Genomic DNA, 114,549 nt, shown 5'->3' on the forward strand with positions numbered 1-114,549 from the left:
CCCCATCGGTGCCCTTGTTGCTGAACCAGGCGATGCAGTCTTCATCGCCGCCGCCTTCGGTATGCGGTGTGCCACCGGCCGACTTCTGGACAAAGCTGGCGGTGGGGCGGATTTCGGTCAGTTCACCCTCTGCGTTGTAGAGACGCAGCTCGCCCTGAATGATGAACGTGCTGTAATCCGCATGGTGCTTGTGCAGCACAACCCTTTGATTGGCCGAGAACTTCAGCAACAAGTCCACGACTTTGAGCTCTCGGTCCACGTTCAGCACATGGTACCAGAGGTGGTCGATGCCTTCGAGGGTGTTCCATTTCACGTTGGATTGGTCAAAGGCCGCCGCCACTTCGGAGGCGGCCTCACTGGCGTTTGCGCCCAGGACGACGGCGGTTGCAGCGGTGCCAATCGAAGCCAGGCCGTCTCGGCGTGTCAGTTTCGTCATCTCTTCCTCCCGTTGGGTCACGATATCTTTCCTGTTTTGAGCGGGCAGCGGCGCGGAGGTCCGAATTGGCCAAACGCGCCGTGATGCGGCCCTTGGTGGTTCAGAACATCGGCGCGTATTTCCAGTTGTCGGCATCGGGCGTGACTTCATCCAGATCGTAGCCAGCGCCTTGCAGGCGTCGGGCCACGTTCAACCCGTCTCTGGCGGCATCATCGACAAACTGGCGCCCCAACGCCTCGTCCTGCGCAATGCCGTAGCCGCGCATCAGGTTGATCCCATGATTGAACTTTCCGATCGGATCACCAGCCTCGGCGGCGCGGCGATCCCATTCGGCGGAGGCATCGGGGTTATACGCGCCGCCGAGGCCATTGTTTTCGAGGTGGCTCATCCAGGTCATGGCCTTTGTGATGCCCGCATCCGCGCATTTCCGGATCAGCTTTCTCGCCAGCTCGGGGTCATCTTTCTTGGTCACGTTGATCCCCAGAGAGCAGGTGACAGAGTCGATGATGCCCATCTCCAACTTGCGAACGATCATCGCCTTGCCGGTGTCGTCCGGGTTGAGGATGCCATGATCATCTTCCGCAGTGACAGGGGTGTCAGCCTGCGCCTGAACAGAGGCCGCAGCCAAAAAGAGCGTAAAGATTAGAGTTGATAGATCCGATGCCACAAGCCCCTCCCTCTCGTCTGGATGGGGTCAGCGAACCGTATCGCGGCATCGGATGTGCGAGATTTCTGCAAGCAGATTGCAAAAAATCTGCAAAAAAGGCGGGGTCAGGTGACGAGGCGGTAGCCCACCCCGTGGACCGTCTCGATCAACACCGGCCGGGACTTGTCAGGGTCGAGTTTGCGGCGCAGGTTGATGATGTGCTGATCCAACGCGCGCGAATTGGGCATGTAGTCACGCCCCCAGCCTGCGTCATAGAGCTCGTCCTTGGTGACCACCGCACCACCGCGCTCTTCCAGCACCGACAGCAGCTTCAGGTCTCTTGGGGTCAAGGAGACTTCCAACATGTCGCGTATGGCAATGTGGCGGTCGCGGATCAGTTGGAAGGCGGTCTCATGCGCTGGCGCCCGTCGCCGGAGCCAGAGGCAACCACCTGTCAGCAAGGTGCCGAGCACGGCCAGCAGGATCGCCGGGCGGTCTCTCGCTGCGTCAGAGCTCAGGGCGGCGCTGCGAAGCTGCAGCGCAGCTTCGAGCGCGGCGCGGTCATAGACAAGGCAGATTGCGGGGGTCGCGCTGCAGTAGAGAAGCTCGCGGCCGGCCATGTCGAATGGCACCCATGCGCCCTTCTCGATGCGGGTCTGAAAGGACGTCAACAGCCGTTCGGCGTCATCGGAGAATTCGTAGGGCAGGGGCGCCATCCCCTCAGATGGGGGGTATCGGCGCGCGCCATTGGCATCCCAGATCATGGTCCGGAGCAAGGACGCGTCTTCCAGCAACCGCCAGCTGATCTTGTCGGGGGTGTCCATGAGATCGGCAAGCCTCTTGGCGTCCTGCGTCGCCTTCTGCTCAGCCTTGGACCAGGGGTCCGGCAGCAAAACCGCACCGACCGCACCCAGGAAGCAGAAGACGCCAAGTATTGCCATCACGCGGACCATACTTGCCTCTATACCCGAAACTCTGCGGCAGTTTAACGGGGACGTTGGTCCCGCTTCTGGTTCGAGCCGCCGTGGCCACCGTGCGATCTGCCGTTGCGACTGCGTCGGGACCGAATTCAGCGCGGGGTCTGCGCCGCGCACCCGCAAAGACCACGGGTGACACTATCGGGTAGGGCGACAGACACACGCGGTCTCCGGACCCGTGACCCAAATCCTTTAGCGTGCGTCGATGACGGGCAGCAGCTGTGCGATCGGTTTGGTCAAGGTCGCGATCTCGGCCCGCAAGTCATCGAAGGTCATGGGCTCGTTGGTCACGAATGCGATGAAGACCTGGTTCAGGTTGTTGAAGAGCACGCGCCCCAACGCATCGGCGTCCAGGTCCGGCGCCAGTGTGCCCATGTCCTGAAACCGCCGCAAAAGCTCGCCAACCTGCGCGGCCAGCTTAGCATCAAGTGCGGCATAGCGGCGCCCATTCGGGGTGGTCGGCGCCTCGATCGAGAGTCCCAGAGCTCGGCGCCACATCTCCTTGGTCAGATAGTTCAGCGAATGATCATAATAGCAATGGGTGAGCGCCAGGATCGCGTCGCCCGGATCCGACGGTGGATTGTCGACCAGCGCCTGGCCTTCCGCCAGCACCTCCTCCACCTCCATCGTCACGACGGCGATCAGGATATCGCCCTTCGTGCCATAGTAGTTGTACACGGTGCCGACCGAGACCTCGGCCGCCTCGGCGAGGTCTTCGATTCTCACCTGTTTGTATCCATCTGCCCGAAATTTGCGCACCGCCGCGGAGAGAATGCGTTTTTCGCGGTCCGCTTTCTGTCGTTCGCGAAGCTTGGCCATTCTTGCCTTCGGAAAAATTGAATTAGATACAAATTTATAGTTGACTACAAAAAAGCGGCGTTCAACCGCTTTCTGAAAAAAGCGCTCGTGCAACGGCGCTGGGATACAACATGGGAGCATCGAAGATGATGACACGGACTTGTGCCCTTTTGGGCGGAACCGCGATGTGGCTGGTCGGCACGACAGCACAAGCGCAGGACCTCAATGCGCTGGTCTGGTGCGACCACACGGACGATGCGCTCATCAAGCCGTTTGAAGAAGAGTTCGGCGTGACCGTCAATGTGCGCGAGTACGAAGGCACCGGCGCGGCCCTTGCGCTTCTGGAGCAATCCCGCCCTGGTGACTGGGACGTGTTGGTGATCGACGGGATCGACGTGTTCCGCGCCGTAGAATCGGGGTTGCTGGCGCCGCTGCCGGACGACGCGCTGCCGGTTGCGGATTTCTTTCCCGAGGTCGTCATGGCCGAAAACAACACGCTTGACGGCGTCACCTACGCCGTGACCGAGAAATTCGGCTACAACACGATTTCCTACAATTCCGAAGCGGTGGACCCGGCGGATATGCAAGACCTGTCCACGGTCTGGTCCGACAAATACGCGGGCCGTATTTCGATCTATGACTACTACCTGCCGGTTATGGGCTTGGCCGCCATTGCGGAAGGCATCGCCACGGCGGATGTCGATGCAGGCGCGCTTGAGACGATTGAACCTGTCCTGTCCCAGATGCGGTCGAGCGCGGCTTCCGTCGCTGGCGTCGTGGCCGCGCAAACGGCGCTGGCCACTGGCGAGGTCGACATCGTGGTCGGCGGTGGTGAGTGGCTGACCGCCGTTCTGGCCGAAGAGCAGCCCGAGTTGACCTGGACCATCCCCGATCAGGGGGCGGTGCGCTGGACCCAGTCCATCGGCGTGCTCGCCGACAGCGAACAGCCCGACCTCGCGTTGGAATTCGTCAAGTATATCGTCAGCCCCGAAGGCCAGGCGCGCCTTGCGACCTCGGCCTGCTTCTGGGGCATGCCCGCGAATGCAAAGGCCGGAGAGATCCTGACCGAGGATCAGCGCGCGGTGCTGCGCTGGGACGAGCAAGCCGATTATCTTGCCCGCACCCAGCTCTACCCGGCGCCCGACGCGGATCTTGACATCGAGATGCAGGACCTCTGGCTCGACAAACTCTCGCAGTGAGCCGCGTGGCGGGGACAAGGCTCGGTTGGGGCTTTGTCGCCCCGGCGCTGCTCTGGACGCTCGCGTTCTTCATCGTGCCCTTCCTGGTGATGGGCGCGATGAGCTTTGCGACCCTGGAGGGGCGCAGCCTTGTCTGGGGGTTTCACCTCGACAATTACATCGAACTGGCCACGCGGGCGTACCTGTGGCGGGCCATTTTGGTGTCGCTTGAAATCACCCTGACGGTCACGGTTGTCTCTGTTGTGCTGGCTTATCCGCTCGCCGCCATCATCGCGTTCCGGGTGCCGCCGCGCTGGCAGCGGCTGGCCCTGCTGCTGGCGATTCTGCCCTTCTGGACCTCTTATGTGGTGCGCTCCTATGCCTGGCTGCTGGTTCTGGCGCGGGAAGGGCTGGTGAACCAGACGTTGATGACCATCGGCCTGATCGCCGAGCCGATCACGCTGGCCAACACCCGCTTTGCGACCGTGACGGGGTTTGTACATTTCTTTGTCATGCTGCTGACGCTGACGATCTATGCCAACCTTGTGCAGCTGTCGCCGAACTACCGACGGGCTGCCATGGATTTGGGGGCAAACGCGTTTCAGACCTTCCGACACGTGATCCTGCCCCTGACCTTGCCCGGGATTGCCACGGGCGCGTTTCTCACCTTCGTGCTCTGCATCGGAGATTACGTCACGCCGCAGGTTCTTGGTGGCAACAACGAGCTGACCATGCCGCAGGTCATCATGGTGCAGCTTGGCCGCCGCGCCGATTTCCCGCTGGCCTCGGCGCTTGCGATTGTCATGATGGTCATCGTGACGCTGGCCTATCTGGCCAGCGCCCGCTGGCTCAAGCTGGACCGGGTGTGACGATGCGCGCCGCGGCATGGCTTTACCTCGCTCTCGCCTTCGGGTTCATCTATCTGCCGGTGGGCGCGCTGGTGCTGTTTTCGTTTCAGGAGGGGACGCTGCCGGTTCCACCCTTCAACGGCCCCTCGCTGCGCTGGTATGCGGAGGTGCTGTCAGACGAGGACGTCACCAGTGCCCTTCTGAACTCGCTTGGCGTCGCGGTTGGATCTTCCGCTGTGGCCGTTTTGCTGGGCTTCTTGGCGGCCTATGGGTTGGCGCGGCATGTGCTGCCGGGCTCCGCCATCATGCGGGTGGTTCTCATCGCGCCCCTGACCGTGAGTTATCTGATCGTGGGCCTGGGCCTTCTGATCGTGCTGAATCGCAGCGGTTTTGGCCTGTCCCTGGTGACCGCCGGCATCGGGCATGTGGTGATCAACCTGCCGCTCGCCTTTGCGATCATCTACGCTTCCATGGGCGCGCAGCACGAGAACGCGGAACGCGCGGCGCGAGACCTCGGCGCAAGCGAGGCCAAGGTGGTGCTTTTGATCACCGCACCGATGCTGGCACCCGCCATCGCCGCGGCGTTCTTTTTGTCGGTCACGCTCTCCTGGGACGAGTTCATCATCGCCTTCCTGCTGACCCGGTTTGACATCACCCTCCCGGTGGAAATCTGGTCCATGCTGCGCTCCGGCCTGTCACCCCGGTTGAACGCCATTGGCAGCGTCGTGTTCCTGATCTCGGTGATGGGTGTGCTGATCCTCGAATTCACCGTCCTGCGGAGGCGCAGGTCATGACGGCCTCGGTCCGGCTTGAGGGGCTGAACCATTGGTTCGAGACCTACCACGCGTTGCGCGACATATCGCTGTCGATTGAAGCGGGCGAATACGTCACGCTCTTGGGGCCGTCGGGCTGTGGAAAGACGACGCTCCTGTCTGTGCTGGGCGGCTTCATCGACCCCACCCAAGGCAGGGTCACCATTGGCGACAGCGATATGACCCATGTGGCCCCCGCCAAACGGCCCACGACGACGATGTTCCAGGACTATGCGCTGTTCCCGCATATGAGCCTGCGCGACAATGTGGCCTTCGGATTGCGCATGGCAGGTGTTGCGCGCGGCACGCGGCGGGTCCGGGCCGATGAGATGCTGGATCTCGTTGGCTTGAAGGAGGCCGGTTCGAAACGCCCGCATGAGCTGTCTGGCGGCCAGAGGCAGCGCGTGGCCCTCGCACGGGCCTTGGCGGTGGAGCCGGAGGTGCTGTTGCTTGATGAGCCGTTGGGCGCGCTCGACCTGAAGCTGCGCCGCGCCATGCAGGATGAACTCAAGGCCATCCAGCGGCATGTGGGCACGACCTTTGTGCATGTGACCCATGATCAGGAGGAGGCGATGGCGATCTCGGACCGGATTGTCGTGATGAACGCGGGCCGGATCGAAGATGTTGGCCCGCCCTCGCGCGTCTACCGCGCGCCCGCCTCACTTTTCGCCGCTGATTTCATGGGCGAGATGAACCATATCCCGGCGCAGGTAGGCCCGGAGGGGGCCCGAATCGCGTTGACGACCCTCGCCGTGACTGACCAGCGGCCCGGTGCGGCAACGGTTTGCATCAGGCCCGAAGCGTTGCGGCACGACGGCCAAGGCATTGCCTTGGGAGCGGCCACGGTGCGTGACGCCACCTTTTTCGGAACCCACACCCGTGCTCATGTCATCCCCGCCGCGGCGCCCGACATGCTTCTGGTTGCGCATTTCCCGCCAGGTGATGTTCCTGACAAGGGGATGGTGCTGCGGCTCTCCGTCCTGCCCGATGATATTCAGATCTTCACACAGGAGGCCGCATGAAACGCGCAGCACCGCAGGATTGGTACCGCATTCAACGCTTGAGCGACGATGTCACGCTGATCGACGAGCCCCACATCCAGCCCTTCTATCGCTGCAATATCTGGCACGTGCGGGGGCGCGACCGGGACATGCTGGTCGATAGTGGCATGGGCGTTGTGTCCTTGCGCGAATGGGTGCCTCTGGTGAGCGAGCGGGCGCTGACCGCCGTCGCCAGCCACACACATTTCGATCACATCGGATGCCACCACGAGTTCGACGACCGCGCCGTGCATCGTGCGGAGGCGGACATCCTTGCCTCGCCGACCCGCAGCGCCACGCTCGCGGAACCCTACGTGACCGATGAGATCTTCGATGTGTTGCCGCCACAACCCTACGTCTCTGCCGACTATTCGGTGAAGGGGGCGGGGCCGACGCGGCTGCTTGAGGATGGCGATGTGATCGACCTCGGCGATCGGCATTTCGAAGTGATCCACACGCCCGGGCACTCTCCGGGAGGCATTGCGCTGTGGGACGCGGACAGCGGCATCCTCTTCTCGGGCGACATCGTCTACGACGGCCCGCTCATCGAGGACACCTACCATTCGGACCCGCATGACTACCACGCGTCAATGGTCCGGCTCCTGGAGTTGCCCGTACGCCTCGTTCACGGCGGGCACTTCCCGAGCTACGGCGCTGATCGACACAGGACGATCATACGCGAATGGCTGGACTCCAAGGCGATTTGACCCTCGACGAGGTGTGCCATTCTTTTAGCTGCGTGGGAGGATCGCGCCATTTCACGGAAGTGGCATTTGGGCGGCCGCGCAACGTGTCGGCGCCGCACGGCCAAGGGGTCATACGAAAAGCAAGTCGAACTCAGCGTGGTCGGGACCTAACGGCGTCTCGGGATCGCGCGGCTGCGGTTCGCTAGTCGTGTTGTCATCGCACATCGGACGATGGCCCCCGTGCCGCTCTAAGCTGAGGTCAACCTCGGCTTGAGCGGCTGCATCGAAGATGAGTGGATCGTTTTCCGCTCGCGCATAGTCCGGCGTTCTCTCAGCTGTCTTGTCGCCGGACGTCGGGAACGGAAAGGGCGAATCCGGATCCCAGTCATCGGTGCTGTCGTCATCATCATCGTCGTCATTATCCGGTGCAGCGGCAGGGTTGGTGTTGTCAGTTTCAAAGAGGAAAAGGTCTTCGGAGCGAAGCTCGGTCAGGATGCTCTCAATTGTCATTTTTTGGTCTCCAAAAATTGCTTATCTGTCGGGCGCAACGCCCTGGCGCGGGCGTTTGCATTCGATGTGATTGCACTCAACGGCTCTGGTGAGGTGCTTTGCGTTAGAGGCGGTTTGGGGCGGTTCGATCCGGCCGGTTCACTCGTGGATGTAGTCCGGCAGTTCGCCCGTCAGCCGAAAGCGCAGACGGTCTTGCAGCACCTCGGCTCTGCTCAGCCCGATGTCATGCAGCATGTAGTCCGACATCTGAAGCAGGCCTTTGAAGCGCGTCACGGCTTTACGTCGTCTGGCGACATCACGCGCCGGGGCTGTCAGAATGCCCGCCCAGTTTTGGATAGTCCCTTTCAGAGACGCCATGGAAACGGGCTTTTTTGATGGGGCGGTCTGCGTGTAAGTGTTCATAGTTACCTCCTTCAAATTAGTAAGCGATCGCTGTCCCGCGCCGATGTGTGGCGCCCCGCGCGACGACTCGCGCGGGTGTGAAAATGGTTTGCGATGCGGTTATGGTTCAAAAGTAATTGGCTTATGGAGAGAGACTTAGAGATCTTCTGCCATGACTGGAATGGTCACGGGCGCAGCCAGCACTTGCATTTTTGCAGGGAAGTCTGCAGCGGTGCGGCGCCATCCGTCTACCCGAAGTCGATGCTTCGACTGCGCGGTGCTTTCGCGGCTGCGCTAGAGGAACCAGAGTATGGCCCCGGTGCACGCCGCCGCGAATGTCAGGATGCTCGCGAGCAGGGTCATGCGCTTGTAGGACTGCGTCTCGACGTCATGCTCGGACATGCGCGTTTGCGTTTTGCGGCAATTGATCGCCGCCGCCCAGAAGATCAGGATGCCGGACAGGATAAAGATCTCGGCGACTGCCTTGGCCAGCAGCGGATATGCGGTGTCGTTGAACACCGCGCGCAGGCCGAGTGCGAGGGCCACACAGGCCATGCCAGTGCGCATCCAGCCTGCAAAGGTCCGTTCATTGGCGAGCACGGTGCGGTCTTCGGCCCAGGCTGTTCTCACATTCGCCAGATCATTCGAGTCCGGGTCATTCGGTAGGTTGGATGTTGGCATCACGTGTCTCCGGTTTGCTGCGCGGGAGGGCCGCCGAGCGCGAAGTGGCCCGGCCTGACCCAAACGTCGTGGGTTGCGTCATGGCGTGGGGCATTTCCGCAATTGTCCGCAGCCCTCGATGCGTCACCTGCCGCCCAGCTCCACTAGTCTTCGAGGCAGGCGAGCAACTGTTGCTCGCTCACCCGAAGCTCTGGCAGCTCGACGGGTGGCGGCAGACAGTTTTCGCGTTGCGCCAGCGAGATCACCTTGGGATGGATATAGCTGTTGCGTGCGATGGTGGGCGTATTGTGCAGCCGGGTGGCGGCGGCCTGCGACATCTCCTTGATTGTCGCGGGGCCTGCCTGGGCCACTTCAAAGGCTGCAAGGGTGCCCGCCCAGGTGCGAAACGTCTTGGCGGTGATCTCGTCCTTGCCGCAGGCTGACGTGATGTAGTCGTTCAGCGCGTGTGAGCTCAGGGTCTGTGGCGCCCCGTCCGCATCCAACCAGCTCAAGAGTGTGGCGCCGGGCAGATCGCCGATCTTGTTCAGGGTGCGCGCCAGGGTGCGGTCAGCCATTTGCTTCCGGACACGTTTGCCGCCCTTGGCCGTGTAGTGGAGCTTGAGGCCCTTGCCATTCAGCGACACATGGCGCTGTTTCAGCGTCAGCGCGCCATAGCTTCCGTTCTCGCGAGCGTACTCGTCGCGTCCCACGCGCATTGCCGCCCGGTCGATCAAGGCCACCGCGCTGGCCAGCGCAAAGACCTTTTCTCCCGCATCTTCGCTCAGATCCCGCCGGACCCGGCGGCGCAGGCGCGGTAAGAGCCGACCGAATTCTGGCAACAGCTCGAACTTTGTCCGCGCCCGTTCGGCGGCCCAATCCGGATGATATCGATACTGCTTGCGGTTTCTCGCATCCCGACCTGTCGCGAGCAGATGCCCATGCGGCAGGGGGCACATCCAGACGTCCTCGTACGCAGGTGGCACGGCCAGCGCGGCAAGGCGCTTACGCTCCGCGGTATCATCGATCGACGTGCCGTCCGGGGCGAGGTATCGGAACCCCCGCCCGCATCTGCGGCGCGTGATGCCGGGCCGGTCGTCGGGATAGTAAACGATGCCCGGCACGATCAGACCTTGGTCACCTCGGACGCCAGCTTGAGCACGGCGTCGCCGTCGTCCTGCTTGATGTAGAGCGCCTTGTCGTCCTCCGACCCGTTGCGCGTCACCTCCGTGCCCTTGATCTTGCGGGTCACAGAGCGGGTGTAGGTCGTGTCGACGGTCCCCTTGGCGGTGCCGTCACCCCAGTTCCACTCGACCTTGTCTCCTGTTTGGATTGACATGCCATATCTCCTTTCTGTGTCTTGATCAGGTTTCGGGTTTGCCGCCGGGTGACGCGGACATTACGAGGCCTTGGCGTCGTGCTGCGGCAGCGCCTCGGCACCTATGCTCAACGGTTCCTTGAACGTGAGCGTCCGGTACGGGAACGGGATTTCAATGCCCGCGTCATCTAGCGCGCGTTTGACCGCAGCAATCACTTCGTCGCGCGAGCGGCGGATGTCGATCGGCCGGGAGCCGGTCCACCATGTCACTTCGAAGTCGATGGAGGAGGCACCAAAGGCTTGTGCGAAGACCTCCACGTCCTTGACGTCATCGCGCACCGTATCGACAGCCGTGACCGCATCGCGAATGATGTCGCGCGCGGCGTCAACGTCCTCACCGTAGGCGACGCCACAAATCACGGTTGTGCGTCGCAGATCGCGGTCCGTACGCACGACCACGGCGTTCTGGAACAGGATGTGATTGGGTACGACGACACGCTGACAATCCGTCTGCCGAACGTGACTGTCGCGGATTGTGATCTCTTCGACCTGGCCTTCGACGTCGTCGCATTCGATGTGATCGCCGATGCGGAATGGCTCGCGGAGCAGGATCAGGATACCGGCCAGAAAATTCTCAAAGGTGTCCTTGAAGGCAAATCCGATTGCGACCGAGCCGAGGCCCAATGTCGTCAGAGCCTTGCCCGGCGTGATCGACGGGAAGACGACGGTCAGGGCAAGCAGAATGCCCACGAGCCAAAGCCCAACCCCGGCGATCATCGCGAGAACATCGATGAGGTTCTGACGCAACCTAAAGCGCTGTCCGAGCCGCCGGACGAGCGCGCGCGCGAGCATCGCCACGCCCCATGTGACCAGCACAAGCGCGACGGCCACCACCAGGCGGGGGGTCAGCTCGACCAGCGCATTGGCGTAGTCTGTCAGTTTGTCCGCAAGGGCCGTGGTGATTGTCCCGAGTTCCATAGCATTCCGCTGGGTGTGTGATACCCACCAACGCGCCATGGCGCCGAATGTTCCCGCGGGTGCACGAGGGAGGCCCGCCCGTCAGGCCGGTGGTTGGCTCGGCCCAGCGTCTTCGGTTGAGCCCAGAAGATCCTCGTCCTCGTCCAGTTGGGAGATCTCCTCGGCGGGCTCGGTTTCGGCCAGCAAATCGCCTTCGGACACTGTGGCCTCCGGCTCTTCGACCGGCGGTGCGTAGACGTCTTCCTGTGGCGCTAGCGGGTCTTGGGGCTGACTGTCGGTGATGACATGCACGCCTTGTGGGAAGATCACCTCGCGCGCCTCATCGGGCAGCGACACGCCCGCGTTCATCAGCGCGGTCTTGACCGTTCTCAGCAGCGCCGACTTGAGCTTGATCGGCGAGATCACGTGGCCGTTGAACCAGTAATAGGTGCGGATGTTCACGGTCGCTGCGCCCAGCTCGTCCACCAGCACCATCGGTTCGGGATCCGCCAAAACGGCGGGGTGCTTTTGCAGGCAGCCCAAGACGATGTCCTGAACCTCGGGAACCGCGGCCTCATAGCCGACACCGACAACGAAGTCGCCGCGTCGACTGGGGGAAGAGGTGAAGTTCTCGATCACGCTTTTGAAGATGGTGGCATTGGGGATGTGAATCTGGTTGCCTTCCACGGAGGAGAGCAAGGTGCTCCGCGTGCTCATGCTTTTGACGGTCCCCGACAGACCGGCCACTTCGATGAAGTCGCCGCGCTGGAATGGCGTCCGAACGCTGAGGATCACGCTTGCCAGGAAATTCTCGGCAATGTCGCGGAAGGCAAAGCCCACGACGATGCCGACAACACCGGCACCGCCCACAAGGGACAGTGCGAGTTGGGTGAGACCGGCGACCTGCAACACGATGTAGAGGCCGATGAGAAACACCGGAAAAGCGACGATGCGGGACACCACCGACCGCAGGAACGGTGTTTTCAGGCGACCGCCAAGCAGCCAGCGCACCAACCGTGCGACCATCTTGGCGGCATACCAGGCAAGCGGCAGGATCATCAGCGCCAGAAGAAACAGCGGTAGTGCCGCCATGGCATCCTGAAGCAGGCGGGTAATCTCCGTCAGAGCCGGATCAAACGACCAATCCACCTCGTTGCTGACCTCGATCCGGTTGACGACCGCGACCACACCGTTGGTTTTTGCTGCCAGATCCCGGGCCCAGGTTCGCTGTGTATCGGTTTGGGCAATACCATCGAGGAAGGCGACCCCTTCATCGACGTCCACCCGAGCGTCCTGATACCAGCCTGTCGCCTCCAGAATGCGGTCGATCCTCTTGGCAATCGCGGCATCTGATGCAACGGGCTCGATATCGACGCGCTGTTCGGTCGCGACGGGGTCTGCTTCGGTCTGAGTTGTGGTCGATTGCGACAGTGCCGGGGTCGGCGCGCTCCACAGCAGCAGCGAGATACCGAAGATCAGAACCAGCATTTGGCGCGCGCATAGTCTGACCGCGTCGAAAACCATCATTCCAAACCTCCTTCTCAAGACCAACCGGCGACGCACCCTAGCTCTTCGGATGCAGTTTCTGTTCCATCCAGTTGGCGATCATCTCATGCTGTACATTGGCTTGCGCCGCGATGCGATAGAACCCGATCAATTCCCTCAGTGGCGACGAAATGCGTTCGAATCCGGAGATGAAGGCGACGATCACTCCGACCTCCGCCTCACCCTGCATCACCAGATATCCACCCAAAAGCAGCACGGTGATCGGGCCTGAGGCGTTGAGCAAGTTGAGCGCAGACTTCATCAGGAACTTGAGCAGGAAGAACCGGATGCGATTGCTGTAGATGTGCTTTAGCAGCCCATCTCTGCTGTCGTGGTCCGTATCGCCCGCGTCGGAGATATCATCGCCAAGATCTCGCAGAAGGCTGACACGCGTCTCAACCAGCCGGTTCAGACGCCTTTGGATGACGGGCGTCAGCGCAATCTGCGGGACCAGAAAGGCGAGGGCAAAGACCGCGATCTTCGGCTCGACCACAAACATGTACACCACGACGCCGAGCAGCATGGCCGCGTTCGCGCAGGCGCCGGACACGGCCTGCCCAACAAAACCGCCAAGGCTTTCGACCTCCGTCCCCACGATGGAAACCACGCGCCCGTTGCCTTCTTCGGGATCTGGTTTGGATCGGCCCATCAGGCTGAGCAAGTGGCGCCGCGTATAGAGCGTCGTGCTTTCGCTGATCCAGGACTGGTAGGCCCAGAGCCCGTATTTGGCAGCCTGATGCAGCAGAATGATGCCCACATAGATCGCACCGAATTGCAGGAGCAGCGGCACATTCTGGGTCTCGACCACTTCGTTGACGATGCGGCGTTGCAGTTCGATGGGGACAAGGCTCAGGACGGCGACCAAAACGGCGATCAGGCAAAGCGCAACCTGATGCCCCTCGCTCATCCGCCAGACATATCTCGGCAAGGACGAGGCCGCGCGGTTATCGCCGGTCGTACGCACCTCTCGTTCGCATCTGGTCAACTTCAAAGACTGCATGTTTGGTTGAATGTCCTTTCGTTTGGCGGCCGCGATGGTTCGTTGCGATCCGTCTGGCTAATTGACCTCAGCGCGTAGCCGGGTGATCGCGCGACATCGAGCAGTCCTCAATCAATTGCGCCCGACCGCCTTGGCCCATGCGTCTCATCAGATGCTCGTTGTGGGTTTCGAGACCCCAATCGCAATATGTGAAAAAACAAGGTGAAAACTCTAAGCGTCCCAATCGTATGTCTCTTTGCCGAGGAGTAACTGTGCCGCGACAAGAAGAGTTCCGAGCTGATCATGCGCTGCGCCGGTAGACCGGTCGGACCGAACCTGCGTTCACCGGCAATCGTGCTGCTAGAGTCTGGTACACGGGATGACCCAAAGCCGTGTTGTGATCATTACAGCAATCGTCCTTCTCGGACTGCAGGACCGGTGCTTTCCTTCGATTTCCCCTTCGCGCAATGAAAGCCCTTCAGGAAACACTCCATGTAACCGCGTTGATTTCCCCTAAGTGTCTCGGTCCGTTGTATTCTTTCTTGCTCGCACTCTCGAATTTTTGCCGTGGTCTGTTTGGGGGGAAGGAACCTCGCGTGTTGTATGGGCTATAAGTAAGACACCCGGCGTGGACCGGCTCGCAGGGACGGCTTGCACCACCCATCGAGCCTTTTGCCGGACGAACCCCCGCACCCCGGGCGGCCACGCTAGAAGCGGCGACGCCCCAGTAGCCAGACGAAGAACACGCCGCCGACGAGGCCGGTGACGATGCCAATGGGGATGTCTTCGGGGGCCATCACCGTGCGCGCAGCGATGTCAGCCCAGAGCAGGAAGATTGCGCCCACGAGCGCGGAGGCGGGCAGAACGCGGATGTAGTCGCCCCCCACGAGCATGCGCACGATATGCGGCACCATGAGGCCAACGAAACCGATGATGCCGGAGAAGGCCACCATCACGCCGGTGATCAAGGCGCCGACGACGAAGACAAGCAGCCGGAAGCGTGCAGCGGGGATGCCGAGGGTAGAGGCGGTCTCGTCGCCGACGGTCATCGCGTTCAGCGCGGCGGCGCGACTGAGCAGCCAGGCGCCGCAGGCCAGAAGCACCACCAGAGGATAGATCAGCTGGCTCCATTGCGCGAGGCCGAGACCACCGAGCATCCAGAACACCACCGTATGGGTGGCGCGGGGATCGCCGAGAAAGATCAGCACATTCGCGCCGGCCATCACGATGAAAGAGACCGCAACGCCAGCCAGGACCAGCCGGTCGGCGCTGACGGCATCTGCAATTCGTGAGACGCCAAGCACGATGGCGGTCGCCATGAGGGCGCCCAAGAACGCGAGAAACGGAACGGTGAGCAGCCCGAAGAAGAGCCCGGTGTGCAGCAACGCAAGGATGGCGCCAAAGGCACCGCCTGATGAGATACCAAGGAGGTGCGGATCCGCCAGAGGGTTGCGCGTGACGGCCTGCAGGCTTGCGCCGACCAGCGCGAGCCCCGCGCCCACCATCATTGCGAGCAAGGCGCGGGGAAAGCGGATGTCCCAGACGATGGCCTCGCGCCCCTGGCTCCAGGTCTGATCAACGAGGCCGGGCGACAGCTTGTTCAGCAGGACGCCCCACACCGTGCCGGTGGGCACCGACACCGCCCCCACGGAAATCGCTATCGAGAGCGACACAAGAAGCAGGGCCAGCCCGCCGAGCGGCAACGCCGCCTGCCTGAAGAGGCGCGGTGCGCGGCGGTGGCCAGCCGTGCTGTCCGTCATGGTGTCATTCGCCCCAGAACGCCCGCGCGAGGGTCTTGACGGCCTGGATGTTGCGGGGGCCAGGTGTGGCTTCGACGTATTCCAGCGTGACGAAGCGGTCGTTCTTGACAGCGTCAAGATCCGCGAAAGCGGGGTTCGACATCATGAAGGCGCGCTTCTGTTCGGCGGTCACCTCGCCGTAGTTCACGATCACGATGACTTCCGGGTTCCGCTCGACCACTTCTTCCCATGTGACGGTGGCCCAGCTTTTCTCGAAATCATCCATGACGTTGACCCCACCGGCGGCCTCGATCAGCGCGGTGGGCATGGCGTAGCGGCCCGCGGTGAAGGGCGCGTCTTCGCCGCTGTCATAAACGAAGACACGCAGGGGCGCGCCGGTGTCGAGAAGGTCCGTAAAGCTGGCAAGTTCGGCACGATAGCCATCGACCAGCGCCGTGGCACGGGCTTCGATGTTGAAGATGCGACCGAGGTTCATCAGATCCGCATACATATCCTCGATGCTGGCCTTGTCCTTCTGCATGATATGGGTGCAGCTCTCGGTGAGCTCGTAGACCTTGATGCCGAAGGGCTCCAGCGTCTCGGGCGTGACCTCGCCACCGACTTTCATGCCATAGTTCCAGCCGGCGAAGAAGAAATCCGCGTCCGCCCCCACAAGCACCTCCTTGGAGGGGTACTTGGCCGAGAGTTCGGGCAGTTCGTCGATGCCAGCGCGCATCTCCTCGTCGAGCGTTTTCCAACCCGAGATGCCGGTGTAGCCCACCATGCGGTCGGCAAGGCCGAGCACCAGCATCATCTCGGTCAGGTTCACGTCGTTCGAAATCGCCCGCTCGGGTGGGGCGTCGAAGGTGACGGACCGGTTACAGCTTTGCACGGTGGTTTCTGCCGAGGCTGTGCCTGCGGCGAGCAACAGGGCGGTCACGCCCAGGAAGGGGGACTTCATAGCAAGGTCCTTTCGTCATGCAGGTGGAATGTGAGGTGGTCGGTGTCGCTGGGCGCGAGACGTTCGCGCCTGGCCTGGATCTGGAATGCGCCGGAGACGGCGGTTTCGGAGAGCACGGTTTCGGGGGTGCCGAAGCCGAGGGCGTGACCGGACTTCAGCAGGAGAATGTCATCGCAGACACCCGCTGCGATGTTCAGATCGTGCAGCGACGTGACAATCGTCAGAGGCAAATCGCGGATCAGCTCCAGCACTTCCAACTGGTGGCGGATATCGAGGTGGTTTGTGGGTTCGTCAAGGATCAGCAAGCGAGGCTCCTGCGCCAGGGCCCGGGCAACCATCACGCGTTGGCGTTCGCCGCCAGAGAGCGTGCCGAGATGGCGGTCTGCGAACCCCGCGAGGCTCAACCGATCGAGCGCCGCGTCAATCTTTTTCGCCTCTTGCGCACCGCCGCTGCTGCCGAACCCTTGGCGGTAAGGCACTCGCCCGAGGGCGACGATTTCCCGCACAGTGAGCGCAAAATCCGTCGGTTGCTCCTGCAGCACCGCAGCGACCCGCTTTGCCACCATGCGGGGTGGCAGATGCCAGATGTCATCACCATCGACGCGCACCGTGCCGCTCCCCGGACGCTGGAAGCGGTAGAGCATCCGCAAAAGCGTGGTCTTGCCAGCGCCGTTGGGGCCCATGACCCCGAGCACGCGCCCCGCGCCCACATGAAAGCTCAACGGGTGCAGCGCCGGGCCGCGCATGCGCGCCGGTGTCCAGGAGAGGTCGGTGACGTCGAGGCGCGCGGCGCTCACGAGGCGCGCACTTTGCAGTCTTCGATGGCAAGTACCGCGGCGGGCACACGGGCGAGCGTGGTGGTGCGGAGCTTTCCGGGGCGATCGACCGAGGAGCACCAGCCATCCTGAAGGGCGCCGTACTGATGCGCAAAGTGGATCAGATCATCAATGTCCGTGTCCGGGTCGATGTCGCCGAAGAGATAGGTCGCCTTGCGTGTGCCGTGATAGGCGACGGTGCAGGGGCGGTCGCAGCCTGCCATGCAGGCGACGCCGGAAATCTCGAAGCTGTCCGACACCGCGTCTCCCGCAGCCGCGATGGCGGCCCGCAGTCGTTCTATCAGCTCATAGCCCGGGCGGCACGCTGACCCTTTGTGGCGGCACGACGTGCAGATTGTGATCCGGTGCTCTCGTGGCTCGTCCATCGGCGTCTCCATCTCCGGGGAGGGTGCGCCGAACAGAGGTATATGTGCACGGGGTTGGCCGTGGTTTCATCATAAGCTCCTGACCAGGCACCCCGCCTGCATCGAGTTGAAATACAGACGCAGCACTGCGCCCGTGATGGCAGGTCTCCTGACTTGCGGGTCGTCGCTCTCCCGAACCTTCCCGGGTTGGTGGCCCAGTGGTCCTGTCGGGGTCGCTCGCCGCTCACAGTTGCGGGGGCAGTCGCGGACTTGGCGCATGTGGTGGCGCCGCACCGCGTTCCCTTTTCATCTCTTTGGCCTTTGGCCGTTGAGAACCATCGCCCTTGACCAAATCGCCCTTGACCGGTGCGGTCAAGGGACAAAGCGACACGAACCGCTGAATTGAACGAAAAGGGGGGACGCGTCTTCAGGTTTGGCCGTGGTCGCCTCGGTTTCAGAGCACCCAGTCGCGCGAGACCGAGATGGCGCAGGTTGCGGGCGGGCGGCTCCTATCGGCGCGCCCCCCCTTCCTTGGCGTCATGTCCCGCTTTCCATCACCCGCAGGGCCTTCGCAAAGAAGTCAGCTGCGCCGAAGTTGCCGGATTTGAGCGCAAGTGCGACAGGGGCGGCCTCTCCAACGGTCAGTACCGGAACGCCGGGGTCGATCTCTGGGCCCAGCGTCATCGCGGATGCACCCATCGCTGCGGCGACGGATTGCGCCACCGCGCCCGAGGTCTCCCCACCCGCAACCACCAGCCTGCGATAGCCGGACCGAACGAGTGTGCGCGCGGTGTCGGCGAAGAGCGCGTCAAGCGTCGCGGCGAGTGTCTCGCTGCCGAACTTGGCCTGCATCGCGTTGACCTTGGCCGGTGTGGCCGAGGAGTAGGCGAGCGGTGCGCGCCCTGTGTTTTCCGCAAAGAACCCCAGCAGTGTCTCGACAGTGATGTCACCGGCCATGACGCCTTCTACGTCAATGGCGAGAGTTGGATGCGCCTTCGCATGTGCCGCGACCTGGCCGCGAGTGGCGCCCGAGCATGACCCAGCGAGGATCGCTTCGGGGCCGGATACGCCTGTGTAGGCCGTTGGTGCGCGGTCGACTATGCCCGCTCCGATCACGTTGCGGGGCAGGCCTCGCGCAATGCCCGACCCGCCGGTCACCAGCGGTGCATCCTTGAGCGCTGCGCCCAAATCCATGAGGTTGTCGTCGGAAATCGCGTCGGCGACGAGAAACCGGTGGTCCGATGCCTCGAGCGCTGTCCTGATCGCTGCGGGGCCCTGCGCGACCACCTCGAGTGGCAGATGGCCGATGCTTTCGGTCGTTTGAAACTGGAGCCAGCGCCGGATGTCCGGATCGGTCATCGGGGTCAGAGGGTGATGCTCCATCCCGGATTGGTTCAGCAGCCTGTCGTGTACGAAGAGGTGGCCTTGATAGACTGTGCGCCCGGTTGCGGGGAAGGCGGGGCAGAAAACCACCTGCTGTGCATCGAGCGCCCGGGCCAGCGCTTCGGCGACGGGACCGATATTGCCCTCCTGTGTCGAGTCGAAGGTCGAGCAATACTTGAACACGATCTGCTTGCAGCCTTGGGCGAGCAGCCAATCGAGCGCGGCGAGGCTGTCGCGGACCGCAGCCTCGCGCGTTGCCGTCCGGCTCTTAAGCGAAATCACCCCAGCTTCGATCTGATCCGGCGCCGACCCGTCGGGAATGCCGGCAAACTGCGCGGTCCGGAGCCCGCCGTCCGGGGCTACGCCCTGCGCGAGCGTGTTCGCGATGTCGCTCGCCCCGGTGAAATCATCCGCGATCACGCCGATTTGCATTTGCCAAGCCTTTGTCTTTGCGTATCCACCCGCCGCCGCATCTCGGCGATGGCGGCGTCCGGGCTCGTCAAGACGGGCAGGGGTGTCTGCTTGCGAACCGCATCCGTGGCACCCGCCATGGAAAACTGGGCGAGCAGGATGACATCGGCCTCGGAGATCGTAGCTGCGGTATCGGCGATCAGCCGGTCGTGCGTGTCGTTGTCGCCCGCGCGTTTCGCCTCGAAGGCGCCCTCGGCGAAGTAGGGCGTCATCAGAGCATCACTGCCCCGCAGGGCGGCGGCCTGGCGAAACTCTTGCGCCATGCCCGCCGCTGCGGGCGGGAATGTGTAGATCATCGCCACGCGCGCGCCATGGGTGAAGGCAGCGTCGAACATCGCTTCATTGGGCTTCATGACCGGAACCCTGCACGCCTCGGCGGCGTCTTCGATGGCCTGCCCAAAGGCGGAACAGGTGAAAAGGATGCCGTCGGCGCCCGCGTTTTCCGCATATCTCGCCAGGCCGACGATGCGGTCCCACAGCGCGAGGGAGAGCTCCTCTGACTTTTGCCGATCCACCGAGAGACCCTCTTCGAGGATCGTCACGGTTTCCGCATCTGGCCAGAGGGACTTGGCGGCGCTCTCAATCGGGTCAATGGCGACTCGGGCTGCATGGATCAGGGTCAGTCTCGGGGGCGGTGTCATCGTGGCTCGCATGGTCTTGCGTTTTGCGTGAGCTTTTCCGTTCAGGCGATGCGTCAGGCCGCGACCGCCTCAGCGGCGACGGCCTCGGCCACGTGGCGACCAAAGGCGTCTGTGTTCACGGTGCCGCCGAGATCGCGGGTGCGTTTGGCGGGGTCGTCTATGGTGCGGTCGACCGCGTCGGCGACGGCTTGACCGGCCTTCATCAGAGATTGGATGCCGCGCTGCTCGCCAAGCCAGATCAGCATCATCGCCGCCGAAAGGATCAGCGAGGTGGGGTTGGCCACATTCTGGCCCGCGATATCGGGGGCCGAGCCGTGTTGGGCTTGCGCGCAGCAGAGACCCGTTTCGGCATTGGCGTTGATCGACCCTGCCAGCCCCAGCGAGCCCGAGAGCTCCGAGGCCAGATCCGAGAGGATGTCACCGTAGAAGTTGGTGGCGACGACCACGTCATATGTCTCGGGCTGGCGCACCAGCAGGGCGGCGAAGGCATCGACAATCAGCTCTTCGGTTTCAACTTCGGGAAAGTCCTTTGCGACCGCGCGAAAGCATTCGAGGAAGAGCCCGTCGGTCATGAGGAAGGAGTTGGCCTTGTGGATCGCGGCAACTTTCCTTTTGCGCTGCATCGCGAGCTTGAAAGCCTCGCGACAGATCCGCATGGACCCGTGGCGCGTGATCTTGCGGACCGACAGCGCCATGTCCGGGTCGGGCATCATCTCGCCCACGCCCTTGAACATATTGCGATCCGGGTAAAATCCTTCGGTCGCCTCGCGCATGATCACCAGATCCATACCCGGCGCCTTGTTGGGCAGAAATTGGCGGCTGCGGGCCGGGCGTACGTTGGCGTAGAGGTCGAGGCCGATGCGAAAGCCCGCCGAGACGTTGCGCCCGCCTTCGGCCACGGGCGGGTAATCCATGTGAGACTGGGTGCCCAGGATAACGCCATCGAAGTCGGTGCGCGCCCGGTCGAGTACCTCGTCGCGCAGGGTGATGCCGTGGGCCTTGAGGCTGGCAAAGCCTGAGATTTCTTCATGAAACGACAGGTCGAGATCAAAGCGCGCGTTGACCGCGTGAAGCACCTCCAGGGTCGCGCCCATGATCTCGGGGCCGATGCCGTCGCAGGGCAATACCATAATCTTCATGTCCAGAGCTCCTCCCAGCCAAACCATGTTCGACGCCATATCTATATTGGTCTTTAAAATCTAAAAATGTAATATGCAACAGCAAAATGCAATTTTCGGTTTGGAGCCTCAACCACAGTACTCGCGATGCTTGAGTTTAGCCACATTCGCAGATCTGATGTTCACTACGTATCTTTTTTGATCTCACCCAAGTGCATTTTTAATTGACAAGGTGCAATATTTGGATTTATTGCACGAAAAGCAATAAAAATGCAAAAGTGATCCAAGGGAGGAAACCAATGATCATGCGTCGAACCTTTTCCGTGCTGGCTGCTGCCGCCGTTTCATCCGCGCTGGTGTTACCTGCGCTGGCAGGCGACTATCCGACAGAACGGCTGACTTACACGATTGCTTTTGGCCCGGGTGGCGGCAATGACCGGATGTCCCGCACCGTCGTCGATATTCTGCGCAGCTACGATCTCTACGGGGGCGATATCGTCGTAGAGAACCGCGAAGGTGGCAGCGGTGCTGTGGGGTTCAGCTATGTCAGCCAGAAGGCGGGGGATCCGTATCGGCTCACGTCGACCAGCGGTAATTTCATCGGCACACCGCTGGTGGCGGACACCGATTGGACCTATGCGGATTTCACGCCGATCGGGCTGTTGGCGAGTGACGCAATGCTTCTGGTTGTCCGCTCTGACTCGGATTTTGTGGATGTCGATGCCTTTGTGGAGGCCGCAAATGCAGGCCGGATCACCATCGCGGGCAGCGGTTCTGCCGGTCCCGAGCGCGTGACGGCAGCGCTCTTTGCCAAGGCCGCGGGCATTGAATTCGAATATGTCCCGATCGGGTCGGGGGGCGAGTTGGTCACGGCGCTCACGTCGGGCAGCGTGGACGCAGTGGTGGCCAACCCCTCGGAGGTGGCCGGTCAGTTGGACGCGGGCACACTGAAAGCCTTGGCCTTCTCCGATAGCGCCCGCAGCACCAACAATCCCGATGTGCCGACGTTCATGGAACTGGGCTATGATTTCAGCTTTTCGTTGCCGCGCGGCGTGGTGATGCCGGCGGATCTCGACCCGAGCGTGCAGGAGTGGTGGATTTCGACGCTGAAACAGGTGATCGACACACCGGAATGGCAAGAATATCTGGCGAAAAACGGCATGTCGGGCAATCCGATCTGGGGAGCGGACTTCGCCGCTTACTTGGAAGAGACGAGCGCGCAGTATCGGGCTGTTCTGGTCGAGATCGGCGCCATCGAAGGCTGATCGAAAGCGTATTGGTTCGGGCGCCGATCTCTGGTGCCCGAACCGGTATGGCGCAGCAGGTCCGGAGGGGGAGGTCCGATGAAGAAGTGGTTTGCAGCGGGTCTGCTGATCCTTGCGATTGGCTACACGCTTTATGGTCTGAACACGCTCATGCTCGTCACGTCCTCCGGGCGCCCTGCGGCTGGGTTCTTCCCGCTGGTCGTGGGAGTGCTTCTGATCCTCTCCTGCGCGGTCAACCTCTGGGGTGATCTGCGGGAGTGGCGCCTGGAACAGCGCACCGGGATCGCGCCCGTGCATCAGGCAGACCCGGAAGCAGAAGCGAAAGCGGATGCGTTGGGCGTGGATGCGCATGCCATCGACGGCGGGCCGGAGCACGGGCGGGATGTCTTTGTCGTGTTTCTCTATATCTGCGGCTTCGTCGCGATCATGAACACGGTCGGGGCGCTGCTGGCGATGGTGATCTTCATGCTGGCCTTCCTCTTCACGTTCAACCGCCGCCATCCGGTGAGCAACCTGGTCTACAGCCTGGCCTTGCCTGGGTTTCTCTATGGGCTCTTCAAGATCCTTCTCAATGCGTCGCTGCCGCTCGGCCCGCTGGGGTTTTGACGTCATGACCATGCCACAAAAGGACATCTCCGATGCTGGGTGATATTGCAGCCAACCTGTCACTGGGGCTCAGCGTCGCGGCCTCGCCGGAAGGGTTTTTGTTCCTTCTCCTCGGTGCCTTTCTGGGGATGATCGTGGGTCTCTTCCCGGGTTTTGGCCCTGCCGCGGGGATTGCCGTGCTCATCCCGATGACCTTCGGGCTGCAGCCGACCATTGCGATCATCATGCTGGCGGGCATCTATTACGGCTCGATGTATGGCGGAACGATCACCTCGATCCTGATCAACACGCCGGGGGAGTCGGCGACGGTGGCATCGACGATTGATGGCTATCCGCTGGCCCAGAAAGGGCGGGCGGGGCCTGCGCTGGTCATGCAGGCGATTGCCTCGTTTTTCGGGGGCACCATCGGGGTCATCCTGATCACCGCGCTGGCCCCGTCCCTTGCCACTTTCGCGGCATCCTTCGGGCCGTCGGAGTATTTCCTGATCATCGCGGTGGGGCTTCTGATGCTGACCACGATGATGGGAGACAACAAGTTCAAGGGGTTTATCTCGGCGCTGATCGGCTTTGCGGTCGGAACTGTGGGCGTCGATGTGATGAGCGGCCAGCAGCGCTATACCTTCGGCTCGCCCGAGTTGATCGGGGGCGTCTATTTCGTGGCGGTTGCGATTGGCCTCTTCGGGATTGGCGAGCTTCTGCACTGCATCTTCAATGGCCAGCACCGGCAGCCCGCCAAACGGCTGCGGATCAGCTTTCGTGACAAGGAATTCTGGCCCTCGAAGCAGGACTACTACGAGTCGCGTTTCACTTTCTGGCGCGGCTCGGCCATCGGCTTTGTCGCGGGGGTGTTGCCCGGGTCTGGCGCGACCCTCGGCTCGATCATTGGCTATTCGGTGGAAAAGAAGGTCGCGAAGGACCCAGAGAAATTCGGCAAGGGTGAAATGCGCGGGCTGGTGGCCCCCGAGGCCGCGAACAATGCAGCCTCCGCCGGGGCGATGGTGCCTCTGTTGTCGTTGGGCATCCCCGGCTCGGGTGCGACCGCCGTTCTGCTGGGCGCGTTTCTTATGTGGGGTCTGCAACCGGGGCCGCTGCTGATCGTGAACGACCCGGACTTTGTCTGGGGCCTCATCGCGAGCATGTATCTGGGCAACATGATCCTGATCGCGATGAGCATCTTTGCGATCCCGCTCTTCGTGAAGTTCCTCGATATTCCTTATGTGAATGTCGTGCCGGTCATCGTGCTGCTCTGTGTCATCGGAGCCTTTGCCATCAACGCCAGCATCATCGAGACATGGATCCTGGTGGGCAGCGGGCTGGTGGGGTTTGCCATGAAGAGATACGGCTATTCGCCGGCGGCGACCGTCCTGGCGCTGGTGCTGGGGTCGATGGCAGAAGAGACCTTCCTGCAAAGCTACATCATCTCGCAAGGCACCATGAACCTCTTCTGGCAGCGGCCTGTCTCTCTGGTGCTGTCGCTTGTCCTTCTCGCCATTATCGTCGTTCCGATTGCACTGTCGCTGCTGCGCAGGATGCGTCATGGCAAGGCGCGCGCCGCTGGGGAAACTTCGTAGTTTGGTAAGCGGCTTCGGCGCTTGGCGGCCCTCTTCACGCGGCAATTTTGCATCTGAAATCCGAAAAATGCTGAACTCTGGTTATATTTGGTATCTAAAAATGCAAACTCGCCCACAAAGGGGCGCGGCACCGGCCTTGAAGTCCCCAAGCAGATCGGAGGTTTGACCCAACAGATGCGGACGAGCGATCTTCCACAGCGCATTTCACGCCGCCTGTTGCAGGACATCGCCACGGGCGGCATTCACGCGGGGCAGCATCTGGGCGCGCAACAGCTGGCAGACCGATACGGCGTGTCGCGCACGCCGGTGCGCGAGGCGATGAATCTGCTGGAGACAAAGGGGTTTCTGGTCCGGCGCGAGAACCGGGGGTACTTCGTGGCCGAGCCTGATCGCGAAGCGTTGAGCCAGTTGCTGGATGAGCAACCGGCATCGCTGAACGATGAGTACCATAAGCTGGCCGAGGATTGGCTGACCGCGAAACTGCCCGAAGACGTGACGGAGCAGTTTCTGCGCCAGCACTATGGGTGGTCGAAGGCCCGCACCAGCGACCTGCTGGTCCGTGCAACCCGGGAAGGCTGGGTCGAACGGAAGGAGGGCTATGGCTGGCGCTTTCTTCCGGTGGCCAACACGCCGGAAGCCTTTGACGAAATCTATCGGTTTCGGATGGCGATCGAGCCGGCGGCGATGCTGGAGCCCTCCTTTGCGCTGAACCGTCAGATCTTGGGTGAACAGCGTCGCATTCAGGAAGGGATGCTGGAGATGGATTTCAATGCGGTTCCGGCGGAATCGCTGTTGGAGAATGGTGCGCTCTTTCATGAAGAGCTGATCAAGCTGTCGGGAAACCCGTATTTCCTCATGGCGCTGCAGCGGGTCAACCGGATGCGGCGGCTGATGGAGTATCGCGCCGAGGTGAACCACGAGCGACTGGTCGAGCAATGCACCGAGCATCTGGAGATCCTCGATATGCTCGAGGCGGGTGACAATCTGGATGCCTCCCACAAGATGCGCCAGCACCTGAGCGGCGCGCTCAAGCGGAAATCGCCGCTCACCTGGACCTGGGCGGCGGATGCGATGAAGTCCGGGGGCGGGTGACATGGCGCAGTTGTTGCGCCGATGGCGAGCTATTCCGCCGGGGCGAAGCCTTCGATCAACTGGCGCAGGCCAAAGGCGGCGCCGACGAAGATCGCCAGGAATGCAACGGGCGCGCTGAAGGCGAGGACGGAGAAGGCGGAAATCCCTTGTCCGACGCTGCACCCGACCGCGAGGATCGCACCGGGGCCCATGAGGGAGGCGCCGATGATCTGGCGGCGCAGCTCGCGCGGGTCTTCGCAAGCCTCCCAGCGGAAATGGCCCTTGGAATAGGACCCAAGCACCGCGCCGATGAGCACACCGACAACGGAACCCACGCTGAAGGACAGTGTGTTACCCGAGGCGGTCATGGCATAGTAAATCGTGTCGCCGATGGGGGCGGCGAAGGAGTGGGTTTCGATGGGTTCGGCCTCAAACCCCGCGTTGGCAACCCAATAGGTGCCGACCCAGCCGGACAGGATGGCGAGCCCCACGACAACGCCCCAGAAGATATGGCCGCGCGAGCGGCGGAGCTCGGCGGAACTGAGCGCCAATGCCAGAAGTGCGCCACCGATGGCGAGGCCCGTCACGGCTGGAGAGATGCCCAGGCGCTGTTCGGCCAGCTGGCTGAAGCCTTGCGGAGATGTGGCCTCCAACTCGACCGGGAAGAACCAGACGCGGAGATGCGCCAGCGGTCCTGACATCACGAAATAGGCGGACAGTCCCATGACCAGGACGATCACGAAAGCGCGCATGTCACCGCCGCCGAGCCGTGCGAGCGCGCCGTAGCCGCAATTGCCGCTCAGTGCCATGCCATAGCCGAACATCAGGCCCCCGATGATGGTGCCCAGCGGGTTCCATTGGCGGTCGAGATAGGCAGTGTCGGCGCCATGCATCCAGCCCGACGACATGGCGATATGGGTGCCGATGATGGCGACGCCGATAGCGATTGCCCACATGCGCAGCCGTCGATCATCCGAGCTGTAGAGAACGTCCTCGATGGCGCCCAGCGTACAAAACCGTCCGATGCGTGCGGCCAGACCTAAGGCTATGCCGCCGATCAATCCGATCAGCGCAACACTGTTGGCCTCTCCAATGAGCTCTATCATGCCAGCTTCCTCCCGAAGACCGGCGCGGGGCGAGCGTGCCGGTCAGTCTTGCCTGCAGAACAGGTCGTAGACGACTTCCATGATTTGCTTGGGCCGGTCATCTGTCAAGCTATAGTAGATCGCCTTGCCCTCCCGACGGGGGGTGACCAGCCCTTCGAGCCGCAGCCGCGACAGCTGTTGCGAGACCGCCGCCTGTCGCGCCGACAGCAGGTCTTCCAGCTCGGTCACGGATTTCTCGCCCGAGGCCAGGTGACACAGGATCATCAGGCGGCCCTCATGGCTGATCGCCTTGAGGAAATTCGACGCGGCCTGCGCATTCTTCATCATGCGGTCCATGTCTTCGGCGCACATGTTCGGGTCGAAGACAGGCAGGCGCGAGGGCGTCTCGCCTTGCGGTTCGGACTGTTGGGGCGCGTCAAGTGTCATCTCGGATCATCCTGTCTGTTCCAGGGAGATGTTCGCTTTCTCGAACATCATGGTCAACAAACCCCAAAAGAAGTCTTCACCGGGATACCCTTCGATCCGGCCAACCTCAATCCCGTCCTCGATGAGCAGAAACGTGGGCGTAAAGCGGACCTTGCCTGTCAGCTCGGCCTCAGGTGTGTCTGCATGCAGGTCGTAGCGCCGCAGCGGCGCTGTCCTGCCTTCGGTCGTTTTGGGGTAGATATGGGCGATTTCCTCGTTCCAACGCGCGCACCAGAAACAGCCTTTTTCTTCTGCCATAAGAAGATAGGTCTCCGCGCTCGCGGTCAGGGGCAACCACGTGGCGATGATGAACACCAGACACTTCAGACGAACCACGTCGAACTCCGATTGACGAAAACCTAACTTGGATCATAATCTAATATTTGAATACTTCAAGGTTTGCAGGCAGAATCATCATGTTTGATGTGACATATTTGGGCGCTTTGGCCGCCGGTCTGCTGTCTTTTTTGTCACCGTGCGTGCTGCCGATGGTTCCCTTTTACCTCAGTTACCTCGCGGGCGTCGGCGTGAACCAGATCTCAGCCGGGGGGGTGGTGACGGGTGCTGTGCGCTGGCGCGCGTTTCTGACCTCTGTCTCCTTTGCCTTTGGGGTGATCACCGTTTTTGTGGGGCTAGGGGCCACGGCGACGGTCTTCGGGCAAATGGTGCGGGAGTATTTCGAAGTGCTCCGCTGGGTCGCGGCAGGCATCATCATCGCGATGGGGCTGCATTTTCTTGGGGTGATCCGGATTGGGTTCCTGTATCGCCAGTTTCGCGCCGATGCGGGCGACACCTCGAACGTGGGTGTTCTGGGCGCCTATGTCATCGGACTCGCCTTTGCCTTTGGCTGGACGCCCTGCGTGGGGCCGGTGCTGGCCGCGATCCTGTTTACGGCTGCCGGGCAGGACACGGCGGAGCAGGGGGCGACGCTGCTCTTTGCCTACGGGCTGGGCATGACGCTGCCGTTCGTGGTCGCCGCGCTGTTCATCGGGCCGTTCATGTCCTGGATGGCCCGGTTTCGCCGCCATCTCGGTATTGTCGAAAAGCTGATGGGCGGGCTGTTGCTGCTCTTTGGCATTCTAATCGCGACCAATTCCATCAATGTCATCGCCCAATGGATGCTGGAGCACATCCCGTGGTTCAGCACCATTGGCTAACCCCGGGAGATCCCCTATGACCCGTCTGCTTGCTGTGTTGATCGCTGTTCTGACCGCCCTGTCGGTGCAGGCCGCCGAGATCGGGGACGATGGCCTGCACAAGGCCTCCTGGATGCGCGACACCTTCAAGGACCTGGGCGAAGACTTGTCGGAGGCCAGTGCGGAAGGCAAGCGGCTGATGGTCATCATCGAGCAGCGCGGCTGTATCTATTGCCAGAAGATGCACGAGGAGGTTTTCGTCGTTCCAGAGGTGGCCGACTATATCACGGACAATTTCTTCGTGGTGCAGATCAATATGTTCGGCGACGTCGAGGTGACGGACTTTGACGGGGAGATGATGCCCGAGAAAGACATCGTGAAGCGCTGGGGCGCGCTCTTTACGCCGACGATCCTGTTCTTTCCCGAAGAGGTCGGGGCGGATATGACCGCCTCGGAGGCTGCGGTCGCCGTGATGCCGGGGGCCTTCGGGCGCTGGACCACTTACAACATGCTGACCTGGGTGATCGAAAAGGGCTATGAGGCTGATGAGCCATTTCAGAAGTATCACGCGCGAAAGTTTGAAGCCCAGAAGGACTGAGCCCCAAGGCGGGTGTTAGAATACATCCGGAAATTGCTGCATCTGCGAACAGATAGAAAAATTCACTTAGTTGAATTTGATGTTGCGTGAATCACAATTGTGTGCGCAAGTATGCAAGAAACGGTCACACGGGAGGGTTCATGACACGTTTCGCCATACTTGCCGCAGCAGCTACAACATGCGCGACCATCGCGGCGGCGGAGGCCGTCAAGCCGACAGAGGTCGCCTTTGTCGATGGTGTCATCGAAGCCTCTCTGACTGGCACACCGGGCGATCCGGCCTCGGGCGCTGAGATCATGAACAAGGGCGCGGGCAACTGCATTGCCTGCCACGAGGTCACGGCGCTGAGCCATCTGAGTTTTCACGGCGAGATTGGCCCGACGCTGGATGGCGTCGCCGATCGTTGGACCGAGGCGGAACTGCGCGGGATCGTGGCGGACGCCAAGATGATGTTTGACGGCACGATGATGCCCTCCTTCTACAAGGTCGACGGGTTTGTCCGGTTGGGCGATGCCTATACCGGCGATGCCCATCAGGGCGAGGTGGAGCCGCTGTTGACGGCGCAGCAGATCGAAGATGTCGTCGCCTATCTGATGACGCTCAAGGAAGAGTAAGACGAGAGATTGGAGAAGCACATGGAACTGACACGACGGAATGTACTGGTGCTCGGCTCGGCGGCGTTTGCCGCGACTAGCCTGAGCGCCCTGCCAGCGGTTGCGTCGCTGGCGGAGGATGAGATTGCGAAGCTGACCGGCGGTGCCGAGCTGGGCTCGGGCGATCTGACGATCACGGCGCCTGAAATCGCGGAGAACGGCAACACGGTGCCCATCGATGTGAGCGCGCCGGGAGCTGTTATGGTGGCTGTTTTTGCCGATGGCAACCCGACGCCTGCTGTTGCGACCATCAAGTTCGGGCCACTGAACCCTTCGCGGGAGGCCTCCACGCGGATCCGCCTGGCCGCGACGCAGAACGTCATCGCCATCGCGCAGATGGAAGATGGCACGTTCCAGAAGGCGTCGGCGGAAGTGAAAGTCACCATCGGCGGCTGCGGTGGCTGATCAGAGACGAGGAGAAAAGATATGGCATCTGGTGTGAAACCCCGGGTCAAGGTCCCGAAAACCGCATCGGCGGGTGAGACGATCACGATCAAGACGCTGATCAGCCACAAGATGGAAAGCGGCCAGCGCAAGGACGATGATGGCAACATTATCCCGCGCTCGATCATCAACCGGTTTGTCGCCGATTTTAACGGGCAGAACGTCATCGACGTGACGCTGGAACCGGCGATTTCGACGAACCCGTACTTCCAGTTCGAGGCGATTGTGCCGGAATCCGGTGAATTCCAGTTCACCTGGTACGACGATGACGGGTCGGTCTACGAGACCTCCAAGAGCATCGACGTGTCTTAAGGCCACCGCGCAGAGGGAGGGGACAGATGATAACAACAAGAACGACATTGCGCGGCCACTTGGCCATGGGGATTGCGCTTAGCGCCTTGGCCACCACGACGTGGGCGGGGCCGGACGAGGACAGTCTCGTGATCAACGATGAGATCGAGATTGTCACCGAGACAGTAGCGCCCGCGCATATGGACTATGTCGATACGATCTATTCCGGCTGGCGCTTCCGCTCGGACGAAACGCAAGCCTTTCAGGCAGATGACTTTGACAACCCGTCGATGATCTGGGTCGAGCAGGCCGAGGAGGTTTGGAACACCGCCGATGGTGAGGCTGGCAAATCCTGCGCCTCCTGCCACGACGGGTCCGACACGATGACTGGTGTGCGCGCGGTCTATCCAAAGTGGAACGAGGCGGCGGGCGAGGTCCGCACGTTGGAGATGCAGATCAACGACTGCCGCGAGAACCGGATGCAGGCAGAGACCTGGAAGTACACCGGCGGCGAGATGGTGAACATGGTTGCGCTGATTTCCTCGGTGTCGCGTGGCCTGCCCGTCAACGTGGCCATCGACGGCCCCGCGCAGTCGACCTGGGAGATGGGCAAGGACATCTACTACACGCGCTATGGCCAGCTCGAGCTGTCCTGCGCCAATTGCCATGAAGACAACTACGGCAATATGATCCGCGCCGACCATCTGAGCCAGGGACAGATCAACGGGTTCCCGACCTACCGGCTAAAGAACACCAAGTTGAATTCGGTGCATGCGCGGTTCAAGGGCTGTGTGCGTGACACGCGGGCGCAAACCTTCGCGCCCGGTTCACCGGAATTCGTCGCGCTGGAGCTTTACGTCGCCTCGCGCGGCAATGGTCTGAGCGTCGAGGGCCCGTCGGTCAGAAACTGAACAGACGGCCTCGCACGCTGGTGCGGGGCCTTTCTCGCGCTTAAATTATTCAAACATGCGCATATGTTTTGAGGAGCTACACGTAGATGATTTCGCGCCGTGATTTCCTGCAGGTTGGGATGGCCGCCTCGGCCCTCGTGGGGGCGTCGGGCTTTGGGAACTGGGCGCGGCTGGGCGCGCAACAGGCGTTGACCCAGGATCAGCTGCTGCAGTTCGACACCTTCGGCAACGTCTCTCTGATCCACGTGACCGATATCCATGCGCAGCTCAAACCCATCTATTTCCGCGAGCCTTCGGTGAATATGGGCGTAGGTGCAAACAAGGGCGCGGTGCCCCATGTGACCGGCGCGGAGTTCCGCAAGCTCTATGGTATCGAGGACGGCAGCCCTAGCCATTATGCCTTGAGTTCAGGCGATTTTTCAGCGCTCGCGCAGGCTTATGGCCGGGTCGGCGGGCTGGACCGTGTAGCCACCGTGGTCAAGGCCATCCGAGCGGACCGGCCTGATGCGATCCTGCTCGACGGTGGTGACACTTGGCATGGCTCCTACACCTGCTATCACACGCAAGGCCAGGACATGGTCAACGTGATGAACGCTCTGCAGCCCGATGCGATGACCTTTCACTGGGAGTTCACGCTGGGCTCGGACCGGGTGGCGGAGATCGTTGAAAACCTGCCTTTCGCGGCTTTGGGCCAGAACATCTTCGATGCCGAATGGGATGAACCGACGGAGCTCTTCCCGCCGTACAAGATGTTCGAGCGGGGCGGCACCAAGATCGCGGTGATCGGGCAGGCGTTTCCTTACATGCCCATCGCCAACCCCGGCTGGATGTTCCCCGAATACGCCTTCGGCATTCGCGATGAGAACATGCAGACGATGGTTGATGAGGTTCGCAGCCAGGGCGCGGACTGCGTCGTGGTTCTGAGCCACAACGGCTTTGACGTGGACAAGAAGATGGCCACGGTTGTGAGCGGTATTGATGTGATCCTGTCCGGGCACACCCATGATGCGCTGCCTGAACCTGTTCTATCCGGAGAGACGATGATCGTACCGTCGGGGTCGAACGGGAAATTCGTGAGCCGCGTTGATCTGGACGTGCGTGATGGCCGCATGATGGGCTACCGCCACAAGCTGATCCCGATCTTCTCGGATGTGATCGCGCCGGATCCGGAGATGACGGCGCTGATCGATGCGCAACGGGCGCCGTTTGAGGCGCAGCTCGCCGAGGTCATTGGCCAGACCGATAGCCTTCTGTACCGGCGCGGCAATTTCAACGGCTCGTGGGACGATCTGATCTGCGATGCACTGCTCTCCGAGCGGGATGCGGAAATCGCGCTAAGCCCGGGGGTGCGCTGGGGGCCGTCGCTGTTGCCCGGACAGGACATCACGCGCGAGGACATTTGGAACGTAACCTCCATGAGTTATGGTGAGGCGTATCGCACCGAGATGACGGGGGACTTCCTGAAAGTTGTGCTGGAGGATGTGGCCGATAACATCTTCAACCCCGACCCCTACTACCAGCAGGGCGGCGATATGGTGCGCACGGGGGGTATCGGTTACCGCATCGATGTCTCGAAACCGCAAGGCAGCCGGATCAGCGACATGACGCTCCTGAAGTCTGGTGAAGCCATCGACCCGGCGCGGGACTATGTGGTCGCCGGGTGGGCCTCGGTCAATGAGGGCACGGAAGGGCCGCAGATCTGGGATGTGGTCGAGGACCACATCGCCAAACAGGGCACCGTCTCGGTGCAGTCGAACACCAGCGTCGAGGTTGTCGGCGCATGAGCATGGAGACCTCAGATATGGATGATGCCGTCAAAGCACCGTCGCGCCGGGCTTTCCTGCGTGGCAGCGCCGCGGCCGTGGCCGGGACCGTTGCAGGCGCCGCCGCCGCGAGCGAACCTGATCCGCTGATCACCGAAGTGCAGAGTTGGGCCTCGGCCACCGGTGAGGGTGTGGATGCGACCCCGTACGGTCTACCCATCGAGTTCGAAGCCGATGTGGTGCGGCGCAACGTGCCGTGGCTGACGGCGGACCCCATCTCTTCCATCAACTTCACGCCGATCCATGCGCTGGACGGCACGATCACCCCGCAGGGCTGCGCCTTCGAGCGGCATCATTCGGGCGCGATTGAGCTGCGCAAGGAAGACTACCGGCTGATGATCAATGGGCTGGTCGATACGCCGCTGATCTTCACCTACGCCGACTTGGAGCGCTTCCCGCGCGAGAACCACGTCTATTTCTGTGAGTGCGCGGCTAATACGGGAATGGAGTGGGCGGGCGCCCAGTTGAACGGCGTGCAGTTCACCCATGGCATGATCCACAACATGGAGTATTCCGGCGTCTCGCTGCGGACGCTTCTGGAAGAAGCGGGCCTCGGTGCGGCGGGCGATCTGGCCGACAAATGGGTCTATGTCGAAGGAGCCGATGCCTCGTCGAACGGGCGTTCGATCCCGATGGAAAAGGCGCTTGATGACGTGCTCGTCGCCTTCAAGGCCAACGGCGAGGCGCTGCGCAAGGAGCACGGCTATCCCGTGCGGCTCGTTGTGCCGGGCTGGGAAGGCAACATGTGGGTGAAATGGCTGCGCCGCATCGAGGTCATGGATGGCCCGGTCGAGAGCCGAGAAGAGACCTCGAAGTATACCGATGTGCTGGAAGACGGTACGGCGCGGAAGTGGACTTGGGTGATGGACGCCAAATCGGTCATCACCTCGCCGAGCCCGCAAGCGCCGATCACCCACGGACCGGGCGCGCTCGTCATCACCGGGCTCGCGTGGTCTGGGCACGGGCGGATCACGCGGGTCGATGTCTCCAAGGATGGCGGCATCACCTGGGAGACAGCGCGGCTTGGCACGACGCAGGGGACCAGCAAGGCGCTGACCCGCTTCTACCTCGACACGGAATGGACAGGCGAGGAATGGCTTCTGCAGGCGCGGGCGATGGATGAAACCGGCTATGTCCAGCCGACCAAGGACCAGCTGCGCGCCGTGCGGGGCGAGAACTCGATCTACCACAACAACTGCATCCAGACCTGGCACGTCAAATCGAACGGGGAGGCGGAAAATGTCGAAGTTTCTTAAGGGATTGGCCATCTCTACCCTGCTGGCAAACCCGGTCTGGGCTGAAGGCTACGGGCTCGGCCGACCGGCGCTGCCAGAAGAGATTGCGGCGTGGGACATCGATGTACGCCCCGACGGCCAAGGTCTGCCAGAGGGTCGTGGGGATGTCTTCACCGGCGAAGAAGTCTTTGCGGACTACTGCGCCTCCTGTCATGGTGACTTTGCCGAGGGTGTGGACAACTGGCCGGTGCTGGCTGGCGGCTTCGATACGCTTGGCGATAAGGATCCTGTGAAGACCGTGGGCTCCTACTGGCCGCATCTCTCCACCGTCTGGGACTATGTGAACCGCTCGATGCCGTTTGGCGGGGCGCAGACGCTGGAGGCTGACGAGGTCTATGCGATTGTCGCCTACATTCTCTATTCGAACGATCTGGTCGATGATGAGTTCGAGCTCAGCCACGAGAATTTCGCCGACTTCGAGATGTACAACGCTGATGGCTTCATCGTGGATGACCGGGCCGAGACCGAATATGCCGCATGGCGGGTCGAACCCTGTATGGAGGCCTGCAAGGACAGCGTCGAGGTGACCATGCGGGCTTCGGTGCTCGATGTGACGCCGGACGAGGGGGAGGATGAGGCGGCGATGTCCAACGCCGCACCGATCACTGTTGCTGCCACGTCGGAGGCAGAGGTCACCGAGGTTGCCCTTGCCACGCTCGATCCTGAACTGGTCAAGGACGGCGAGGCCGTTTTCAAGAAATGCAAATCCTGCCACCAGATTGGCGAAGGGGCCAAGAACAGGTCAGGACCGCACTTGAACGGTGTTCTGGGCAAACAGGTCGCTTCTAACCCGGACTTCAAGTACTCTAGGGTGTTCCAGTCCGCTGCCGAGGAGGGCCGTGTCTGGGATGACGCGACGATGACCGAATTCCTGGCCAAGCCGCGCGCATACATGAAAGGGACCAAGATGGGTTTTGCCGGGCTCAGAGATGAGGCGGACATTGCAGCGGTCATCGCCTATCTCAAGAGCTTCGACGGGTAGGATGATAGGCCGGGCTCTCTCCAGCGTGGTGATGGCGCTCTGCCTGTTTGGGGCGGCCAGCCAGGCAGAGACGGGTGACCCGCAGGCCGGAGAGATTGTTTTCCAGAAATGCAGCGGCTGCCACCAGATCGGGGCAGGGGCGGCGCATCGGATCGGGCCTCATCTCAACGGTGTCTTTGGACGCGTCGCGGCGAGCCATGCCGACTTCCGGTATTCCAAGAGCTTTCAGCGAGCTGGGGCTGGCGGGCTGGAATGGCACGCAGACACGCTGGATGTCTTTCTCGAAAATCCCCGTGCGATGACCAGCGGCACGCGCATGAGCTTTCGCGGCCTGAAGGACGCCAAGGACCGGCGCGATCTGATCGCTTACATGCGACGCTTTTCCGACAACCCGGCGGACATTCCCGAAGCCGATCCGACCGCCGCCAGCACCCGTCATGACGTCGATCCGGAGATCCTCGCGCTGGTGGGGGACCCGGAGTATGGCGAATATCTCAGCGGCGAATGCACCACCTGTCATCAGGCGGCGGGCGGCGATGATGGTATCCCGTCGATTGTGTTGTGGCCGGAGGAGGACTTCGTGGTCGCCATGCACGCCTATAAGACGAAGAAGCGCAACCACCCGGTCATGCAGATGATGGCCGGACGGCTTGGCGATGAAGAGATCGCGGCTCTCGCGGCGTATTTCGCCAGGCTCGACGACTAGGATTTCAATGGGAGGAAAAAATGACATTCAACAGACGTAGATTTCTAGGCACGTCCGCGGCTGTCGGGGCGACGCTGGCGTCCCCGATGGTGCTGGCGGATAGCCACGGCAAACCGCGCGTGGTCGTGATCGGTGGCGGTGCAGGGGGCGCGACCGCCGCCCGATACATCGCAAAGGACAGCAAAGGGGACGTCGATGTCACCCTGATCGAACCCTCACGGACGTACTACACCTGCTTCTTTTCGAACCTCTATCTCGGTGGATTCAAGGAGATTGATGATCTCGGTCACTCTTATGGCAAGCTGGCTGCCAGCGGTGTCAATGTGGTGCATGACTGGGCCGTTGGCGTGGATCGCGATGCCAAGACCGTGACGCTCGCCGGCGGTGCGGCGCTGCCTTATGACAAACTGATCCTGTCGCCCGGTATCGATTTTGTCGAAGGATCGGTTCCGGGCTGGGATCTCGGGGCGCAAAACGCGATGCCGCATGCCTACAAAGCCGGATCGCAGACCGAGCTCTTGAAGGCCCAGATCGCTGCGATGCCGGAGGGCGGGACCTTTGCGATGGTAGCACCACCCAATCCCTATCGCTGCCCACCCGGGCCTTATGAGCGGATATCGATGGTCGCGCATACGCTCAAGCAATCCAATCCGACGGCCAAGATCATCGTGGCAGACCCCAAGCCGAAGTTCTCGAAGATGTCGTTGTTCCAGGAAGGCTGGGCAAATCACTATGAGGGGATGATCGACTGGATCGGCGAGGATTTCGGGGGCGACAATGTCTCGGTCGATCCGGTCAACATGACCGTGACAATCGATGACGAGGAAACCGCTGTCGATGTCTGCAACGTCATCCCCGCGATGAAGGCTGGACGTATCGCCGAGATTGCCGGGGTCACGGAGGGCAATTGGGCGCCGGTCAATGCCGCGGATATGTCCACGAAAGCGGACCCGGATGTCTATGTTCTGGGCGATGCAAGCCAGCAGGGGGACATGCCGAAGTCGGGCTTTTCCGCGAACAGCCAGGCAAAGGTCTGTGCCAATGCGGTGCGCGGCGCGCTGACCGGTTCCAAGGTGTTCCCGGCGAAGTTCTCCAACACCTGCTGGTCGCTGATCTCCACCGATGATGGCGTGAAGGTGGGGGCGACCTATGAGGCCACCGAGGAAAAGATCGCCAAGGTGGATGGCTTCATCTCGCAGACCGGCGAGGATTCGGCGACGCGCAAGGCGACTTACGAGGAATCCGAAGGTTGGTATACCGGCATTACCACCGACATGCTGGGCTAGTGTGACCGCGCCCCGATGTCTTGACCTTGCTCGAGGATCGGGGCGCGATGTCGTGCAAGCCTGCCTGCAATGGAAGAAGGAGGACTGCCCATGAAACACTTGATCTTGACGGCTGCGTTGGGTGTGGCGAGCGCAGCATCCGCCAATGAAGCGATCACCGTGGCGTTTGATGGCTCGTTCGAGGATGCCGCTTTTGCTGTGGAGAGTGCGATCCTCGGTAAGGGGCTAGTGATTGATTACGTCAGCCACACCGGTGAGATGCTGAACCGCACCGGCAGCGATGTCGGCAGCGACGTGGCGCTGTTCAAGGAGGCGGATATCTTCCTCTTCTGCTCCGCCGTTGTCTCCCGCGAAGTGATGGAGGCCGACCCGATGAACATCGCGCATTGCCCCTATGGGGTTTTCGTGGCTGAGGACGCGGATGGCGTGATGATCGGCTATCGCGAATATCCGGATGGCGAAATGCAGAAGGTTCAGGCGCTGCTTGCGGAGATTGTCGCGGAGGCTGCCGAGAACTGATGAACTACCACGATTTCTTTCAGTCTGAACTCGACCGCCTGCGGGACGAGGGCAATTACCGCGCCTTTGCCGAACTCGAACGTCATCGCGGTGCCTTCCCGCGCGCAACCTGTCACAACGGGCCGGGTGATGTCACCGTCTGGTGCTCGAACGACTATCTTGGCATGGGGCAGCATCCTGCCGTTCTGGAGGCCATGCACGCCGCGCTTGACCGGACTGGTGCCGGGGCTGGTGGCACACGCAACATCTCTGGTACGACCCACGACCACGTGCGTCTGGAGGCCGAACTCGCAGATCTGCATGGCAAGGAAGCCGCTCTGCTGTTCACCAGCGGCTATGTCTCGAATTGGGCGGCCCTGGGCACTTTGGCGGCGCGCATGCCGGGATGTGTGGTTCTCTCTGACGCGTTGAACCACGCCTCGATGATCGAAGGCATCCGGCATTCGCGTGCGCAGAAGGTGATCTGGAAGCACAACGATCTGGGTGATCTGGAAGCCAAGCTGGCCGCTCTGCCAGCCAATGCACCCAAGCTCATCGCCTTCGAGAGCGTCTATTCGATGGATGGGGACATCGCACCCATCGCCGGGATCTGCGATCTGGCCGACCGCTACGGAGCCATGACCTATCTCGATGAGGTGCATGCGGTTGGCCTTTATGGCCCGCGCGGTGGCGGGATTGCCGAGCGTGAGGGCCTGATGGACCGTGTGACGGTGATTGAGGGCACCCTGGGCAAAGCCTTTGGTGTGATGGGCGGCTATATCGCCGCTTCGGCCGAATTGTGTGACTTTGTGCGCTCGTTTGCCTCCGGCTTCATCTTCACCACGGCCTTGCCGCCGTCAGTTGCCGCCGGGGCCGCGGCCTCTGTCCTGCATCTCAAGAAGAGCGGGGTGGAGCGCGCGGCGCATCAGGCGGTGGTCGCAAAGGTGCGCGCGCGGCTCGATGCCATCGGCCTGCCGCATCTTGAGAACCCTAGCCACATCATCCCCGTGCTGGTGGGCGATCCGGTCAAATGCAAATACATCTCGGATATTCTGCTGAAAGATCACGGCATCTACATCCAGCCGATCAACTATCCCACCGTCCCCAAGGGCACTGAACGTCTGCGGATCACCCCGTCACCGGTGCACACCGACGCCGATATCGATCATCTGGTGCAGGCGCTTGAGAGCTTGTGGACACTCTGTGCGCTGGCGCGGCGCCCAATCGCGGCGCAATGAGAGCTAGCGGGCGTGTGCGGGGCGCGAGAGCGGGCCACCCAGAAGGATGCTCGTCGCCACAGCTCCGATCCACATACAGAACACGGCGAGCCAGGCCGTCACCGCAAGGATCGCTCCGCCCGACAGGCCCGCACCCACGGCGCAGCCACCGGCCAGCATGCTGCCAAAGCCCATGAGCATACCGCCGATGAGGTAGCGTTCCATCGGCGTGTCAGGCTCGAACCTCTGGATGTGCGCCTCGCGCTTGGCGACGGCGGTGATCATCGCGCCGAGGAGGACGCCGGGAATGAGCCCCAGCCCGAAGCTCAGCGGCAAGGTCTGCGCATTGACCAGCGCCATCAGGGTATCGGTCGAGGGGCCCGAGAATGTGACCGATTGCACTGCGACGACCTCGAAGGAGCTGTTGGCAATGGCAAAGGTCAACTGCCATCCGGCAAAGACCGCGCCTCCGACAAGGGCCGCGGAGAGGAGTTCTGACGCCCGCACGCGTTGGCGCAGGCCAAAGCCCAGCGACAGCGCCAAGGCGACTATCGCGGCGGCCGGGACCCAATCGACCAACGGGCCGTCGGGATTGAGCAGGCTGCGCGCCGCGCCGCCCTGGACGGTCCAGAGTGCGGCAAGCGTTTCGCGGAGCGGTGAGAGGACCCCGCGCAAGGCGGCTTGGGCCGTCAGGGTCAGTACCAGCCCCGTGACGATCGCGCGCAAGTTGCCTGACGCAGACAACACCAGCAATCGGCTGGCGCAGCCACGCGCGAGGATCATGCCGCATCCGAAGAGCAATCCGCCGATGATAGCGCCCGAGAGGCTGCCGGTGGCCGACAGCTGCCGGGCTGCGCTGACATCAAGCGTGCCCAGATGCACGGCAACCTGAACCGATGCGAGGGCTGTGAAGAAAGCCACCAGCCAGATGGCGAGCCGTGGGCCGAACCGTCCTTCCGCGACCTCTGCCGTTGCGGCACGCAGACAGAAGCGCGCATGGTAGGCCGCGGCGCCGAAGACAAGGCCGACGGCGGCACCCGAGGCCAGCAACAACTGGCCCTCGCCAAAACGATCAATCAAAGCTTCCATCGTGCGTCATACATCCGGCTTGTTGCGGGATGTATGGTCACGATGTGCCCGTGCGTCTTTGACATGTCTCAAAGACGGACGAGCGCTCGGGAGGCCGCAATCGGCGGTCAGCAGTCCGCGCAGGTCTTGATGCCGAGGACGCGGTAGATTGGGCAGAAGTTCATGAAGGCGGTCAGAACAAAGATGGCGCCGATGTAGCCCCAGACACCGATTGTTGCGGTCAGGGCGAGCACGATCAGAAGTGCGCCGAGCACAAGCCGGGCAAGGCGGTCATAACGTCCAAGGTTCTGGGTCATTGTCAGTCTCCTGAGATGTGGTTTCTCACCTGAGTCTGCCAAAGACCAGAGCGCCAGTCAGTGACCCTGTCACAGAGGCTCATGCGCGCCATAGGTCCTTAGCGCCGCCGGATCGCACAGCGTGATCTTCCCGCGCCCGAGTTCGATCCAGCCATTGCGCTCAAAGGATTTCAGCGTACGCGAAACGACCTCACGTGCGGTGCCCAACTCCTGCGCGATATCCTCGTGGGTGAGGGTCAGAAGCGGGCCCGGCTGTCGGGCCAGCCAGCGTGCCAGTCGCTGGTCGGTGCGGTGCAACAGCAACTCGTCAATCACATCGGTCAATTCGCCGACGCGGTGGGCGAGGTTGCGGAAGACAAGTTCCCGAAACCTTGCGTCCTTTGCCAGCAGCTCCTGAAAACGCCGTGCCGGTATGGCGGTGGCCTCCAGCGCTTCTTCCGCATAGCCGTAGCCGGAATAGGGACGGCCTGACAAAAGACCGGTGGTGGTCAGCACACAGCTGTCACCGGCAGGCACCCGGTAGAGCACAACCGTACGCCCCGCCGAGTTGGTCTGTTCAACCCGCACAGTGCCGCGCAGCACGATCAGATAGGCGGCGCTGTCATCGCCCGGCTGGAACAGACAGGCTCCGTCCGGCGCCGTGACCCGGTCACCTTCGGATCGGTATTCGGTGAGGGAGGCTGCGTCACTCACTCGAACTCCATCTGCTCATAGACCCGGCCCGCGTTTTTCGTGGCCAGTTCTTCGAAAGTATCGAGGTGCGCATAGGGCGACTGGTCCACATAGTAGGCGTCGGCCAAGTCGCCGCCCGCCTCCAGATGCTCGCCGATTCTCGCGCGCAGATAAAGCAGGTAATCCTTCGTGTAGCGGCGCACCTGATCCATGTTGGTCGGATGCCCGTGTCCAGGAATGACGTATGTGGCTTGCAGGGGCTCAAAGGCGGTGTCCCAGGTCTCGAGCCAATCCAGCGTGATTGTGTCCTCGAAGATCGGCAGCATCCGTTCATGGAACGCCATGTCTCCGGCGATCACCAGGCTCTTATCTGGCAGCCAGACAGAGACATCACCGGGGCTGTGTGCCGGGCCAAGGTACAAGACTTCGATACGATATGCCCCCATCTCGATCACCTGCGTCTCCTCGAAGGTCTGGGTCGGGCCGGAGAGGTAGGTGCCTTCGGCCTTATCACGGTTGTACCGCTTCATCCCTTCGAGGATCTGCACGCCATAGTCCTCGAACTCCTGCGCGGCCTCCACATGAGCCAGGATTGGCACGCCCTGATCAGCCCAATAACCGTTGCCCAGCATGGCGTGACCCTGGCCGTTTTCGTTGATCACCAGGCGGACCGGTTGATCGGTGACCGCCTTGATTTCGGCATGCAGTGCCTCGGCCAGAACATAGGCAGCCCCACCATTGATCACCACCACGCCGTCACCTGTGACTATGAAGCTGAGGTTGTTGTTGTGACCTGCGTTTTCATAGGTCGGGGGGGCCGTGGCACCAATGGCTGACCAGACGTTGGGGATCACCTCGACGGGCTTCGAGTAGAGCGGAGACCCGGGGTATTGATCGGCGATGTCCTCGCTGGCGACAGCGGCTGAGGCGAGGGTGGTTACAAGAGGGAGCAGGGAAAGGCGCATCAGCTATCCTCCAGGACAAAGCGGTATCCATCAGGGGTGGCCTCGGCCCGACCGATGCCGCCACCGGGCAAATGGAAGCCGACAAGCTGTATCTTCTCGTGAACCAGCCTGTCGAGCAGCGTTTTGCGGGTCGCGGCTGCGAGAGCCATGTCCTGATCGGATCCGCTCGGCCAGTCGGGCTTGCGGAAGGCCACGTGATGATTGCCGATGGCATCGCCAACAACCATCGCGCTGGTTGAGCCATTCCGCAGCTCGAAACTCATGTGGCCGGGCGTATGGCCAGGGGAGGACACGGCGGCGATGCCGGGCAATACCTCGTGCCCGTCGTCAAGGAATTCGACCACACCTTCGATGGCCTGCATCCGTCGCTTTGCCCCGACCGCAAAAGCCAGCCGATCTTCGCCGATGGTGTCGAGAGTCTCCGGCTTCCACCAATAGTCCCATTCGGTCCGGCCCATCATGAACCGCGCTTCGGTGAAAACCGGCTCGTCGAAATCGTCAAGCAGCCCCCAGATGTGGTCGGGGTGGGCGTGGGTGAAGAGAACGTGGGTGATGTCTTCGGCCGCAAGACCAATTGCCTCGAGGCTCGCCAAAACGGAGCCCGCCGATGGCATGAAGTCGGGTCCCGCGCCAACATCAAACAGAACCGTATGCGTGCCATCGCGATAAAGCGCGAGGTTGCAATCCGGTGTCAGCTGCTGATCCGACAGGTCGAATTCCGTCAGGATCACCGAAAGCTCGCCCTTCGGCATGGGTGAAAACAGAAAGCTGCCCGGCAAAACGAGGTGGCCGTCGCTGACTGTGGTCAGGGAAGCGGATCCCAATGCGATCTCGGCCGAAGTCAGGCGCGGCATGGCGGCAGCGAAGGGCATGGTCGCGCAGCCTGACAGAAACCCCCTCCGGGTGAACGGCATGATGAGCCTCCCAATGAAATATTATATTTGAATATGATTGATTGTTGGGGGGCTGGCAAGCGTGACGATCATTTTGAAGCGGGTTGTGCGTTCGATTTCATATTTACATAAACACATTCGAATGTTTATTAGTTATTATGTGACCGTCACCTTAGGAACACGGAAAGAGAGACGCCATGGCTACCGAATTCACACCACTCTGGTCGCTCTCGGGCGGCGTGTTGATTGGCCTCGGTGCGATCCTTCTCATGGCGTTTCTGGGGCGGATCATGGGCGCGACAGGGATCCTTGCGGGTGCCTTGGTACCTGCGTCCGCGCAGGAGTTTTCATGGCGTGCCGCAGTGCTCGCGGGTATGATCTCGGGCCCACTTGTGATCTTTGCCATGACGGGGAAGATGCCGGAGATCCAGGTTCCCGTATCGGCGATCATGATGATCGTTGGTGGCCTTCTGGTTGGGATCGGGGTGAGCATTGGAACTGGCTGCACCTCCGGGCATGGCGTTTGCGGCATCGCACGGCTGTCGCGCAGGTCCATCGCAGCCACGCTCACTTTCATGGCGGTCACGGCCGCCACCGTTTACATCCTGCGTCACGTCATAGGGGTTTGATCGATGCGTTTTTTTGCAGCCTATCTGGCAGGCCTCCTCTTTGGCCTTGGCATTGCCATCTCCGGCATGATGAACCCGGCGAAAGTCTTGAATTTCTTCGATATCTTCGGGACGTGGGACCCGTCGCTAGCCTTTGTGATGGGCGGCGCGCTTGTGACAACCTTTATTGGTTACAGGCTGGTCCTGCGTCGAACGGCGCCGATGTTTGAAAGCTCTTTCGCACTGCCCACGCGTCACCATATAGATCGCCCGCTTCTTGCCGGATCTGCGATCTTTGGCGTCGGCTGGGCGATTGCGGGCTTTTGCCCGGGCGGCGCGCTACCCGCCCTTGGGACAGGACGCTGGGAGGTGATTGTATTTGTGGGTGCGCTGATCGTGGGCGTTCTGATTGCCAAAGGCATACAATCTGCACTGCAGCGCGCGCAGCCCGCCTTGCACTGAGTTAGCCGCGTGACGGCTGAGGGCTGAAGAGCAGAAGAACGCCAAAAAGGCACATCATTGAGCCCGAGGCCCGTTGCATCCAAGACAGGCGGTCCTGGGCGAATTGCGAGGCGAACCGGCCCAAGGCTGCGTAAGTGAAGATCGCGACAGCCTCCATGATGAGAAAGCTTACGCCCAGCATGGCATAGCTCTGCCAATAGGCCTCGGTTGAAACAAACTGCGGAAAGAAAGCCGCGAAAATCAGGATCGCCTTGGGGTTGCTTGCGGCGACCATGGCCTCCGCCCGAAAGGCAGTGCCGCGGGAGGCGGAGGTGTCGGACGGTCCCGCAGGCGTCGCGGCCTTTGCCCCACGCCACAAGCTCACGCCGAGCCAGATCAGGTAGATGGCGCCGATGATTTTCACGGTGTTGAACAGAAGTGCGGACGCCGACAACAACAGCCCAAGGCCAAGCGCACTGACCGTGATCATCGGAACAAACATCAGCAGCCGGCCCACTGCCGCGCGTTGCGCAAAGAGAACACCGTGGCGCGCACCATTTGTCATGGCCAACAGATTGTTGGGGCCAAAGGCGAGGTTGAGCGCGAAACACGCGGGAATGAAGATGAGCCAATCGATCATTAGGTCCTCCGTCCGCGAGGCCTAGCACCGAGTGCGCCCCGGCTCAATGGGTTGTCTTGGGTGGGTTGAGATGGGCAACCTTCCCGTTTTCATCCATCGTTTTGGGACAGGCGCGTCAGGAGATGGGCAACCTCCTCATATCACCTAAGAAGAGCTGGGTTTCTGCACGCCTTTCCTTATCTGACGCCTAATCGGAGTTCAGAACCCGATCCGCCATCACCGCCGCCGAGGTGCGGTTGTCGATACCCATCTTTTGAAAGATCTGCTCAAGATGTTTGTTCACCGTCCGCGCACTCAGGCCAAGAATGGCGCTGATGTCGCGGTTCGTCTTGCCAAGCGTCAGCCAAAATAGCACCTCCGCCTCGCGTGGCGTCAGGTTGAAGGTGTCCGCCAGGACATCCTCCTTGCGGTCCGCGCTCCGGCGGATCACTTTGACCAGCACTTCCGGCACCGGCGTCATGCCCATGAACTGAAAGGTCAGGGGCCCCGCTTCAAAGGGGGTAACAGCTGATACAGGTTGGGTCCGGCACAGGGCGATCCAGTTCTTCCAGGCGACGCCCTGGCTTTCCAGATCAAAGCCATTGAACGCATCGGTCGCGCGCTGCGAGCCCCAGAGCAGTTCCCCGCCGGGTCCGAAGGCCAGCACAAGGCGGCCCGAGGTGTCGAGCGCGGTGCGCGCGCTCTGGAGCAGACGCGAGTTGGCGATATGCGTGCTGAGCCGTGCGATTAACTCCTCGACCACCACCGGCTTGGTGATGTAGTCGACGCCACCGGAGTTCAGGCCTTCGAGGATATGTTCTTTCTCTGTCAGGCCGGTCATGAAGACGATGGGCGCCGTCACGGCACATGGGCCGGACTTCAGCGTGCGACAGGTCTCGAAGCCGTTGATCCCCGGCATGACCGCATCCATCAGGATCACGTCGGGCTCGACCCGGTGTGCAAGGTCAATCGCTGCCTGGCCGTCGGTGGCGATCAGCACGGTGATCCCGCTCTGTTCCAGCGCCATGGAGACCATCCCCAGCGCGTCTGGGTTGTCATCGACCACCAGCGCGATGCACTTCTGACCCCCATCATTCAACAGCATCTTCCACCGCCTCCAGCAGGTGTACGATCCCGCCCATGTCGAAGTGCTCCATGTGTTTGTCGAGCTTGCCCAGCAGGTTGGGGTCACATCGCCTCTGGACCCGCAGGCGACTGAGCTGCTCGCGCACGCCCGCCGCATGACCAAGGGCGGCGCTTTCGATCAGACGCGCCCGGTCGTCCGCCGAGAGCGTGGCGGGCTCGTCCGTGGCCATATCGCCATCCGCCTTTGGAACAAGCGTGATCTTCAGAAGTTCGGCGATCTGCATCAGTAGGTCATCGAGGTTGAACGGTTTGGCCAAGAAGCCGTCATGCAGCGCGACTTTAGGACGGCTCATGCTCTCTTCATCGGCATGTCCGGAAATCACTACAATTGGGACATGCGGCCAATCTCCGAGCCGCAGATCGCGTGCGAAGGACCAGCCATCCCGCTCGGGCATGTCGATATCGAGCAGGATGATATCGGGGCTCGCCTCCTGCAGCATCTGTTCGGCCATATCTGCTGAGGCGGCGATGAGCACAACGAAGCCAAGCTTGGACAGGAACTGTTCGGCGAGCGAAAGGTGATTGGTGTCGTCATCTACGATGAGAACGGTTTTCCGCGGCCCCTTGTACCCGGCAAAGGCAGGCAGCGCGACATCATCCTTCAGGTCTTCGGGATCGAATACACCCGGCGAAATCGAGGGCAGCATCAGCTTGACCGAAAAGACGCTGCCCTTGCCGGGCGTGCTTTGCACATCGATCTCGCCACCGAGAATTTCAACGAGCAGCTTGGTGATTGTGAGGCCCAGCCCCGAGCCCTGCCGGCCCGACTGGCCGGCGCGTTCGAAAGGGCGCCAGATGCGCGGAATGTTCTGCGGTTCGATGCCGATGCCCGTGTCGGTCACCGTGATCTGCGCTACTTCGTTTCGATAGGTCAAATCCAGCGCAACGCGGCCCTCATCCGTGTAGCGCAGCGCGTTTGACAACAGGTTGATCACGATCTGGCGCAGGCGCTTTTCATCTGTGCCCACCAGCGTTGGTAGCCGCCCGCGGATGGTCCAGTTGAAAGCGATCCCCTTGGCCGCGGCCTCGGCCTCGAAAATGGCCGCCACCTGGTGCAGGAGGACGCGCAGATTTACGCGATCGCGCATGATCTCGAGCCGTCCGGCCTCGATCCGCGCGATGTCGAGCAAGCCATCGATCAGGCCCGCCAAATGCTCGGACGAGCGGCGGATGCTGGTGATCGAATTGCGCCATTGCGCAAGATCAGGGTCCTTCTCGAGCAGCTGTGCAAACCCATAGATCGCGTTCAGCGGCGTGCGCAACTCGTGGCTGAGGCCCGACATGTAGCGGGTCTTGGCAAGGTTGGCGGCTTCTGCCTTTTCCTTGGCCTGTTGCAGGGCCTTGTCGGTGCGGTCATGAGCACGGATTTCTTTCAACAGAAGCTCCGTTTGGCGTTCAGCCTCGGCCATCGCGTTGCGCTGGCTTTCACCCACCAGGATGAACATCCAGACGGAGATTCCGATGACGATCAGGATCATGCAGAAGATAATGGTTAGAACAGCGTCGAAGGTTTCGGCGCCTGCAAACCCCCGGATGAAGAGCAGGAGTACACCGAAACTCAGCGAGATGACGCTGGTCGTCAGCAGGAACCGCGACAGCCGCGACATCAGCGCCTTGGCAATCGGCGCGGGCAGGGCAGCGTGCAGGGCTTCGCTGACCGTATTGTCGAGCCGCCCCTGCGGTTTGCAGTGATCGTGACAGGCGGCATCGAGGCTGCAGCACAGCGAGCAGATGCGCCCGAAGTGGAACGGGCAATAGCTGGTGTCTTCCGCATCGAAGCGGTACTCGCAGACGGTACAGGTTTGCAGACCTTGTACGGGCACATCATCGCTATCCGTGCGCGCAAGGTAGTAGCGGCCACCCGTGGCCCAGGCCAGAAGCGGGGCGAGGGTGAAGGCGGTCAGCAGGGCTACGAAAGACGAGAAAGCCTGCGCCAAAACGCCAAAGACGCCGGCATAGGCGACCAGCGAGATGACGCATGCTAGCACCATGGCACCAATGCCGACCGGGTTCACATCGTAGAGATGCGAGCGGCGAAACTCGATGCCTTTGGGGCTGAGGCCGAGCGGCTTGTTCACGACGAGATCGGCGACCAGAGCCCCGATCCACGCCACCGCCACATGAGAGTATAGGCTGAGCACGTGCTCCAGCCCGGTGAAGACGCCCAACTCCATTAGCATCAGTGCAATTGCGACGTTGAACACCAGCCAGACGACGCGACCCGGGTGGCTTTTCGTGAGGCGGGAGAAGAAATTCGACCAGGCGATGGAGCCTGCATAGGCGTTGGTCACATTGATCTTGAGCTGTGAGAGGATCACGAACATCGCTGTCAGCCCCAGCACCAGCGCGGGGGAGCCGAGCACTTGCTCGAATGCGGTGTGATACATGCGCGTCGGGTCCGTGGCCTCTTCCGGTGTGACGTTCTCGCGGATCGCAAGCGTGACAAGATAAGAGCCAGCGAGCATTTTTAGCATGCCCAGAACAGACCAGCCGGGGCCCGCACAGATCAGCGCGAGCCACCACTTGCGCTTGTCGTCTCTGCTCTGCGGCTCCGGGAGAAAACGCAGGAAATCGACCTGTTCGCCGATCTGTGCGACCAGCGAGAACACGACCCCCGACGCAGCGCCGAGCATCAGAAGGCGCGAGGCATCCGGCACCTCCGGGTTGCCTTCGAAGCCGGTCCACATGTCGATGTCGTACCCCGAGAAGGCCAGCAGCACAAAGGGCAGCGCATGCAGCAGCACCCAGAGAGGCTGCGTCCAGGCCTGGAAGGTGGAGATCTTGGAAAACCCGTGCACCACCAGCGGGATCACCACCAGTGAGCTGACGACATACCCCAGAAACAGCGGCACCCCGAGAGTGAATTTCAACGCCAGCGCCAGGATCGCGGCCTCCAGCGCGAAGAAGATAAAGGTGAAGGACGCATAGATCAGCGAGGTGATCGTCGAGCCGAGATAGCCAAAACCTGCGCCGCGCGTCATCAGGTCGATGTCCAGCCCGTATTTCGCTGCGTAGTACGAGATCGGGAAGCCGGTCAGAAACAGGATCGCCCCCACCAGCATGATCGCGGTGATCGCTGTGTCGAACCCATAGGTCAGTGTGATGGTGGCGCCGATGGCCTCAAGAGCCAGGAAGGAGATCGACCCGATGGCGGTATTGGCCACGCGGCTGTAGCTCCAGCGCCGGGCGCGCCGGGCGGTAAAGCGCAGCGCAAAATCCTCCATCGTCTCGTTGGCGACCCAACGATTGTAGGTGCGCTTTTCGCGCGTGGCTTTGAGGCGTGCAACCATACCGCTTCCATACAGAAGGAGGTGCTCTGCCCAACGTCAGCCATCGCAAATGGTGGTCAGGCTCCCCCAGCCCAAGATCAATAGGTTAACAGTACGTGCACAAAACGCGCAGCCATATACGTCATTTAACGTATACTGCGCTGCAGCATTGCCCGCGATCATTCCAGCAGCGGGTGATGTGGAATCGCCCATTTCTTGAGCATCTGACAAGGGGGCGATATGTCTGACGACAATTCTGATAACAAAACCAAGGGGGTAAGCCGCCGGGCTGTGCTGGCCGGTGGGACGGCGCTGACGGCGTCTCTGTTTATGCCGAAGGGCCTGCGCGCGGCGGATTTCCCAACGGCAGAGGTGAACACAACAGGCCTCGCTGTCACTGACGATACGGTCACCATTGGGATCCTGCACTCGATTACCGGCACCATGGCCATCTCCGAGACCGGCTCGGTGCAGGCCGAGAAGCTCGCAATTGAACAGATCAACGCGCAGGGCGGCATCCTGGGCCGCAAGATCGAATACATCCAGGAAGACGGCGCATCCGATTGGCCGACATTTGCCGAGAAAGCGCGCAAGCTGTTGGTCAACGACAAGGTTGCTTCCGTCATGGGCTGCTGGACGTCCGCCTCGCGCAAGGCGGTGCTGCCGGTCTTTGAGCAGCACAACGGCTTCCTCTATTATCCGACGTTCTATGAAGGCCTCGAACAGAGCCCGAACGTGATCTACACTGGCCAGGAGGCCACACAGCAGATCATCGCTGGCCTCGACTGGGTCAACCAGACCAAGGGTGCCAAGACCTTTTATCTGCTCGGGTCAGACTACATCTGGCCGCGCACGTCGAACAAGATCGCGCGCAAGCACATCGAGAACTTCATGGATGGCTGCAAGGTCGTGGGCGAGGAATACTATCCGCTCGGCCATACGCAGTTCAACTCGGTCATCAATAAGATCCGCCTGCGCAAGCCGGATGTGATCTATGCCATCGTCGTGGGCGGCTCGAATGTAGCCTTCTACAAGCAGCTCAAGGCCGCTGGCATCGACATGACCAAGGAAAAGCCGCTGCTGCTGACCATCTCGGTGACCGAGGACGAGATCCGCGGCATCGGCGGCGAGAATATAGACGGCGCCTATGCCTGCATGAAGTATTTCCAGTCGCTCGAAAACGAGAACAACCTCGCCTTCGTCAAAGCCTTCAAGGAGATGTGGGGCGACGACATGGTGATCGGCGACGTGACCCAAGCCGCCTATCTCGGCCCGTGGCTGTGGAAAGCCGCTGTCGAGAAAGCCGGCAGCTTCGACGTCGACAAGGTGCGCGAGGCGAGCCCGGGCATCGAGCTGACCACGGCGCCCGAAGGTTACGTGAAAGTGCACGAGAACCATCACCTCTGGTCCAAGACACGTGTGGGCCGTGCACAGGCAGATGGTCAGTACGAAGTTGTGTTCGAGACCGCCGACCTGGTGGAGCCTGATCCCTTCCCCGAAGGCTACCAATAAGGCTGGTTTCGCGGTCCGGGGTGCCAGACCCGGGCCGCCCCTACTTTACCAAAAGACACCCGGAGGCATGAGATGTTTGCCGATTATTCGATGGCCGAGCTTGGCGCGATTTTTGCCATGCAGGGCTTTGCAGGGCTGATCCTGTTTTCTGTTTTTGTGCTCATGGCTCTGGGTCTGGCGATCATCTTCGGCCAGATGGGCGTGATCAACATGGCGCATGGGGAGTTCATGATCCTCGGCGCTTACGTCACCTACCTGATGTCAAACCTCTTCGCGGATTACATGCCCGCGCTATTCAGCATGTATTTCTTTGTGGCGATGATCCTGGCGTTCATCGCCTCGGGGCTTTTGGGGCTGTTCGTCGAATGGGCGATGATCCGGCACCTATATAAACGCCCCCTCGATACGCTGCTGGCGACTTGGGGGTTAAGCCTCATTCTGCAACAGACCTATCGCAGCGTCTTTGGCGCGCGCGAGGTGGGTGTGTCGATCCCCGACTGGATGATGGGGTCGCTGCCTCTCACGGATCTCATTGAAGTGCCAATCAACGGGATTTTCGTCATGGTGCTCGCCGTCGGGATCTCACTGGCCGTCTACATCATGATGTTCCGCTCCCGCTGGGGCCAGCAGGTGCGCGCGATCAATCAGAACCGCGTGATGGCAGGCGCTGTCGGCATCAACACCGAATGGACCGACCGGCTGACCTTTGGCATCGGCTGTGGGGTCGCGGGCGTCGCGGGCTCAGCCTTCACGATGATCGGCTCCACCGGGCCGACCGCCGGGCAGCTCTACATTGTCGACACCTTCCTCGTGGTGGTCTTCGGCGGCGCGGGCTCGCTTCTCGGCACCATCGCCAGCGCGTTTTCCATTAGTCAGGCGCAGTCGATTATGGAGTTCTTCCTCTCCGGCTCCATGGCCAAGGTTCTGACGCTGCTGGTGGTTGTGGGCATCCTGATGCTCCGCCCGCAGGGTCTCTTCTCCCTCAAGCTGCGCAAGTAAGGAGCCATGTCCATGCAATCCTCCGCGTTCATGACCCGCAAGGACATCCTCGGCTTCGCCATCCTTGCAGCGCTGATCTTCATCGTCTTTCCGATGATGCTGGACAGCTTCCGCCTGAACCTCTTTGGCAAATACCTGACCTATGCCTTCGTCGCCATTGGCCTGTCGCTCTGCTGGGGCGCGGGCGGCATCCTCAGCCTCGGTCAGGGCGTGTTCTTTGGCCTTGGCGGCTATTGCATGGCGATGTTTCTCAAGCTTGAAGCCTCAACGCCGGAGAACACGTCGATCCAATCCACCCCCGGCATCCCCGACTTCATGGACTGGAACCAGCTGACCGAGCTGCCGGTGTGGTGGCAGCCCTTCTATTCTCTGCCACTAGCGCTCCTTGCCGTCGTGGCCGTGCCCGTAGTCTTCGCCTTCATCATCGGCGTGGCGATGTTCACCCGGCGCGTGGGCGGCGTGTATTTCGCGATCATCACCCAGGCCTTTGCCGCGATCATTACGATCCTGATCATCGGCCAGCAAGGCTACACCGGCGGCGTGAACGGCATCACCGACCTGCGCACGCTCCTGGGTTGGGACATCCGCACCGATGAGGCCAAGACGACGCTCTACTTCGTGAACGGCGTGCTGCTCTTCGCTGTGCTCTTTGCAGCACATTTCGTGAGGCGCTCCAAGCTCGGGCGGTTGCTTATCGCCATGCGTGACCAAGAGGACCGCGTGCGCTTCTCCGGGTACAACGTCGCCAACTTCAAAATCTTCATTTTCTGCCTCGGTGCCGCTTTCGCGGGCATCGGCGGGGCCATGTTCACCCTGCAGGTGGGCTTCATGTCGCCAACCCTGGTGGGCATCGTGCCGTCCATCGAGATGGTCATCTTCTGCGCCGTCGGCGGGCGGCTGTCGATCCTCGGCGCGGTCTATGGCGCTTTGCTGGTCAACTGGGCCAAGACCACCTTCTCCGAAAGCTTCCCGGAGCTGTGGCTGCTGGGCCTCGGCGGGCTCTTCATCGCGGTGGTCATGCTCTTCCCCAACGGCCTCGCGGGCGTTTGGTCCGAGAAGATTGAGCCGCGGCTCCTCGCCCTCTTCGGCAAAACCCGTGACGACAAACGCGCGCCCGAGGGCGCCCCGGCGGAGTAAGCGACATGCAAGAGCGTTTCATCCTGAAAGTGGAAGACCTCACCGTGTCCTTTGACGGGTTCAAGGCGGTCGATGCGCTGAGCTTCTATGTGGAGCCGAACGAATGCCGGGTGATCATCGGCCCCAATGGCGCGGGCAAGACCACCGTGCTCGACCTCATCTGCGGGCGCACCAAGGCGACTGCGGGGTCCGTCAAGTTCCACGATCAGGAACTCTTGTCGATGCGCGAAGACCAGATCGTGAATGCAGGTGTGGGCCGGAAATTTCAGACGCCGTCGGTCTATGAAGACCTGACCGTCTTCGAAAACCTCGAACTGAGTTATCCCAAAGGGCACAGCGTCTTTGGCGCACTGGCCTTCAAGCGCGACGCGGAGGTGCGGGAGCGCATTGACGAGATTGCATGCACCATCTTCCTCGCCGATCAACTGGACGAGAAGGCTGCCTTCCTCAGCCACGGGCAAAAGCAGTGGCTGGAGATCGGCATGCTGCTCATTCAGGACCCTGAGCTTCTGATGCTGGACGAACCCGTCGCCGGCATGTCGGTGGCCGAGCGCAAGAAGACCGCCGAACTGCTGAACCGCATCATCCAGGACCGCTCCGTGATCGTGATCGAGCATGACATGGGCTTTGTCGCTGATATCGCGACCCGCGTGACTGTGCTGCACCAGGGCAAGACGCTGTCTGAAGGCTCGATGGAGCGGGTACAGAACGACCCCAAGGTCGTCGAAGTCTACTTGGGCCACTGAAGGAGAGACCAAGATGCTGAACGTAAAATCCCTCCGCGCGGCTTACGGCGAAAGCGAGATCCTGCACAGCCTGAACCTCGATGTGGCCCCGGGCGAGATCGTGGCGATCATGGGCCGCAACGGCATGGGCAAGACCACGCTGATGAAGACGCTCATGGGTATCGTGCCCGAACGCGGCGGCGAGGTGACGGTGGGCGACCAACCGGTGACCGGGTTGAAATCGCACCAGCGCGTCGCGCGCGGCATCGCCTATGTGCCGCAGGGGCGGATGATTTTCTCGGCCATGACCGTGCAGGAGAACGTGGAAACCGGCCTCACAGTGACCGGACAGTCTAAAGTGCCCGAGGACATCTATGAACTCTTCCCGGTGCTCCTGGAAATGAAGGGCCGCCGGGGTGGCAACCTCTCGGGCGGTCAACAACAGCAGCTCGCCATCGCCCGGGCGCTCGCCTCGAACCCCAAGGTGCTGCTGCTCGATGAGCCAACCGAGGGCATCCAGCCATCGATCATCCGCGAGATGGCCCGCACCCTGCGCCGCATCCGCGACGAGAAGGGCCTCAGCATCGTCGTCTCCGAACAAGTGCTGAGCTTCGCGCTCGACGTGGCCGACCGGGTGATGGTGATCGAAAACGGCAGTTTCGTGCACGACAGCCCGCGCGACGGCATCGACGAGGCCAAGGTCTCGAAATTCCTATCCGTATGAACACCAAAGCAGGAGGTAGACATGGCTGACACATTGATTTCCGTAGAGCTCAGCGAAAGCCCGCACACCAATGAGAATGTGCACAACCGCTGGCACCCGGACATCCCGATCAATGTCTGGGTCGAGCCGGGCGACGATTTCAAGATCGAGACCTACGACTGGACCGGCGGGCAGATCAAGAATGACGACGACGCCTCCGACGTGCGCGATGTGGAGTTGGAGCAGGTGCACTATCTCTCCGGCCCCATCGGCGTAAAGGGCGCGGAGCCGGGCGATTTGCTGGTGGTCGACATCCTCGACATCGGCGCCAAGGAGGAGATGCTCTGGGGCTTCAACGGGTTCTTTTCCAAGCAGAACGGCGGCGGATTTCTGACCGAACATTTCCCGGAGGCGCAGAAGTCGATCTGGGACATCGACGGCATGTTCACCAAATCGCGCCACGTGCCGGGCATGAAGTATGCCGGGCTGATCCACCCCGGCCTGATCGGCTGTCTGCCGGATCGCAAGATGCTGGATATGTGGAACAGCCGCGAGACAGCACTCTTCAACACCGACCCCGACCGCACACCGCCGCTGGCCGCCCTGCCCAACACGCAAAGCGCGCATATGGGCGCCATGAAAGGCGAGGCACGGGACGCTGCCGCCGCCGAGGCCGCCCGCACCGTGCCGCCACGCGAGCATGGCGGGAACTGTGACATCAAGGACCTCAGCCGCGGCTCGAAGATCTACTTCCCGGTCTATGTGGACGGTGCCGGGCTTTCGATGGGGGATCTGCACTTTAGCCAGGGCGATGGCGAGATCACCTTTTGCGGCGCCATCGAAATGGCCGGTTGGCTGCACCTGAAGGTCTCTCTGATCAAGGACGGCATGTCGAAATACGGGATCAAGAACCCGATCTTCAAGCCATCTCCGATCACCCCCGCCTACAATGACTATCTGATCTTCGAGGGCATCTCGGTCGATGAAGAAGGCGAGCAGCATTATCTCGATGTGCATATCGCCTACCGGCAGGCCTGCCTCAACGCCATCGAGTACCTCAAGAAGTTCGGTTACTCCGGCGCGCAGGCCTATGCGATCCTCGGGACGGCTCCAGTGCAGGGGCATATCTCGGGCGTGGTGGATATTCCCAACGCCTGTGCCACGCTCTGGCTTCCGAATGACATCTTCGAATGGGACATGATGCCCAACGCTGACGGTCCGACGAAGTATCTCGACGGAAGCATCGATGTGCCCCTGGCGCCCGATCTCTAACTCTTTTGGTCGGCGCCATATCGGCGCCGGCTCCCTCTATTGGAAGACCCCTATATGCCCATCTATGAATACCAATGCACCGACTGCGGCGTCTTTGAAGAGACAGCACCCATGTCGGCCTTTGCCGACCCCTGCGACTGCCCCGCCTGCGGCCAATCGGCCCCACGCGTGATGTTTTCTGTGCCGCATATCTCGGGGATGGCCTCGGCCACCCGCCGCGCGCATGAAACCAACGAACGCTCCGCCGACAGCCCCAAACGCAGCGCCCATGGCCCGGGCTGCGGCTGCTGTGGCGGTGGCAAGAAAGTGTCCAACAAGACGCTCTATCGCCCCGACGGTTCCAAGAGCTTCCCGACCAAGCGGCCTTGGATGATCTCGCACTAGGCGTGACGGATCACCGAACGCTGGCGACCCATCGCAATGACTTCTACTCGGGCCAGAGCGCCGTTTCTGGGTGGAACTGCGACCAGGCAAACCAGAAGGCCTGATGGCTGCCAAGGTCATTGCCCTCCGCATCCACCGCGCCGACACCGCCTGCATTCAGGGCCAGCCGCACGTTCTCGAAGGCAATCTCCTGACCTTGTTTCAGGGCGGCAATGGCCTTGCTGCGTTGAAACGCGATGGGCTGGCCCGAAGCGGTGACAATGCCGATGATGTCCTCATGCACCGGCAGTCGCGGATCGACATCGCCGACCGGAAAGATCGGCCCGTTGGCATCGCGCCCGTTGCGGAAGTCAAAATCGCGTCCAAGGGCCAGCGCTTCGATCAGGACCGTCGTGTTGGGATGCTCTTTCTTCCACGTGCCCCAATCGGTCGTGATCACGGTGGCTTGGTCCAACTTTATGCCCTTGTCCGCCAAGGGCCCCGTCACGGCATGCCCCAAGAACGTGTCGAAGACCGAGAAGGTGTTCACATCGTACATGACCTTGTTCGACCGGATCAGCAGACCCGAGGTCCGCAAAACTGGCCGCTCGACCCCGTCGGGCAAGCGGTCGGTGAAATAGGCCTGTGCCGCGCCGCAGAGGGTGCAGTAGGGAATGCCCAAATCCCGCCCGCCTAACGTGTCATTGACCATCTCGCGCACTTCCATGATGCGGCGCGGATAGGCGCGGGTTTCCCCATTGATCTCGATGCCGAAGACGATGTCGTCATCCTCGAGCCAGGTGGCATCCTCCGCGCTGCTGACGGCGGGGTTGTCAGCCGCGGGGATGCAGTTGCATGGATCATGGGTGCGGTCATAGGCGCGATCATCGATCAGCACGCCGCCCCAGGAGACATGCCGCCAGTCGATGCTGCCTTCGACGAAGATCTGCTCCCATCCGGGGATGATACTGGTGAAGATCGCCCGCTTCACGGGCAGGTAGCCCGGTGGCGCGGGAATGTCCCAGGCGATCAGGTGATCAGTGATCACGCCCCAATTGTTCCGGTCCGGCAGATCGGTTTGGAGCAGACCTGCCGCTGTCTTTGTCAGCGTCGCATTGAGGTGCCTTTCAGAGACGAAGCGCAGCAGGTCGCTGATGATCCAGACAATCCGTGGATCCTTCGAAGCGGTGATCTCTTCGAGCGCGATGGTCTGATCCCGGCCCCAGGTCTCTTGCACAATGCTGTCGACAAAGGCGACCTGCACTGCCGCCTGCAGTTCCTCGCTGAGAGGACCGGTTGGAACGGCAGGCGGCGCGCCGTATTCCGCAATCACGTAGTCGGGCAGGGCAGCGGATGTCTCCGCTCGTGTGGCATCCGCCCCGAGCAAGGTGGCCGCGATCAACGCGGCAGCCGAGGCTGCACGGGTGTAAGACTTGATTGCCGATATCATGTGGCGACCTTTCGCATTGATTATCTTTTCCGAAGGCGCGTTGATGGAGATATTTCGCCCGCAACACTGGAAAAACGATGATCCACACAGTCTTGCCAAACCCGGCGTTTTGCGAGTCACGATTGGATCAAGAATCTGTGCGCCATTGCGTGAGCTGGAGAGAGTCTCGGGGGTTTCGTTTTGTTTTCTGAGGTTTGCGAGCCCTTTGAGGGCAAGTAAGACGTGAGGTCCCGTTGCCACTGCCCAAGCGGTTGGCCCTCGGCGGACCAGATTTAGGTGTTTGCCCGCGCTTGCAGCGATGGGTCGTCGTCAGCGATGCCGACTACGACGTGTGCGCGTGCGGATTGTGATCAACGCACCGGACAAGGCGCCAACGACCAGCGCGCACAGCGCAAATTTGGACACAGGCTCCATCGTGCCTTCGATCAGAAGCGTGTGCAGCACGCCAGTTGCAACCACTGCAACGGCCAGCGTGCTGTGGGCGGCGCGCCATGTCGTCGGGCGCAATCGCAAACGGCGGCGCAGGGCTGCGAGGCCCGCTGCGGCGAAGATCGCCCACATGGCGATCACCCCCCAGATCGAAAATGGCGTTGGCGAGGCGAGCAGGAGCGCGTCGATCATGTCAGGTGGGCTGGTGATCCAGAGCGCGGCGATGTGCACCACAACCGCAATCACTAGGCCCGAGCCGACCCAGCGATGCATCCGCCGGGCGGTTTGCAGAGACAACCCCGGCAGAAGGCCAGCAGCCAACAGAGGTTGCAGCAGCAGCAAGCCCATTGCCAAGATTCCAGCAAAACCGCCTGTGATGTAGATCGGATCGCGCCAGGCCAGCAGGGGGCTCGCTCCGGCTGCGGCAATCGGCACAAGCACGGCACAGGCGAGCGCGGCCCAGATCAGGCCCGTCCGCACCGGGCTCGGACCAAGCTCCGCCACAGGGCTCAGGCGGGTTGCAGCACAAAATGAGCCTCGAGCGTGGTGTCACCCGCGCTCGGCATCACCGGTCGCAGGAACACCGTTTGAAACTCGCCACTGTCATAGGCGAGGTGCCCGTGTGGTTGGCCGAAGGCGGGCACAATCTGCGGCATCTCGAGCCGAAACACGCCGTTCGCATCGGTGAGCGTCGCGCCATGGCTGTGCGGGTCTCGCTCATGGCCTTCTGTGGTGTGCGCCCAGATCTGAATGCGCTGGCCTGCCAGCGGCGCGCCATCCCCCGCGCGGCGCACGGTCCCTGTCATCCAGAACCCGCCACCCCCGATCCGTTCGACGATGGGCGCGTTGGGCAGATAATTGTTGGAGCCCCCGCGCATGGAGGGGGTGGCGGCGAGGCCTGCGGCGCGGGCAGGCAGCATGACGCCCGAACCAAGCGTGGCCAAGCCAGCGCTGCCAGCGGCGAGAAGGGAGCGGCGGGTGAAATTCGTGTTCGGCATCTGGATTTCTCCTGTCTGACGAGGACCGTCGATGAGCGGGGCTGTTGGCCCCAGCGGCACTGAGAGATGTTTCCTTGATACAAGATTTAGTGAAGCGGATGTGATTGAAAACCCTCACCACAGGTTTGTGATGGCGTATCCCAGCTCTGGGCAGATGAATGCGCATGGCGTCGCCGACGAGATTAACGTGTGTTAGGCTATCCTAGTCGAACGCCCGGACGCAGCCGCGTATATGGCAAGGTTTCCAGATGGCACGGGTTCGCTCCCGGTGCTTCGGCAAAGAGAATGCGGTCGGTGATCTGCAGATAGTCGGCCATGAAATGCACCCCCGATTTCACGCAGACGATTGCGTGATCAGCCGGCTCGATCCCCACCACACGGAACATTTCCTGATCCGCATTCTGGCCACGGCGCGAGCCAACCACCACGGTGATCCCCGTGCCAACCAGCTTGAGCCGGGCGACGGGGCCAAGGTGCGCTCGGGCGCCGCCGAACATTGGGCCGGTGAAGTCGAAAACGCCATTCGACAGGCGTTCGACGAGTACTGTCGCCATCACCGGCTGAGAATACTCGCAGAACGCACCGCCGAGGGCCACGTCGATCTCAGCGCCTTCACCCGCTGCATGTGCCGCAGCGGCCGCTTTCGGATCGTAGAGCATGGACAGAACAGCATCGGGCACCGCTTGGTCGATCAGCGCGCGCAGCACACCCGTTGTGTCGCCGGTCCCGCCCGCGCCGGGATTGTCCTGCGGGTCAGCGATCACCACCGGTGCCGCTAGCGTCATTGCGCGGGCCACGCAGTTCATGGCCGGTTCCAGTCGTGCATCAAAGGCACTCTCGGATGCACGCATCGCTGCGGCGAGCGCGTCCACCGCAGCCTGAGCCTTTTGGGGGTTAGGGTCGTAGGCAAAGATGCTGGGCCCGCAATCGGGGATATCCGCCGGGGGAAAACCCATCGCGATATCGGCAGAAACCACCTTCTGGTCGGGCAACATCGCATAGAGGCTGCGGGCGGGTTCGAACTCGGTGGCTTGCGCGGTGATGGGGACGAGCAGATCAACCTGCGCATAGGCTTTGGCGAGGGGGCCTTGCAGCAGCCGTTCCAGCAGATGCGCGGCCCGCGCGCCGGTCTCAGCAAGGTCTGTATGAGGGTAGGTCCGGTAGAGCGTCACGCCGTCGGCCAGATCACAAATCGCGGGCGAAAGGTTCGCGTGCAGATCGAAGCTGGCCACCAGCGGTACGTTCGGACCCACAGCCTTGCGCAGGCGCGCCAGGATTTCCGCCTCGGCGTCGTCGAAGGCACGGGTCACCATCGCGCCGTGCAGGTCAATGTAGACGGCATCGGGTTTGGCAGCCACCACCGCTGCGACGATCTCGTGCGTGATGGTCTCGAAGGCCTCATCGTCCACATAACCGCCCGGCTCCGCACCGGCCCAGAGGATTGGTATCATCTCATGCGGACAGGCGGCCATGAACCCAGACAGCGGAATGTTGAGCCCGCGCATCACGGTGTGAAGCGCTGCGCCCCGGGTCAACGCTGGCCACGACCCGGCGGTTTCAAAATGCTCCAGCGTGGTCGGAAAAGGTGCGAACGTATTGGTTTCGTGCTGAAAGCCAGCAACGGCGACGCGGGTCATGCGGTTACCTCCCCGCCGAGCACGGTCGCCACCACCTCGACATCGCGCAAGGCCATCGGGTCGATGCTGAGGGGGTCTTCGGCCAGCACGCAGAAATCTGCATGTTTGCCGGTCTGGATCGAGCCGATCTCGTGATCAAGCTTCAGCACGTGGGCCGCCCCCAGCGTGATGCAATGCAGCGCCTGCGGCACGGTGATCTGCTGGCTAGTGCCGAGCACGCGGCCCGTCTCGGTCACCCGGTTCACCGCCGCCCAGGCGGTGACCAGCGGCGCCATCGGTGTGATTGGCGCGTCGGAGTGGATGGCGAATTCATTGTCGAAGATCTCGACCGCGTCGCGGCAGGCGTTCATGCGGCTCGCGCGGTCAGGGCCCAGAGTCTTGGTCCAGTGGATATCGCCGAAATAGTGGATGTGGTTGCCGAAGATATTGCAGGTCAACCCCAGCGCCTTCATGCGTTTGAATTGGTCGCGGGTGGCCAGCTGAACATGCTCCAGCGTATGGCGCAGATCGGGGTTGGGGTACTTCAGCAGGACCTCTTCATAAACCTCGATGGCGAATTCCGAGGCCGCATCGCCGTTGGTGTGGATATGCGTTTTCACCCCTGCCTTGTGCAGCGCCTCGACCGCGCGGCGGTAGTGATCCAGATCCATGTTCCAAATGCCGTTGTCTTCGCCTGTGAAGTACCCCGGCGCCTTCAGCTTGGCGGTGTAGCCTTGGATTGCACCATCGGTGAAGAGCTTCGCGCGCCCCAACGAGAGCTTGTCGGTCGACCGGGCGCGCAAAGCGACGGCTCGGGCGGCCTCGTCATCGGGATCGCCCACCATCGCATTCATGATCGGCACATAGCGAGCTGGAAAGGCTGGGTCGTGCACCACCCGTTCGATCATCGCCACTTCGTCTTCGTGCAGGTCCGACAGCAGTTCGGCAACGGTGGTCACTCCACAGAGCCGCGCAACCTGCCCATAGGCGCGCAGGCTCGGCTCAGTCGCCATGTTGAGGAAGTTGTAGCCGCTGGCGTCGCACATCGGCATCATCGCGGCGAATTCCTGAAGCTCGCCATTGGGAGTGCCATCAGGGCCCTTCATCACCCCTTCGATATTCGTCCCCGCGTCAAAACCCGCGAGCGCCAGTGCGGTGGAGTTCACCGTCATAAGATGGAAATTTGAGTGTGAGACGACGACGGGATGATCGGTCGAGACCTGGTCGAGGTGATCCTTGTCAAAGCGCCGACCCTCCAGGAAGTTCGGATCAAGCCCCCAGCCGATGACGGGCGCGCCTTTCGGCGTCCGCTCCGCGACCTCACGCAGACGTGCGATGATCGCGTCGTAGTCTCCAACGCCGTCCCAAACTTTGCCGTCGGGATCGGTGCGGGCGTAGTGGCCGCAATAGGTATAGTCCCAGATGCCGCCGGCCATGACATGGGCATGGGCTTCGATCAGTCCCGGCAGGATCACCTTGTCAGCAAAGCGGTGGTCGACCGTGGCAGGCCCCCAGCCATCGGCGCAATCTGCCCCACCCACGGCCAGCACGCGGCCATCGCGCACGGCCACATGGGTCGCCTCCGGACGGTTCGGATCCATCGTGATGACCTTGGCTGCGCTGAAAACTGTGATCATGAGTATACCTTTGCAATGAGTGCCTTACCTTCGAGCAAGGGGACCGCAGATTGGACAAACACCGCGGCGCGAGATTGACAATCCGCAGCGGCGCGTGCCTGATTGACCCTGCGTAACTGAATAATCGACACAAGACCAATAGGGAGACGAAAATGCTTGGATGGATGAAGCGCCGCAGCGTTTTGGCTGCGTTGCTCGCAGGGCCGCTCGCCTTGGGAGCTCTGCCAAGTGTGGCACAGGCCGAGACGACACTCAGGGTCATTCCGCACGCGGACCTCAAGAACCTCGACCCGATCTGGACGACCGCCTACATCACCCGTAACCACGGCTATATGATCTATGACACGCTGTTCGCGATGAATGAAAACTTCGAGCCGCAGCCCCAGATGGTCGACACATGGGAGACATCCGAGGACGGGCTCAGCTGGACCTTCGTGCTGCGCGACGGGCTGACTTTCCACGACGGCGCACCTGTGACAGCGGCGGATGTAGTGGCCTCGCTCGAGCGTTGGGGTAAACGGGACGGCATGGGCCAGCAGCTCTTTGCGAACACCGCGAGCCTTGAGGCGGCAGACGATAAGACCGTCGTTCTGACACTGGCGAATGAGTACGGGCTGGTGCTCGAATCCATTGGCAAGATCTCGTCGAACGTGCCCTTCATCATGCCAGCCCGCGTGGCGGCCACCGACCCGTTCGAGCAAATCACCGATTTCACCGGGTCTGGCCCCTTCGTCTTCCAGGAAGATGAGTGGGTGCCGGGCAGCACGGTCGTCTACACCAAGTTCGAGGATTACGTGCCACGGGAAGAGCCGGTCTCTGCCGCTTCGGGCGGTAAGGTCGCCAAGGTGGACAAGGTTGTCTGGACTTACTTCCCCGATCAGACGACTGCCATGAATGCGTTGATGGCAGGTGAGGTCGATTTCTTCGAACAACCTGCCAATGACCTGGCTCCCCTGCTGGAGGCGAACCCGGATATCACTGTCGAAGTGAACGATCCGCTCGGGAATATCGGCTTTGCGCGCTTCAATCACCTTTTGCCCCCCTTCGACAACGCCGATGTGCGCCGCGCGGCCATGATGGCGATGAAGCAGGAGGACTACATGGCGGCGGCCGTGGGTGATCCGAAGTTCTGGAAAACCTGCTATTCGGTCTTCCCCTGCGGCACGCCGCTCGACAACGATGTCGGCTCCGAGGTGATGTCCATGGGGGACATCGAGGCGGCCAAGACCGCGCTGTCTGAGACCGGCTATGACGGAACGCCAGTGGTGATCATGCAGCCGACCGACATCCCGATCCTGTCGGCTTTCTCGCTGGTAACGGCTGAAAAGCTGCGCAACGTAGGCTTCGAGGTCGAAGTTCAGGCGATGGACTGGTCAACACTCACCTCGCGCCGCGCACTGCGCGATCCGGTGGCTGATGGCGGCTGGAACATGTTCCACACCTGGTGGATCGGAGCAGACGTGATTGACCCGATGGCGATTGCCTTCTCGGGCAACCCGGATGCCGGATGGTTCGGCTGGGCCGAGGACCCCGCGCTGGAAGAGGCCCGCGCGGCCTTCGCGGTTGCTGGCAGTGAAGACGAGAAGAAAGAAGTTGCACAGACCGTGCAGGACCGCCTGTGGTCGATCGGTGCGTCCGGGCAGCTGGGGCAGTTCTTCAACCCCGTCGCCTATCGCAGCAACGTACAGGGTCTGATCAAATCCCCGGTGCAGTTCTTCTGGAACATCTCGGTCGAGTGATCTGAAGACAACGACCCGGCGCGGGGCTTTCCGCGCCGGGCACGTCCCGACTTCTATCTCGCAATCGCGGAGGCGCCATGACGCGCTACATCACCATGCGTGTGCTCTCGACCATTCCGGTCATGGTGCTCGTGGCTCTGTTCGTCTTCCTCATGCTGCGCCTGGCGCCGGGCGATCCTGCCTCCGTCATCGCGGGAGACTACGCCACAGCCGAAGATGTGGAGCGCATCCGCCAGCAGCTGGGGTTATCTGACCCCATCGTTGTGCAGTTCCTGCGCTGGGTCGGGGCGCTGGTGCAGGGCGATCTGGGCACTTCGATCTTTTCGGGCAAACCCGTCACCGAGTTGATCGGTCAGCGCATCGAACCAACAATCCTGCTGGCGATCACCACCATTGTTTTCGCCGTTGTCGTGGCCGTGCCTTTGGGGACGTTGGCTGCGTTTCGCGCAGGCTCGCTGCTTGATCGCGTGGTGATGCTGTTCTCGGTCAGCGGGTTCTCGGTGCCGGTTTTCGTGCTCGGTTACATCCTGATCTACACCTTTTCCATGACGCTCAAGATCCTGCCCGTACAGGGATACAAGTCGCCATTCACCGAAGGACTGGGCCCGTTTCTCTACCATATCACTCTGCCCACGGTGACGCTTTCGGTGATCTTCATCGCCTTGATCGCACGAATGACCCGCGCCTCCGTCATCGAGGTGCTGGAGGAGGACTACATCCGCACCGCGCGCGCCAAGGGGCAATCGGAGCTCACGATCCTCATGCGCCATGCCTTGCGAAACGCCGCGGTTCCGGTGGTCACGGTGATCGGGATTGGCATCGCGCTGTTGATCGGCGGCGTCGTGGTGACGGAGAGCGTGTTCAACATCCCCGGTCTGGGGCGGCTGGTGCTCGATGCCGTGCTGGCGCGCGACTACCCGATCATCCAAGGGCTGATCCTCTTTTTCAGCTTCATCTATATCTTCATCAACCTGATGATCGACCTCAGCTATACGCTGCTTGACCCGAGGATCCGGTACTGATGACAGACGCAACCCTCCCTGCTGCCGATCCGAAACCTCAAGAGATCAGCCTCGCACGCCACGCCCTGCGAAACCGGGGCGTGTTCTGGGGCGGCATTGTGCTGCTGTTCATCGCGGCCTTCGCCATTGTTGGCCCGTTCTTTGTGCTCGACCCTACCGCGCTCAATCCCATCAACCGGCTGAAACCACCCGGAAGCGCGGGGCTTTTTGGCACCGACATGCTGGGGCGCGATGTCTATTCGCGGGTGGTGAACGGCGCGCAGGTTTCTCTGGTTGTGGGGCTGTCCGTGGCGTTGATCGCGGTCGCGCTGGGGCTCTTTCTGGGGCTGATCGCGGGCTATATCCGGCTGATGGACGCGCTGATCATGCGGCTGATGGATGGCTTGATGTCGATCCCAGCCATCCTGCTGGCGATTGCGCTGATTTCGCTTTCGGGCGCGACGCTGGCGACGGTGATTGTCGCCATCGTCATCCCGGAGATTCCACGCGTTGTGCGACTGGTGCGCTCTGTGGTGCTGACAGTGCGGGAGGAACCTTATGTCGAGGCGGCGATCTCGGCGGGCACCAAGGTGCCGACGATCCTCGTTCGCCACGTGCTACCCAACACGATTGCGCCGCTGATCGTGCAGGCCACCTATATCTGCGGCTCCGCGATGCTGACCGAGTCCATCCTCGGCTTTCTCGGCGCGGGCATCCCGCCGGAAATCCCGTCCTGGGGCAACATCATGTCGGAAGGGCGCACCTTCTTCCAGCTGACGCCGTGGATCATCTTCTTCCCGGGTGTCTGTCTCGCGCTGACGGTGCTGGCGGTGAATGTGGTCGGCGACGGTCTGCGCGATACGCTGGATCCTCGGATTGCAAAGGCGATGCGCTGATGGCAGTCCTGGAAGTCGAGGGCCTGTCGGTCGCGCTGCCCGCCAGCGCGGATCGTCCCTTTGCAGTGGAGGACATCACGCTGCATGTGGATGCAGGCGAAATCCTCTGCATCGTGGGAGAAAGCGGGTCAGGCAAATCGGTCACGGCCTTCTCGGTCATGGGGTTGGCGGACAAGCGCGCGCTGACACCGGTGGCGGGCACCATCAAGCTGGGCGGAGAGGACCTGCTCACTGCGACGGATGATCGCCTGCGCACCCTGCGGGGTGAGAAAATGGCGATGATCTTTCAGGAGCCGATGACGGCCCTGAACCCGGTGCTGAGGGTGGGCGACCAGATTGGCGAGATGCTGGAGATTCACTCGGACCTGTCGGCCTCGGCGCGCAAGGCGAAGGTCATCGAAGCCATGCGGGATGTGAGCCTGCCCGATCCCGAGAAGATGTACCGCTCCTACCCGCACCAGCTCTCGGGTGGTCAGCGGCAGCGGATCATGATCGCCATGGCGCTGACGCTGGAGCCGCAGCTGCTGATCGCCGATGAGCCGACCACGGCCCTTGATGTGACCACGCAGGCGCAGATCCTCAGCCTGATCAAGGACATCCAGCGCCGCAAGGGCATGGGCGTGATGTTCATCACCCACGATTTCGGCGTGGTGGCCGAGATTGCTGATCGCGTGGCAGTGATGAAACACGGTCGCATTGTGGAGCAGGGCAGTGTGGCAGAGGTCTTGGGGTCGCCCAAGGACGCCTACACCCAACAGTTGATCGCCGCCGTTCCTTCAATGACCCCGCCCGAGCGTCCAGAGGCCGAGGGGGATGTGGCGCTGGAAACCCAAGATCTGGTCAAGACCTATGGCCATGAGGGGCTCTTCGGCAACGGTCGTGTCGTGAAGGCTGCGAGCGATGTCGATCTGACCGTACGGCGCGGTGAAACGCTTGGTATTGTGGGCGAAAGTGGCTCGGGCAAGTCCACCGTCGCACGTTGTGTGATGCGGCTGATCGATCCGACGTCGGGTGCTATTCTGATCGACGGAGAGAACATCGCCTCGCTTCGTGAAGGGCAGTTGCGTCCTCATCGGCGTGACATCCAGATCGTGTTTCAGGATCCCTACCGCTCTCTGAACCCGCGCCGAACCGTCGGGCAAAGCATCATCGAAGGTCCGGTGAACTTCGGCACTTCGATCGCGGAGGCGAAGTCTCGCGCGGCTGAGTTGATGCAGGTGGTGGGCCTTTCGGAGGACGCGCTCGACCGCTTTCCGCATCAGTTTTCCGGCGGCCAGCGGCAGCGGATCTGCATCGCCCGGGCCTTGGCCATGGAGCCTGCTATCCTGATCGCGGATGAGGCTGTCTCGGCGCTCGATGTCTCGGTTCAGGCGCAGGTGTTGGATTTGCTCGACGATGTTCGCCGACGTTTCGACCTCGCGATGCTTTTCATCACACATGATCTGAGGGTCGCCGCGCAAATCTGCGACCGGATCATGGTGATGAACAAAGGGCAAGTGGTTGAAACTGGTCCGACGGCCGCTGTCTACGCAAATCCACAGCATGACTATACCCGGTCTCTGCTCGCTGCGGCGCCAGGCAAGGCGGGTCTCTCCGCCTGACCAAAACCCGGCTCTTTCGTGCGCTGTTTGACGTTCTGAGATACCCATCAATTCGAATGATCGGTCAACGCCGCGGGTGCCGCGCAACAAAGTTGCTTCGCGGATTGCCGGATCTGTGGTACTCTACCTATGAGAGAAGCATTTTGTTTGTTCATTTCGGGTTGCCAGTTCATGGGAAACAGACGCCTCATTATCGTTCTGGCCTCTGAAGAGGTTTCACCAGTCTCTCCCGACGACGTTCAAACAGAATTGGTGTCTCTCGGTATCGACAATATTCGTCGATCCGAAGACAGCGGACCGGTGGTTGTCACCGGTACCGTCCCGGCGGAAACGGATGTTCCCGCGCTTCTCCAAACCCTGAATGGCATGCCAGCCGTCCGGAGTGCAGAAGAAGATAGTTGGACATTTAGTCAGTAACTTGCATTTGGCGGGTCTTTTTTATCGCCCGCGGCCTATCCGGCCCTGACATGTGAAATTGAAACCAGAACGCGGGCGCCAAACCGCGTTCCATCCTCGCGGCTTATTTTGGCCGCCTCGTGAAGGAGTATTTGCTATGGCAGATTACGACGATCTACCGGACGGCCCACAGGCCATTCCGGGCCAAGTGATCATCAAGCTCACCCAGACCGCACAGCGACAGATGACAGCGGCGGTTCCGACCGGGCCGATGCGCGGCATGACCGCCGATGCCCCTTGTGAGCTTGGGGTCGACACCATCGACAAGGTGCTCAAGAAGTGCAAGGCGCGCACGATCAACCGCTTGCACGGGCCGATCCCGACCAGCACGCTGTCCAATGCCGCGACCGCCGAGGTGGCTGGCGATCTCGTCGCTACGATGCGGGTGCGCTATGACAGCGCGGATGATCCCGAGCAGGTGGCCAAGGACCTGAAGAAGGCGGCAGGCGTCACCGATGCTTCGGCAGAATACTACCGCTTTGGCACCGCGACCCCGAACGATCCTGATTTCGGACAGCTTTGGGGGATGCAGGCGATCAACGCGCCTGCGGCTTGGGACCGTACGACCGGCTGCAGCAACGTCGTGGTGGCGGTGCTCGATACGGGGGTCGATCTGAACCACCCTGATCTTGTGCCGAACCTCGTGCCAGGCCGCGACATGGTCGATCTGCCGGGTGCCACCCCGCCGCCGGGCTTCCATTTCGAAGGTGACAACGTTGGGCGGGACAGCATCCCGCAGGATGAGGTCGGCCACGGAACCCACGTCGCGGGCACAATCGGTGCCGTGGGGAACAATGGCACAGGGGTTGTCGGCGTCTGCTGGCAGGTGAAGCTCATGCCGGTGAAGGTGCTGACGCGGATCGTGAACAACAGCAATCCGCTTGATGTCCGGGGCACAGGCTCTTCAGCCGACGTGGCGGCGGGCATCCGCTGGGCGGTTGATAATGGGGCGGACATCCTGAACCTGAGCCTTGGGTCGCTGTCGAGCACCTTTGTCGAACAGGACGCTGTCGCCTATGCCGTCTCACAAGGGGTGTTGGTCGTGGCCGCCATGGGCAACCACGAGAATACCAACCCCGGCGCGCCGAGTTACCCGGCGGCCTATCCGAATGTTCTTTCGGTCGGTGCCGTCAATCAGGCCAAGCAGCGCGCGTCATTCTCGGCGCGCGGCGCGCATATCGACGTTGTCGCACCCGGCGTGGGCATCCGGTCGACCGACTGGGATGACACCTACAGCTCGAAGAACGGCACCTCGATGGCGACCCCGCATGTCGCTGGCCTCGCCGCGCTGATGAAGTGCTGCAAATCGAGCCTGACGGCAGATCAGATTGCAGACATCATCCGCCAGACCGCCGAACCGCTGCGCGACAATCCTGGTGATCCGGTGCCCAACAACAGCTACGGCGCTGGTCTGATCGATGCGGAGAAGGCGATCAACCGGGCCTGTCCGCCGCGGCTGACGCCGTTGCCCTGCATCAGGCCCTGCATTCCCTGCATCATTCCACCGCCGCCCTGCAGGCCCTGTATCATTCCGCCCCCGCCGCCACCCTGTCGGCCCTGTCTGCCACCTCCGCCGTGTCGGCCCTGCTTGCCGCCGCCGCCCTGCGTGGCGTGCTTACCGCCGCCTCCGCCCTGTGTGGCCTGTCCGCCCTGTGGTCCATGCATAAGACGTGGCGCCGGGCAGGAAGCAACAGCAAGTGCGGCTGAGGCGGCGGGCGGATCAGCGTCGGGAGCTGGCGCAAGCCCAACCTTCACGCCCCCGCCGTGCCCACCGTGTGGCCCGTGTCTGCCGCCGCCACCGTGTCAGCCCTGCCTGCCACCCCCACCACCGCCGTGTCGGCCATGCTTGCCACCGCCGCCGCCGTGTTTCCCGTGTCGGCCGTGCCTGCCTCCGCCGCCTCCGCCACCGCCGTGCTTCCCGTGTCGGCCCTGTCTGCCGCCCCCTCCGCCGCCTTGCTTCTTTGCCAACCCTGGCCAGAGCAGCGACGCAGCGCGGGCCGGCTCTCAGCCAACGGAGTATGACGACGATTACTCCGACAGCGCTTGGGCGGGCTACAATAGCGCATCCGGTGACTGGTCGGGCTACGATTGGTCGGCCTATGACTGGTCGGGATATGGCGACGGGTCAGGCTACGATGGTTCGGCCTACGACTACGCGAACCCTTATGCTGGCTGGTATGACTATGGCTATGGCGGCTCCTCGTAAGTCCGCCTAACCGGTACGACATTGCGCGGGGCGGCGATCAGCCGCCCCCGTGTTTTCCGATTTACTGAGATGAGCCGGACCATGAACCAACGATTGAAGATGTCGGACCAATCGGAGACGACCGCCCTGCCGCTGCTTCTTATCGGCGCCGGAGCATTTGCGCACAGGCTGTCCGTTGCCCTGACGGCGCGGGGCAAACGCCATCAGGGGATGGATGACTGTCCGGAGAGGCTGGAGGGGTTCGCGGGCCTCGTCACGGTGCATGAGGTGGTTGATCGCGCGGCTGTTTTGGCCTGCGCCGACCGGGCTATGCGTCAAGGTTGCCCGTTGCTGCCCATCCTCTTGATGGGTGATGTGGCGCAGATTGGCCCGCTCACCCGCAGCGCTCCTGCGAGTGCCTGCGTCTGTTGTGCCGACACCCGCATGGCAGTGGTGACGGGCAGTTCGGCACTAGATGCCGCTTGGCCGATGACGGATGCGCTCTGCCAGCAGATGGTGCCACTTGTTGATACGCTGCTGGCGGATTGGTCGGGCACGATGGAGCGGTTCACGAACCGACTGTCGTTTCTCTGGAGCAATGGCGGACAGACCGATCATGCCATTCTGCGCACGGTTGCCTGCCCCGTCTGCGCGGACCATGCTCCATTCATGCCGTTCCGGGAGCCTGACCGCTTTCGAGTTAGTCCCGAGGCGCGTCCAGACCAAGGGCGCATCCTTCGTCTGGAACACCAACTTGTGGACGCGGTGACAGGGCCCATCAAAACTGTTGAGCCGCTAGATCAGCCCCCCGGGGTGCCGACAATCTGCCACACGATTGCGACGCTGGCTGATCCCGGCTGGGCCCGCAACGGCTTTGCCACGCTCGACTGCGGTGGCAATGAGCGCGACCCGGAGACCTCGCGCGCGGCTGCATTGGGCGAAGCGATCGAGCGGGCCACGGCCAGCGAAGTCTGGCCCGGGCATCTGACTACCGGGAGCTGGGATGAGCTGGGAGAACACGCGCTTGATCCGCTGACATTCGACCTCTTCCTGCCTCGCGACCGCCGCCGCGACGGGTTCCCCTATGCCGCGCCCAGCCGCGGGGACAGACGGCACTGGGTCTGGGGCACCGATCTGGCCCGCAAGAGCCCGGTGCTTGTGCCTGCCTCGCACGTCTTCGTCCCCTTCACCCCGCCCACCGAGGAGGCGGTGACCGACTATCCGCTGCTCAGCGGCTTTGCGGCGGGGGCCAGCCGCGAGAGCGCGCTGCTGTCCGCCCTGCTGGAAGTGGTCGAGCGTGACAGCTTCATGATCGCATGGGCCAATCGCCTGCCATTGCAGCATGCTGAGCTAAACGACGGCGGCCCGCTCGCAGATCTGCGCAACCGTTTCTCGGAAGCCGGGATTGAGGTCCGCGTTGGCATCATCCAGCTTGATCTCGGTGCGCCCACGGCGATTGCCATGGCGCGTTCAGATCAGGCTGGTCATCCCGCGCTTGTGGTCTCAGCGGCTGCGGCCATGTCGCCGTGGCATGCGTGCGAGAAAGCGCTGACCGAGCTCACCGCGAACTGGTTGAACGTGACCCACACGTTGGCCACGACACAGCCGCCCGCAGACGCGGACCCGAGCCAAATCCGCGAGGAGACAGCGCATGGTCTGCTCTATGCTCGCAAGGATATGCGCGCTCAAGTTGATTTCTGGTGGCATAGCGCGGCGCCGCCGCTGCCGCTCGAGCCGGACGTGCAAGACCAGCCTCCGCCAGGGCAGAGCTGCGAGGTGATTGTCGGGGCCATCAGCTCCGCAGGCCTCGTGCCGACGGTGGTCGATCTGACTATGCCCGCGCTCGCTGATCTTGGCCTTTTCACCGTCAAATGCGTGGTGCCGGGGGCCTACCCGATGAATTTTGACGCGTTCTGGCCACAGTTGGGCGGGCGGCGGATGATCGAAACACCGGTCCGTGTTGGGCTCAGATCGGCCCCAACCTCGGAGGCGGGGCTGAACCGGGTGCCGCATCCGTTCCCATGAGCGACCCTTCTGATCTCCGCTATGGTCATATGCCGCTGGCCAAGATGGCCGCGTTTCATCGTGCCAGCAGTCGACATAGCTGGGATCATGCTGACACGCCATTTCGCCCTGCGCCTTCTGCCGAGGTACCGCTCCAGCCCGCGGCCATGCCGGATGCGTCTCTGTCGAGCTGCATCTCGGCGCGGCTGTCGTGTCGCAGGTTCGATCCTGCGGCGGCACTCACGATGGCAGAGTTGTCGAACCTGCTGCATCTCGCCTATGGCCATCTGGGGCAGGTTGACACCATGCATCAGGTGCTTGAGACGCGCCCGGTGCCGTCTGCGTCGGGCCTCTACGCGCTTGAGCTTCTGGTGATCGCTCAATCGATGGACGACCTGCCCGGGGCCATTTATCGCTATAACACATCCGCTCGGTCGCTCAGGGCCATTGCAGCGCTGCCCGCGGCGCGGGATATGAGCCACATCTTCCTCGATCAGCCATGGGTGGCGCAGGCGCCTGCCATCATCTTAATGACTGGAAAGCCCCAGGCCGTGGCGGCGCGCTATCACGAGCGGGCCTATCGCTTCCTGCTCCTGGAATGCGGTCATGTCGGGCAGAACCTCGCGCTGGGTACAGGTGCGCTTGGTCTTGCGTCCTGTCCGGTTGGCGGCTTCGAAGACTATCGGCTGTGCTGTGCCGCCGGGCTCGCGGCGGATCAGGAGTGGCCGCTCTATGCGCTCGCGATTGGCCACGCCGATCCGGAACATGCAGCGGATTTGCGGACGCCGAGTGCGTACGAAGGCTGGTAACGCTTCTGGGCCGATTGACACGCGGGGGCCGCCCGACGCCGAAGGGGGCGCGTGTTGCACACCGTCACGGAATGCCCATGCGGCGAAGGGAGCCGGTCACCGTCCGCGTGAGCTCCGGGTCTTTCAACGGAAATGTTTGCAACATCGCATCGACCGATGCGGTGGGCCATTCGGCGAGAGCCTTGTCGCGCCATCGCTCCATGGTGGTGCGCTGTCCGCTGAGTTCCGCGGCAATCGCCGCCCATAAGACGGGGTAGTAGTAGGACCCTGGCGAATGCACGGCCTTTTCGGCGAGGACCATGGCGCCCTCGAGATTGTCTTGCGCGATCTCGCTGAGCGTCTGATTGGCCAGCATGCCATAGTACAGTGGATCCAGCGGGCTGAGCGACATCGCCTGACGCGTGGCGGTTCGCGCGCCGGAGTAGTCGCCACCCATGTTGAGAACCATGCCCTTGGTATAGTGGCAGTGGGCATAGTTGGGATTGACCATCAGCCCACGGTCCAGCCACGCCACGCTCGCGGCCATATCCTCTGAATACCAAAGCGCGCGGCCCATACAGAAGTTGCCAAAGGGGTCGTTCGGATTGATGTCGAGCGCCTGCTTGGCCGCAGCCATGGCCATCTCCAGATGATCATGTTTGGCATCACCCATGCGCATGAACGCATTTTGCCAATGCATGAAAGACATGCCCGCGTGCGCCCGCGCGAACTGTGGATCGAGCTTAAGCGCGCGTCTGAAATGCTCGGCTGCGAGCGTGTTGTCATGCGGGCTGAACCGGAAGGCGTGGGTAAGACCCAAGTGAAAGTACGACCAGGCGTCGAATTGATCGGGCGAGAGGACACGGGTCCGCATGGCTTCGAATTCGGGGATCGAGATTTCCAGCGCGGAGATTGTGGCGGAGATGATCTCCTCGCGGATCAACTGGATCTCGCTCTGATCGCAGGTGAACCGTTCTGACCAGACCAGAGTGCCGTCGCCTGTGGATTGAACCTCAAGCGACACCGCCAGTCTGCGCCCCAGGGGTTCGATCAGGCCGGTTATGATATAGCCCACGTTCAGGCGGGTCGCGATATCGCGCGGGTCGAAGTCCTGCGGGTCGAACCGGAAGGACGAGCCGCGCGCGATCACATGCAGCCATTTCATGCGGGACAGGCCTGCGATCAGCTCGGCGGGCAGGGCCTGTGCCAGCGCGTCACCCTGCCGGGATTTGCCGACGCTGAGAAAGCGCAGCACGGCGAGACCTGGTCGCCCGGTGCCGTGAGAGGGGGCAGCGGTCTCGGTTGAGAGCTCCTGTCGCGCGGAAGCCGCGGGCTGGTCGTTGGTCGTGGGTGTCACGTCCCCAACAAATCGGAAACCGCGGCCATGCACTGTCTTGATGAGATGCTGCGCCTTGCCGGTATCGCCAAGACCGCGCCGGGCGGATTTCACGGCGGACGAGAGGCTCGCATCAGAGATGAAGCGGCCCTGCCAGAGATGGTCAACCAACTCGGTTTTGGAGACGACTCTGTCGCGATGTTCGATCAGCAGGACGATCAGGTCAAAGGCCTTCGGTTCAAGCGGAATGAGGTCCCCGTTTTGCCGAAGCTCGCGCTTCGACAAATCCAGTTCGAAGGTGTCGAACATCAGAACCATGCGGTAACGATACAGCGGCGTATGCTGTGCGTCATGCGCTTTCTGTGCCGGTCAGACGCTTCATGTCCGGAGATTTGCCGGGGTTATCTCGTGCGCTGAGATATCGCCACTGCCCTGTTTTGGAGGGCCGTCAGCGCACCATCGTCGTGCGGTCCCAGTCGGCGTAGTCGGGCGTGCCTTCGCCAATGATATCACCGTCGTAACCAAACTCTACCATGTGGCTCAGCGTTGTGGTCTCTGTCGAGAAGATCACCGAATAGGCTTCGGGCAGCGCCGCGGAAGAGAGCAGACGCGTCGCGCTGAAATCAGGCCAGCCCGCATGGTTGGTGCCGCGTGGTGCTGACAGCGGGATGCCGTGCAACGACCCGCTCAGTGGCAGGTGGCAATGGCCATGGAAGATGTGGCGGATCTTGCCTGCGTGCGGCGCGATCGTGGCGGCAAAGCGTGCAGCGTCCAGCAGCATGATCTTGTCCATCGGAGCAATCTCAATCGGGACCGGGTTGTGATGCATGAAAATCCAGATCGGGCCGGGCAGGGCCCGCAATTGCTGGCCAAGCCAGGCCGCCCGCGCGTCGCAGAAGTGCCCGGCGTGCGTGTCCGGACCCCAGGTGTCGAGGCAGAGCGCCGTACCAATCGAGAGTGGCACGGCATATTGCACGAACCCCTCGTCATTGATCAGCCGCGGGAAGGTCTCTGCGAAGGTTGGCCTGTCATCGTGATTGCCGATCAACAGATGCACGGGCATCGGCACGCCATCGAGCTGGTCGCGCAGGCGGATGTAGTCGGCGGCATCGCCCCAGTCGGAGAGATCGCCCGTGATGAAAAGCGCTTCGGCGTCCGCATGGAGCGCAAGCGCATGGTCCAGCGCCTTGGCGAAATTGGCGTTCGGGTCACGCCCGCCGATCGTGTCGCCGGGGCTGGTTTGGTGAATGTCGGTGAAGTGGAGAAGTTTCATGTCATGTCCTGAGGTGTGACCCCGGAGGACCATGCCTTCCGGGGTCCGGATCTTTGGGAATGGCTCAGTCGAGGAGGTCCTGAACTTCCTCGGTCAACTCTTCCTGCAGTTCTGACATGTCATCGAACTCACCGGTCACGATGCCTTCGAGACCATCATAGATCACCTGCGTGGCGGCAAGGCCGTTGTCCCCGGGATAGGCCTGCCATTCGCGCAGCAGAGGCAGTTGCCGCACGGCGGTCGCCTTGGCCGGGTTCTCAGCATAGAAATCCGCGAGGATGATCTCGTTCGCAGCTTGGTTTGGCGGCATGTACCCCGTTGTGCGTGCGACATCTGCAGCACCTTCACCGGAGGTGATGAACTTCAGCCAGGCCCAGGCGGCATCCAGTTCTGCGGGGTCTTCGGAGGTCGAAACAAGCAGGGCGGAGTTGCCACCGGCGGGCAGACCCATGGGGCCAGAGGCCGCGATGCCCGGGTATTCATGCGTCACCAGGGTGAAATCACCCATCGCGCGTTCCACGGCACCCACGGCCGAGGTTGACCAGTACATCATGCCGATATCCCCAGCAGAGAAGGAGGCAAGGGCCGCCTTCCACTCGAGGTTCTGCATGTCGCAGCCCGAGAAGATGTCCTTCATGGTGTTGAGCGCGGTCAGGCCTTCATCCGTGTCCAACTGGAAATCGGTGCCCACAACGGTGGCCTTGTCCTGGCTCCACATCAGGGCCTGCAGGAACCAGTTGCCGGTGATGTTCCAGCCCCAGAACATCGGGTTGTCGACACCGGCCTCGCGCAGCTTTCCGCAGGCCTCAACCACCTCTTCCCAGGTCGTGGGGAGGTTGGTCTCGTTGTACCCCGCCTTCGCCATCACCTCCATGTTGTAGTAGCCCACGGGCAGCGAGATGGAGAAGGGCAGTCCGTAGACATCGCCATCAAACGTGCCGAGGTCGAGCATCGCCTTGTGATACCCGTCCTTGGCAAAATCCGACTCCTTCGAGATGAAGGGCTCCAAGGACTTAGCGATGCCTTTCTCGACCAGGATCGCCTGCCGGTTCAGGCCCTGCATGGTCACATCAGGCAGGGTGCCCGCCACAGCCTCGCGCAGGATGGTGTTGGTGCCATCCTCGTAGGACTCGTAGGTCGCGCGCATCTTGATCTCGATGTTCGGATGCTGCTCGTAGAATTTCGGCAGGATCTTCTCGTACGTCACATCAAAGAGGTGGCTGTAGGGATAGGCGAATTCGACGACGATCTTGTCGTCCGCTGTAACAGTTGATGCTGCGAGCAGGGTTCCCAGAGCGGTTCCCATTGCAGTCAGGGTGCGTTGCATTACTCTCTCTCCTGTTGCGGGGCCTGACGGTTTGGCGATTGGCAGGCCCCAGTGATGAATCCCTCGCGGGATGGGTGGGGTGAGGCGCTGGGTGCGCCTCACTTCATTCCAGACAGCGTGATCCCTTCGATGAAGCGGCGTTGCGCCAGCAGGAAGCAGACGATCAGCGGGGTTACGATGATGCAGGCGGTGGCCATCATGGGGCCGAAATTGTCCCCGTCTGCATCGCCCTTGAATTCGCGCAGGCCCAAGGGCGGGGTGAAGAGTTCGCGGTTGCCCGTGATGACGATGCGGGGCCAGAAATAGTCGTTCCAATGGGCAACGACGCTGAAGATGCCGAAGGCCATCAGTGCCGGGATGGCGGTGGGCAGCATCACCTGCCAGATGATGCCGTACTCCGACATCCCGTCCATGCGGGCGGCGTCGATCAGATCGTCCGGGACGGTCATAAAGAACTGACGCATAAGGAAAATCCCGAAAACCGAGATGGTCCACGGGATGATCAGCGCGGCGTAGCTGTTGGTCAGCCCCAGCTTGGCGAGCATCACGTAGAGCGGCAGGGCGATGGCGTGCACGGGGATCAGCAGGCAGAAGAGCACGAGGCCAAAGACCGCCTCGCGCCCCCAGAACCGCAACTTGGCCAGCGCATAGGCACAGGGCAGGGCGACGAGCACCTGGATCACGAAAATCGAGAGGGTCACGATCACGCCGTTGAGCAAGTATCTGACAAGAGGCGCTTTTTCAAAGGCGGTGGTGTAGTTGTAGACGATGGGGTTGACCATGCAGTCCGCGACCGCGTTGCCGAGCTTGACGCAGAAGTCGTCGCGGAAAGGGGCCTGACTGCCCAGGAAACCGCCGGTCTGCTGCATGATCTCGGCGGGCGATTTCAGGGATAGGCTGACCATCGTGTAGAAGGGCAGCAAGACGATCACCGCCCCCAGAATGAGGACCGCGTGCTTCACGGTTTCCTGCGTCGAGAAGCGGGTCATGGGCGGGCCTCTCGGCTGCTGAACGGAGCCCAAAATCCACGTCGGTATAACGTCGGTGCAACGTCGGTATTACGTCGGTGCGCGCGTCGGTGTTGGCAGGTCTCAGGCATAATGCGTCCTCCGCTCGACCAGCCAGCGCTGGATCAGGGTGAGCAGCATCACGAAGGCGAGAAAGACGATGGTGATCGCCGCGCCGATGCCCATGAGGTTCTGCTGGATGCCCTTTTCATAGATTGCGAACATCATCACGAAGACACTCTTCGAGGGCCCGCCGCCCTGCGGATAGAAGGCCTCGACCATGTCGAAGACCTGAAAGGAGCGGATGAAGCTGATCGTCACGACAAAGACAGTCGTGGGCCCCAGCATCGGCCAGGTGACCAGGCGGAAGCGGTCCCAGCCGCGCTTGGCGCCGTCCATTTCAGCAGCGTCGTAGAGCTGGGGCGGGATCGAGGTGAGGCCCGCGAGATAGAGCACCATGTTGAAGCCGAAGCCCTGCCAGACGCCGATGAAGCTGACAGTCCAGATCGCGTAATCGCGGTCGTTGAGCCACAGCGGGAAGGTGCGTTCGCAGCCCTGCGCATACCACGCCCAGCGTTCGAGCACCGTGCCACAGCCGCGCTCCAGCGTGGCGTTGATGATCCCGATGGTCGGGTGGAAGGCAAACTCCCAGACGATGGCCATGGCGATCAGCGCCGCCATCACCGGCAGGAAGTAGATCGTCTTGTAGAGGTCACCGAAGCGGCCCAGCGAGTGGATCAGCAGCGCGGCCCCCAGGCCCAGCCCGACGGTGAGCGGCACCACCACAAAGACATAGCGGAAGGTGGCGCCGAACATCTTTTCATAGGTCGAGCGGGTGAAGATCCGCTCGTAGTTCTCCAGCCCCACAAAAGCGGCGCCGGAATTGCCGAGCGAGTAGTCCGTCAGGCTGAGCCCACCGGCGATCAGGATGGGGATCAACAGGATCACCGCCATCAGAAAAAGCGCGGGACCGATGAACCACAGATATGCGCGGCTCTGCGGCATCAGGCGACCTCTCGCGCCACTGCGGGAAGACGCAGCCGTGTGCCGTCAGCGGCGAAAAGCAGCATCTGTGACGGGTCGAACGCGAAGCGAACGGTTGCCCCGAGCGGGCAACCCTGGGCTTGCGTTGGTGCGGCGCGGAGGACGAGCGGGCCGGACAGCCCCTCAACCGCCAGATGCAGGTACACATCGGAGCCGAGGTTTTCCCGGTGTTGCACCCGACCGGCGAAGGGGCCGGTGTCATCCAGCGTGACGTGCTCGGGCCGCAGCCCGATTGTGACCGGCTGTGGCGTCTGGGCCTGTATGCGTTTCACACCGTGCCCCAGAACCTCCAGCGCCCCGTCACCGCGCAATTCAGCGGGCAGCGTGTTGATCGCGGGCGAGCCAATGAAACGGGCGACCTCGAGCGAGTTCGGATTGGCATAGATCTCGTCCGGCGGCCCGACCTGCAGGATATGCCCGTGCATCATCACCGCCATGCGATCCGACATGGTCAGCGCCTCGGCCTGATCGTGCGTGACATAGACGAAGGTGGCGCGCAGGCGCCGGTGCAACTCGGACAACTCGGCGCGCATGTGCACGCGCAGGGCGGCATCGAGATTGGACAGCGGCTCGTCCATCAGGAATGCGACCGGCTGGCGCACCATGGCGCGCCCGAGCGCCACGCGCTGCCGCTGACCGCCGGAGAGTTGGCCCGGCTTGCGGTCGAGCAGCGAGGTGATCTTGAGCGTCTCCGCGATCTCTTCGACCTGCGCGCGCATCTGTTTGTAGGCTGCGCGCGCGGTCAGCGTGCCGATCACCGGCAAGCGCCCGATCACGCCCACGTCGCGCATGCGCAGCGGCGTCATGATGTTCTCGGCGACGGTGAGATGTGGGTAGAGTGCGTAGCTCTGAAACACCATTGCGAGGTTGCGGTCGGCGGGCCGGACGGCGGTGACATCCTGGCCTTCGATCAACACCTGGCCCGCATCGGCGCTTTCCAGCCCCGACAGGATGCGCAGGAGCGTGGACTTCCCGCAGCCGGAGGGGCCGACAAGCGTGACGAACTCCCCGTCTTCGATATCGAGGGAGACACCGTTCAGAACCGGTGTGTCGCCGAAGCTCTTGTGAATCCCCTTCAGGGATATCTGTGACATCGCATCCCCCGCGCGCAACGTGATGGGGGCAGGATGCTCTATGACAATCTCGATTCTGTGACGTCATATTAGCGATACTTATGACCGCTACAGTGCCCGGAGCGGGGAAGGGTGCATGGCTGTCAACGCGTATCAGGTCAAATCGCTTGCGCATGTGGTGCGCGAGGGCTCCATCTCGGGTGCGGCCCGGCAGATGGGTGTGTCGCAATCCGCCGTAAGCCAGCACATCGCCAAGCTGGAGGCGGTGGTGGGCGCCCAGGTGCTGATCCGGCGACGCGATGGGATCACGCTGACACAGGTCGGCCAGGAGCTGTTTCAGCTGGCGGACCAATATGCGGCACTTGACCAGCAGATCGCCGAGCGGCTGCGCGGGCACGCGGCGCTGGATCGGGGGCACCTCACGATCATCGCCAATGCACCGCAGCCGGCGCTGTCGCTCATCGCGCGCTATACTGCGCGCTATCCGAATATCTCGGTCGAGTTTACGCTGTTTGACTGGGCCTCAGCGATGCAGCGTTTGCGTGAACGGCTGGTCGACATTGCCATTGTGACCGAGCCCACCCGGCAGGACGATCTCTATATCCAGCCCATCGTCGATGCGCGCTATGCGCTCTATGCGCGGTCGGACACGCCGCTTGCGGCGCGAGACGAGGTGTCATTGCATGACGTGGTCGAGCAGACGCTGCTTTTGCCAGAGAAGGGCTCGCTGACGCAGCGGATCGTAACGCAGGCGCTGGATGCGGAAGGTCTGACGCCGAAGCGGGTCGTCACGATGACCACGTTTCCGGTGATGAAGGAGGCGATCCTTCAGGGCATTGGCGTGGGGATCTTCCTCGAGGCCAGCTCGGTGACCGAACAGCGCCTGACCGAGGTCGCCATCCGTGAGCTGGACCGGACGTTTCCGACCTGTCTGGTGATTCCCAAGCACAAGCTGGGGCTCAGGATCACCAAGAGTTTCCTCAGTGTGCTGGATGAAGCCCCTGTGCCGCCGGTATCTTAGCATCGAGGGGCAAAACCAAAGGTCTACTTGGCCAGGAGCAGGTCGCAGGGGGGCTGGCGGATCAGGCCGGACGAGAACCCGCCAAGGATGTAGCGGCCCGCGTTGGAGCGCGTATAGGCCCCGATCACCAGCAGATCGTAGTCGTCCTGTTCCATCACCTCGTCGAGCGCATCCCGCGCCTTGGCTTCGACGAACACCGGCTGCGGCAGGCCTTCGGGCAGGTGCGACACCGCCTCCCAGGTCGCATAATCCCGCTCAGCCTCCTTGCGGAACGACACCTCATGAGCGTGAAACAGCGTGACCTCGGCCCCGGGGGCGATCATCTCGATCTTGTGCAGGCCCGAGGCGCAAACATCGGAGAGATCGACGCCACCCAGCACGCGGGCATAGGGCTGGCTGGCCTCCCCGGCGACCAGCAGGACGGGGCGGGCGCTGGCGCGGATCAGATGCTCCATGGTGGTTTCCTTGATGTGATCGAGAAACACCCGGCGGCGATGCAGTCCGACGATCAGCAGGTCAGCCTCGATCTGGTCGGCGCAGTCGTTGATCTCTTCGACCGTGTCGCCGATCACCACCTTGATGTCATGGGCGACATCGCGCGTGCCCGCGTCCTCTGCGACCTCTTGCGACAGCAGCTTTGTGGCGTCCGCCTGGACCGCGCTCGACATGGCGTCGGGCATGGCGGCATCGACCACGTGCAAGACGGTGAGTTTGGCGCCTGTCTCCGCCGCCAGCTGCACGCCGCGGCGCACCGCGGGCCGCGATCGGTCGGACAAATCGCTTGCCACAAGAATGTTCCGCACCGGTTGATATCCTCCCCAGTCTGATCCTCCTCGGTCTTGGTTTGATGTGGGCATTTCTGCCGCTCAAACAAGAGGTTGCCGCGGGCTTTCGGGCGGGTTCTCGGGGAAACCGGACCGGCTTTCAGGCCCCGCGGGGTATCGGCGAAGATGGGGGTTGAGCGCCATAAGTTTGGGCGCGTCGAGGTCGAAAACTCAAGGGATCGTGGCGCAAGGTCTCGGGGAGTTGCGGCAAACTGGACAGCTCTGATCCAATTTGCCAAGCTGACCCGGCGGGCGCGGTATCATCCGGGGAACCGTCAGATCTGGTCACCTGTAGGGGGAGGGGCGCGCCATGACTGCTCTGCCGGAGAGCGTTCAGCAGGACCCGAAGTATCGCGAAATCAAGGCGCGCCGCGAGCATGCCGCCGCAAAGGCGCGCCAGGCGCAGGCGGCCTATCGACGGTGCATGAGTGCCTTCATCGTCGCAACCGCGCTCTCCGCGCTGCTGGGCGGGCTATTGTTGCTTGGTTTCGAGGCGAGCGCCACATCCAGCGGCGAAAGCGCGGGACCGAGGGGGTTCATCGAACAGTTTCAGAGCCTCGCGGCGATCTATCGGACGCCGCTTGGCGTCCTACAGGCGCTCGCCCTGGGTGCGGCGGCGGTCTTTGCCTATCTGCTCAATGAGGCGCGCTTTGCCACGAAGTGGATCGCCAACCGGACCAAGGCCGAAGCCGACCGCGGCGTGCTCTATCGCACCGCCTTGGAAGTCGCGCACGACCAGGGTGGCGAGACCTTCTCGCAGACCGCGGCGTACGTCTATGGCGCCTTCGTGGAGGGGCAGATGTCGTACCTGCGCAAGGCCACATCGGCGCATGACAGCCGGTCGTCGCGGCTCGCCATTGTCGGCGCGCTTGTGCTGGGCCTGGGCGTGGTCGCGTCTTCACTGGGCTCGCTTGGCAGCCCGTCGCTCGTCGTGCTCGCCGCCTTTCTGGGCGTGATGTCACCCGCGTTGTTGGCCGGGGTCAAAAGCTGGCGCGAGATGAGCTTTGACCGCGAGCGGGCCTCGCTGCACGAGAGCACATTGCAACAGCTGAGCCCGCTTGCAGCCGATGGCGGGCGCTTGACCAAAGCGGGCACCGAGGGCGATCTGGCAGCGGCTCTGGCCTATGTCGATGAGGTCATCGCGGTGCTTGAGGGCGATACGAACGCCTTTGTGGGGCTTGCCGCGACAGCGACAAAAGCGCCTGCCGTACCGGCTGCGGGCGGCGGCGCGGGCTGAGCCCCGGGTGCCGGACCACTAGATGCCTGCCGATACTCCGCTTTCGATCTTTCTGTCCTACTCGCGGCGGGATCGCCCGCAAGTGGACAGGCTGCTTGCGGAGCTCGAAGCCAGCGCTTTTGACGTGCTGATCGACGTCGAAGACATCCGACCGGGTGAGCCGTGGCGCGCGCGGTTGTTGGGCATGATCGACGCGGCACATGTGGTGGTCTTTGCGCTCACGGCGGCCAGTGTCGCGTCGCGCGTCTGCCTGTGGGAGATGGAGCAGGCCCGGCTGCAGAAGAAGCGGATGATCATCGTGGTGATGGGCGAGCATGACACCGCGCGCGTGCCGCCCTGGATGCGTGCGCTCAACTATGTCTCGATGCGCACCCAGGCGGAGGTGGCTGCGAATATGATGCGGCTGGCCGACGGTATTCGCGTCGCACCCCGCTGGCTCCGGTATCACACACGGTTGCTGCAGCGCGCCCGGGCCTGGGACAGCGGTTCGCAGCTTGCCGAGGAACTGCTGACAGGGGCCATCTTGAAAGAGGCCGAGCAATTCGTGTTGCAGCCGCCCAAGGATGCGCCCGAAGTCGGCGAGCTTGTGCGCCAGTTCGTGATGACCTCCGGAGAGCGCGAGCGCGCCGAACAGGAGGCCGCCTTGCGCGCCGCTGAAGAGCGGGCGGAGCGGGAACGTCGCCTGCGCAAGGATGCGGAATCCCGGGCCTTGGCTGCCCGCAGCCAGATCCTGGCGGACCAGCGGCATGACCTGGCCGGTCTGGTGGCCATCGAGGCCTGGACCCGGGCACCAAGCCGTTTGGCCCGGATCGCCCTGTGCCAGCGCGCGATGAGCCACCCTCGGCTGATGCAGATGCTGGCGCCTGTGGGGTCTTACACGCATCCCGGGGCGAAGTACCAGTTGCGAGATGGCGCCGCATTTTCGGGCGATGGCCGCTATCTGGCGCATGTTGAGGGCGTTGATCGGGATCGGCTCCGCATCTGGCGGCTCGAGGGTGCGCCAGAGTTGATCGGCGATACGCCGGCCATTGAACCGGCACGGGCGATTGTCCACATCGGCTTTGTGGGCCGGGCGCAGGACCTCATGCTCCTGACCAGCGACGGCACGATTTTGCGCGCCGAGACAGTGCAGCCGGATCAGCCGCTGGCGGAGGTCTATCGCTATGAGCCGGCATCGGGTGCCCGGGGGTTCGCCGCCAGTCCGGCGCATGACGACGTGTTTTTGTGGTCAGGCGGCGAGATCAAGGTGGTGAACCTTGCCACCGGAACCCAGAGCTATAGCGCGCGGTCGCATTTCGAATTGATTGAGCGCGCCTGGTGGATGGCAGACCGCCGGGTCTTGATGACAGGCAAGCAGGGTTCCGAGGAGCTTATGCAGAACCGCCCCGATGTCAGTGCCCTTCTGGACCCACACAGCAACCGCTTTGTGCGCGAAGATACAGGCGTCGCGGCGCCGTTCAGCAAGCGGCGGGCGTATTTTCGAACGCAGAAGGGCGCACGGGACGTGATGTGTCATCAGGCTTATCACGATTACGCGCCGCAGCCGTGGTTCCACAACCGGGACCAGCCTGCGTGTTTTGCGGTTCATCCCGAGGACGACGAGATTGCCTTTGCGACAGAGGCCCAGATTGGCATTGAACGCGCAACGCAGAAGGACCTTCCGCGATACATGCCGGTGCATGCGCGCGCCAGCCCGCCGGCACATGGCTGGTATGTGGACTGTGTCCAGCCCGGACCGCCTCAAGGAAACATCGGTTATGTGTCGCTTGCGCCCGATGGTTCGGCGGCGCTTTGGTCCAAGGACAAGCGCAATCCGCTGACCACGCATTTGGCTGCGCCGGACCTGAAGGTCTTTGGCACACCGCGCGCGCTCGTGCGTCAGCTGGCGTATCAATCGGATATGGCGCGGCTCGCGCGGCTGAACGACGATGGGCAACTGGTCATTTGGGACCGGAACAAGCGCCGGGGCAAGGCCGTCAAGGCGCCGCCCCTGGCCGCCATTCACTTTGCGGGCAAAGAGCTGTTCGGCGCCTTGCTGGATGGGCGTGTTGCGGTGCTGAAGGCGGCCACGCGCCCTGTGCCGGGGGTGTCTTTCGACCCCGCAGTTGCCCCGCGCGGCGCCGATGGTGGGTTGATCGGACGCAGTCCGGAGGGGGCTTTTGCGATCTTTGACGCCGCGCAGGGCGGTTTGCGACCGCTGGGGGACTGGGAAGCGCTGACGTTGGAGGATGGTGCCGATATCGGTGGGTTGGACTATTGCGCGGCAACCCGGCGGTTGGCCGTGCCACGCGCATCTGCGGTTGACATCTTCGCCTCGGACAAGGGTCAGTTTCAGCACGTCCGCAGGCTTGAGACCAAGCTGCGGATCGCCGATGTCCGCCTCACCCAAAACGGCCAGCGCCTGCTGGTGGCAGGATGTGAGGCCTTCGAGATCTGGGACGCGGAGAGCTTCGAGAAGCTGGCGGAATACGGCAGCGGCAGCGGTGTGGGGGCCACGTGGCGGGCTGCGATTGATCCCAGCGCGTATTTCATCGCGGCGAAGGGGGATCACGGGGGGACCTTCACGCTCTATGACGCCAGTGACGGCGCGCAGATCGCGACCGTGCCGCCGCTCGGGTCGTCGGATGCCGGCATCGGGATGACGTTTTCGCCGGATGGCTCGGAACTGGCGATGGACGATTCAGATGGCGGGTTGTTCCTGCTCGATTTCAAGCCGGAGAGCTGGGTGCGCCGGGTCAGACAGGTCGCGGGCCGTGACCTCACGCCGAGCGAGCGGCGCATGATCCTGGAAAGATAACGGCGCCCCCATTCGGTGCTGTGCGGGCACTCGGGTCATGACAGGGATGGCACCTTCGTGCTATGGTTGAAATAATTTAACCAAAGTCTTTCCCGGTCCCGGCATGGATTGCACAATGCCGTCTGAGTTGAAGTTTTCGGCGTTTATCAGCTACGCATCGCGAGATCGCAGTCTCGGCGAAACCTTCCACCGCGCGCTCGAGCGGTATCGCATTCCGAAGAACCTGCGCGGACGCCCGTCGCCGCTGGGGCCAGTTGGCGCGTCGATTGGGCCGGTGTTTCGCGACCGCACGGATCTGTCGGCGCATGAAAGCCTGCAGGGCGCGCTCCATGACGCCCTCTGTGCATCGCAGTACCTCATCGTGCTGTGCAGCCCGGCCTCGGCTGCATCGCGCTGGGTGAACGAAGAGATCCGGACCTTCCGGCAGCTTGGGCGGGAGGCCTGCATCATTCCGGTGCTCGTCGAGGGGCGGTCCGACCCCTTTGATGCCGAGACGGCGCCGAACGGTGCGTTCCCGCCCGCGCTCTTTGAGCACATGGCGGAGGAGGTGGTTGAGCCCTTCGCGCCGGACCTGCGCCCCAGTGCGGAGCGTGGCGGCGGCGATGGGCTCGAGATGGCGATGCTGAAGGTGATCGCCCGGATGCTCAGCCTGCCGCTCGATGAGCTCAAGCAACGGCACCGCGAGGCGGAACGCACCAAGCGGCGGGTCTGGCGTGCGGTGGGTTCGGCGATGGCGGTCCTGCTGGTCGCTGCCGGTGTCGGTGGCTGGGCTTCCTGGCAACAGAGCAAGGCCGCGAACACGCGGCTCACGCTGGCCATCGACACCGCGCAGCGGCAAATGCAGGCGGCGATTGGCTATCGCAACCGGCATGGGGTGCCCGCCTCGCTGCTGGAGGAGCTGTTTGATCAGGCAGATGCGGATCTCTCGTCTCTGCTGAGTGAGGCCAACAGCGCGCCGATGATCAAGCTCAACCAGGCGCGGCTGGCGCTGTCGCTCGCGGATTTCTCGCACGTCTCGGGCGATGTCGGACGCCGCCGCACCCTGCTGGAGGATGCGGAGCGTCTGTTGGATGAGATCGAGACAGAGGCGCCGCCGCTGGGTGTGCGTCTGGGGTGGCTGCCCGATGTCTCGCCGCGCGCGCTGAGCTTTGAGCGGATCGGATTGTTGCAGGAATGGGCGCGCGAGCATCTCAGGGCAGGGGACCCGCAGGCGGCGATACAAACCTCTGCCGCGGCCCTCGCGCTCACGGAGGCGCGGGCCGACGATGATCCCTTCTGGACGCGGGAGAGGGCGGATGCCTTCTGTGAACACGGCGATATCCTCTACCGCGCGGGCCGGGATGATGCGGCGCTCGAGGCGCGACAGTCCGGCGTTGCGCTGCGGCGGGCGCTGGCGGAGACCGGCGCTGACCCGGCAGATGACGTGCGGTTGGTGGCGGCGCTGTCGCAGGAGGCCACCCTGTTGCGGGCGCTGGGCGATGTGCAGTCCTCGCTGACCGCGCAGGCCGAAGCCGCGGAGCGTGCCACGGCGCTTTACGCCGGGCCGGACAGCGACCTGCGACATGCGTCGGTCTTTTATCTCGCGCACCTCTGGCATGCGGATGCGCTGAATGCGGCCCGTGGTGCACCCGAGGCCGAGCACGCGGCGCTTCAAACTGCGGTTGCGCTGGCCCGCGACATGACCCAGGCCGATCCGGGGCGCATGGACTGGCAGGCAAACCTGGCCATTGCGCTGGAGCGCAGCGCCGCCTTCACCACGCGCCATCTCTGCCGGCCGCTTTTTTCCGACAAGCTGACGGCGCTGGCGACGGCAGAGAAGGCGCTGGATGAGGCGGTGCTCATCCAGGACCGGCGCGTGACCCGCGACCCCGATGACACCGGGCGTCTGCGGGACTTATCGGTGGTTCTCGAAGCCAAGGCCGTGCTTCTTGCCGATCATGCGGGCCTCGTGCCCGACGCTGTTACAGACCGGCTCGACCGTGCGCAGGCGCTTCTGGATCAGGTCTCCGACCTGCATGAGAAGCGGCTTGCGTTGTCAGGCGGCTCGGATGTGGTCGCGCAGCACGATCTGGCGCTGTCGCAGCTCAAACGCGCGCGGGTGGGCACGTTGCAGGGCGCATCTTTCGAGACGAGTGACGCGCTCTTTACAGCCGCCGAAGACACGCTGCTCGGTTTGCGCGATGCGCCTGCGGTGCCTGCGGTTCTGTCCGAAGAGCTGGCCGCGCTGTCCTTTGCCCGGGCGCAGCATTTCGCGGCGCATGGATATATGCCCGAAGCAGAAGAGGCGCTGCAAAAGGCAATCCGCCTGCTTGAGAAACGGCAGGCGGAGACGGGCCAGGCGGCGCTCTACGAGGCAGACCTTCGGCTCTTGCGGTCCTACGATCTGAGCGTCCCGCCGGTTGATCCGGCCTCATGTTGAGGCAGAGATGGCCGTCGGGGGTGGCCTCTGCCACGCTCTGCTTGGGTCTTGCGTCACAGGCATTGGGCGATCCTGCGGCTCGGGTCTTCACGACGCGGGATGAGGCAGTGCGCGACCTGGTCACGCTGCGGGGCAACGGGGCGGACGTTGTGATCGGCAGCGACCCGGTTCCGCCGTTTGACCCGTCCACAAACTGCGCTCTCGCTGATCTGCCGTCGCAGCTGACAGGCGGCGGGTTCACCGGTGTGATCGGGCCAAACCTGTCGCGGCATTGCGATGGTCCCTCCAACATCATCAGCGGGACGGTGCTGAGCGCGGGGATCGGATCGTTGGGATCGACCCGGACGGTCTCGCAACCTGATCTTGAGCGTGATCGGCAGACCTTTTCCGAAGATGGCACATTCGATCAGGCCACCCCATCGACCTCGCCTCCAACGCTGAATTTTGCCGAGAGCGCCAGTGCGTTTTTGAGTACGGAAGCCTTTGATCTGCCGCAGATTGCCCTGTCCTTCGGGGGCGACGCCTGGACGGTCTTCAGCGAGGTCGGCTACCGCGATGTGCAAGCTGATCAGACGGATTTCTCGGCACCTTTCGAGGCGGACGGGATCGAGCTGCGTGTGGGCGCGATACATCAGGTGACGCCGACGAGGCGCTTCGGGTTTCTGCTCGACCTCTCCCGCATCTCGGGAGAGTTGCGCAGCGGGTCGGACCTTGTGGCCAACAACGCCTTTGTCAACGACACCCCGGCCTTCGTGCCTTATCGCGACCTTTGTGGCACGGACCCGGTGGGCGATATCGACCGCGATGCCATTGCCGGAACGGTGTTCGCCGACACCCGGCTTCGGAGCGGTGCGACCCTCAGCTACTACGCGACACTCGAGTGGCAGGAGGAGGCCTACGACTCCTCGGCCTGCTATACCTCCGAGACCGACACCGGTGGCGATGATTTCGTTGAAATTTTCGCGGGCCGCCTGAGCGCGGAGAAGCAGAGCCGATCAATTACGGCGGGCGTCAGGCTTGACCGCAGTTACCGGTTCGGGCGCGCCACGATCACGCCAAACGTGGGGTTTGCGGCCAAACACACGCATGTCCCGTCTTATGCCGAGAGCGAACGGGCCGTGGATGGCAGAACCATCTTCACGACCACCGTCGGAGGCGGCATCGTGCCCACCGGAACCGCCCTGCAGTTCGATGCGCAGCATATCAACACGGCCCAGGCGCGTCTGGGGCTCGATGCGCGGGTGCGGGCGGGGCGCGCGACGGTCTTCACAGTCGATGTGGCCTACGTTCAGGAGTTGGGCGATGGGCAAAAGCGCGTAACGGCGGATTTCGTCGAGGACGGGAGGGCCGAGCCTGTCAGCTTCAGCTTTCTCGGCGCACCGGTGGATCGGACCTATCTGGAAGTGGGGGCGGGCGTGGCGACACAGATCGGGAGCAACACCGTGATCGGACTGCGTGGCGAAACGCTTCTCAAGCACGACTACGTCGATGACACGAGGGTTTCGCTGCAGGTCTCCGTGCGGTTCTAGGCGTTATGGGCTCAGCAGTGTCGGCAAGGTCATCGACACCGCGGGGATGAAGGTGATCATCATCAGCGCTGCGAAAATCGCAAGGTAGAACGGCCAGATGGTCCGTACGGCGGTCTCCATCGGCAGCTTGCCGACGGCGCAGCCGACGAAGAGGCACGACCCCACGGGAGGGGTGCAGAGACCGAGGCCCAGGTTCACCATCAAAATCATGCCGAACTGCAACGGGTCGATCCCCAGGCTGATCGCCACCGGCAGGAAGATCGGCGTGCAGATCAGGATCAGCGCCGCCATATCCATGATCATGCCGAGGATCAGCAGCACCGCGTTGATCATCAGCAGGATCAGGATCGGGTTGTCGGTGAGCCCGGTGAGCAGCGCTGCCGTTTTGTCCGGCACGCGGTAGAAGGTGAGCATATAGGCGAAGGCCCCGGCGCAGGCGATCAGGATCATCACCATCGCCGTGGTGCGTACCGATTGGGCGACCGCGACGCGGAAGTTCGCCCAGGTTATGCTGCGATAGACCAGCAGGGTCACGAGGAACGCGTAGATCGCGCCGAAGGCACCGGATTCGGTGACCGTGAAGATACCCGAGAGCACGCCACCCACGATGATCACGGCGGTGAAGAGGCCCGGGATGGCTGCGACGAAGCTGAGCGCGAGGCTGCTCCAGCCCGGGAAGACCTCGGCGCTGTAGCCGCGCTTGACGGCGACAAGGTAGGCCGCGACCGCGAGGCAGAGGCACATCAGCAGGCCCGGCAGAACACCGGCTAGAAACAGCTTGGAGATCGAAATGCCGCCACCGGCCGCGATGGCGAAGATGATCATGTTGTGGCTGGGCGGGATGATGATGCCGGCGATGGAGGAGGTCACGGTGACGTTCACCGCGTAATCCGCGTCGTACCCTTTCTCCTTCATCACCGGGATCAGGATTGAGCCGAGCGCCGAGATGTCCGCCACGGCGGAGCCGGAAATGCCGCCGAACAGCATGGAGGAGAAGACATTCACGATGCCAAGCCCGCCGCGCACGGCCCCAACGGCGGCGGAGGCGAAGCGCACGAGGCGCGCCGCGATCCCGCCGTGGAACATCAGCTCGCCCGCGAAGATGAAGAAGGGGATCGCCATCAGGGAAAAGACGTTGATGCCGGAGATGATCCGCTGGACCCCGATCATCAGCGGCAGCCCTTCGAACCAGAAGGCGGCCATCGCCGAGATGCCGAGCGCGAAGGCCACCGGCACCCCGATGATCACGCAGAGGGCAAACATGCCCAGAAGAACGAAGAGCCCCATGGTGAAATCCTACCCTATGGAGTCGCGGCGGCTGTCATGGCCCGTCATCAGGCGCACCAGATGGCCGAGCGTGAAGAGCAGGATCAGCGCCCCGCCGATGGTGAGGGGCAACGAGCGCAGACCCTCTGGCAGCTGGATCAAGGGGATCATCGAGCCCCATTTAAAGAGCGTCAGTTTCGTGCCTTGCCAGAGCAGAAGCAGCCCGAACCCGGCCAGAAGCAGGTCTGTCACGACGACAAAACCGGTGCGCAGCCAGGTGGGCACGATGCTGCGAAAGGCGGTCACCGAAAGATGCGTGCTTTCATGGATGCCGACCGCCGCGCCGAGAAAGGCGATGGTCATGACCAGCAGGAGCGCCGCCTGTTCCACCCAGGTGGGCGTCGCGTTCAGCACGTAGCGGCCAAAGACCAGCCAGCCGAAGATGACGGTGAGGATGACCAGTGAGAGCCCGGTGATCACCCGGCAGATCGCGGCGATGCCATCGAGCAGGGTGTCCATGCGGGACAGCAATAGCGGCGCCTCGCGAGGGGCCTGCGACTCGGTCATCTGGTCTCTCCTGATGTTCTGGATACGCCCGCGTCGGATGAGCGGGCGTATCCGGTAGCGAACCGTTTACTCGGTGGACTGGATCATCTCGACCAGCGGGCGCAGGTCGGGGTTGCCAGCGAGATAGGCCTCGTAAACCGGCGCCATCGCAGCCTGGAAGGGGCCCTTGTCGGCGATCTCATTCACGACCACACCGCCGTCTTCAACCATCTTGCGGCTGGTGGCTTCGCGTTCTGCCCAGAGATCGCGCTGCAGCGCTGCAGATTCCACCGCCGCTTCGGTCACGGCCGCCTTCATCTCATCGGACAGGCCATTATAGACGTCGGCGTTGATGCAGATGCATTCGGGGATGATCAGGTGCTGGCTGAGCGAGTAGAACCCCGCCACTTCGAAATGCCCGGTCGACTCGTAAGACGGCCAGTTGTTCTCGGCGCCGTCGACAACGCCGGTTTTCAGCGCTTGGTAAACCTCGGCAAAGGCCATGGGCGAGGGGTTGCCGCCCAGCTCGGCGATCATGCCGGAGTAGAGGTCATTGTTCATGACCCGCACCTTCATGCCTGTCACGTCCTCGGGCGTGTTGATCGGCTTGGCACCATTGTAGAACGACCGCGCACCGGCGTCATACCAGGCCAGCGGCACAAGCCCCTTTGCGGCCATGCCAGCGGCAATCGCCTCACCGCCTGCGCCCTCGAGCACGCGGAACATGTGCGGCACGTCCTTGAAGATGAAGGGCAGGGAGACGACGTTGGCCTCGGCGGCAATCGGGCCGATTGGGCCGAGATTGAAGTTGCCGATCTCCAACCCGCCGAGGCGGACCTGTTCAATGGCGTCGGGCTGGCTGCCCAGCGTGCCGCCGTGGAACATCTGGAGCGAGATTTCGCCCCCGGTTTTCTCGGTGAGCAGCTCGGCGAACTTGTCCATCGCGACGGTGTTCGGATAGCCGTCGGCATGGATGTTCCACCCGCGCCAGTCCGCGGCAACCGCAGCGGTGCAGAGCATCGACACCGCTGCCGCGGCCCCGATCAATGATGTTGAAAATTTCTGGTACATGTTGGTTCCTCCCTTGGATATTGGGCCTTTGGCCCGAATAGTTGGCTTGCGCCGTTTACGAAAAGACGAGCCCTCCGTTGATGTCGATGTTGGCTCCGGTGATGAAGGCGGCGTCGTCTGACGCCAGGTAGGCCACGAGATTGGCCACGTCTTCCGAGCTGCCTTCGCGTTTGAGCGGGGTGATGCTGGCCACATGGCTGCGCACCGCGTCCTTGGTGAAGGTGTTGTGAAAATCGGTGTCGATCATGCCGGGGCAGACGGAATTGACGCGGATGGTGGGGCCCAGTTCCTTGGCGAGCCCGCGCGTCATCGTCATCACCGCGCCTTTCGAGGCGGCATAGGCCACGGCGCCGGGGCCGCCTCCGTCACGTCCGGCCTGGCTTGCCAACCCGACAATCGACCCGCCCTGCGACATGTGCGGCAAGACCGCCTTGACCATGCGCATGAAGGACGTGGCGTTCAGATCCATCACGTGGTTCCAATGCGCGACATCCATCTCGGCCATGGTCTTGCGGGCGACGAGACCGCCGGTGACATGGACCAGCACGTCGATTGTGCCGCCGAAGGCCTGCGCCGTTTCATCAACCAGGTCGGAGACATCCGCGTCGGAGGTCATATCGCCCTGTTTCGCCAGGGCGCGCCCTCCGCTGGCGACGATCTCGGCCACTGCACTGTCGGCGCCTGTCGAGGAGCTGTGGTAGTTGATGGCCACTGCGGCGCCTGCGTCGGCGAGGCGCAGCGCGCAGGCGCGCCCGATGTCGCGGCCACCACCGGTGACGATGGCGGTCTTTCCGGCCAAGGTCTGCGCGGGTGTGACAGGCAGGGGGTTTGTTTGGCTCATGACCGGTCCTTTCGGGGCGTGGCAACGGGGCTTGCGGCCCGCGAGTCCTCGGGCGAGCAGTTCGCTCTGCTCATGCGTCTTGCCTGCGGTGGCAACATTCCGATCCCTCCCCCTTGCCGATGCGGCCCTCCGCAGAATTGCGAGAATGCCCGGCAGCTTACACTTGGCTAAGTTAGACGACTAGTATACTAGTACTGTCAAGGAGTATATTTTACTCCAGTGAACGAGGCGTCAGAGCTGCGGGGCAAGCCCCCGGAGCTGGACGGGCGTTTGGGCCGCAATGAGCTGCTTTGCAGGGGGTTTGATGTCCGCCTATAAGGCCGCAACGCAACGAGGATCGAAAATGCAGGGTTTCTCTGACATATTGGAGCGGCGAACCACCACGGACCTGGTGTTCGATCAGCTGCGCGAGGAAATCGTCTCGCTGGCGCTTTTGCCCGGCACGAAGGTTTCGGAAGCGGAGATCGCGCGCCGATTCGGAGTGTCACGCCAGCCGGTGCGCGATGCGTTCAACCGTCTCGAGAGCCTCGATCTGCTGGTCATCCGTCCGCAGAAGGCCACGAAGGTGCGCGGCTTTTCCATGGAGCGGATCAATCATGCCCGGTTCGTGCGGTTGGCCGTCGAGCTTGAAGTGATCCGAAGCGCCTGCGCGATCTGGGACGGGTCGCGCCAGGGGACGTTGCAGGACAATCTCGACCAGCAGCAGGCGGTCATCGATGCGGGCCACCCCGAGGCTTTCCATGCGCTGGACTATCAGTTTCACAAGCTGATCTGCGAGCTGGGTGGTCATCCGCTGGCCTTCACGACGATCGAGGAATGCAAACAACGGATTGATCGTCTCTGCGTGCTCAGCCTTGGCCGGGCGAGCGAGGCCGCGACCCTTCTGGAAGATCACAAGGAGCTGGCTGCGGCGCTGAAGCGGCAGGATGCCGAGACGGCCACGCAGGCAGCGCGGCGCCACCTGGCGCGTCTCGATGACACCATCACCGAGATCCACCAGAAGCACTCCGAGTTCTTCGACTGACGCGGCGTGCCCGCATCCGCCCGCCCCCTGCTTGAGGAGCCCGACCTGTGCCGAAAGAGTTTCCCATCGTTCCGACCGACCCCGGCGTGACACGTCAGGTTCTGGCCGATCACCCCGAGCTTATGGTGGTCTCATTCTGCTTCGAAAAAGGTGCGGAAGGGCAGGTGCACGCGCACCCGCATGTGCAATCGACCTATGTAAAATCCGGGCAATTCCGCTTCTCGATCGACGGTGATGAGCAGCTCGTCGGGCCCGGTGACAGCTTTGTCATCCCCTCCGGGGCGCGGCACGGGTGCATCTGCGACGTACCGGGAGAGCTGATCGACTGTTTTACACCGCGCCGGGATGATTTTCTCTGACGAGGTGTGACGGGGCGGCTTGCGGGTCCGACGCGTCTGCGAGGCCCGGCCAGACATCGCGGAGAAAGACCGTCAGATCATTCGGCGCGAGGTCAATTCCGTGCCGGAAGAGAAGGGTGCTGACAAAGCCCCGGTGATAGGTCGCATGGTTGACCAGGTGCAGCAGGATGTCCTCGCGCGTCATCGCGCCTTTGCCGCCGCCGACAAACGTGAAGGTGACCACCTGTGCAAGCTCCCGAGCGCTCCATTGGCGCGCGAGGTCGACATAGTGGGCATTCATCGCGCGGAGGCGTTGGGCGACCGCGTCGAATTCCAGCGTTTCACTGCGGTGGCGCGCTGTGTGCGGATGCGTCTGGCCGTCCAGATGCGCGCGAAACATCTCGGCCACGACCAGCGTGTGATCGAAAGTGCCGGAGATGCTGCCGAAGAGCGTGTCGCGCGGCGCCATCAGCGCGCTTTGGGGCAATTGCTCGGCATTCCGGAGCATGACGTCATCGGCCCAGGCCATGTAGCTTGTCATGCGATGAACCAGTGATAGCGCGGGCATTGGCGTCCCTCCTCGGGTGGCGTCAGTTTGACAAGGCGAATTGCACTGAGCAATACTTATATTGTTCTCGGAGCAATATGGTGACCAAACCCTACGTACGACTTGCCGACCGGATCGCCGCGCAGATCGCGACGGGAGCATTGCCGGTGGGCACGCGCCTGCCGCCACAACGTGTTTTTGCTTATGAGGAAGGCATCGCGGTTTCGACGGCCAGCCGCGTTTACGAGGCGCTTCGCGATCGCGGGTTGGTGGCGGGCGAGGTGGGGCGCGGCACCTATGTCGCCAATCGCTTTGCACCCCTGGACCCGGCGCTGCAGGAGCCATCGCGCGCCGGGATCGATCTGGAGATCATGTTCCGCTTGGGCGATGAGGCTCGCGGGCAGATCGCGCAGGCGACGGCGCAGTTCTTCAAGGCGGGCTTGCCCGAGCGCGCGGCGGCGCCGGCATCGGTGACAGCGGGGGCTGCGGGCGAAAGCCTTGCGCGGCTGATGTCCTGTGATGACTGCGTGGTTGAGCCAGAAGCGCTGCTGCTTGCGGGAAATGGCAAGCAGGCGATATCGGCCTGTCTGTCCGCGCTGGCGCCGCGGGGCGGGCGGATCGCGGTTGAAGCGCTGACGTATCCGTTTGTCATTGCAACCGCGCGGCTGCTCGGGATCGAACTGGCGCCGCTGCCTCTCGATGATGAGGGGATCGTCCCGGATGCGCTCGCAGAGCAGGCGCGCGATGGGCTGCAGGGTGTCTACGTGCAGCCAACACTGCAAAGCCCGCTGGTGCTGACGATGTCGTCTGCGCGGCGGGCGGCGATTGCCGATGTCTTGCGCCGCCATGACCTCACGGCCATCGAGGATCGCGTCTATGGCTTTCTCCGACCGACCGTGCCCTTGGCCGCCTTTGCGCCTGAGCGGGTGATCCAGATCGACAGCCTGTCGAAGAGGCTGATGCCGGGCCTGTCGCTGGGGCTGATTGCAGCGCCGCAGCGCTGTCATCAGGCGGTGTCGCGGGCCTTGCGCGCGGGGGGGTGGATGGCGCCTGCGCTATCGGTGGCATTGGCCGGGCATTGGTGTGAGCAGGGTTTGGTGGCGCGTGTGGAAGGCACGAAGCGTGCCGAGGCTGCGCAGATGTTCACGATTGCCGAAGAGGCCCTCTCGGGGCTGGAGTTCAAGGGCGCGGCAGACGCGTTGCATGGGTGGATTGACCTGCCGCCGCAATGGCGCGGGGCAGAGTTTGCCGCAGCCTGTGCCAAGGTTGGCATTGCGGTTGCGCCGGGGCAGGTCTTTGCGGTTACGCCGGGTGTGGCGCCAGCAGGCGTTCGCATCGCCTTTTCGGCGCACAATCTCGAGACCTGGCGGTTTGCCCTGCAAGAGGTGGCTCGGATCGCGCGGGCCCGCGGAGCCGGGTGATCAGCCGCTCATTCGGCCTGCGCAAAGGAGCTCTGGCCTAAAGCGTGTCGCGCCGTTTGTCGCGGTGCACTGCGAGCGAGGTCACCGACGTATCCCTGGATTTTTGTCGAGTGTGCGCAAAGGAACGGAAGTCTTCAAAATCCATCGGCTTGGCGAAATAGAAGCCCTGCAGGGTATCGCACCCCAGATCGGCCATGATCACGGCGTGGTCGGCTGTCTCGACCCCTTCTGCCGTGACCGAGATGCCCAGGGCCTTGCCCATCTCGATCATGTTGCGGACCAGCGCCCGTGCGGTCGGATCGGTGTCGACGGGTTGCACGAGCATACGGTCGAGCTTCATCACATGCGGATGCAGGTGCTTGAGACCGATGACCGAGGCGTGGCCGGACCCGAAATCATCCACCTCGATCTGGAAGCCTTGCCCGCGCAGGCTGTCGATGCGCTCGACAAAATTCTGGTCCTGTTCTTCGACCAGCACGCTTTCCAGCACTTCCAGCGCGATGCGCGTCTGCCCCAGATCGTATTCCGCGACGATATCCTCGATCCGGGTGTTGACGATCTGATGCACATCCATGTTGAAGGCGATCTTGGGGATCGGGAGGCCCTGCGCATTCAAAAGGCACACCGCCTCGATCCCAGATCGGAAGATTTGCCGGTCAATCTCGGGCGTCAGGCGCAGCTGATTGGCGACCCGCAGAAACTGCGAGGGTGTCAGAAGCCCGCGTGTGGGGTGATGCCAGCGCGCCAGGGCTTCGATCCCCACCAGGTCTTCGCTCTGCGCGTCGAATTGCGGCTGGAAGAAGGGGCGGAACTCCTGGGCCTTGAGGCCGAGCTCGATCTCTGCGGACAACATGCGCTTTTCATTCACGATGCTATGAAGTTGGGGCGTGTAGACGGTGGTCGTGTTCCGGCCCAGCTCTTTCGCGGTGTAGAGGGCGGAGTCGGCACTTTTGAGAAGATCATGGTTTTCGATAAGGCCGCCGATGGCGGAGGCCACACCGAAGCTGGCGCCGACCCTGCAGATCTTGCCTTCGAAATCCATCTCCTCGCGAATCTTGCCAAGGAGCTGATCCGACAGCCGTGTTGCATCCACCGATCCGCTGCCGCGCGCCAGCAATATGACGAATTCGTCGCCGCCCACGCGCACCGCGACATCGCCCGCGCGAATGCCGGTCCGCAGGATCGCGCCGACCTGCTGCAACACAAAATCGCCCGCGCTGTGGCCAAGCGTGTCGTTGACGTTCTTGAAGTGGTCGAGGTCGATCCGGATCAAGGTGCGCGGCGGGTCGCTGTTGGTCACCTCGGTGTCGAGGATATTGTCGAGGAAGCGGCGGTTTGGCAGGCCGGTCAGCGCGTCATGCAGCGATTGCTTTTCGGTCGCCGCCTTGGCTTCGGCGAGCTTGGCCTGCGCTTCCTTAGCGCTGGTGATATCGGTGGCGATCGAGGCGAACCGGCGCCCGTTTCGTTCCGAGGCGTCGAGGGGAGAGATGCCGAGGTTTGTCCAATAGGCTGTGCCGTCCTTGCGGTAGTTCAGTATCTCGGCCTGCACGGCGCGCCCGGCCGAGATGGCCTTGCGAATGGTGCGGCGCGTTTCCAGATCTGTGTTGGGGCCGTGCAGAAGCTCGCCAGGCCTTCTGCCGACGGCCTCCTCCTGAGAATAGCCGGTCAGTTCCGTGAAGGCATGGTTGACCCAAAGAATGCGTTCGCTTTCGTCGGTAACGGTGATGCTCTCGCGCGCCAGTTCGGCGATCTCGGCCAGTTCGGCCAATTCGCCTTGCTGAATGGCGAGCACTTTCCGGGACCGCTCAAGCTCCTGGTGGGGCCGCACGATGGCGCGCATGCCCGACGCGGCCATCAGGCTGAAGGGGAAGATCAGGGCCAGAAGGGCCACCCCGATGCCGGTCAGCACCAGGTTGCGCCCGACGGTCTGGATCTCTTCGGCGTCGGTATCGACGATAAGGTGGAAATCCGCCCCTGGCATGCGGGTTGACACCGTGGATCCCGCGCCTCCGTGCCAGTCTTCCCAATACTTATTCTGAAACGTGGTGGCGATGATTGTTTTCGGAGCTTCCTCGCCCGCGCTCAGCACATGGGTGAGGTCAATCCGGCGGTCGAACGCAAGCAGACCTTCGACCAGGCCCGTGGACACAATGGGGATGGTGATCAGAAAATGCGCCTCATAAGCGCTGCCTGCGGGCCGGTAGGAGATCCGCGGCTCGACCGCGGCGCGCCCCTCCATCAGCTCGGCCATACCCTCCAGCGCTTCGACGGGCAGGAACGGCGAGGGCGCGCCTTCGGTGCCCACCGAGAGGATCACCTTCCCGTTGTGGTCAATCAGCCGGACATTCGTCGCGTTCTGCAGCCGAAGCAGCGCGCTTTGCGCGCGCGCGGGGCGGCTCTCGAACCCCATGAGGTAATTGATGACCTCCGGAGAGCGGGCGAGAAATTCACCCTCGTCCAGCATGTTGTCCAGAATACTGGCAATGACGTTCGCCTTGGTTTCCAGATGCGCGCGCTTGGCGTCTTGCTGCATCTGGTGCAGCGCGGGTGCGGATGCAAACCAGATCGCCGCCGCGACCGACATGATCGAGAAGACATAGCCGATCAGCGTCAGTTTCAGAAAACGGGTGGTGAAGCTGATTTGCTGCATGAGCCGTTACTCACGCGCAATCGGTTGTATAAAGACAGCCCATGATCATGGCCGACCGCTGGTCTGACGTCGTGCTGTCAAAGACGTGTCGGGAGGGTTTGAGGATGTCGTGCACGGCGAGACACCGCCACACGGGCGCGCGATGTGGCGCCCCGCGCACCACGCCACAGCCTGATACGGCAGCGCGGCTGCAGAGCGTGTGTTGTCTGTACACCTGTACCCTCAAACCCCTGACCAACGACGTATAACGACAGGCATCCGAGTTAGCAGTCAGCGGTTAATGCGTTGTAAAACCGGCCCTCGAGCAGCGGGGGCGACCGGGGCGAGAGATCTGTCCGCTGTGCCTGTGCAATCGGGCCGTTTCTGGCCCCGCTCGGCGCCACAGACCTTGCTGATCTGCCCGGCTTCTCAACGGCAGTCTCAAACGCTTTTCTATATCAAATCAGTGATTTGCGTATCTGGTTGTGGGAGGGTGTCGTGCCCGATAGCGGGCCGTTGTTTTTATTCGAGCTATGAGCTTACGGGCGCGGCTGTCGCCGCAGATGGGAGAGGTGTTGAGTCAATTTAGGAGCATTTAGCGGTCATTGGCGATGGGCCCATGAAGCGACAGGCCTCTTGCACGGATTTGGCCGCGCCCGAAGGAAGTGAGAGGGAAGTCAGGTCCGGGATGCCGCGCGGTCTCTCTGGTCTGCTGCCATGGCGAGGCCGTCAACGACCGCGGTGAAGGCGTCCGAAGACACAACGCGGGCGGTGGGGCAGTGATCGGCGACAACCTCGGAGACGAGGGCCATCAGGCTCGAGCCTCCGACGAGACCCACTTCGGTCACATCCTGCGCGTGGATGCGAGCTTGGTCGAGGGTGGTTGTGATGGCGTCGGCGAGCGTGGCCTTATGCATCGCAAGCGTGGCATCGACGGAGGCCCGTGTGGCGGGAACCGCGAGCCCCGCCTCGATAAAGGACAGGTTGATTATCGCGTCCGTCTGTCCACCATTGGCAGCGATCTTCCCGGCTTCGACGGCGAAGGCAATGTCATGCCCCAATTCGAGATCGAGAACCTGCGCGAAACGACCCAGCCGGTCCGGGGCTTCGGAGAGGCGGAGCATGCTGGCCACCATCCGACGCGTCTCGGGCGTATAGAGGAACGGGATCTTGGCCCAGGTGGCGAGGTCCGCAAAAGGAGCGACAGGCACGGGCAGCAGGCCCTCGCCCATCTCCCGGCGCAGCAGGGTGCCAAGACCAAGGTGCGGCATGACATGCGACAGCGAGATCGCGTGATCAAAATCGGTCCCCCCGAGACGTACACCATGGCTGGCCAGCACTACGGGCTGCCCGGCCTCCTGCCGTACGACTGTGAAGTCGGAGGTGCCGCCGCCGATGTCGACCACAAGTTCGACCTGACCATCCTGGCGCGCCCGCGCGGTTGTGAGCGCTGCCGCCTCTGGCTCCGCGAGGAAGGAAACTTCGGCGAAGCCCGCGGCATGATAGCAGGCGCGCAGGTCACGCTCGGCCTGTGCATCCTTCTCAGGGCTCGCGGAGTGGAAGTGCACCGGGCGACCGGACAGGGCGCGCGTAAAGCGGTGTCCGGTGTGATCCTCTGCCTGCCGCCGGATCTGGTCCAGAAAGGCCGCCGTGATCTCCAGCACGCTGCGGCGGCGGCCCGAGATCAGGCGCCGCTCGTGAAAGAGCGGGACGCCCAGCACGGATTTGAGCGCCCGCATGAAGCGCCCCTCTTCCCCGGCAATGAGCGCGTCCACCGCGGCGGTGCCGATCTGCATCTCGCCTTCGTCAGCGGGGAAAAAGACCGCCGTGGGCAGGGTGGGCTGACCGCGTTCGATCGGAATGCGATCCACGGCGCCATCCTGCAGCAGTGCCGCTGCCGAATTCGACGTTCCGAAGTCGATTGCGAGGGTGCGCCCCTGCGTCATGTGCTTTCACTTCCGTTGTTGGGGGTGTGATCATGTGGAGCGCCAGCGGCAGGAGGGTCCGTGGAAAAATCCCTGTATAGAGTTTTTTCCCAATCACAAAGGGCCTTGATGGTTTTCAGCGAAAACCGTTTGAGGCGGGCCGCGTACCTATGGGGTGTGAATGATTGGCGTTGCTGTGCGGTGTCGGCACCGGACGCAATACCAGTGGAAAAACCACACCGAATCGAATAGAACATAACAGGAACATTTGATAAGGTTGTTATGTGAAGCATGTCCGCACATCTTTCCATAAAGCGTCTCCGGGGGATGAAGCATCAGGCCCGGGTGCAGCAGGTCACCCTGTCAGAGGTCTTTCCGCAAACCGTGACGGACGCGGGGTCAATCGGGTTTGTGCTCTCGCGATTGCCGAAAACTTCGGCGCCCGTTTTGTGGGTGCAGGACCGTCTGTCTTGCAAGGAGGCCGGGCGACCTTACCTGCCGGGGCTGGGGGCGCAGCCGCAGGTGATCTGGGTCAACGTCAGCCGTCCTGCCGATGTGCTCTGGTCGATGGAAGAGGGGCTGCGCTGCAGCGCGCTCTCGGCGGTGATCGGCGAGGTCTGGGGCGATCCTCCGGCGCTCGATTTCACGGCGACCAAGCGGTTGGCGCTGCGGGCCGAGGCGGCGGGTGTCGCCTGCTGGCTGATCCGGCGGGCCACCGCGCCCGGGCTCAGTGCTGCGCGGGAGCGTTGGCGGGTGGGGTCGCTGCCGTCTGCCGCGCATCCGGACGATGTGCACGCGCCGGGGGCGCCGCGCTGGCAGGCGGAGCTCTTCAAGTCCCGGACACGCAAACCCGGCACATGGGCATTGACCCATGACCGCGCGTCGGATCGTGTCGATATCCTTGCCCCAGTTCGCGATGGAGCGGTGGCAGAAAACAATGGAGCGCGCCGGAAACGCGCCCTCTGAGGAGCAGCCCGTGGCGCTGGTGGCGGAGGGCCCGCATGGGCAGGTGATCCATGCCACCAACCGCGCGGCGCGGCTGGCGGGCATCGCCATTGGCGCGCGCGTGGTCGATATGCGCGCGGTCTGTCCGGCGCTGCGGGTGGAGTATGCGGACCTGGCGGGTGACGCTCATGCGCTCAAACGGCTGTCGCTCTGGGCGCGGCGCTGGTGTCCTTGGACGGTGGTGGATGGCGCGGATGGTCTGATCCTCGAGACCACTGGCAGCGATCATCTGCTCGGCGGCGAGGCGGCGATGCTGGTTGAGATGGAGACGCGCCTGTCGCTGTTGGGACTGACCTCGCGACTGGCGGTTGCCCCTACCTGGGGGGCGGCCTGGGCCTTGGCGCGCTACGGTCCGGTGCGCGCGATTTCCACCGAGCAGACATGTGCTGCCGATCTGCGGCCCTTGCCCGTCGCGGCCCTGCGTCTGCAGGCCGATACGGTGCTGTTGCTGGGCCGCTTGGGGTTGAAGACCGTCGGACAACTGGCTGAGGTTCCAAGACTTTCGCTGACTCGGCGGTTTGCGCGCAGTGCTCTGGAGGCCAACCCGCTCCTGCGTCTTGATCAGGCGATGGGGCGGTTGGCGGAGCCCGTGGCAAGTGTGGATGCGCCTCCGCGCATCATCGCCCATGCGAAGCTGCCAGAGCCCATTGAGGACCCAACCGCCTATCTTCCGCAGCTCTGCGAAGACGTCTGTGCGCAGCTGGATCGCGCAGGCGCAGGCTGTCGGCGGCTCTCTCTCGTGGTTTACCGGACGGATGGTGAGGTCAGCCGGCTCGAGGTGGCCACAGCTGCTCCGAGCCGGGAGGCTCTGCACCTCTGCCGTCTCTTCGATGACCGGCTGGAGCGGCTCGACCCCGGCTTCGGCTTCGATCTGATCACGCTGGAAGCGGGGATGATCGAGCCGGTCGCAACCGTGCAGCGGCATCTCGAAGGCGGCTCGGAAGGGGGTGTGCCACTTTCGCACCTCATTGACCGGTTGACCGCGCGGCTGGGCCCGCAGGCGGTGAAAAAGCCGGTTTTGCAACAGAGCCACGTGCCGGAACGCGCTGCCGAGTGGGCGCCAGCGATGGCGGGTGCAGAGGCTGCCCCGATCACACCCGCGCAGGAGCGCCCCATCCGCCTGTTGCAGCCACCCGAGGAAATCCGTGTGCTTTACGCGGTGCCCGAAGGTCCGCCCGCGCAATTTGTCTGGCGGCGGCAAACGCACCGGGTGGTGCGCTATGCGGGCCCTGAACGGATCGCTCCGGAATGGTGGCGCGACCGGCCCGGCACGCGGTTGCGCGATTACTTCCGGATCGAGGATCAGGCAGGCTGCCGATATTGGCTCTACCGCGAAGGGCTGCACGAGGATGGGCGCGGGGGCGATCCGCGGTGGTTTGTGCACGGGTGTTTTGCATGAGCGGGTGGGCAGGGATCCAAAAGCAGCGCCCGACGCTGGGGCGGAGGCCGTCTTGCAAAAGGTCCAGTGGACCTTTTGAGGCCGGAGCGTGCGAGCGCACGAGGAAGCACGCAGTGCGCCCTCCCGTCAAACCGCAGGTTTGCTTTCGGCAAGACGGGGAGGGTGTCGCCATTGTCGCTCGGACCAATGGCGCAATATGGCGACCGCTGCCCGGCCTTGGAGGCCGGGCTAGGTGGTTGAGGGGCAAGTGCAATGCCTGAGATGGACAACCAGCGCCCTCGGCGTACGCTGGAAGAGGTGTTCACCGCCAACCCGCGCAGTGACTTCGTGGAGTTGGGCGTGACCACCTGTTTCTCCTTTCTGCGCGGGGCTTCCGATGCGGTGGATCTGGCCGCCACGGCCAACCACCTGGGCTATGACGCGCTGGGGGTCGCGGATCTCAACACCATGGCTGGTGTGGTGCGCATCCATGCAGAGGCGAAGAAGGCCAAGCTGCGCCCGGTCATCGGCTGCCGGTTGCAGCTTGTCACGGGCGAGGAATTTCTCGCTTACCCACGCACCCGCGCCGCCTATGGCAACCTCTGCGCGCTGCTCTCGAAGGGCAAAATGACCAACTCGCAGGGCGACTGGCAGGCCAAGGGTCAGTGCGAGATCACCCGCGCGGATCTGGCCGCCCAGTCCGAGGGTGTGCAGCTTATCGCGCTGCCGGGCCCCAATCTGGACCGGTTTGCCGCGGAGCTGCGGCTGTTGGCCCGTATGTTGCCCAGCCTGCGCCACATCGCGGCGAGCTATCTCTATCGCGGGGACGACCGGGCGCGGATCAACCGGCTGGATCAGCTGGCGCGCGCGCACGGCCTCAGCATTCTCGCGACCAACGATGTCCACTACCACGCCCCCGACCGGCGCCCGCTGCAGGATGTGATGACCTGCATCCTGCACAAGACGACGATCACGCAGGCGGGGTTTCTGCTGCACGCCAATGCCGAGCGGCATTTGAAATCGCCCGCGCAGATGAAACAGCTTTTTGCCGAGTGGCCCCATGCCATCGCCGCCACCCGCGAGGTGGCGGATGCCTGCCGCTTTGATCTGCGCGATCTGAGCTATGAATATCCACGCGAAACCGTACCCGAAGGCCGCACCCCGCAGGCGTATCTGGAAGAGCTCACATGGCAGGGCGCCGCACAGCGCTATCCGGGGGGCGTGCCGCAGAAGACGCAGGACGTGCTGCGCAAGGAACTAGCGTTGATAGGAAAGCTGGAGATTGCCAAGTATTTCCTGACGATTCAGCAGGTTGTGAATTACGCCCGGTACGAGTGCAAACCACCCATTCTGTGCCAGGGCCGAGGCTCTGCTGCGAATTCCGCTGTGTGCTACGTGCTGGGGATCACGGCGGTGGACCCGGCCACCAATGACCTGCTCTTCGAACGGTTCATCAGCGAAGAGCGCAAGGAACCGCCCGACATCGACGTGGATTTCGAGCACGAGCGGCGCGAGGAGGTGATCCAGCATATCTATGACACATATGGGCGCGACCGGGCGGGGCTTTGTGCCACGGTGATCCACTACCGCCCGCGCATGGCGGTCCGCGAGGTGGGCAAGGTCATGGGGCTCAGCGAAGACATCACCTCGGCGCTGGCCAAGACGATCTGGGGCAGCTGGGGCCGAGAGGTAGGCGCGGCAGAGGCGGCAGAGGCCGGGCTCGATCTGAAGGACCCGCTGATGGCGCGCACGATCAAGCTGGCGGATCAGATGATCGGGATGCCGCGGCACCTCTCCCAGCATGTGGGCGGCTTCATCCTGACGGAAACCCCGCTCATCCGCACGGTGCCCATTGGCAATGGCGCGATGGCAGATCGCAGTTTCATCGAATGGGACAAGGACGACATTGACGAGCTGGGCATCCTCAAGGTCGATGTGCTGGCGCTGGGGATGCTGACCTGTATCCGGAAATCCTTCGATATGATCGCGGCCTATTACGGAGAGAGGCATACCCTCGCCAGCATCAAGCAGGAGGATAAAAACGTCTACGACATGCTGTGCAAGGGCGACAGCATCGGGGTTTTCCAGGTGGAAAGCCGGGCGCAGATGAACATGCTGCCGCGCCTGCAGCCACGCACATTCTATGACCTTGTGATTCAGGTTGCCATTGTGCGGCCCGGTCCCATTCAGGGCGACATGGTGCATCCCTACCTGCGCCGCCGCAGTGGCAAGGAAAAGGAAGACTATCCCTCACCGGGGCCGGAACACGACCCTGATGAGCTGAGGAATATCCTCAAACGCACCTTGGGGGTTCCGATCTTTCAGGAACAGGCGATGAAGATCGCCATGGTCGCCGCCGAATTCTCGCCGGATGAGGCGAACCAGCTGCGCAAGGCGATGGCCACCTTCCGCTCCAAGGGCACCATTGGGGAGCTGGAGGAAAAGATGGTCAGCCGCATGATCAACCGTGGCTATGACCCCGAATTTGCCGCGCGCTGCTTCAATCAGATCAAGGGCTTCGGCGATTATGGCTTTCCCGAAAGCCATGCGGCGAGCTTTGCGCATCTGGTCTATGTCTCCAGCTGGATCAAGCACCACTACCCGGATGTCTTCTGTGCGTCGCTTCTGAATTCGCAGCCCATGGGCTTTTACGCGCCGGCCCAGATCGTGCGGGATGCGCGTGAACACGAGGTCGAGGTGCGCCCGCCGGATGTGAATTACAGCGATTGGGACAGCACGCTCGAGCCGCATGAGGGGCAGTATTTCGCCGTGCGGCTGGGGCTGCGGCAGGTGGATGGCATGGGCAAGGAGGTGGCCGAGCGGATGATGGCGGCGCGTGACACACCCTTCGCGGATCTTGAAGGCCTGAAGACACGCGCGCGGGTGGATGCGGGCACCTTGCGCAAACTGGCCGCGGCGGATGCTTTCCGCTCCATGGGGCTCGACCGGCGGCAGGCGCTCTGGGACACCCGCGCGCTGCGGGATGCGCCGGATTTGCCGCTGTTTTCGGAGACCCGCGATGAAGGGCCCGAGACGCGCTTTATCCTGCCGCAGATGCCGACCTGCGAGCATGTGGTGGCCGATTACCAGACGCTGCGCCTGTCGCTGAAGGCGCATCCGATGTCTTTTCTGCGCAAAAGCATGACGCGGCAGGGCTATACCCCCACGGCGGATCTGGGGCGCATGCGCAATGGCCAGCCGGTGTCGCTGGCGGGGATCGTGCTGATCCGCCAGCGCCCGGGCAGTGCGAAGGGGGTCTGTTTCATCACGCTGGAGGATGAGACGGGCGTGGCCAACCTTGTGGTCTGGCCCAAGGTGATGGTGGCCTTTCGCAAGGTGATCATGCAGGCGCGGCTGATGGAGGTGCGTGGGATTGTGCAGAGCGATGAAAATGTGATCCACGTGGTTGTGCATCATCTATTGGACCGCACCGATGCGCTCGTGCGCCTGTCCAAAGACCCCTTCGAGGTGCCGCTGGCGCGCGCGGATGAGGTCGCCAAGCCGGTCTCCGCTCATGCGCAACGCCACCCGCGGGATGTGCGGATCATCCCGAAATCGCGCGATTTTCACTGATTTCTGTCCAATCACCCCAACGTCTTATGACGTCTTGAGCCGACAACAGCAGAATCCACCTGCCAGGAATGCGGCAGGTCCAGCATCGGGCTGGCCTATTTTCTCTGCATTTCAATTAACAGCTTTCAATTGCGTTTTCGCAGACTAATCTGGCCAAGCGAGACCTTACTTGGCGGATTCTTTTATGAAACATTTCACCGCATCGCTCCTTGCCCTCGGCATGATCGTTCTGTCCCACCCCGTTCTGGCACAACAGGGGCCACCTCCCGTGACTGTCGCCAACCCGGTGGTGAAGACCATCGTTGAGGATGACGAATTCGTCGGGCGATTCGAGGCGCGGGGCGAGGTTGTCGTGCGCTCGCGGGTGTCGGGGTATCTCGAAACCGTCCAATTCGACGACGGCAGCCTCGTGGAAGAGGGGCAGATCCTCTTCACCATCGACCCCAGGCAGTTCAATACCGCGCTGCGCCAGGCGCAGGCGCAGATCGACGTGGCCGAGGCGACCTATGATTTTGCGGAGGAGCAGTTGGAACGCGCGCAGTCGCTGGTTCAGAACGGGAATATCCCGCAAAGCACGGTCGATGAGCGGCGCGAGGCCTATCTGGCCGCGCAGGGCGGGCTGGAGCAGGCCCGCGCGGCGCTGGAACTGGCCGAGCTCGACCTCGAATATTCCCAAATCAGCGCGCCCATGGCCGGGCGCATTGACCGCAGCCAGGTGGACCCGGGCAATCTGGTGACCGCCAATGACACCATATTGACGACCATTGTCTCCTCCGATCCGATCCACTTCTACTTCGATATCGACGAGCGCTATTTCCTCGCCTATGCGCGCGATGCGCGGGCGCGCGGTGTCTCCTTACAGGAAGGCGGTGGCGGGCTCGAGGTGAAGGTGACCTTGTCGGATGACAGCATCCCGCCGCAGACAGGCTACCTCGATTTCTCGGAGAACCGCATCGACACCAACACGGGCACCATGCGCATCCGCGCCGTGCTCGAGAACCCGGATGAGGTGCTGACCCCGGGCCTCTTTGGGCGCGTGAATGTGCCGGGATCGCTGCCCTATGAGGGCGTGCTGATCCCCGATGAGGCCATTGTCGCCGATCAGAACCGCCGACTGGTGATGAGCGTCGATGGCGAGGGCAACGTTGTCCCGCTCGAAATCCGCCCCGGGCCGCGCATTGACGGCTACCGCGTGGTCCGTGATGGGCTCGACGGCTCGGAGGTGATTGTCGTGGAAGGCGTGGTCCGCGCGCGTCCCGGCAGCGTCGTGACCCCCGAAATGGTCGATCTCCCGCTGATCGCGGAAAACTGAGATGGGGCGTTTCTTCGTCACCCGCCCGATCTTTGCGGCTGTCATTTCGATCCTGCTGACCATTGTCGGCATCGTGTCCTACTTCCAGCTGCCGGTGGAGCAATACCCCGAGATTGCGCCGCCCTCGATCGTGGTGCGGGCGAGCTATCCGGGTGCCGATGCCGCGACCGTAGCGGCGACGGTGGCGACACCATTGGAGCAGGAAATCAACGGTGTGGAAGACATGCTCTATCTGTCGTCCTACGCGACGGCGGATGGGGCGATGAGCCTCACCATCACCTTCGAGCTCGGCACCGATCTCGATGCCGCACAGGTGCTTGTGCAAAACCGCGTGGCCATCGCCGAACCGCGGCTACCGGAAGAAGTGCGCGCGCTGGGCGTGACCACCACCAAATCCTCGCCGGATTTGATGATGGTGGTGCACATGCTCTCTCCCGACGAGAGTTTCGACCAGCTTTATGTCTCGAACTACGCCCGCGCACGGGTGCGGGACCGGCTGGTACGGCTCGACGGGGTGGGGGACCTGATCATCTTCGGCGAGCGGGAGTTCTCGGCCCGCGTCTGGCTCGACCCTGACCGGCTCGCTTCACTGGGTCTGACCGCGGGCGATGTGGTCGGTGCCTTGCGGGAACAGAACGTGCAGGTCTCGGGCGGCTCGCTCGGCGCGCCTCCGAACAACTCCGACAGTGCCTTCCAGGTGACCATCACCACGCAAGGGCGATTACAAACGCCGCGTGAATTCGGGCGCGTGATCGTCCGGGCGTCCGAAGATGGCCGCGTGGTCCGCGTACGGGATGTGGCGCGCGTGGAGATTGGCGCCCGATCTTACGTGAACAACTCCTATCTCAACAACAAGCCAGCCGTCGCCTTGGGCATCTTCCAAAGGCCCGGATCAAACGCGCTCGCCTCGGCGGATGAAATCATCGCGGTGATGGACGAGCTGTCAGAGGACTTCCCCGCGGGCCTTGAATACCAGGTGGTCTACAACCCGACGGAGTTCATCGCAGCTTCGGTCAACGCGGTCTATGAGACAATTTTCGAGGCGGTTTTGCTGGTGGTCATCGTGATCGTTGTCTTCCTGCAGAACTGGCGCACCGCGCTCATTCCCCTGCTGGCGATCCCTGTCTCGCTGATTGGCACCTTCGCGGTGATGCTGGCGCTGGGATACACGCTGAACCTGCTCACGCTCTTTGGCTTGATCCTCGCCATCGGGATCGTGGTGGATGACGCCATCGTCGTTGTTGAAAACGTCGAACGAAACATCGAAGAGGGGATGACGCCCCGGCAGGCCTCGGCCCGCACGATGGACGAGGTGCAGGGCGCCATTATCGGGACCACGCTTGTGCTGATCGCGGTCTTTGTGCCCTCGGCCTTCGTGCCGGGGATCACCGGGCAATTCTATACGCAATTCGCGGTCACCATCTCGGTGGCCACGATCATTTCCTCGATCAACTCGCTGAGCCTGTCGCCGGCCCTGGCGTCGATCCTGCTGAAGTCGAAGGAAGACCGCGACAAGCCGAGCATCGCGGGGCGCGTGTTCGGCCCGCTGGCCGCCGGGTTCAATCGCGGTTTCGACGCGATCACGCGCGGTTATATGGCCGTGGTGAAGCGGCTGGTGTGCTCCAAGGCCATGCTGGGACTATCTCTCACGGTTTTTGTCGGGCTGTTGGGCGGCACCTACTGGATCAGCCAGCAAGTGCCGACGGGCTTCATCCCCGAAGCCGATCAGGGCTATGCCATTGTCGTGGTGCAATTGCCGGACGGCGCCTCGCTCGAACGGACCGATGAGGTCGTCCGCCAAGCAACCGAAGTGGCGCTCGAGACGCCGGGTGTCACCAATGCGGTCGCCTTTGCCGGGTTTTCCGGCGCGACCTTCACCAATGCGACAAACCAGGGTGTGATCTTCACCACCTTCGAGAGCTTTGAGGATCGGATCGAGAGCGGTCTGACCTCGGGTGCCATCATCGGCCAGCTCTTTGGTCGGATGCAAAGCCTGCGCCAAGCCTTCATCATTGCCATTGCCCCCCCGGCGGTGCGCGGCGTCGGCACCGGGGGCGGCTTCAAGCTGCAGCTGAAGGAGAATGAAAGCGCCGAGATGACGCGGGTGCTGCAGTCGGCTTATGCGATCATGGGCGCCTCGCAGCAGTCTGATCAGGTGCAAGGCGTCTTCACGACCTTCTCGGCGGGCTCACCGCAGGTGTTCCTCGAGATCGACCGGGTGCGCGCACAGATGCTCAATGTGCCCATTGGCGAGATCTTTGAAACGCTCGCGATCAACCTCGGCTCGTCCTACGTGAACGACTACAATGCTTACGGGCGGCTCTTCCAGGTGCGCGCGCAGGCGGATGAACGCTTCCGGTTGGAGGAAGAGGATATCGTGGCGCTGCGCGTGCGGTCGGCGACCGGCGCGCTGGTGCCACTTGGCACGCTTGTCTCCATTCGTGAAACCGCAGGGCCTGCGCTGGTGCAGCGCTACAACCAGCAGGTCTCGGTGCCGGTGCAGGGCAATCCGGTGCCCGGTGTCTCGACAGGCGAGGCGCTGATCGCGATGGAGCAGTTGGCGGATTCCCTGCTGCCGCCGGGTGTCGACTATGAGTGGACGGAACTGGCCTTGCAGGAGCGCAATCAGGGCAACACGGCCACCTATATCTTCGCCTTCTCGGTGCTCTTTGCCTTCCTCTTCCTCGCCGCGCTTTACGAAAGTTGGGTCTTGCCGGTGGCGATCATCCTGATTGTCCCGCTCTCCGTGCTCGCGGCCCTTTTGGGGGTCATGTTCCGGGGCATGGACAACAACGTGCTGACGCAGGTGGGGTTGATCGTGCTTGTGGGGCTTGCGGCGAAGAACGCGATCATGATCGTCGAATTCGCCAAACAGGCGCAGGAGGAGCGGGGGCTTGGGCCGGTGGATGCCGCGCTCGAGGCGGCGCGCTTGCGGTTCCGGCCCATCCTGATGACCGCCTTTGCCTTTATCCTCGGCGTGATTCCCCTGATGATCGCGACTGGCCCGGGCTCCGAGATGCGACAGGCGCTTGGCACGGCGGTGTTCTTCGGGATGTCGGGCGTGACCTTCCTTGGGCTGTTCCTGACACCGGTGTTCTACGTCACCTTGCGCCGGATCTTCACCGTGAAGCCCGTGGAGCAAGATGCCTAAGCACCCGACCTGAAGGCCGGGAAACCGGCCGTCCGGGACGGGTGCCTATGCCTGCTCGGGTATGGTGCCGTGCTGCCTGTAGGTGTCGAGCGTCGCCGCGCAGCCATTGGCCCAGATGGCCGTCAGCCAGCGCTCGAAAGCGGTTGCGAACATGGGGTCGTCTAGCAGGCCGCCATAGAACTGGCGCTGTTCCAACCAGGCCAAGGGGCGCGCACGTGCGGCGCGCGCGGCGGTGTTGAGCTGGGGCCAGAACGGATCGTTCGGCTCGATGATGGACCCGTTCTCTCGCGTGCCTTCGCACATCCGCGCCCACAGCGCCTCGACCAGAGCGAGACCTTCGACAGAGGTCTCCGCCGCCAGCCCGTCGCGCAGGATCGGAAGCACGAAGCCGGTGTGCCGGGACGACCCGTCAAAGGCCACGCGCCGAGTGGTGTCCACGATCGCGCGGTTGGCAAAGCGGCGCTCGATCAGGCTGACGTAACTGCTGGCCGTCATCCCGGGCACCGGGTCCACATGCGGTGCGATTTCCTCCATCTGCACCTTGCGGAAGAAGGCGCTGATCTGCGGATGCGCCATGCAATCGGCGATGGTCTCGAGCCCGAGGATTTCGCCCGCATTGGCCAGCACCTGATGGCCCGCGTTCAGAATGCGGATCTTCATCGCCTCGTAGCTGTGCACGTCATCGGTGAAGGTCGCGCCCACGGTGTCCCACGCAGGCCGCCCGGCGCAGAAGTCATCCTCGATCACCCATTGCCGGAAGGTTTCGTGGGTGACGGGTGCGCGGTCATCGATGCCGAAGCTCTGCGCAAGCGCGATTTCCTTGGGCCCGGTCGCGGGCACGATGCAATCCACCATCGAGTTGGGGAAGCTGCAGGCCGCGTCGATCCACTCGGCCAACTCCGGGTCTGACATGGCGGCCAGCGTCACCACGGTGCGCCGCAGGATATCGCCGTTGCCCTGCAGGTTGTCGCAGCAAAGCCCGGTGAAGGGCCCGTGCCCCGCAGCCCGGCGCTGCTTGAGGGCGGCGATCATCGCCCCGAATGCGGTGCGGGGCGTCGCGGGATATGTGGCGTCGTGTTGAATGTCCGGGTGCCCGGCATCAAAACCACCGGTCGCCGGATCGGTGTAGTAGCCGCCCTCGGTGACGGTCAGGGCGACGATCCGGATGGCGGGGTCGGCCATCTGCGCGATGAGTGCGGCATGTCCTGGCTCCACCGGCACGTAGTCGATCATCGAGCCGATGACCTCTGCTGCGCTGCCGGTCGGATCAAGCTCCAAAAGGGTGGTCAGGCAGTCCTGTTCCAACAGCTTGTCACGCTGCACCCCGTCCTGGGGCCGCACACCGGCGCCGATAATCGCCCAGTCATGGCATAATCCTGCGTCGAAGAGCCGGTGCAGATACCACGCCTGATGCGCGCGGTGAAAATTTCCCAAGCCGATGTGCACGATCCCCGGTGTCAGCGCCGCGCGGTCATACTGCGGCACGCGCACCGTATCAGGCAGCTGCCCAAGCGTCTGGTTCGACAGGCGGATCAGCTCATCCATTGCCCACCGTCCACGTTGTAGGTCTGCGCAACGATGTAGTCGGCCTCGTTGCTGGCGAGGAAAACTGCCATGCCGGTCAGGTCGTCGGCGGTGCCCATGCGCCCATAGGGCACCGCCTCACCCACCTCCTTCTTCTTCTGCCCGGGCGCTTTGTTCTCATGTTTCGCGAAAAAGGCATCGACGCCGTCCCAATGCTCGCCGTCAACCACGCCGGGCGAGATGGCGTTCACATTGATCCCGTGTTCGATCAGGTTGAGACCCGCAGATTGCGTGAGGCTGATCACCGCGGCCTTGGTTGCACAGTAGACGGCCACCAGAGGCTCGCCGCGGCGCCCGGCCTGGCTCGCCATATTGATGATCTTGCCGCCGCCACCGCGCGCGATCATGTGTTTTGAAACCGCCTGCAGGGTGAAGAGCGTCCCGCCCACATTGATGTCGAAGACGCGGGCATAGTCGTCGCGCGTGATCTCGGCAATGGGCGCGGCTGTAAAGAGCGCGGCGTTGTTGATCAGGATGTCGATCTGACCGAACTGCTGCACGGTGTCGGCGACCGCCTGGTCAATGCTGGCCTGATCGGTCACATCCATCTGCACCGCGATGGCATCAGGGCCCAACCCCTCCGCTGCATCGGTGGCGCGTGCGATGTCGATGTCGCCAATGGCCACGCGCGCGCCTTCCCGCACATAAGCTTGCGCGAAGGCCAGGCCGATGCCGCGGGCCGCGCCTGTAATCAGCGCTGTTTTGCCCTGCAGTCGGCTCATGCGATACGCAGCCCATCCGCGCCGAAGCGGTGCAGCTGTTCGCTGCGCGGTGTCATGTAGATCGTATCGCCGTGACGGAAGTTGACTTCGCCCGGCGCGCGCACGGTCACGGTCTCGGCGAGGCCGGTCTCATGCACGTGGAAGAAGGTGTCAGAGCCCAGATGCTCGGCCACGCCGACCTTGCCGTGCCAGGTGCCTTCGGTGGCCGAGACGTCGATGTGCTCGGGCCGGATGCCCAGCGTATGCGCATCGTGTTTTCCAGCCTCGGCGCCTTCGATCAGGTTCATCTTGGGCGAGCCGATGAAACCCGCCACGAAGGTGTTGCGTGGGCTGCGATAGAGCTCCAGTGGGCTGCCCACCTGCTCGATATGGCCTGCGCGCAGCACCACGATCTTGTCGGCCATGGTCATCGCCTCGACCTGGTCGTGGGTCACATAGATCATCGTGGTGGCCAGCCTCTTGTGCAGCTCGCTGATCTCCAGCCGCATGCCCACACGCAAGGCCGCATCGAGGTTCGAGAGCGGTTCGTCAAAGAGGAAGGCCGCCGGCTCGCGCACAATCGCCCGCCCGATGGCAACCCGCTGGCGTTGACCGCCCGAGAGCTGCCCGGGGCGCCGGTCGAGATAGTCGGTGAG

The 114,549-nt window shown here is 62.6% G+C and carries 103 protein-coding genes and 1 riboswitch (2 of these 104 running past the window's edge); of the genes, 51 read left to right on the forward strand and 52 right to left on the reverse strand.

From position 1 onward, the window contains the following. From ACVC7O_RS07395 to ACVC7O_RS07410, 4 genes are all read right to left on the reverse strand, one after another. On the reverse strand, positions 1-436 hold the 5' portion of the coding sequence (locus ACVC7O_RS07395; protein ID WP_458325441.1) for a hypothetical protein. The gene continues 116 nt to the left of window position 1, outside the view; 436 of the gene's 552 nt are visible here — the first part of the coding sequence; the start codon lies at positions 434-436; its stop codon lies beyond the left edge, outside the window. A 100-nt stretch (positions 437-536) separates the two neighbouring features. After that, a complete protein-coding gene (locus tag ACVC7O_RS07400) occupies positions 537-1,103 on the reverse strand; it encodes a tetratricopeptide repeat protein (protein ID WP_458325442.1) in 567 nt (188 codons plus the stop codon). A 104-nt stretch (positions 1,104-1,207) separates the two neighbouring features. Further along, a complete protein-coding gene (locus tag ACVC7O_RS07405; protein ID WP_458325443.1) occupies positions 1,208-2,035 on the reverse strand; it encodes a winged helix-turn-helix domain-containing protein in 828 nt (275 codons plus the stop codon). Positions 2,036-2,251: 216 nt separating this feature from the next. After that, a complete protein-coding gene (locus ACVC7O_RS07410; RefSeq protein ID WP_458325444.1) occupies positions 2,252-2,878 on the reverse strand; it encodes a TetR/AcrR family transcriptional regulator in 627 nt (208 codons plus the stop codon). A 125-nt stretch (positions 2,879-3,003) separates the two neighbouring features. Between ACVC7O_RS07410 and ACVC7O_RS07415 the strand changes: the two genes are divergently transcribed. Genes ACVC7O_RS07415 through ACVC7O_RS07435 form a run of 5 tightly spaced genes read left to right on the forward strand, consistent with a single transcriptional unit; the run spans position 3,004 to position 7,442 of the window. Further along, the gene (locus ACVC7O_RS07415; protein ID WP_458325445.1) at positions 3,004-4,056 is read left to right on the forward strand and encodes an extracellular solute-binding protein; all 1,053 of its coding nucleotides are present in this window, start codon (positions 3,004-3,006) and stop codon (positions 4,054-4,056) included. A 5-nt stretch (positions 4,057-4,061) separates the two neighbouring features. Beyond that, on the forward strand, positions 4,062-4,904 hold the full coding sequence (locus tag ACVC7O_RS07420) for an ABC transporter permease (protein ID WP_458325446.1): 843 nt from the start codon (positions 4,062-4,064) through the stop codon (positions 4,902-4,904). 2 nt (positions 4,905-4,906) lie between these two features. Next, complete coding sequence (locus tag ACVC7O_RS07425) at positions 4,907-5,677, forward strand: ABC transporter permease (protein ID WP_458326054.1); 771 nt, start codon at positions 4,907-4,909, stop codon at positions 5,675-5,677. Continuing rightward, on the forward strand, positions 5,674-6,717 hold the full coding sequence (locus ACVC7O_RS07430; RefSeq protein WP_458325447.1) for an ABC transporter ATP-binding protein: 1,044 nt from the start codon (positions 5,674-5,676) through the stop codon (positions 6,715-6,717). The genes ACVC7O_RS07425 and ACVC7O_RS07430 overlap by 4 nt, the downstream gene beginning before the upstream one ends. Next, complete coding sequence (locus ACVC7O_RS07435) at positions 6,714-7,442, forward strand: MBL fold metallo-hydrolase (RefSeq protein ID WP_458325448.1); 729 nt, start codon at positions 6,714-6,716, stop codon at positions 7,440-7,442. Before ACVC7O_RS07430 ends, ACVC7O_RS07435 begins: the two co-directional genes overlap by 4 nt. A gap of 108 nt (positions 7,443-7,550) precedes the next feature. Here ACVC7O_RS07435 and ACVC7O_RS07440 read toward each other — a convergent pair whose 3' ends face one another. The 15 genes from ACVC7O_RS07440 to ACVC7O_RS07510 form a co-directional block, all read right to left on the reverse strand. After that, positions 7,551-7,931 (reverse strand): hypothetical protein, encoded by a 381-nt coding sequence (locus ACVC7O_RS07440; RefSeq protein ID WP_458325449.1) that lies wholly within the window; start codon positions 7,929-7,931, stop codon positions 7,551-7,553. Between the two features lie 138 nt (positions 7,932-8,069). Further along, entirely contained in the window at positions 8,070-8,333 is a 264-nt protein-coding gene (locus tag ACVC7O_RS07445) for a DUF1127 domain-containing protein (RefSeq protein ID WP_458325450.1), read from the reverse strand. 273 nt (positions 8,334-8,606) lie between these two features. After that, entirely contained in the window at positions 8,607-8,993 is a 387-nt protein-coding gene (locus tag ACVC7O_RS07450; protein WP_458325451.1) for a YidH family protein, read from the reverse strand. Between the two features lie 143 nt (positions 8,994-9,136). Further along, the gene (locus ACVC7O_RS07455) at positions 9,137-10,093 is read right to left on the reverse strand and encodes a DNA topoisomerase IB (RefSeq protein ID WP_458325452.1); all 957 of its coding nucleotides are present in this window, start codon (positions 10,091-10,093) and stop codon (positions 9,137-9,139) included. 2 nt (positions 10,094-10,095) lie between these two features. After that, positions 10,096-10,308: a DUF2945 domain-containing protein gene (locus tag ACVC7O_RS07460; RefSeq protein WP_458325453.1), complete on the reverse strand. Its 213-nt coding sequence runs from the start codon at positions 10,306-10,308 to the stop codon at positions 10,096-10,098. Between the two features lie 60 nt (positions 10,309-10,368). After that, a complete protein-coding gene (locus ACVC7O_RS07465; protein ID WP_458325454.1) occupies positions 10,369-11,265 on the reverse strand; it encodes a mechanosensitive ion channel family protein in 897 nt (298 codons plus the stop codon). An 81-nt stretch (positions 11,266-11,346) separates the two neighbouring features. Then, on the reverse strand, positions 11,347-12,771 hold the full coding sequence (locus ACVC7O_RS07470) for a mechanosensitive ion channel domain-containing protein (protein ID WP_458325455.1): 1,425 nt from the start codon (positions 12,769-12,771) through the stop codon (positions 11,347-11,349). 37 nt (positions 12,772-12,808) lie between these two features. Continuing rightward, the gene (locus tag ACVC7O_RS07475) at positions 12,809-13,696 is read right to left on the reverse strand and encodes an ABC transporter transmembrane domain-containing protein (RefSeq protein WP_458325456.1); all 888 of its coding nucleotides are present in this window, start codon (positions 13,694-13,696) and stop codon (positions 12,809-12,811) included. Positions 13,697-14,475: 779 nt separating this feature from the next. Then, on the reverse strand, positions 14,476-15,528 hold the full coding sequence (locus ACVC7O_RS07480) for a FecCD family ABC transporter permease (RefSeq protein ID WP_458325457.1): 1,053 nt from the start codon (positions 15,526-15,528) through the stop codon (positions 14,476-14,478). A gap of 4 nt (positions 15,529-15,532) precedes the next feature. Further along, on the reverse strand, positions 15,533-16,468 hold the full coding sequence (locus ACVC7O_RS07485; protein ID WP_458325458.1) for an ABC transporter substrate-binding protein: 936 nt from the start codon (positions 16,466-16,468) through the stop codon (positions 15,533-15,535). Further along, positions 16,465-17,265: an ABC transporter ATP-binding protein gene (locus tag ACVC7O_RS07490; RefSeq protein ID WP_458325459.1), complete on the reverse strand. Its 801-nt coding sequence runs from the start codon at positions 17,263-17,265 to the stop codon at positions 16,465-16,467. The genes ACVC7O_RS07485 and ACVC7O_RS07490 overlap by 4 nt, the downstream gene beginning before the upstream one ends. Next, positions 17,262-17,669, reverse strand: coding sequence for a DUF1636 family protein (locus ACVC7O_RS07495; protein WP_458325460.1), 408 nt, complete (start codon positions 17,667-17,669; stop codon positions 17,262-17,264). Before ACVC7O_RS07495 ends, ACVC7O_RS07490 begins: the two co-directional genes overlap by 4 nt. Before the next feature lie 121 nt (positions 17,670-17,790). After that, positions 17,791-18,003, reverse strand: a riboswitch (cobalamin riboswitch). Between the two features lie 182 nt (positions 18,004-18,185). Further along, positions 18,186-19,463 (reverse strand): 3-oxo-tetronate kinase, encoded by a 1,278-nt coding sequence (gene otnK, locus ACVC7O_RS07500; RefSeq protein ID WP_458325461.1) that lies wholly within the window; start codon positions 19,461-19,463, stop codon positions 18,186-18,188. After that, positions 19,448-20,143 carry an aspartate/glutamate racemase family protein gene (locus ACVC7O_RS07505; protein WP_458325462.1) on the reverse strand — a complete coding sequence of 232 codons (696 nt, stop codon included), beginning with the start codon at positions 20,141-20,143 and terminating at the stop codon, positions 19,448-19,450. The genes otnK and ACVC7O_RS07505 overlap by 16 nt, the downstream gene beginning before the upstream one ends. 53 nt (positions 20,144-20,196) lie before the next feature. Beyond that, entirely contained in the window at positions 20,197-21,282 is a 1,086-nt protein-coding gene (locus ACVC7O_RS07510; protein WP_458325463.1) for an isocitrate/isopropylmalate dehydrogenase family protein, read from the reverse strand. A gap of 278 nt (positions 21,283-21,560) precedes the next feature. Between ACVC7O_RS07510 and ACVC7O_RS07515 the strand changes: the two genes are divergently transcribed. The 4 genes from ACVC7O_RS07515 to ACVC7O_RS07530 all read left to right on the forward strand — a co-directional run bounded on the left by ACVC7O_RS07515 (position 21,561) and on the right by ACVC7O_RS07530 (position 25,795). Continuing rightward, positions 21,561-22,526, forward strand: coding sequence for a Bug family tripartite tricarboxylate transporter substrate binding protein (locus ACVC7O_RS07515; protein WP_458325464.1), 966 nt, complete (start codon positions 21,561-21,563; stop codon positions 22,524-22,526). Between the two features lie 78 nt (positions 22,527-22,604). Continuing rightward, complete coding sequence (locus tag ACVC7O_RS07520; RefSeq protein WP_458325465.1) at positions 22,605-23,132, forward strand: tripartite tricarboxylate transporter TctB family protein; 528 nt, start codon at positions 22,605-22,607, stop codon at positions 23,130-23,132. Positions 23,133-23,164: 32 nt separating this feature from the next. Then, a complete protein-coding gene (locus tag ACVC7O_RS07525) occupies positions 23,165-24,703 on the forward strand; it encodes a tripartite tricarboxylate transporter permease (RefSeq protein WP_458325466.1) in 1,539 nt (512 codons plus the stop codon). Positions 24,704-24,865: 162 nt separating this feature from the next. Then, positions 24,866-25,795: a GntR family transcriptional regulator gene (locus tag ACVC7O_RS07530; RefSeq protein WP_458325467.1), complete on the forward strand. Its 930-nt coding sequence runs from the start codon at positions 24,866-24,868 to the stop codon at positions 25,793-25,795. 29 nt (positions 25,796-25,824) lie between these two features. Here the strand turns inward: ACVC7O_RS07530 and ACVC7O_RS07535 are convergent, their stop codons facing one another. The 3 genes from ACVC7O_RS07535 to ACVC7O_RS07545 are packed head-to-tail and all read right to left on the reverse strand — an operon-like array spanning position 25,825 to position 27,660. Next, complete coding sequence (locus ACVC7O_RS07535; RefSeq protein WP_458325468.1) at positions 25,825-26,880, reverse strand: YeeE/YedE family protein; 1,056 nt, start codon at positions 26,878-26,880, stop codon at positions 25,825-25,827. Between the two features lie 42 nt (positions 26,881-26,922). Then, positions 26,923-27,306: an ArsR/SmtB family transcription factor gene (locus ACVC7O_RS07540; RefSeq protein WP_458325469.1), complete on the reverse strand. Its 384-nt coding sequence runs from the start codon at positions 27,304-27,306 to the stop codon at positions 26,923-26,925. A gap of 6 nt (positions 27,307-27,312) precedes the next feature. Further along, entirely contained in the window at positions 27,313-27,660 is a 348-nt protein-coding gene (locus ACVC7O_RS07545) for a hypothetical protein (protein WP_458325470.1), read from the reverse strand. A gap of 101 nt (positions 27,661-27,761) precedes the next feature. Between ACVC7O_RS07545 and ACVC7O_RS07550 the strand changes: the two genes are divergently transcribed. From ACVC7O_RS07550 to hemA, 13 genes are all read left to right on the forward strand, one after another. Then, positions 27,762-28,502, forward strand: a complete 741-nt coding sequence (locus ACVC7O_RS07550; RefSeq protein ID WP_458325471.1) for a cytochrome c biogenesis CcdA family protein — start codon at positions 27,762-27,764, stop codon at positions 28,500-28,502. Between the two features lie 16 nt (positions 28,503-28,518). Beyond that, a complete protein-coding gene (locus ACVC7O_RS07555) occupies positions 28,519-29,079 on the forward strand; it encodes a thioredoxin family protein (protein WP_458325472.1) in 561 nt (186 codons plus the stop codon). Positions 29,080-29,219: 140 nt separating this feature from the next. Further along, a complete protein-coding gene (soxX, locus tag ACVC7O_RS07560) occupies positions 29,220-29,693 on the forward strand; it encodes a sulfur oxidation c-type cytochrome SoxX (protein WP_458325473.1) in 474 nt (157 codons plus the stop codon). Positions 29,694-29,714: 21 nt separating this feature from the next. Next, complete coding sequence (gene soxY / locus ACVC7O_RS07565; protein ID WP_458325474.1) at positions 29,715-30,137, forward strand: thiosulfate oxidation carrier protein SoxY; 423 nt, start codon at positions 29,715-29,717, stop codon at positions 30,135-30,137. 21 nt (positions 30,138-30,158) lie between these two features. Next, positions 30,159-30,488: a thiosulfate oxidation carrier complex protein SoxZ gene (gene soxZ / locus ACVC7O_RS07570; protein WP_458325475.1), complete on the forward strand. Its 330-nt coding sequence runs from the start codon at positions 30,159-30,161 to the stop codon at positions 30,486-30,488. A 65-nt stretch (positions 30,489-30,553) separates the two neighbouring features. Continuing rightward, entirely contained in the window at positions 30,554-31,378 is an 825-nt protein-coding gene (gene soxA, locus ACVC7O_RS07575) for a sulfur oxidation c-type cytochrome SoxA (RefSeq protein ID WP_458326055.1), read from the forward strand. A gap of 86 nt (positions 31,379-31,464) precedes the next feature. Further along, positions 31,465-33,162, forward strand: a complete 1,698-nt coding sequence (gene soxB, locus ACVC7O_RS07580; protein ID WP_458325476.1) for a thiosulfohydrolase SoxB — start codon at positions 31,465-31,467, stop codon at positions 33,160-33,162. Between the two features lie 17 nt (positions 33,163-33,179). Then, the gene (gene soxC, locus ACVC7O_RS07585) at positions 33,180-34,457 is read left to right on the forward strand and encodes a sulfite dehydrogenase (RefSeq protein WP_458325477.1); all 1,278 of its coding nucleotides are present in this window, start codon (positions 33,180-33,182) and stop codon (positions 34,455-34,457) included. Then, on the forward strand, positions 34,441-35,478 hold the full coding sequence (locus ACVC7O_RS07590; RefSeq protein WP_458325478.1) for a c-type cytochrome: 1,038 nt from the start codon (positions 34,441-34,443) through the stop codon (positions 35,476-35,478). Before soxC ends, ACVC7O_RS07590 begins: the two co-directional genes overlap by 17 nt. A 1-nt stretch (position 35,479) precedes the next feature. Further along, the gene (locus ACVC7O_RS07595; RefSeq protein ID WP_458325479.1) at positions 35,480-36,184 is read left to right on the forward strand and encodes a c-type cytochrome; all 705 of its coding nucleotides are present in this window, start codon (positions 35,480-35,482) and stop codon (positions 36,182-36,184) included. Between the two features lie 20 nt (positions 36,185-36,204). Further along, positions 36,205-37,470 carry an FCSD flavin-binding domain-containing protein gene (locus ACVC7O_RS07600; protein WP_458325480.1) on the forward strand — a complete coding sequence of 422 codons (1,266 nt, stop codon included), beginning with the start codon at positions 36,205-36,207 and terminating at the stop codon, positions 37,468-37,470. A 90-nt stretch (positions 37,471-37,560) separates the two neighbouring features. Beyond that, on the forward strand, positions 37,561-37,989 hold the full coding sequence (locus ACVC7O_RS07605; protein WP_458325481.1) for a DUF302 domain-containing protein: 429 nt from the start codon (positions 37,561-37,563) through the stop codon (positions 37,987-37,989). Continuing rightward, positions 37,989-39,206, forward strand: coding sequence for a 5-aminolevulinate synthase (hemA, locus tag ACVC7O_RS07610; RefSeq protein WP_458325482.1), 1,218 nt, complete (start codon positions 37,989-37,991; stop codon positions 39,204-39,206). Before ACVC7O_RS07605 ends, hemA begins: the two co-directional genes overlap by 1 nt. A gap of 3 nt (positions 39,207-39,209) precedes the next feature. On the opposite strand, the gene ACVC7O_RS07615 is transcribed toward hemA, so the two are convergent. The 5 genes from ACVC7O_RS07615 to ACVC7O_RS07635 all read right to left on the reverse strand — a co-directional run bounded on the left by ACVC7O_RS07615 (position 39,210) and on the right by ACVC7O_RS07635 (position 43,121). Next, the gene (locus ACVC7O_RS07615) at positions 39,210-40,274 is read right to left on the reverse strand and encodes a YeeE/YedE family protein (protein WP_458325483.1); all 1,065 of its coding nucleotides are present in this window, start codon (positions 40,272-40,274) and stop codon (positions 39,210-39,212) included. 107 nt (positions 40,275-40,381) lie between these two features. After that, entirely contained in the window at positions 40,382-40,570 is a 189-nt protein-coding gene (locus tag ACVC7O_RS07620) for a YgaP family membrane protein (protein WP_458325484.1), read from the reverse strand. Between the two features lie 69 nt (positions 40,571-40,639). Continuing rightward, positions 40,640-41,263 carry a Crp/Fnr family transcriptional regulator gene (locus tag ACVC7O_RS07625; RefSeq protein ID WP_458325485.1) on the reverse strand — a complete coding sequence of 208 codons (624 nt, stop codon included), beginning with the start codon at positions 41,261-41,263 and terminating at the stop codon, positions 40,640-40,642. Continuing rightward, on the reverse strand, positions 41,260-42,207 hold the full coding sequence (locus ACVC7O_RS07630; protein WP_458325486.1) for an MBL fold metallo-hydrolase: 948 nt from the start codon (positions 42,205-42,207) through the stop codon (positions 41,260-41,262). Before ACVC7O_RS07630 ends, ACVC7O_RS07625 begins: the two co-directional genes overlap by 4 nt. Beyond that, positions 42,207-43,121, reverse strand: a complete 915-nt coding sequence (locus tag ACVC7O_RS07635; protein ID WP_458325487.1) for an MBL fold metallo-hydrolase — start codon at positions 43,119-43,121, stop codon at positions 42,207-42,209. Before ACVC7O_RS07635 ends, ACVC7O_RS07630 begins: the two co-directional genes overlap by 1 nt. A 176-nt stretch (positions 43,122-43,297) precedes the next feature. Here ACVC7O_RS07635 and ACVC7O_RS07640 point away from each other — a divergent pair, with 176 nt between their 5' ends. Further along, positions 43,298-43,729, forward strand: coding sequence for a YeeE/YedE family protein (locus ACVC7O_RS07640; protein ID WP_458325488.1), 432 nt, complete (start codon positions 43,298-43,300; stop codon positions 43,727-43,729). Between the two features lie 3 nt (positions 43,730-43,732). Continuing rightward, entirely contained in the window at positions 43,733-44,170 is a 438-nt protein-coding gene (locus ACVC7O_RS07645) for a DUF6691 family protein (protein ID WP_458325489.1), read from the forward strand. Between the two features lies 1 nt (position 44,171). Here ACVC7O_RS07645 and ACVC7O_RS07650 read toward each other — a convergent pair whose 3' ends face one another. From ACVC7O_RS07650 to ACVC7O_RS07660, 3 genes are all read right to left on the reverse strand, one after another. Then, positions 44,172-44,789 carry a LysE family translocator gene (locus ACVC7O_RS07650; protein ID WP_458325490.1) on the reverse strand — a complete coding sequence of 206 codons (618 nt, stop codon included), beginning with the start codon at positions 44,787-44,789 and terminating at the stop codon, positions 44,172-44,174. 187 nt (positions 44,790-44,976) lie between these two features. Continuing rightward, positions 44,977-45,873 carry a response regulator transcription factor gene (locus ACVC7O_RS07655; RefSeq protein WP_458325491.1) on the reverse strand — a complete coding sequence of 299 codons (897 nt, stop codon included), beginning with the start codon at positions 45,871-45,873 and terminating at the stop codon, positions 44,977-44,979. Continuing rightward, positions 45,860-49,204, reverse strand: a complete 3,345-nt coding sequence (locus tag ACVC7O_RS07660) for a hybrid sensor histidine kinase/response regulator (protein ID WP_458325492.1) — start codon at positions 49,202-49,204, stop codon at positions 45,860-45,862. The genes ACVC7O_RS07655 and ACVC7O_RS07660 overlap by 14 nt, the downstream gene beginning before the upstream one ends. Positions 49,205-49,423: 219 nt before the next feature. On the opposite strand from ACVC7O_RS07660, the gene urtA reads away from it, so the two are divergent. The 7 genes from urtA to ACVC7O_RS07695 all read left to right on the forward strand — a co-directional run bounded on the left by urtA (position 49,424) and on the right by ACVC7O_RS07695 (position 55,915). Further along, positions 49,424-50,695: an urea ABC transporter substrate-binding protein gene (gene urtA, locus ACVC7O_RS07665; protein ID WP_458325493.1), complete on the forward strand. Its 1,272-nt coding sequence runs from the start codon at positions 49,424-49,426 to the stop codon at positions 50,693-50,695. A gap of 72 nt (positions 50,696-50,767) precedes the next feature. Then, positions 50,768-51,694: an urea ABC transporter permease subunit UrtB gene (gene urtB, locus ACVC7O_RS07670; protein WP_458325494.1), complete on the forward strand. Its 927-nt coding sequence runs from the start codon at positions 50,768-50,770 to the stop codon at positions 51,692-51,694. 12 nt (positions 51,695-51,706) lie between these two features. Continuing rightward, positions 51,707-52,831 (forward strand): urea ABC transporter permease subunit UrtC, encoded by a 1,125-nt coding sequence (gene urtC / locus ACVC7O_RS07675; RefSeq protein WP_458325495.1) that lies wholly within the window; start codon positions 51,707-51,709, stop codon positions 52,829-52,831. A gap of 5 nt (positions 52,832-52,836) precedes the next feature. Continuing rightward, positions 52,837-53,577, forward strand: a complete 741-nt coding sequence (urtD, locus tag ACVC7O_RS07680; protein ID WP_458325496.1) for an urea ABC transporter ATP-binding protein UrtD — start codon at positions 52,837-52,839, stop codon at positions 53,575-53,577. A 13-nt stretch (positions 53,578-53,590) separates the two neighbouring features. Further along, positions 53,591-54,280 (forward strand): urea ABC transporter ATP-binding subunit UrtE, encoded by a 690-nt coding sequence (gene urtE, locus ACVC7O_RS07685; protein WP_458325497.1) that lies wholly within the window; start codon positions 53,591-53,593, stop codon positions 54,278-54,280. A gap of 21 nt (positions 54,281-54,301) precedes the next feature. After that, entirely contained in the window at positions 54,302-55,531 is a 1,230-nt protein-coding gene (gene fmdA / locus ACVC7O_RS07690) for a formamidase (RefSeq protein WP_458325498.1), read from the forward strand. Between the two features lie 54 nt (positions 55,532-55,585). After that, a complete protein-coding gene (locus ACVC7O_RS07695) occupies positions 55,586-55,915 on the forward strand; it encodes an FmdB family zinc ribbon protein (protein WP_458325499.1) in 330 nt (109 codons plus the stop codon). A 43-nt stretch (positions 55,916-55,958) separates the two neighbouring features. Here ACVC7O_RS07695 and ACVC7O_RS07700 read toward each other — a convergent pair whose 3' ends face one another. The 5 genes from ACVC7O_RS07700 to ACVC7O_RS07720 form a co-directional block, all read right to left on the reverse strand. Next, positions 55,959-57,344, reverse strand: a complete 1,386-nt coding sequence (locus ACVC7O_RS07700; RefSeq protein WP_458325500.1) for a DUF3179 domain-containing (seleno)protein — start codon at positions 57,342-57,344, stop codon at positions 55,959-55,961. 309 nt (positions 57,345-57,653) lie between these two features. Then, positions 57,654-58,277, reverse strand: coding sequence for a ferric reductase-like transmembrane domain-containing protein (locus ACVC7O_RS07705; RefSeq protein ID WP_458325501.1), 624 nt, complete (start codon positions 58,275-58,277; stop codon positions 57,654-57,656). 5 nt (positions 58,278-58,282) lie between these two features. After that, entirely contained in the window at positions 58,283-58,771 is a 489-nt protein-coding gene (locus ACVC7O_RS07710; protein WP_458325502.1) for a twin-arginine translocation pathway signal, read from the reverse strand. 197 nt (positions 58,772-58,968) lie between these two features. Then, on the reverse strand, positions 58,969-60,408 hold the full coding sequence (locus ACVC7O_RS07715; RefSeq protein WP_458325503.1) for a M81 family metallopeptidase: 1,440 nt from the start codon (positions 60,406-60,408) through the stop codon (positions 58,969-58,971). Continuing rightward, the gene (locus ACVC7O_RS07720) at positions 60,405-62,024 is read right to left on the reverse strand and encodes an amidohydrolase (RefSeq protein ID WP_458325504.1); all 1,620 of its coding nucleotides are present in this window, start codon (positions 62,022-62,024) and stop codon (positions 60,405-60,407) included. Before ACVC7O_RS07720 ends, ACVC7O_RS07715 begins: the two co-directional genes overlap by 4 nt. Positions 62,025-62,176: 152 nt before the next feature. Here ACVC7O_RS07720 and ACVC7O_RS07725 point away from each other — a divergent pair, with 152 nt between their 5' ends. From ACVC7O_RS07725 to ACVC7O_RS07755, 7 genes are all read left to right on the forward strand, one after another. Next, positions 62,177-63,763 (forward strand): ABC transporter substrate-binding protein, encoded by a 1,587-nt coding sequence (locus tag ACVC7O_RS07725; protein ID WP_458325505.1) that lies wholly within the window; start codon positions 62,177-62,179, stop codon positions 63,761-63,763. Positions 63,764-63,840: 77 nt separating this feature from the next. Then, entirely contained in the window at positions 63,841-64,785 is a 945-nt protein-coding gene (locus ACVC7O_RS07730; RefSeq protein ID WP_458325506.1) for an ABC transporter permease, read from the forward strand. Beyond that, positions 64,785-65,660 carry an ABC transporter permease gene (locus ACVC7O_RS07735; protein WP_458325507.1) on the forward strand — a complete coding sequence of 292 codons (876 nt, stop codon included), beginning with the start codon at positions 64,785-64,787 and terminating at the stop codon, positions 65,658-65,660. Before ACVC7O_RS07730 ends, ACVC7O_RS07735 begins: the two co-directional genes overlap by 1 nt. After that, positions 65,660-67,261 carry an ABC transporter ATP-binding protein gene (locus ACVC7O_RS07740; RefSeq protein ID WP_458325508.1) on the forward strand — a complete coding sequence of 534 codons (1,602 nt, stop codon included), beginning with the start codon at positions 65,660-65,662 and terminating at the stop codon, positions 67,259-67,261. Before ACVC7O_RS07735 ends, ACVC7O_RS07740 begins: the two co-directional genes overlap by 1 nt. A gap of 553 nt (positions 67,262-67,814) precedes the next feature. Continuing rightward, on the forward strand, positions 67,815-69,923 hold the full coding sequence (locus ACVC7O_RS07745) for a S8 family peptidase (protein ID WP_458325509.1): 2,109 nt from the start codon (positions 67,815-67,817) through the stop codon (positions 69,921-69,923). 81 nt (positions 69,924-70,004) lie between these two features. Next, positions 70,005-71,927: a YcaO-like family protein gene (locus ACVC7O_RS07750; RefSeq protein WP_458325510.1), complete on the forward strand. Its 1,923-nt coding sequence runs from the start codon at positions 70,005-70,007 to the stop codon at positions 71,925-71,927. Further along, complete coding sequence (locus tag ACVC7O_RS07755) at positions 71,924-72,715, forward strand: SagB/ThcOx family dehydrogenase (protein ID WP_458325511.1); 792 nt, start codon at positions 71,924-71,926, stop codon at positions 72,713-72,715. Before ACVC7O_RS07750 ends, ACVC7O_RS07755 begins: the two co-directional genes overlap by 4 nt. 64 nt (positions 72,716-72,779) lie before the next feature. Here ACVC7O_RS07755 and ACVC7O_RS07760 read toward each other — a convergent pair whose 3' ends face one another. The 6 genes from ACVC7O_RS07760 to ACVC7O_RS07785 all read right to left on the reverse strand — a co-directional run bounded on the left by ACVC7O_RS07760 (position 72,780) and on the right by ACVC7O_RS07785 (position 79,775). Next, a complete protein-coding gene (locus ACVC7O_RS07760) occupies positions 72,780-74,339 on the reverse strand; it encodes a winged helix-turn-helix domain-containing tetratricopeptide repeat protein (protein WP_458325512.1) in 1,560 nt (519 codons plus the stop codon). 139 nt (positions 74,340-74,478) lie between these two features. Then, positions 74,479-75,303 (reverse strand): metallophosphoesterase, encoded by an 825-nt coding sequence (locus tag ACVC7O_RS07765; RefSeq protein WP_458325513.1) that lies wholly within the window; start codon positions 75,301-75,303, stop codon positions 74,479-74,481. Positions 75,304-75,367: 64 nt separating this feature from the next. Beyond that, entirely contained in the window at positions 75,368-76,630 is a 1,263-nt protein-coding gene (locus tag ACVC7O_RS07770) for an extracellular solute-binding protein (RefSeq protein ID WP_458325514.1), read from the reverse strand. Positions 76,631-76,728: 98 nt separating this feature from the next. Further along, the gene (locus ACVC7O_RS07775) at positions 76,729-77,619 is read right to left on the reverse strand and encodes a carbohydrate ABC transporter permease (protein ID WP_458325515.1); all 891 of its coding nucleotides are present in this window, start codon (positions 77,617-77,619) and stop codon (positions 76,729-76,731) included. Between the two features lie 102 nt (positions 77,620-77,721). Next, entirely contained in the window at positions 77,722-78,642 is a 921-nt protein-coding gene (locus ACVC7O_RS07780) for a carbohydrate ABC transporter permease (protein ID WP_458325516.1), read from the reverse strand. Beyond that, a complete protein-coding gene (locus ACVC7O_RS07785) occupies positions 78,642-79,775 on the reverse strand; it encodes an ABC transporter ATP-binding protein (RefSeq protein WP_458325517.1) in 1,134 nt (377 codons plus the stop codon). The genes ACVC7O_RS07780 and ACVC7O_RS07785 overlap by 1 nt, the downstream gene beginning before the upstream one ends. Positions 79,776-79,890: 115 nt before the next feature. Here ACVC7O_RS07785 and ACVC7O_RS07790 point away from each other — a divergent pair, with 115 nt between their 5' ends. Continuing rightward, the gene (locus ACVC7O_RS07790; protein WP_458325518.1) at positions 79,891-80,775 is read left to right on the forward strand and encodes a LysR family transcriptional regulator; all 885 of its coding nucleotides are present in this window, start codon (positions 79,891-79,893) and stop codon (positions 80,773-80,775) included. A gap of 23 nt (positions 80,776-80,798) precedes the next feature. Here the strand turns inward: ACVC7O_RS07790 and ACVC7O_RS07795 are convergent, their stop codons facing one another. Further along, positions 80,799-81,578 (reverse strand): universal stress protein, encoded by a 780-nt coding sequence (locus ACVC7O_RS07795; protein ID WP_458325519.1) that lies wholly within the window; start codon positions 81,576-81,578, stop codon positions 80,799-80,801. 331 nt (positions 81,579-81,909) lie between these two features. Here ACVC7O_RS07795 and ACVC7O_RS07800 point away from each other — a divergent pair, with 331 nt between their 5' ends. From ACVC7O_RS07800 to ACVC7O_RS07815, 4 genes are all read left to right on the forward strand, one after another. Continuing rightward, positions 81,910-82,836 carry a hypothetical protein gene (locus ACVC7O_RS07800; RefSeq protein ID WP_458325520.1) on the forward strand — a complete coding sequence of 309 codons (927 nt, stop codon included), beginning with the start codon at positions 81,910-81,912 and terminating at the stop codon, positions 82,834-82,836. A gap of 22 nt (positions 82,837-82,858) precedes the next feature. After that, a complete protein-coding gene (locus ACVC7O_RS07805; RefSeq protein WP_458325521.1) occupies positions 82,859-85,633 on the forward strand; it encodes a toll/interleukin-1 receptor domain-containing protein in 2,775 nt (924 codons plus the stop codon). 115 nt (positions 85,634-85,748) lie between these two features. Further along, positions 85,749-88,052, forward strand: coding sequence for a TIR domain-containing protein (locus tag ACVC7O_RS07810; RefSeq protein WP_458325522.1), 2,304 nt, complete (start codon positions 85,749-85,751; stop codon positions 88,050-88,052). 20 nt (positions 88,053-88,072) lie between these two features. Beyond that, a complete protein-coding gene (locus tag ACVC7O_RS07815; protein ID WP_458325523.1) occupies positions 88,073-89,581 on the forward strand; it encodes an autotransporter outer membrane beta-barrel domain-containing protein in 1,509 nt (502 codons plus the stop codon). Positions 89,582-89,584: 3 nt separating this feature from the next. Here ACVC7O_RS07815 and ACVC7O_RS07820 read toward each other — a convergent pair whose 3' ends face one another. From ACVC7O_RS07820 to ACVC7O_RS07835, 4 genes are all read right to left on the reverse strand, one after another. Then, the gene (locus ACVC7O_RS07820; RefSeq protein ID WP_458325524.1) at positions 89,585-90,868 is read right to left on the reverse strand and encodes a TRAP transporter large permease; all 1,284 of its coding nucleotides are present in this window, start codon (positions 90,866-90,868) and stop codon (positions 89,585-89,587) included. Between the two features lie 9 nt (positions 90,869-90,877). Beyond that, complete coding sequence (locus tag ACVC7O_RS07825) at positions 90,878-91,414, reverse strand: TRAP transporter small permease (protein WP_458325525.1); 537 nt, start codon at positions 91,412-91,414, stop codon at positions 90,878-90,880. A 66-nt stretch (positions 91,415-91,480) separates the two neighbouring features. Then, positions 91,481-92,413 (reverse strand): TRAP transporter substrate-binding protein, encoded by a 933-nt coding sequence (locus ACVC7O_RS07830; protein WP_458326056.1) that lies wholly within the window; start codon positions 92,411-92,413, stop codon positions 91,481-91,483. A 106-nt stretch (positions 92,414-92,519) separates the two neighbouring features. Further along, complete coding sequence (locus ACVC7O_RS07835) at positions 92,520-93,305, reverse strand: SDR family NAD(P)-dependent oxidoreductase (RefSeq protein WP_458325526.1); 786 nt, start codon at positions 93,303-93,305, stop codon at positions 92,520-92,522. A 343-nt stretch (positions 93,306-93,648) separates the two neighbouring features. Here ACVC7O_RS07835 and ACVC7O_RS07840 point away from each other — a divergent pair, with 343 nt between their 5' ends. Beyond that, positions 93,649-94,329 (forward strand): GntR family transcriptional regulator, encoded by a 681-nt coding sequence (locus ACVC7O_RS07840; protein ID WP_458325527.1) that lies wholly within the window; start codon positions 93,649-93,651, stop codon positions 94,327-94,329. A 47-nt stretch (positions 94,330-94,376) separates the two neighbouring features. Then, complete coding sequence (locus ACVC7O_RS07845; protein WP_458325528.1) at positions 94,377-94,688, forward strand: cupin domain-containing protein; 312 nt, start codon at positions 94,377-94,379, stop codon at positions 94,686-94,688. Here the strand turns inward: ACVC7O_RS07845 and ACVC7O_RS07850 are convergent. After that, positions 94,660-95,235 carry a DinB family protein gene (locus ACVC7O_RS07850; protein ID WP_458325529.1) on the reverse strand — a complete coding sequence of 192 codons (576 nt, stop codon included), beginning with the start codon at positions 95,233-95,235 and terminating at the stop codon, positions 94,660-94,662. The two genes, ACVC7O_RS07845 and ACVC7O_RS07850, sit on opposite strands and share 29 nt — an antisense overlap. Before the next feature lie 80 nt (positions 95,236-95,315). Between ACVC7O_RS07850 and ACVC7O_RS07855 the strand changes: the two genes are divergently transcribed. Next, on the forward strand, positions 95,316-96,635 hold the full coding sequence (locus ACVC7O_RS07855; protein WP_458325530.1) for an aminotransferase-like domain-containing protein: 1,320 nt from the start codon (positions 95,316-95,318) through the stop codon (positions 96,633-96,635). A gap of 37 nt (positions 96,636-96,672) precedes the next feature. On the opposite strand, the gene ACVC7O_RS07860 is transcribed toward ACVC7O_RS07855, so the two are convergent. Together ACVC7O_RS07860 and ACVC7O_RS07865 are read right to left on the reverse strand one after the other, a co-directional pair. Further along, a complete protein-coding gene (locus ACVC7O_RS07860; RefSeq protein WP_458325531.1) occupies positions 96,673-99,285 on the reverse strand; it encodes a bifunctional diguanylate cyclase/phosphodiesterase in 2,613 nt (870 codons plus the stop codon). A 656-nt stretch (positions 99,286-99,941) separates the two neighbouring features. Then, positions 99,942-101,210: an Hsp70 family protein gene (locus ACVC7O_RS07865; RefSeq protein ID WP_458325532.1), complete on the reverse strand. Its 1,269-nt coding sequence runs from the start codon at positions 101,208-101,210 to the stop codon at positions 99,942-99,944. A 306-nt stretch (positions 101,211-101,516) separates the two neighbouring features. Here ACVC7O_RS07865 and ACVC7O_RS07870 point away from each other — a divergent pair, with 306 nt between their 5' ends. The 5 genes from ACVC7O_RS07870 (at position 101,517) to ACVC7O_RS07890 (ending at position 111,608) form a co-directional block, all read left to right on the forward strand. Continuing rightward, on the forward strand, positions 101,517-102,155 hold the full coding sequence (locus tag ACVC7O_RS07870) for an ImuA family protein (RefSeq protein ID WP_458325533.1): 639 nt from the start codon (positions 101,517-101,519) through the stop codon (positions 102,153-102,155). Then, positions 102,127-103,593: a Y-family DNA polymerase gene (locus ACVC7O_RS07875; RefSeq protein WP_458325534.1), complete on the forward strand. Its 1,467-nt coding sequence runs from the start codon at positions 102,127-102,129 to the stop codon at positions 103,591-103,593. The genes ACVC7O_RS07870 and ACVC7O_RS07875 overlap by 29 nt, the downstream gene beginning before the upstream one ends. A 252-nt stretch (positions 103,594-103,845) precedes the next feature. Beyond that, positions 103,846-107,145: an error-prone DNA polymerase gene (locus tag ACVC7O_RS07880; protein ID WP_458325535.1), complete on the forward strand. Its 3,300-nt coding sequence runs from the start codon at positions 103,846-103,848 to the stop codon at positions 107,143-107,145. Between the two features lie 184 nt (positions 107,146-107,329). Then, positions 107,330-108,457 (forward strand): efflux RND transporter periplasmic adaptor subunit, encoded by a 1,128-nt coding sequence (locus tag ACVC7O_RS07885; protein WP_458325536.1) that lies wholly within the window; start codon positions 107,330-107,332, stop codon positions 108,455-108,457. A gap of 1 nt (position 108,458) precedes the next feature. Then, positions 108,459-111,608, forward strand: a complete 3,150-nt coding sequence (locus tag ACVC7O_RS07890) for an efflux RND transporter permease subunit (RefSeq protein WP_458325537.1) — start codon at positions 108,459-108,461, stop codon at positions 111,606-111,608. Positions 111,609-111,653: 45 nt separating this feature from the next. Here the strand turns inward: ACVC7O_RS07890 and ACVC7O_RS07895 are convergent, their stop codons facing one another. The 3 genes in view from ACVC7O_RS07895 to ACVC7O_RS07905 are tightly spaced (each overlapping or abutting the next) and all read right to left on the reverse strand, a layout consistent with a single transcriptional unit that may run on beyond the window. Beyond that, positions 111,654-113,153, reverse strand: a complete 1,500-nt coding sequence (locus tag ACVC7O_RS07895) for a mannitol dehydrogenase family protein (RefSeq protein ID WP_458325538.1) — start codon at positions 113,151-113,153, stop codon at positions 111,654-111,656. Continuing rightward, on the reverse strand, positions 113,141-113,914 hold the full coding sequence (locus ACVC7O_RS07900) for an L-iditol 2-dehydrogenase (protein ID WP_458325539.1): 774 nt from the start codon (positions 113,912-113,914) through the stop codon (positions 113,141-113,143). Before ACVC7O_RS07900 ends, ACVC7O_RS07895 begins: the two co-directional genes overlap by 13 nt. Further along, positions 113,911-114,549, reverse strand: partial view of an ABC transporter ATP-binding protein gene (locus ACVC7O_RS07905; RefSeq protein ID WP_458325540.1) — the 3' portion only. It continues 366 nt past the right edge of the window; 639 of the gene's 1,005 nt are visible here — the last part of the coding sequence; the start codon falls outside the window, past its right edge — the gene reads right to left on this strand; its stop codon occupies positions 113,911-113,913. The genes ACVC7O_RS07900 and ACVC7O_RS07905 overlap by 4 nt, the downstream gene beginning before the upstream one ends.

The organism is Roseobacter cerffii, assembly GCF_054226325.1.

Excerpts from the sequence above, each read along its gene's own strand:
- ACVC7O_RS07405 (WP_458325443.1), bottom strand. The coding sequence starts at position 2,035 with ATGGTCCGCGTGATGGCAATACTTGGCGTCTTCTGCTTCCTGGGTGCG.
- ACVC7O_RS07410 (WP_458325444.1), bottom strand. The coding sequence starts at position 2,878 with ATGGCCAAGCTTCGCGAACGACAGAAAGCGGACCGCGAAAAACGCATT.
- ACVC7O_RS07415 (WP_458325445.1), top strand. The coding sequence starts at position 3,004 with ATGATGACACGGACTTGTGCCCTTTTGGGCGGAACCGCGATGTGGCTG.
- ACVC7O_RS07425 (WP_458326054.1), top strand. The coding sequence starts at position 4,907 with ATGCGCGCCGCGGCATGGCTTTACCTCGCTCTCGCCTTCGGGTTCATC.
- ACVC7O_RS07430 (WP_458325447.1), top strand. The coding sequence starts at position 5,674 with ATGACGGCCTCGGTCCGGCTTGAGGGGCTGAACCATTGGTTCGAGACC.
- ACVC7O_RS07435 (WP_458325448.1), top strand. The coding sequence starts at position 6,714 with ATGAAACGCGCAGCACCGCAGGATTGGTACCGCATTCAACGCTTGAGC.
- ACVC7O_RS07440 (WP_458325449.1), bottom strand. The coding sequence starts at position 7,931 with ATGACAATTGAGAGCATCCTGACCGAGCTTCGCTCCGAAGACCTTTTC.
- ACVC7O_RS07445 (WP_458325450.1), bottom strand. The coding sequence starts at position 8,333 with ATGAACACTTACACGCAGACCGCCCCATCAAAAAAGCCCGTTTCCATG.
- ACVC7O_RS07450 (WP_458325451.1), bottom strand. The coding sequence starts at position 8,993 with ATGCCAACATCCAACCTACCGAATGACCCGGACTCGAATGATCTGGCG.
- ACVC7O_RS07460 (WP_458325453.1), bottom strand. The coding sequence starts at position 10,308 with ATGTCAATCCAAACAGGAGACAAGGTCGAGTGGAACTGGGGTGACGGC.
- ACVC7O_RS07465 (WP_458325454.1), bottom strand. The coding sequence starts at position 11,265 with ATGGAACTCGGGACAATCACCACGGCCCTTGCGGACAAACTGACAGAC.
- ACVC7O_RS07470 (WP_458325455.1), bottom strand. The coding sequence starts at position 12,771 with ATGATGGTTTTCGACGCGGTCAGACTATGCGCGCGCCAAATGCTGGTT.
- ACVC7O_RS07475 (WP_458325456.1), bottom strand. The coding sequence starts at position 13,696 with ATGAGCGAGGGGCATCAGGTTGCGCTTTGCCTGATCGCCGTTTTGGTC.
- ACVC7O_RS07480 (WP_458325457.1), bottom strand. The coding sequence starts at position 15,528 with ATGACGGACAGCACGGCTGGCCACCGCCGCGCACCGCGCCTCTTCAGG.
- ACVC7O_RS07485 (WP_458325458.1), bottom strand. The coding sequence starts at position 16,468 with ATGAAGTCCCCCTTCCTGGGCGTGACCGCCCTGTTGCTCGCCGCAGGC.
- ACVC7O_RS07495 (WP_458325460.1), bottom strand. The coding sequence starts at position 17,669 with ATGGACGAGCCACGAGAGCACCGGATCACAATCTGCACGTCGTGCCGC.
- otnK (WP_458325461.1), bottom strand. The coding sequence starts at position 19,463 with ATGCAAATCGGCGTGATCGCGGATGATTTCACCGGGGCGAGCGACATC.
- ACVC7O_RS07505 (WP_458325462.1), bottom strand. The coding sequence starts at position 20,143 with ATGACACCGCCCCCGAGACTGACCCTGATCCATGCAGCCCGAGTCGCC.
- ACVC7O_RS07510 (WP_458325463.1), bottom strand. The coding sequence starts at position 21,282 with ATGAAGATTATGGTATTGCCCTGCGACGGCATCGGCCCCGAGATCATG.
- ACVC7O_RS07515 (WP_458325464.1), top strand. The coding sequence starts at position 21,561 with ATGATCATGCGTCGAACCTTTTCCGTGCTGGCTGCTGCCGCCGTTTCA.
- ACVC7O_RS07520 (WP_458325465.1), top strand. The coding sequence starts at position 22,605 with ATGAAGAAGTGGTTTGCAGCGGGTCTGCTGATCCTTGCGATTGGCTAC.
- ACVC7O_RS07525 (WP_458325466.1), top strand. The coding sequence starts at position 23,165 with ATGCTGGGTGATATTGCAGCCAACCTGTCACTGGGGCTCAGCGTCGCG.
- ACVC7O_RS07535 (WP_458325468.1), bottom strand. The coding sequence starts at position 26,880 with ATGATAGAGCTCATTGGAGAGGCCAACAGTGTTGCGCTGATCGGATTG.
- ACVC7O_RS07540 (WP_458325469.1), bottom strand. The coding sequence starts at position 27,306 with ATGACACTTGACGCGCCCCAACAGTCCGAACCGCAAGGCGAGACGCCC.
- ACVC7O_RS07550 (WP_458325471.1), top strand. The coding sequence starts at position 27,762 with ATGTTTGATGTGACATATTTGGGCGCTTTGGCCGCCGGTCTGCTGTCT.
- ACVC7O_RS07555 (WP_458325472.1), top strand. The coding sequence starts at position 28,519 with ATGACCCGTCTGCTTGCTGTGTTGATCGCTGTTCTGACCGCCCTGTCG.
- soxX (WP_458325473.1), top strand. The coding sequence starts at position 29,220 with ATGACACGTTTCGCCATACTTGCCGCAGCAGCTACAACATGCGCGACC.
- soxY (WP_458325474.1), top strand. The coding sequence starts at position 29,715 with ATGGAACTGACACGACGGAATGTACTGGTGCTCGGCTCGGCGGCGTTT.
- soxZ (WP_458325475.1), top strand. The coding sequence starts at position 30,159 with ATGGCATCTGGTGTGAAACCCCGGGTCAAGGTCCCGAAAACCGCATCG.
- soxA (WP_458326055.1), top strand. The coding sequence starts at position 30,554 with ATGGGGATTGCGCTTAGCGCCTTGGCCACCACGACGTGGGCGGGGCCG.
- soxB (WP_458325476.1), top strand. The coding sequence starts at position 31,465 with ATGATTTCGCGCCGTGATTTCCTGCAGGTTGGGATGGCCGCCTCGGCC.
- soxC (WP_458325477.1), top strand. The coding sequence starts at position 33,180 with ATGGATGATGCCGTCAAAGCACCGTCGCGCCGGGCTTTCCTGCGTGGC.
- ACVC7O_RS07590 (WP_458325478.1), top strand. The coding sequence starts at position 34,441 with ATGTCGAAGTTTCTTAAGGGATTGGCCATCTCTACCCTGCTGGCAAAC.
- ACVC7O_RS07595 (WP_458325479.1), top strand. The coding sequence starts at position 35,480 with ATGATAGGCCGGGCTCTCTCCAGCGTGGTGATGGCGCTCTGCCTGTTT.
- ACVC7O_RS07600 (WP_458325480.1), top strand. The coding sequence starts at position 36,205 with ATGACATTCAACAGACGTAGATTTCTAGGCACGTCCGCGGCTGTCGGG.
- ACVC7O_RS07605 (WP_458325481.1), top strand. The coding sequence starts at position 37,561 with ATGAAACACTTGATCTTGACGGCTGCGTTGGGTGTGGCGAGCGCAGCA.
- hemA (WP_458325482.1), top strand. The coding sequence starts at position 37,989 with ATGAACTACCACGATTTCTTTCAGTCTGAACTCGACCGCCTGCGGGAC.
- ACVC7O_RS07615 (WP_458325483.1), bottom strand. The coding sequence starts at position 40,274 with ATGGAAGCTTTGATTGATCGTTTTGGCGAGGGCCAGTTGTTGCTGGCC.
- ACVC7O_RS07620 (WP_458325484.1), bottom strand. The coding sequence starts at position 40,570 with ATGACCCAGAACCTTGGACGTTATGACCGCCTTGCCCGGCTTGTGCTC.
- ACVC7O_RS07630 (WP_458325486.1), bottom strand. The coding sequence starts at position 42,207 with ATGCGCCTTTCCCTGCTCCCTCTTGTAACCACCCTCGCCTCAGCCGCT.
- ACVC7O_RS07635 (WP_458325487.1), bottom strand. The coding sequence starts at position 43,121 with ATGCCGTTCACCCGGAGGGGGTTTCTGTCAGGCTGCGCGACCATGCCC.
- ACVC7O_RS07640 (WP_458325488.1), top strand. The coding sequence starts at position 43,298 with ATGGCTACCGAATTCACACCACTCTGGTCGCTCTCGGGCGGCGTGTTG.
- ACVC7O_RS07645 (WP_458325489.1), top strand. The coding sequence starts at position 43,733 with ATGCGTTTTTTTGCAGCCTATCTGGCAGGCCTCCTCTTTGGCCTTGGC.
- ACVC7O_RS07650 (WP_458325490.1), bottom strand. The coding sequence starts at position 44,789 with ATGATCGATTGGCTCATCTTCATTCCCGCGTGTTTCGCGCTCAACCTC.
- ACVC7O_RS07655 (WP_458325491.1), bottom strand. The coding sequence starts at position 45,873 with ATGCTGTTGAATGATGGGGGTCAGAAGTGCATCGCGCTGGTGGTCGAT.
- ACVC7O_RS07660 (WP_458325492.1), bottom strand. The coding sequence starts at position 49,204 with ATGGTTGCACGCCTCAAAGCCACGCGCGAAAAGCGCACCTACAATCGT.
- urtA (WP_458325493.1), top strand. The coding sequence starts at position 49,424 with ATGTCTGACGACAATTCTGATAACAAAACCAAGGGGGTAAGCCGCCGG.
- urtB (WP_458325494.1), top strand. The coding sequence starts at position 50,768 with ATGTTTGCCGATTATTCGATGGCCGAGCTTGGCGCGATTTTTGCCATG.
- urtC (WP_458325495.1), top strand. The coding sequence starts at position 51,707 with ATGCAATCCTCCGCGTTCATGACCCGCAAGGACATCCTCGGCTTCGCC.
- urtD (WP_458325496.1), top strand. The coding sequence starts at position 52,837 with ATGCAAGAGCGTTTCATCCTGAAAGTGGAAGACCTCACCGTGTCCTTT.
- urtE (WP_458325497.1), top strand. The coding sequence starts at position 53,591 with ATGCTGAACGTAAAATCCCTCCGCGCGGCTTACGGCGAAAGCGAGATC.
- fmdA (WP_458325498.1), top strand. The coding sequence starts at position 54,302 with ATGGCTGACACATTGATTTCCGTAGAGCTCAGCGAAAGCCCGCACACC.
- ACVC7O_RS07695 (WP_458325499.1), top strand. The coding sequence starts at position 55,586 with ATGCCCATCTATGAATACCAATGCACCGACTGCGGCGTCTTTGAAGAG.
- ACVC7O_RS07700 (WP_458325500.1), bottom strand. The coding sequence starts at position 57,344 with ATGATATCGGCAATCAAGTCTTACACCCGTGCAGCCTCGGCTGCCGCG.
- ACVC7O_RS07710 (WP_458325502.1), bottom strand. The coding sequence starts at position 58,771 with ATGCCGAACACGAATTTCACCCGCCGCTCCCTTCTCGCCGCTGGCAGC.
- ACVC7O_RS07715 (WP_458325503.1), bottom strand. The coding sequence starts at position 60,408 with ATGACCCGCGTCGCCGTTGCTGGCTTTCAGCACGAAACCAATACGTTC.
- ACVC7O_RS07720 (WP_458325504.1), bottom strand. The coding sequence starts at position 62,024 with ATGATCACAGTTTTCAGCGCAGCCAAGGTCATCACGATGGATCCGAAC.
- ACVC7O_RS07725 (WP_458325505.1), top strand. The coding sequence starts at position 62,177 with ATGCTTGGATGGATGAAGCGCCGCAGCGTTTTGGCTGCGTTGCTCGCA.
- ACVC7O_RS07730 (WP_458325506.1), top strand. The coding sequence starts at position 63,841 with ATGACGCGCTACATCACCATGCGTGTGCTCTCGACCATTCCGGTCATG.
- ACVC7O_RS07735 (WP_458325507.1), top strand. The coding sequence starts at position 64,785 with ATGACAGACGCAACCCTCCCTGCTGCCGATCCGAAACCTCAAGAGATC.
- ACVC7O_RS07740 (WP_458325508.1), top strand. The coding sequence starts at position 65,660 with ATGGCAGTCCTGGAAGTCGAGGGCCTGTCGGTCGCGCTGCCCGCCAGC.
- ACVC7O_RS07745 (WP_458325509.1), top strand. The coding sequence starts at position 67,815 with ATGGCAGATTACGACGATCTACCGGACGGCCCACAGGCCATTCCGGGC.
- ACVC7O_RS07750 (WP_458325510.1), top strand. The coding sequence starts at position 70,005 with ATGAACCAACGATTGAAGATGTCGGACCAATCGGAGACGACCGCCCTG.
- ACVC7O_RS07755 (WP_458325511.1), top strand. The coding sequence starts at position 71,924 with ATGAGCGACCCTTCTGATCTCCGCTATGGTCATATGCCGCTGGCCAAG.
- ACVC7O_RS07760 (WP_458325512.1), bottom strand. The coding sequence starts at position 74,339 with ATGTTCGACACCTTCGAACTGGATTTGTCGAAGCGCGAGCTTCGGCAA.
- ACVC7O_RS07765 (WP_458325513.1), bottom strand. The coding sequence starts at position 75,303 with ATGAAACTTCTCCACTTCACCGACATTCACCAAACCAGCCCCGGCGAC.
- ACVC7O_RS07770 (WP_458325514.1), bottom strand. The coding sequence starts at position 76,630 with ATGCAACGCACCCTGACTGCAATGGGAACCGCTCTGGGAACCCTGCTC.
- ACVC7O_RS07775 (WP_458325515.1), bottom strand. The coding sequence starts at position 77,619 with ATGACCCGCTTCTCGACGCAGGAAACCGTGAAGCACGCGGTCCTCATT.
- ACVC7O_RS07780 (WP_458325516.1), bottom strand. The coding sequence starts at position 78,642 with ATGCCGCAGAGCCGCGCATATCTGTGGTTCATCGGTCCCGCGCTTTTT.
- ACVC7O_RS07785 (WP_458325517.1), bottom strand. The coding sequence starts at position 79,775 with ATGTCACAGATATCCCTGAAGGGGATTCACAAGAGCTTCGGCGACACA.
- ACVC7O_RS07790 (WP_458325518.1), top strand. The coding sequence starts at position 79,891 with ATGGCTGTCAACGCGTATCAGGTCAAATCGCTTGCGCATGTGGTGCGC.
- ACVC7O_RS07800 (WP_458325520.1), top strand. The coding sequence starts at position 81,910 with ATGACTGCTCTGCCGGAGAGCGTTCAGCAGGACCCGAAGTATCGCGAA.
- ACVC7O_RS07805 (WP_458325521.1), top strand. The coding sequence starts at position 82,859 with ATGCCTGCCGATACTCCGCTTTCGATCTTTCTGTCCTACTCGCGGCGG.
- ACVC7O_RS07810 (WP_458325522.1), top strand. The coding sequence starts at position 85,749 with ATGCCGTCTGAGTTGAAGTTTTCGGCGTTTATCAGCTACGCATCGCGA.
- ACVC7O_RS07820 (WP_458325524.1), bottom strand. The coding sequence starts at position 90,868 with ATGGGGCTCTTCGTTCTTCTGGGCATGTTTGCCCTCTGCGTGATCATC.
- ACVC7O_RS07825 (WP_458325525.1), bottom strand. The coding sequence starts at position 91,414 with ATGACCGAGTCGCAGGCCCCTCGCGAGGCGCCGCTATTGCTGTCCCGC.
- ACVC7O_RS07830 (WP_458326056.1), bottom strand. The coding sequence starts at position 92,413 with ATGCTCTGCACCGCTGCGGTTGCCGCGGACTGGCGCGGGTGGAACATC.
- ACVC7O_RS07835 (WP_458325526.1), bottom strand. The coding sequence starts at position 93,305 with ATGAGCCAAACAAACCCCCTGCCTGTCACACCCGCGCAGACCTTGGCC.
- ACVC7O_RS07840 (WP_458325527.1), top strand. The coding sequence starts at position 93,649 with ATGCAGGGTTTCTCTGACATATTGGAGCGGCGAACCACCACGGACCTG.
- ACVC7O_RS07850 (WP_458325529.1), bottom strand. The coding sequence starts at position 95,235 with ATGCCCGCGCTATCACTGGTTCATCGCATGACAAGCTACATGGCCTGG.
- ACVC7O_RS07860 (WP_458325531.1), bottom strand. The coding sequence starts at position 99,285 with ATGCAGCAAATCAGCTTCACCACCCGTTTTCTGAAACTGACGCTGATC.
- ACVC7O_RS07865 (WP_458325532.1), bottom strand. The coding sequence starts at position 101,210 with ATGACGCAGGGGCGCACCCTCGCAATCGACTTCGGAACGTCGAATTCG.
- ACVC7O_RS07870 (WP_458325533.1), top strand. The coding sequence starts at position 101,517 with ATGAAGCATCAGGCCCGGGTGCAGCAGGTCACCCTGTCAGAGGTCTTT.
- ACVC7O_RS07875 (WP_458325534.1), top strand. The coding sequence starts at position 102,127 with ATGGAGCGCGCCGGAAACGCGCCCTCTGAGGAGCAGCCCGTGGCGCTG.
- ACVC7O_RS07880 (WP_458325535.1), top strand. The coding sequence starts at position 103,846 with ATGCCTGAGATGGACAACCAGCGCCCTCGGCGTACGCTGGAAGAGGTG.
- ACVC7O_RS07885 (WP_458325536.1), top strand. The coding sequence starts at position 107,330 with ATGAAACATTTCACCGCATCGCTCCTTGCCCTCGGCATGATCGTTCTG.
- ACVC7O_RS07890 (WP_458325537.1), top strand. The coding sequence starts at position 108,459 with ATGGGGCGTTTCTTCGTCACCCGCCCGATCTTTGCGGCTGTCATTTCG.
- ACVC7O_RS07895 (WP_458325538.1), bottom strand. The coding sequence starts at position 113,153 with ATGGATGAGCTGATCCGCCTGTCGAACCAGACGCTTGGGCAGCTGCCT.
- ACVC7O_RS07900 (WP_458325539.1), bottom strand. The coding sequence starts at position 113,914 with ATGAGCCGACTGCAGGGCAAAACAGCGCTGATTACAGGCGCGGCCCGC.